This is a genomic window from Actinoplanes ianthinogenes (assembly GCF_018324205.1).
Classification (GTDB): Bacteria; Actinomycetota; Actinomycetes; order Mycobacteriales; family Micromonosporaceae; genus Actinoplanes; species Actinoplanes ianthinogenes.
This window is the reverse complement of the sequence record NZ_AP023356.1, coordinates 449,300-563,092: the sequence shown is the minus strand read 5'-3', so window position 1 is coordinate 563,092 and position 113,793 is coordinate 449,300. Positions and strand designations below refer to the sequence as shown.

The 113,793-nt window shown below is 72.0% G+C and carries 101 protein-coding genes, 1 tRNA gene and 1 pseudogene (2 of these 103 only partly in view); 38 read left to right on the top strand and 65 right to left on the bottom strand.

What is annotated here, in order from left to right; translation table 11 throughout:
- Window positions 1-1,307: the 3' portion of a fatty acyl-CoA synthetase gene (locus tag Aiant_RS02665; RefSeq protein WP_189330769.1), read on the top strand. The gene continues 211 nt to the left of window position 1, outside the view; only the last 1,307 of its 1,518 coding nucleotides appear in the window; its start codon lies off the left edge, out of view; its stop codon occupies window positions 1,305-1,307.
- Here Aiant_RS02665 and Aiant_RS02660 read toward each other — a convergent pair.
- Window positions 1,304-1,741, bottom strand: a complete 438-nt coding sequence (locus Aiant_RS02660; protein WP_189330768.1) for a VOC family protein — start codon at window positions 1,739-1,741, stop codon at window positions 1,304-1,306. The two genes, Aiant_RS02665 and Aiant_RS02660, sit on opposite strands and share 4 nt — an antisense overlap.
- Before the next feature lie 120 nt (window positions 1,742-1,861).
- Between Aiant_RS02660 and Aiant_RS02655 the strand changes: the two genes are divergently transcribed.
- Complete coding sequence (locus Aiant_RS02655) at window positions 1,862-2,494, top strand: DUF7003 family protein (protein WP_189330767.1); 633 nt, start codon at window positions 1,862-1,864, stop codon at window positions 2,492-2,494.
- A 454-nt stretch (window positions 2,495-2,948) separates the two neighbouring features.
- Here the strand turns inward: Aiant_RS02655 and Aiant_RS02650 are convergent, their stop codons facing one another.
- Both Aiant_RS02650 and Aiant_RS02645 read right to left on the bottom strand, forming a co-directional pair.
- Window positions 2,949-3,086 carry a hypothetical protein gene (locus tag Aiant_RS02650; RefSeq protein ID WP_189330766.1) on the bottom strand — a complete coding sequence of 46 codons (138 nt, stop codon included), beginning with the start codon at window positions 3,084-3,086 and terminating at the stop codon, window positions 2,949-2,951.
- A gap of 206 nt (window positions 3,087-3,292) precedes the next feature.
- Window positions 3,293-4,126 carry an alpha/beta fold hydrolase gene (locus Aiant_RS02645; protein ID WP_189330765.1) on the bottom strand — a complete coding sequence of 278 codons (834 nt, stop codon included), beginning with the start codon at window positions 4,124-4,126 and terminating at the stop codon, window positions 3,293-3,295.
- Window positions 4,127-4,296: 170 nt separating this feature from the next.
- Here Aiant_RS02645 and Aiant_RS02640 point away from each other — a divergent pair, with 170 nt between their 5' ends.
- On the top strand, window positions 4,297-4,557 hold the full coding sequence (locus Aiant_RS02640; RefSeq protein ID WP_189330764.1) for a hypothetical protein: 261 nt from the start codon (window positions 4,297-4,299) through the stop codon (window positions 4,555-4,557).
- A 332-nt stretch (window positions 4,558-4,889) separates the two neighbouring features.
- On the opposite strand, the gene Aiant_RS02635 is transcribed toward Aiant_RS02640, so the two are convergent.
- Both Aiant_RS02635 and Aiant_RS02630 read right to left on the bottom strand, forming a co-directional pair.
- Window positions 4,890-5,900 carry a 5'-3' exonuclease gene (locus tag Aiant_RS02635; protein WP_229830036.1) on the bottom strand — a complete coding sequence of 337 codons (1,011 nt, stop codon included), beginning with the start codon at window positions 5,898-5,900 and terminating at the stop codon, window positions 4,890-4,892.
- A 9-nt stretch (window positions 5,901-5,909) separates the two neighbouring features.
- Window positions 5,910-6,707, bottom strand: coding sequence for an SDR family oxidoreductase (locus Aiant_RS02630; RefSeq protein ID WP_189330763.1), 798 nt, complete (start codon window positions 6,705-6,707; stop codon window positions 5,910-5,912).
- A gap of 93 nt (window positions 6,708-6,800) precedes the next feature.
- Here Aiant_RS02630 and Aiant_RS02625 point away from each other — a divergent pair, with 93 nt between their 5' ends.
- The gene (locus Aiant_RS02625) at window positions 6,801-7,520 is read left to right on the top strand and encodes a hypothetical protein (protein WP_189330762.1); all 720 of its coding nucleotides are present in this window, start codon (window positions 6,801-6,803) and stop codon (window positions 7,518-7,520) included.
- Between the two features lie 43 nt (window positions 7,521-7,563).
- Here Aiant_RS02625 and Aiant_RS02620 read toward each other — a convergent pair whose 3' ends face one another.
- Window positions 7,564-9,342 (bottom strand): 3-keto-alpha-glucoside-1,2-lyase-like domain-containing protein, encoded by a 1,779-nt coding sequence (locus Aiant_RS02620; RefSeq protein WP_189330761.1) that lies wholly within the window; start codon window positions 9,340-9,342, stop codon window positions 7,564-7,566.
- Between the two features lie 305 nt (window positions 9,343-9,647).
- Between Aiant_RS02620 and Aiant_RS02615 the strand changes: the two genes are divergently transcribed.
- Window positions 9,648-10,127 carry a peroxidase family protein gene (locus tag Aiant_RS02615; RefSeq protein ID WP_212846923.1) on the top strand — a complete coding sequence of 160 codons (480 nt, stop codon included), beginning with the start codon at window positions 9,648-9,650 and terminating at the stop codon, window positions 10,125-10,127.
- Complete coding sequence (locus Aiant_RS02610; RefSeq protein ID WP_212846922.1) at window positions 10,124-11,584, top strand: LysM peptidoglycan-binding domain-containing protein; 1,461 nt, start codon at window positions 10,124-10,126, stop codon at window positions 11,582-11,584. The genes Aiant_RS02615 and Aiant_RS02610 overlap by 4 nt, the downstream gene beginning before the upstream one ends.
- Here the strand turns inward: Aiant_RS02610 and Aiant_RS02605 are convergent.
- The 3 genes from Aiant_RS02605 to Aiant_RS02595 all read right to left on the bottom strand — a co-directional run bounded on the left by Aiant_RS02605 (window position 11,544) and on the right by Aiant_RS02595 (window position 19,107).
- A complete protein-coding gene (locus tag Aiant_RS02605; RefSeq protein ID WP_189330759.1) occupies window positions 11,544-15,155 on the bottom strand; it encodes a PAS domain S-box protein in 3,612 nt (1,203 codons plus the stop codon). The two genes, Aiant_RS02610 and Aiant_RS02605, sit on opposite strands and share 41 nt — an antisense overlap.
- Before the next feature lie 2,270 nt (window positions 15,156-17,425).
- Entirely contained in the window at window positions 17,426-18,214 is a 789-nt protein-coding gene (gene nadE, locus Aiant_RS02600) for an ammonia-dependent NAD(+) synthetase (protein ID WP_189330758.1), read from the bottom strand.
- Window positions 18,214-19,107 carry an SMP-30/gluconolactonase/LRE family protein gene (locus tag Aiant_RS02595; protein WP_189330757.1) on the bottom strand — a complete coding sequence of 298 codons (894 nt, stop codon included), beginning with the start codon at window positions 19,105-19,107 and terminating at the stop codon, window positions 18,214-18,216. Before Aiant_RS02595 ends, nadE begins: the two co-directional genes overlap by 1 nt.
- 61 nt (window positions 19,108-19,168) lie before the next feature.
- On the opposite strand from Aiant_RS02595, the gene Aiant_RS02590 reads away from it, so the two are divergent.
- A complete protein-coding gene (locus tag Aiant_RS02590; RefSeq protein ID WP_189330756.1) occupies window positions 19,169-19,609 on the top strand; it encodes an Lrp/AsnC family transcriptional regulator in 441 nt (146 codons plus the stop codon).
- Here Aiant_RS02590 and Aiant_RS02585 read toward each other — a convergent pair.
- Both Aiant_RS02585 and Aiant_RS02580 read right to left on the bottom strand, forming a co-directional pair.
- Complete coding sequence (locus Aiant_RS02585; protein ID WP_189330755.1) at window positions 19,606-20,724, bottom strand: MerR family transcriptional regulator; 1,119 nt, start codon at window positions 20,722-20,724, stop codon at window positions 19,606-19,608. The genes Aiant_RS02590 and Aiant_RS02585 overlap by 4 nt on opposite strands.
- A 42-nt stretch (window positions 20,725-20,766) precedes the next feature.
- The gene (locus tag Aiant_RS02580) at window positions 20,767-21,336 is read right to left on the bottom strand and encodes a CGNR zinc finger domain-containing protein (protein WP_189330754.1); all 570 of its coding nucleotides are present in this window, start codon (window positions 21,334-21,336) and stop codon (window positions 20,767-20,769) included.
- 72 nt (window positions 21,337-21,408) lie between these two features.
- Between Aiant_RS02580 and Aiant_RS02575 the strand changes: the two genes are divergently transcribed.
- A complete protein-coding gene (locus Aiant_RS02575) occupies window positions 21,409-22,131 on the top strand; it encodes an MBL fold metallo-hydrolase (RefSeq protein ID WP_189330753.1) in 723 nt (240 codons plus the stop codon).
- Here Aiant_RS02575 and Aiant_RS02570 read toward each other — a convergent pair.
- From Aiant_RS02570 to Aiant_RS02565, 3 genes and pseudogenes are all read right to left on the bottom strand, one after another.
- On the bottom strand, window positions 22,091-22,804 hold the full coding sequence (locus Aiant_RS02570) for an aminotransferase class V-fold PLP-dependent enzyme (RefSeq protein WP_342358069.1): 714 nt from the start codon (window positions 22,802-22,804) through the stop codon (window positions 22,091-22,093). The genes Aiant_RS02575 and Aiant_RS02570 overlap by 41 nt on opposite strands.
- Before the next feature lie 158 nt (window positions 22,805-22,962).
- Window positions 22,963-23,142, bottom strand: a pseudogene (locus tag Aiant_RS46975) (aminotransferase class V-fold PLP-dependent enzyme); the annotation flags it as partial.
- Entirely contained in the window at window positions 23,139-23,933 is a 795-nt protein-coding gene (locus Aiant_RS02565; protein WP_189330752.1) for a class I SAM-dependent methyltransferase, read from the bottom strand. The gene Aiant_RS02565 and the pseudogene Aiant_RS46975, both read right to left, overlap by 4 nt.
- 90 nt (window positions 23,934-24,023) lie before the next feature.
- Between Aiant_RS02565 and Aiant_RS02560 the strand changes: the two genes are divergently transcribed.
- Complete coding sequence (locus Aiant_RS02560) at window positions 24,024-26,810, top strand: ATP-binding protein (protein ID WP_189330751.1); 2,787 nt, start codon at window positions 24,024-24,026, stop codon at window positions 26,808-26,810.
- Between the two features lie 20 nt (window positions 26,811-26,830).
- Window positions 26,831-27,052, top strand: coding sequence for a hypothetical protein (locus Aiant_RS02555; protein WP_189330750.1), 222 nt, complete (start codon window positions 26,831-26,833; stop codon window positions 27,050-27,052).
- On the opposite strand, the gene Aiant_RS02550 is transcribed toward Aiant_RS02555, so the two are convergent.
- The 22 genes from Aiant_RS02550 to Aiant_RS02445 form a co-directional block, all read right to left on the bottom strand.
- A complete protein-coding gene (locus tag Aiant_RS02550) occupies window positions 27,044-27,523 on the bottom strand; it encodes a type 2 periplasmic-binding domain-containing protein (RefSeq protein ID WP_189330749.1) in 480 nt (159 codons plus the stop codon). The two genes, Aiant_RS02555 and Aiant_RS02550, sit on opposite strands and share 9 nt — an antisense overlap.
- 28 nt (window positions 27,524-27,551) lie before the next feature.
- On the bottom strand, window positions 27,552-30,950 hold the full coding sequence (locus tag Aiant_RS02545; protein WP_189330748.1) for a hypothetical protein: 3,399 nt from the start codon (window positions 30,948-30,950) through the stop codon (window positions 27,552-27,554).
- 101 nt (window positions 30,951-31,051) lie between these two features.
- Window positions 31,052-33,418: an AAA family ATPase gene (locus tag Aiant_RS46420; protein ID WP_189330747.1), complete on the bottom strand. Its 2,367-nt coding sequence runs from the start codon at window positions 33,416-33,418 to the stop codon at window positions 31,052-31,054.
- Window position 33,419: 1 nt separating this feature from the next.
- Window positions 33,420-35,777, bottom strand: a complete 2,358-nt coding sequence (locus Aiant_RS02535; protein ID WP_189330746.1) for a hypothetical protein — start codon at window positions 35,775-35,777, stop codon at window positions 33,420-33,422.
- Window positions 35,774-35,983, bottom strand: coding sequence for a hypothetical protein (locus Aiant_RS02530; protein WP_189330745.1), 210 nt, complete (start codon window positions 35,981-35,983; stop codon window positions 35,774-35,776). Before Aiant_RS02530 ends, Aiant_RS02535 begins: the two co-directional genes overlap by 4 nt.
- Complete coding sequence (locus Aiant_RS02525; protein ID WP_189330744.1) at window positions 35,980-38,424, bottom strand: hypothetical protein; 2,445 nt, start codon at window positions 38,422-38,424, stop codon at window positions 35,980-35,982. Before Aiant_RS02525 ends, Aiant_RS02530 begins: the two co-directional genes overlap by 4 nt.
- Window positions 38,405-39,895 (bottom strand): hypothetical protein, encoded by a 1,491-nt coding sequence (locus Aiant_RS02520; protein ID WP_189330743.1) that lies wholly within the window; start codon window positions 39,893-39,895, stop codon window positions 38,405-38,407. Before Aiant_RS02520 ends, Aiant_RS02525 begins: the two co-directional genes overlap by 20 nt.
- Before the next feature lie 8 nt (window positions 39,896-39,903).
- The gene (locus Aiant_RS02515) at window positions 39,904-41,112 is read right to left on the bottom strand and encodes a hypothetical protein (protein ID WP_189330742.1); all 1,209 of its coding nucleotides are present in this window, start codon (window positions 41,110-41,112) and stop codon (window positions 39,904-39,906) included.
- Window positions 41,113-41,123: 11 nt separating this feature from the next.
- A complete protein-coding gene (locus tag Aiant_RS02510) occupies window positions 41,124-42,287 on the bottom strand; it encodes a phage tail protein (RefSeq protein WP_189330741.1) in 1,164 nt (387 codons plus the stop codon).
- The gene (locus Aiant_RS02505) at window positions 42,284-44,152 is read right to left on the bottom strand and encodes a putative baseplate assembly protein (protein ID WP_189330740.1); all 1,869 of its coding nucleotides are present in this window, start codon (window positions 44,150-44,152) and stop codon (window positions 42,284-42,286) included. The genes Aiant_RS02510 and Aiant_RS02505 overlap by 4 nt, the downstream gene beginning before the upstream one ends.
- Window positions 44,152-44,544, bottom strand: a complete 393-nt coding sequence (locus Aiant_RS02500; RefSeq protein ID WP_229830035.1) for a GPW/gp25 family protein — start codon at window positions 44,542-44,544, stop codon at window positions 44,152-44,154. Before Aiant_RS02500 ends, Aiant_RS02505 begins: the two co-directional genes overlap by 1 nt.
- Entirely contained in the window at window positions 44,541-45,170 is a 630-nt protein-coding gene (locus Aiant_RS02495) for a hypothetical protein (RefSeq protein WP_189330739.1), read from the bottom strand. The genes Aiant_RS02500 and Aiant_RS02495 overlap by 4 nt, the downstream gene beginning before the upstream one ends.
- Before the next feature lie 13 nt (window positions 45,171-45,183).
- Entirely contained in the window at window positions 45,184-45,663 is a 480-nt protein-coding gene (locus tag Aiant_RS02490) for a phage baseplate assembly protein V (protein WP_189330738.1), read from the bottom strand.
- Complete coding sequence (locus tag Aiant_RS02485; RefSeq protein WP_189330737.1) at window positions 45,663-46,754, bottom strand: phage late control D family protein; 1,092 nt, start codon at window positions 46,752-46,754, stop codon at window positions 45,663-45,665. The genes Aiant_RS02490 and Aiant_RS02485 overlap by 1 nt, the downstream gene beginning before the upstream one ends.
- On the bottom strand, window positions 46,751-47,440 hold the full coding sequence (locus Aiant_RS02480; RefSeq protein ID WP_229830034.1) for a CIS tube protein: 690 nt from the start codon (window positions 47,438-47,440) through the stop codon (window positions 46,751-46,753). Before Aiant_RS02480 ends, Aiant_RS02485 begins: the two co-directional genes overlap by 4 nt.
- Window positions 47,437-47,583, bottom strand: coding sequence for a hypothetical protein (locus Aiant_RS02475; RefSeq protein ID WP_189330736.1), 147 nt, complete (start codon window positions 47,581-47,583; stop codon window positions 47,437-47,439). The genes Aiant_RS02480 and Aiant_RS02475 overlap by 4 nt, the downstream gene beginning before the upstream one ends.
- Before the next feature lie 2 nt (window positions 47,584-47,585).
- Window positions 47,586-48,044, bottom strand: coding sequence for a phage tail protein (locus tag Aiant_RS02470; RefSeq protein ID WP_189330735.1), 459 nt, complete (start codon window positions 48,042-48,044; stop codon window positions 47,586-47,588).
- Entirely contained in the window at window positions 48,041-49,222 is a 1,182-nt protein-coding gene (locus Aiant_RS02465; RefSeq protein WP_189330734.1) for a phage tail sheath family protein, read from the bottom strand. The genes Aiant_RS02470 and Aiant_RS02465 overlap by 4 nt, the downstream gene beginning before the upstream one ends.
- A complete protein-coding gene (locus tag Aiant_RS02460) occupies window positions 49,219-49,662 on the bottom strand; it encodes a phage tail protein (protein WP_189330733.1) in 444 nt (147 codons plus the stop codon). The genes Aiant_RS02465 and Aiant_RS02460 overlap by 4 nt, the downstream gene beginning before the upstream one ends.
- Window positions 49,663-49,668: 6 nt before the next feature.
- Window positions 49,669-52,395, bottom strand: a complete 2,727-nt coding sequence (locus Aiant_RS02455) for a phage tail sheath C-terminal domain-containing protein (protein ID WP_212846919.1) — start codon at window positions 52,393-52,395, stop codon at window positions 49,669-49,671.
- A gap of 12 nt (window positions 52,396-52,407) precedes the next feature.
- The gene (locus Aiant_RS02450; protein WP_189330732.1) at window positions 52,408-53,064 is read right to left on the bottom strand and encodes a hypothetical protein; all 657 of its coding nucleotides are present in this window, start codon (window positions 53,062-53,064) and stop codon (window positions 52,408-52,410) included.
- Window positions 53,061-53,618, bottom strand: a complete 558-nt coding sequence (locus Aiant_RS02445) for a Pvc16 family protein (RefSeq protein ID WP_189330731.1) — start codon at window positions 53,616-53,618, stop codon at window positions 53,061-53,063. The genes Aiant_RS02450 and Aiant_RS02445 overlap by 4 nt, the downstream gene beginning before the upstream one ends.
- 283 nt (window positions 53,619-53,901) lie before the next feature.
- Between Aiant_RS02445 and Aiant_RS02440 the strand changes: the two genes are divergently transcribed.
- Window positions 53,902-56,700, top strand: a complete 2,799-nt coding sequence (locus tag Aiant_RS02440) for a helix-turn-helix transcriptional regulator (RefSeq protein ID WP_189330730.1) — start codon at window positions 53,902-53,904, stop codon at window positions 56,698-56,700.
- A 75-nt stretch (window positions 56,701-56,775) separates the two neighbouring features.
- On the opposite strand, the gene Aiant_RS02435 is transcribed toward Aiant_RS02440, so the two are convergent.
- Window positions 56,776-56,970, bottom strand: coding sequence for a hypothetical protein (locus Aiant_RS02435; RefSeq protein ID WP_189330729.1), 195 nt, complete (start codon window positions 56,968-56,970; stop codon window positions 56,776-56,778).
- A gap of 1,276 nt (window positions 56,971-58,246) precedes the next feature.
- Between Aiant_RS02435 and Aiant_RS02430 the strand changes: the two genes are divergently transcribed.
- From Aiant_RS02430 to manD, 6 genes are read left to right on the top strand one after another with little or no spacing between them, the layout of a single operon-like run.
- Window positions 58,247-59,230: a LacI family DNA-binding transcriptional regulator gene (locus tag Aiant_RS02430; RefSeq protein WP_189330728.1), complete on the top strand. Its 984-nt coding sequence runs from the start codon at window positions 58,247-58,249 to the stop codon at window positions 59,228-59,230.
- A 13-nt stretch (window positions 59,231-59,243) separates the two neighbouring features.
- Window positions 59,244-60,452: an extracellular solute-binding protein gene (locus Aiant_RS02425; RefSeq protein ID WP_189330727.1), complete on the top strand. Its 1,209-nt coding sequence runs from the start codon at window positions 59,244-59,246 to the stop codon at window positions 60,450-60,452.
- On the top strand, window positions 60,449-61,510 hold the full coding sequence (locus Aiant_RS02420; RefSeq protein ID WP_189330726.1) for an ABC transporter ATP-binding protein: 1,062 nt from the start codon (window positions 60,449-60,451) through the stop codon (window positions 61,508-61,510). The genes Aiant_RS02425 and Aiant_RS02420 overlap by 4 nt, the downstream gene beginning before the upstream one ends.
- A complete protein-coding gene (locus Aiant_RS02415) occupies window positions 61,507-62,394 on the top strand; it encodes an ABC transporter permease (RefSeq protein ID WP_189330725.1) in 888 nt (295 codons plus the stop codon). The genes Aiant_RS02420 and Aiant_RS02415 overlap by 4 nt, the downstream gene beginning before the upstream one ends.
- Complete coding sequence (locus Aiant_RS02410) at window positions 62,391-63,224, top strand: ABC transporter permease (RefSeq protein ID WP_189330724.1); 834 nt, start codon at window positions 62,391-62,393, stop codon at window positions 63,222-63,224. Before Aiant_RS02415 ends, Aiant_RS02410 begins: the two co-directional genes overlap by 4 nt.
- Entirely contained in the window at window positions 63,221-64,429 is a 1,209-nt protein-coding gene (manD, locus tag Aiant_RS02405) for a D-mannonate dehydratase ManD (protein WP_189330723.1), read from the top strand. The genes Aiant_RS02410 and manD overlap by 4 nt, the downstream gene beginning before the upstream one ends.
- 161 nt (window positions 64,430-64,590) lie before the next feature.
- Here the strand turns inward: manD and sigJ are convergent, their stop codons facing one another.
- Complete coding sequence (gene sigJ, locus Aiant_RS02400) at window positions 64,591-65,448, bottom strand: RNA polymerase sigma factor SigJ (RefSeq protein ID WP_189330722.1); 858 nt, start codon at window positions 65,446-65,448, stop codon at window positions 64,591-64,593.
- A 72-nt stretch (window positions 65,449-65,520) separates the two neighbouring features.
- Here sigJ and Aiant_RS02395 point away from each other — a divergent pair, with 72 nt between their 5' ends.
- Both Aiant_RS02395 and Aiant_RS02390 read left to right on the top strand, forming a co-directional pair.
- The gene (locus Aiant_RS02395; RefSeq protein ID WP_212846918.1) at window positions 65,521-66,000 is read left to right on the top strand and encodes a carboxymuconolactone decarboxylase family protein; all 480 of its coding nucleotides are present in this window, start codon (window positions 65,521-65,523) and stop codon (window positions 65,998-66,000) included.
- Window positions 66,001-66,099: 99 nt separating this feature from the next.
- Complete coding sequence (locus tag Aiant_RS02390; protein WP_229830033.1) at window positions 66,100-66,381, top strand: sulfurtransferase TusA family protein; 282 nt, start codon at window positions 66,100-66,102, stop codon at window positions 66,379-66,381.
- A gap of 10 nt (window positions 66,382-66,391) precedes the next feature.
- On the opposite strand, the gene Aiant_RS02385 is transcribed toward Aiant_RS02390, so the two are convergent.
- The 5 genes from Aiant_RS02385 to Aiant_RS02365 form a co-directional block, all read right to left on the bottom strand.
- Window positions 66,392-68,632, bottom strand: a complete 2,241-nt coding sequence (locus Aiant_RS02385; RefSeq protein WP_189330720.1) for a DUF4132 domain-containing protein — start codon at window positions 68,630-68,632, stop codon at window positions 66,392-66,394.
- Between the two features lie 2 nt (window positions 68,633-68,634).
- Window positions 68,635-69,054: a hypothetical protein gene (locus Aiant_RS02380; RefSeq protein ID WP_189330719.1), complete on the bottom strand. Its 420-nt coding sequence runs from the start codon at window positions 69,052-69,054 to the stop codon at window positions 68,635-68,637.
- A gap of 85 nt (window positions 69,055-69,139) precedes the next feature.
- A complete protein-coding gene (locus Aiant_RS02375; RefSeq protein ID WP_189330718.1) occupies window positions 69,140-69,619 on the bottom strand; it encodes a hypothetical protein in 480 nt (159 codons plus the stop codon).
- A 172-nt stretch (window positions 69,620-69,791) separates the two neighbouring features.
- Window positions 69,792-70,862, bottom strand: a complete 1,071-nt coding sequence (locus Aiant_RS02370) for a hypothetical protein (RefSeq protein ID WP_189330717.1) — start codon at window positions 70,860-70,862, stop codon at window positions 69,792-69,794.
- 160 nt (window positions 70,863-71,022) lie between these two features.
- On the bottom strand, window positions 71,023-71,859 hold the full coding sequence (locus Aiant_RS02365; RefSeq protein WP_189330716.1) for a helix-turn-helix transcriptional regulator: 837 nt from the start codon (window positions 71,857-71,859) through the stop codon (window positions 71,023-71,025).
- Between the two features lie 113 nt (window positions 71,860-71,972).
- Here Aiant_RS02365 and Aiant_RS02360 point away from each other — a divergent pair, with 113 nt between their 5' ends.
- On the top strand, window positions 71,973-72,530 hold the full coding sequence (locus tag Aiant_RS02360; RefSeq protein ID WP_189330715.1) for a YbhB/YbcL family Raf kinase inhibitor-like protein: 558 nt from the start codon (window positions 71,973-71,975) through the stop codon (window positions 72,528-72,530).
- On the opposite strand, the gene Aiant_RS02355 is transcribed toward Aiant_RS02360, so the two are convergent.
- A complete protein-coding gene (locus tag Aiant_RS02355; protein WP_189330714.1) occupies window positions 72,514-73,098 on the bottom strand; it encodes a TetR/AcrR family transcriptional regulator in 585 nt (194 codons plus the stop codon). The genes Aiant_RS02360 and Aiant_RS02355 overlap by 17 nt on opposite strands.
- A 79-nt stretch (window positions 73,099-73,177) precedes the next feature.
- On the opposite strand from Aiant_RS02355, the gene Aiant_RS02350 reads away from it, so the two are divergent.
- Window positions 73,178-74,389 carry a lysylphosphatidylglycerol synthase transmembrane domain-containing protein gene (locus Aiant_RS02350; protein WP_189330713.1) on the top strand — a complete coding sequence of 404 codons (1,212 nt, stop codon included), beginning with the start codon at window positions 73,178-73,180 and terminating at the stop codon, window positions 74,387-74,389.
- Window positions 74,390-75,536: 1,147 nt separating this feature from the next.
- On the opposite strand, the gene Aiant_RS02345 is transcribed toward Aiant_RS02350, so the two are convergent.
- A complete protein-coding gene (locus tag Aiant_RS02345) occupies window positions 75,537-76,559 on the bottom strand; it encodes a helix-turn-helix transcriptional regulator (RefSeq protein WP_189330712.1) in 1,023 nt (340 codons plus the stop codon).
- A 54-nt stretch (window positions 76,560-76,613) separates the two neighbouring features.
- Here Aiant_RS02345 and Aiant_RS02340 point away from each other — a divergent pair, with 54 nt between their 5' ends.
- Entirely contained in the window at window positions 76,614-76,973 is a 360-nt protein-coding gene (locus Aiant_RS02340; protein WP_189330711.1) for a VOC family protein, read from the top strand.
- Window positions 76,974-77,252: 279 nt separating this feature from the next.
- On the opposite strand, the gene Aiant_RS02335 is transcribed toward Aiant_RS02340, so the two are convergent.
- The 11 genes from Aiant_RS02335 to glsA all read right to left on the bottom strand — a co-directional run bounded on the left by Aiant_RS02335 (window position 77,253) and on the right by glsA (window position 85,112).
- Window positions 77,253-77,344: transfer RNA gene (locus Aiant_RS02335), tRNA-OTHER, on the bottom strand.
- A gap of 21 nt (window positions 77,345-77,365) precedes the next feature.
- Window positions 77,366-78,097, bottom strand: coding sequence for a DUF7873 family protein (locus Aiant_RS02330; RefSeq protein ID WP_189330710.1), 732 nt, complete (start codon window positions 78,095-78,097; stop codon window positions 77,366-77,368).
- 112 nt (window positions 78,098-78,209) lie between these two features.
- The gene (locus Aiant_RS02325) at window positions 78,210-78,641 is read right to left on the bottom strand and encodes a VOC family protein (protein WP_189330709.1); all 432 of its coding nucleotides are present in this window, start codon (window positions 78,639-78,641) and stop codon (window positions 78,210-78,212) included.
- A gap of 52 nt (window positions 78,642-78,693) precedes the next feature.
- The gene (locus tag Aiant_RS02320) at window positions 78,694-79,530 is read right to left on the bottom strand and encodes a helix-turn-helix transcriptional regulator (RefSeq protein WP_189330708.1); all 837 of its coding nucleotides are present in this window, start codon (window positions 79,528-79,530) and stop codon (window positions 78,694-78,696) included.
- Window positions 79,531-79,631: 101 nt separating this feature from the next.
- Window positions 79,632-80,207, bottom strand: a complete 576-nt coding sequence (locus tag Aiant_RS02315; protein WP_189330707.1) for a Clp protease N-terminal domain-containing protein — start codon at window positions 80,205-80,207, stop codon at window positions 79,632-79,634.
- 79 nt (window positions 80,208-80,286) lie between these two features.
- Window positions 80,287-81,207, bottom strand: a complete 921-nt coding sequence (locus tag Aiant_RS02310) for an LLM class flavin-dependent oxidoreductase (RefSeq protein WP_229830032.1) — start codon at window positions 81,205-81,207, stop codon at window positions 80,287-80,289.
- Window positions 81,207-82,145, bottom strand: a complete 939-nt coding sequence (locus Aiant_RS02305) for a hypothetical protein (protein ID WP_189330706.1) — start codon at window positions 82,143-82,145, stop codon at window positions 81,207-81,209. The genes Aiant_RS02310 and Aiant_RS02305 overlap by 1 nt, the downstream gene beginning before the upstream one ends.
- An 80-nt stretch (window positions 82,146-82,225) precedes the next feature.
- Window positions 82,226-83,284: an alpha/beta fold hydrolase gene (locus tag Aiant_RS02300; protein WP_189330705.1), complete on the bottom strand. Its 1,059-nt coding sequence runs from the start codon at window positions 83,282-83,284 to the stop codon at window positions 82,226-82,228.
- A gap of 25 nt (window positions 83,285-83,309) precedes the next feature.
- Entirely contained in the window at window positions 83,310-83,909 is a 600-nt protein-coding gene (locus tag Aiant_RS02295) for an alpha/beta fold hydrolase (protein WP_229830139.1), read from the bottom strand.
- A complete protein-coding gene (locus tag Aiant_RS02290; protein WP_189330704.1) occupies window positions 83,876-84,091 on the bottom strand; it encodes an alpha/beta fold hydrolase in 216 nt (71 codons plus the stop codon). The genes Aiant_RS02295 and Aiant_RS02290 overlap by 34 nt, the downstream gene beginning before the upstream one ends.
- Window positions 84,092-84,116: 25 nt before the next feature.
- Window positions 84,117-85,112 (bottom strand): glutaminase A, encoded by a 996-nt coding sequence (gene glsA, locus Aiant_RS02285; protein ID WP_189330703.1) that lies wholly within the window; start codon window positions 85,110-85,112, stop codon window positions 84,117-84,119.
- Between the two features lie 160 nt (window positions 85,113-85,272).
- Between glsA and Aiant_RS02280 the strand changes: the two genes are divergently transcribed.
- A complete protein-coding gene (locus Aiant_RS02280; RefSeq protein WP_189330702.1) occupies window positions 85,273-86,157 on the top strand; it encodes a LysM peptidoglycan-binding domain-containing protein in 885 nt (294 codons plus the stop codon).
- 14 nt (window positions 86,158-86,171) lie between these two features.
- On the opposite strand, the gene Aiant_RS02275 is transcribed toward Aiant_RS02280, so the two are convergent.
- The 3 genes from Aiant_RS02275 to Aiant_RS02265 all read right to left on the bottom strand — a co-directional run bounded on the left by Aiant_RS02275 (window position 86,172) and on the right by Aiant_RS02265 (window position 90,057).
- Window positions 86,172-87,347 carry an AI-2E family transporter gene (locus tag Aiant_RS02275; RefSeq protein WP_189330701.1) on the bottom strand — a complete coding sequence of 392 codons (1,176 nt, stop codon included), beginning with the start codon at window positions 87,345-87,347 and terminating at the stop codon, window positions 86,172-86,174.
- 65 nt (window positions 87,348-87,412) lie between these two features.
- Window positions 87,413-88,897, bottom strand: coding sequence for an alpha-amylase (locus tag Aiant_RS02270; RefSeq protein WP_189330700.1), 1,485 nt, complete (start codon window positions 88,895-88,897; stop codon window positions 87,413-87,415).
- Between the two features lie 134 nt (window positions 88,898-89,031).
- Window positions 89,032-90,057 (bottom strand): LacI family DNA-binding transcriptional regulator, encoded by a 1,026-nt coding sequence (locus Aiant_RS02265; protein WP_189330699.1) that lies wholly within the window; start codon window positions 90,055-90,057, stop codon window positions 89,032-89,034.
- 166 nt (window positions 90,058-90,223) lie between these two features.
- Here Aiant_RS02265 and Aiant_RS02260 point away from each other — a divergent pair, with 166 nt between their 5' ends.
- From Aiant_RS02260 to Aiant_RS02240, 5 genes are read left to right on the top strand one after another with little or no spacing between them, the layout of a single operon-like run.
- On the top strand, window positions 90,224-91,597 hold the full coding sequence (locus tag Aiant_RS02260; RefSeq protein ID WP_189330698.1) for an extracellular solute-binding protein: 1,374 nt from the start codon (window positions 90,224-90,226) through the stop codon (window positions 91,595-91,597).
- A gap of 11 nt (window positions 91,598-91,608) precedes the next feature.
- A complete protein-coding gene (locus Aiant_RS02255; protein ID WP_189330697.1) occupies window positions 91,609-92,550 on the top strand; it encodes a carbohydrate ABC transporter permease in 942 nt (313 codons plus the stop codon).
- Complete coding sequence (locus tag Aiant_RS02250; protein ID WP_189330696.1) at window positions 92,550-93,371, top strand: carbohydrate ABC transporter permease; 822 nt, start codon at window positions 92,550-92,552, stop codon at window positions 93,369-93,371. The genes Aiant_RS02255 and Aiant_RS02250 overlap by 1 nt, the downstream gene beginning before the upstream one ends.
- Before the next feature lie 38 nt (window positions 93,372-93,409).
- On the top strand, window positions 93,410-95,794 hold the full coding sequence (locus Aiant_RS02245; protein ID WP_189330695.1) for a glycoside hydrolase family 31 protein: 2,385 nt from the start codon (window positions 93,410-93,412) through the stop codon (window positions 95,792-95,794).
- 33 nt (window positions 95,795-95,827) lie between these two features.
- The gene (locus Aiant_RS02240) at window positions 95,828-98,584 is read left to right on the top strand and encodes an alpha-amylase family glycosyl hydrolase (RefSeq protein WP_189330694.1); all 2,757 of its coding nucleotides are present in this window, start codon (window positions 95,828-95,830) and stop codon (window positions 98,582-98,584) included.
- Between the two features lie 48 nt (window positions 98,585-98,632).
- Here Aiant_RS02240 and Aiant_RS02235 read toward each other — a convergent pair whose 3' ends face one another.
- Window positions 98,633-98,989 carry a MerR family transcriptional regulator gene (locus tag Aiant_RS02235; RefSeq protein ID WP_189330693.1) on the bottom strand — a complete coding sequence of 119 codons (357 nt, stop codon included), beginning with the start codon at window positions 98,987-98,989 and terminating at the stop codon, window positions 98,633-98,635.
- An 89-nt stretch (window positions 98,990-99,078) separates the two neighbouring features.
- Between Aiant_RS02235 and Aiant_RS02230 the strand changes: the two genes are divergently transcribed.
- Window positions 99,079-99,549 carry a hypothetical protein gene (locus Aiant_RS02230; protein ID WP_212846917.1) on the top strand — a complete coding sequence of 157 codons (471 nt, stop codon included), beginning with the start codon at window positions 99,079-99,081 and terminating at the stop codon, window positions 99,547-99,549.
- Between the two features lie 25 nt (window positions 99,550-99,574).
- On the opposite strand, the gene Aiant_RS02225 is transcribed toward Aiant_RS02230, so the two are convergent.
- Both Aiant_RS02225 and Aiant_RS02220 read right to left on the bottom strand, forming a co-directional pair.
- Window positions 99,575-100,777, bottom strand: coding sequence for an epoxide hydrolase family protein (locus Aiant_RS02225; protein ID WP_189330692.1), 1,203 nt, complete (start codon window positions 100,775-100,777; stop codon window positions 99,575-99,577).
- Window positions 100,778-100,833: 56 nt separating this feature from the next.
- Window positions 100,834-101,669, bottom strand: a protein-coding gene (locus Aiant_RS02220) for an IS5 family transposase (protein ID WP_425322655.1) whose coding sequence is annotated in 2 segments (ribosomal slippage) — window positions 100,834-101,349 and window positions 101,352-101,669 — 834 coding nt in all. Because the reading frame shifts where the segments join, the coding sequence is not laid out codon by codon here.
- Window positions 101,670-101,888: 219 nt separating this feature from the next.
- On the opposite strand from Aiant_RS02220, the gene Aiant_RS02215 reads away from it, so the two are divergent.
- From Aiant_RS02215 to Aiant_RS02200, 4 genes are all read left to right on the top strand, one after another.
- Window positions 101,889-103,106: an NAD(P)/FAD-dependent oxidoreductase gene (locus Aiant_RS02215; RefSeq protein ID WP_189337010.1), complete on the top strand. Its 1,218-nt coding sequence runs from the start codon at window positions 101,889-101,891 to the stop codon at window positions 103,104-103,106.
- A 241-nt stretch (window positions 103,107-103,347) separates the two neighbouring features.
- Complete coding sequence (locus Aiant_RS02210) at window positions 103,348-104,166, top strand: alpha/beta hydrolase (RefSeq protein ID WP_189337011.1); 819 nt, start codon at window positions 103,348-103,350, stop codon at window positions 104,164-104,166.
- Between the two features lie 114 nt (window positions 104,167-104,280).
- Window positions 104,281-105,282 (top strand): zinc-binding dehydrogenase, encoded by a 1,002-nt coding sequence (locus tag Aiant_RS02205; RefSeq protein WP_189337012.1) that lies wholly within the window; start codon window positions 104,281-104,283, stop codon window positions 105,280-105,282.
- A gap of 24 nt (window positions 105,283-105,306) precedes the next feature.
- Window positions 105,307-105,801 carry a hypothetical protein gene (locus Aiant_RS02200; RefSeq protein WP_189337013.1) on the top strand — a complete coding sequence of 165 codons (495 nt, stop codon included), beginning with the start codon at window positions 105,307-105,309 and terminating at the stop codon, window positions 105,799-105,801.
- On the opposite strand, the gene Aiant_RS02195 is transcribed toward Aiant_RS02200, so the two are convergent.
- Window positions 105,788-106,399, bottom strand: coding sequence for an NAD(P)-dependent oxidoreductase (locus Aiant_RS02195; RefSeq protein ID WP_189337014.1), 612 nt, complete (start codon window positions 106,397-106,399; stop codon window positions 105,788-105,790). The two genes, Aiant_RS02200 and Aiant_RS02195, sit on opposite strands and share 14 nt — an antisense overlap.
- A 62-nt stretch (window positions 106,400-106,461) precedes the next feature.
- On the opposite strand from Aiant_RS02195, the gene Aiant_RS02190 reads away from it, so the two are divergent.
- The 3 genes from Aiant_RS02190 (at window position 106,462) to Aiant_RS02180 (ending at window position 110,201) form a co-directional block, all read left to right on the top strand.
- Window positions 106,462-106,830, top strand: coding sequence for a winged helix-turn-helix transcriptional regulator (locus tag Aiant_RS02190; protein WP_189337015.1), 369 nt, complete (start codon window positions 106,462-106,464; stop codon window positions 106,828-106,830).
- A gap of 243 nt (window positions 106,831-107,073) precedes the next feature.
- Window positions 107,074-109,746, top strand: coding sequence for an EAL domain-containing protein (locus tag Aiant_RS45370; RefSeq protein WP_229831518.1), 2,673 nt, complete (start codon window positions 107,074-107,076; stop codon window positions 109,744-109,746).
- On the top strand, window positions 109,743-110,201 hold the full coding sequence (locus tag Aiant_RS02180; protein ID WP_189337016.1) for a hypothetical protein: 459 nt from the start codon (window positions 109,743-109,745) through the stop codon (window positions 110,199-110,201). The genes Aiant_RS45370 and Aiant_RS02180 overlap by 4 nt, the downstream gene beginning before the upstream one ends.
- Here Aiant_RS02180 and Aiant_RS02175 read toward each other — a convergent pair.
- Window positions 110,159-110,413 (bottom strand): hypothetical protein, encoded by a 255-nt coding sequence (locus tag Aiant_RS02175; RefSeq protein WP_189337017.1) that lies wholly within the window; start codon window positions 110,411-110,413, stop codon window positions 110,159-110,161. The two genes, Aiant_RS02180 and Aiant_RS02175, sit on opposite strands and share 43 nt — an antisense overlap.
- Before the next feature lie 604 nt (window positions 110,414-111,017).
- Here Aiant_RS02175 and Aiant_RS02170 point away from each other — a divergent pair.
- Window positions 111,018-111,578, top strand: a complete 561-nt coding sequence (locus Aiant_RS02170; protein WP_189337018.1) for an RICIN domain-containing protein — start codon at window positions 111,018-111,020, stop codon at window positions 111,576-111,578.
- Here Aiant_RS02170 and Aiant_RS02165 read toward each other — a convergent pair.
- The gene (locus tag Aiant_RS02165; protein ID WP_229831519.1) at window positions 111,572-113,158 is read right to left on the bottom strand and encodes a methyl-accepting chemotaxis protein; all 1,587 of its coding nucleotides are present in this window, start codon (window positions 113,156-113,158) and stop codon (window positions 111,572-111,574) included. The genes Aiant_RS02170 and Aiant_RS02165 overlap by 7 nt on opposite strands.
- Before the next feature lie 233 nt (window positions 113,159-113,391).
- Here Aiant_RS02165 and Aiant_RS02160 point away from each other — a divergent pair, with 233 nt between their 5' ends.
- Window positions 113,392-113,793: the 5' portion of a MarR family winged helix-turn-helix transcriptional regulator gene (locus Aiant_RS02160; RefSeq protein ID WP_189337020.1), read on the top strand. The gene runs 48 nt beyond the window's last position; 402 of the gene's 450 nt are visible here — the first part of the coding sequence; its start codon is at window positions 113,392-113,394; the stop codon falls past the right edge of the window.

Genomic DNA, 113,793 nt, shown 5'->3' with positions numbered 1-113,793 from the left:
TCTTCCTCGGCTGCGCGCGGGCCGGTCTGGTGCACGTGCCGGTCAACTTCAACGCTGTCGGCGGCGAGCTCGGGTACCTGCTCACCCAGTCCGAGCCGGCCGCCGTCTTCGGCGACGTGGCGCTGTCCGCCCCGCTCGACGCGATCGAGGAGGAGCTCGCCGGGCTGCCCCGCCGGACCCTGCACGACGTCCTGGCCTGGGCGAGCGATCCGGACGGCCCGGTGCACCACGAGGCCGGGGTGGCCGACGGCGACCTGGTGCAGTTGCTCTACACGAGTGGGACCACCTCGCAGCCGAAGGGCGCGATGCTGACCCACCGGGCGCTGGTCCACGAATACGCCTCCTGCATCGCGGCCCTCGACCTGCGGCCGGACGACGTGCCGCTGCACACGCTGCCGCTGTACCACTCCGCGCAGATGCACGTGTTCCTGATGCCGGGCCTGGCCGTCGGCATGACCAACCACCTGCTCGAAGCCCCGGTCGCCGAGGAGATCCTGCGGCGGGTGCCGGGCGACGGCATCACCTCGCTGTTCTTCCCGCCGACGGTCTGGGTCGGCCTCGGCAACCACCCCGGGGTGGCCGAGGCCGATCTGAGCAGCCTCCGCAAGGCGTACTACGGCGCGTCGATCATGCCGGTGCCGGTTCTCCAGAAGTGGCAGAAGCTGCTGCCCGAGGTCGGGTTCTACAACTGCTTCGGCCAGTCGGAGATCGGGCCGCTGGCCACCGTGCTGCGGCCGGAGGAGCATGCGGCCCGGCCGGATTCGATCGGGCGGCCGGTGCTGTTCGTCGAGGCGCGGGTGGTCGACACGGAGATGAACGACGTGGCGCTCGGCGAGGTGGTCTACCGGTCACCGCAGCTGTGCCAGGGGTACTGGGGCAAGCCGGAGGAGTCCGCGGAGGCGTTCGCCGGTGGCTGGTTCCACTCCGGTGACCTGGTCCGGGTCGACGAGGAGGGCTACCTGTTCGTCGTCGACCGGATCAAGGATGTGGTCAACACCGGCGGCGTGCTGGTCGCCTCCCGCGAGGTCGAGGACGTCCTGTACGCCCACCCGGCGGTGGCCGAGGTCGCGGTGGTGGGACTGCCCGACCCGCGCTGGATCGAGGCGATCACCGCGGTGGTGGTGCCGCGCGGCGAGGTGACCGCGGAGGAGCTGATCTCGTACGCCAGGGAGCGGCTGTCCGCGCACAAGGTCCCCAAGTCGGTGCACCTGGTCCCGGCCCTGCCCAAGAACCCCTCCGGCAAGCTGCTCAAACGCGAGATCCGCCAGCAGTTGGGCGGCAGCGCCTCGGCGGTCGGACTCGCCTAGTCCGTTGTGGTGTCCTGAGGCCCCAGCTCCTGGAACAACGTGATCTGGAGTTCGGCGGGCGCCTCGAGCCGGGAGTTGAGCGAGTTCCACGGCGTACGCGTCGGCGGCGCCACCTCTGCCGCGCCGGCCGCCGTGGCCTCGGCCGTGCGCGCGACCGTGTCATCGACTTCGAACGCGACACGGATCCGCGGTGCCACCTGGCGCCCGACCTCGACCTCGTCGATCATCCGCTTCTGCGCCGGGTTGGCGATCTCCAGCGTCGCGCGACCGGCGTCGAGGATCACGACCCTCGCGTCGCCCTCACCCGCGAAAGCGGCTTGTTCCGGAAGGCCGAGCACGTCCCGGTAGAACCTCACCGCCTCGGCGAAGTCCTCCGCCTCGACGACCAGGCGGAGCTGCCTGACCCGCTGGGGTTGATCCGTGCTGTCGCTCACCGCCCGACAGTAGATCAACCTCCGCACACCACACCACTCTCCGCGCTGCGGCAGAGGGGACGTCACGGCTTCCGGTCTCGGGCACCGCTTCCCGGGGGCCTGTGGTTACGCTGCACGGCCATGGACTCCGCTGAGATCATCGGCCAGCTCGACGCCGCGGCCGACGAGGCCGTGTTTCCCGAGCTGAACAACGGCTACTACTACGCTGTCGACGCCCGGCTCCATGCCTACCGCGACGCGCGGCGGTGGGCGTTGATCGTCGAGACGGTGGGCTACTCGCCCCGGGCCGGCAACCTCACGGACGTCCTGCACGTCTTCGGCAACTGCCTGACCGGCGGCGAACCGGGCTTCGAGAACGGCGACTTCCTCGACCGCATCGACAACTGGGACGAGATCGAGGACGCCGACGAACCGGAGACCTTCCGCGGAACGCCGATCGTGATCCGCGGTCGTCGGCTGGAGACGGCCGCGGAGGTCGGCGACGACCTGGTCGACGTGTTTCGCCGGCTCGCCCCCGAGCACCGCGAGCTCCTGTTGGCTGACGAGGCTGAGCTTCGGCGGCGGATTCCGGCCGACCTGCCCGAGATCATGCGGCTGGACGCATGGCACCACCCTGTCGACGAACTCCCCAGCGAGTCGACGACCTTCCGCCAGCTCGCCGACGTGCTCGCGACCGGCGACAGGGAACGGTACGCACCGGACATGCCGCCCAACACGCATTGGTCCCACTGGCCGGAGTCCGGAACCCTGTAGCCGATCCGGGCCCCACGAAGGACTCACCGAGATCGTCGCTGCCGAGCACGGTTCGCTGAGGTTGCGTGGGCGGCGGTCATGGTGCGGAGCATGCTCTCGACGACGACCATTTAGTGCCGGGCAGCCGGCTCGTCGTCCCCCGCCGCCATGGTGTGCTGGAACGCGTCCTCCAACGCGCGATCGGTTCGCCAGCGGACCATCACCGGAGCGTGGCAGTCTGCGACTTTATCGGCCTTTACCTAGGCGCCGGCACTTCCCACCGGCGGCACCACGTCGGGTACCACGACGGCAAGCCCAGCGGCTGCAAGAGGGCCACGGACAAAGCTCGCAAGGTCTTCTCGACGGACCATTACGTCCCTCGCAGCGAGCTCAATCACGCCACCCTTATACATCCAGCTGAGTGGGTTCGGTCGTAGTCTTCGCTGTATGACCTGCATGGCGCTGAGGCGACATCTCAGTGCGGTATGAGGATGCGTTGACGGAGTAGGTCGAGGTTGACGTGGTCGCGCACCGCCCGCAGGGCCGGGCAGCGGGCAGGGATACCGGTGAGCGCCGTGCTGTGCTCGGTGGCCGGATGCTCGGGCTTGGTCATGGTCCAGCTGGTGACCCGGCGTGGTTTCGGCCCCGGCGCAGGCCGGGGTGTGGTGGCCTGGACGTAGTGGTCGCAGGTAGCGCTGCACGGTGCGCAGGGTGCCGCGCCAGCCGCGGGTCCGCAGCTCGGCGTTGCAACTGGGCGGCGTCGGTCAGGCCTTCCGGCCCGCGCCGATGGATGTCAGAGTGCGCCAGGGCCAGTTGTGGTCAGGTGGTGGCGACGAACTCGCGGATGTGGGTGGCGCAGGCGGCGGGCTGGTCCTCGGGCATCAGGGTGTAACTGTCCGGGACCTCGATGAGGCGGCCCTGCGGCAGCGCCTGGGCCAGGCGGGCGCCGTTGGCCGGGACCATCATCGTCGACTCCGGGGCCCACAGGACCAGGGCCGGGCGGTCGAAGGTGGACAGGCGGGCGGCAGCGTCCGTGTATTCGTCGCGCCGGGTCGTACGCAAATATTTGCGCAGGTCTCGCCGGATCTCGCCGGAGGTGAGGGACGGCCGCAACCAGGCGTCCATGATGTCGTGCGGCACCGGGCGTTTCGACATCAGCCCGAAGTTCATCGGGGAGCGGCGCAGGCCGCGAATCCGCAGCGTCTGCAACGCCAGGAAGGTGGCGCCGGGCACCTTCGACGACAGGTACAGGGCGCGGCCGGGCAGGCCGGGCGGATAGTTCTCGAACGACTCCTGCGGCAGCAGCACCAGCCGGGCCAGGCGTTTGCCGAGGCCGTGGGCGGCGACCAGTTGCGCGCCGCCCCAGTCGCAGCCGATCAGGGTGACGTCGCGCAGGTCGAGCTTGTCGAGGAACTCGGCGACCAGGCGGGTGAGGCCGGGCGCGCTGAGGTCGGCGTCCGGGTTCATGGGGATGCGATGGCCGCCGAGCGGCACCTCCAGCACGACGCAGCGATGGCCGTCCTTGAGGTCGGCGACCACATGCCGCCAGAGGGTGACGCCGGCGAAGATGCCGGTGAGGAAGACCAGGACCGGGCCGTCACCGCCGGTGTCGTCGTACTCGACGGTGCCGGCGGAGAGCGTGACGTTGCGCATGCGCGAGCCCCCGTTCGTCACCTGCGAGGCTAGTCCAGCCGGTTGCGGACCGGCGACGGCGACCGCTCGTGACGAGGTAAGCATCGCCCAGCGCGTATTCCGCCAAAGCGCCCCTCATCCGGCATCGCGGGCGATCGGCGATCGCCGATGTAGGGGGTAGCGTGCGACCCGTGATCGACGAAGCGGAGATGCGGGCCGTCTTTCGCCGGGTCGTGGACGAGGGCGGGGACGTCGTCGACCTCGCGGACATCGCGATCGCCCGGGGCTGGGGCGGGCGTGGGTGCCTGCGGACCGCGCGGGCGTTGCGGCGGGAGTTCAAGGTGTCGCTGATGGAGGCGCTCCACTTCGCCGTCTGGATCGAGCACGACGGGATCCGCGACGCGGCGAGCCGCGACGAGCTGCGGGCCGGCATCGCGACCCGGTTGCGGTGAGCGCGGCTCCGGCACACCCCTTTTCGGTACGCCCGAGCCGTCCCCTCCCGCCGCGTTTCCACGGTTGCCGGCGCCGCGTCGGGCCCGCCGTGGGAGCCGGCGGCGCGGCCGGGTCCTCGGGGGAGCGGAGGTTGCGAGCCCGGCCGGGGATCGGCGGCGCGGCCGGGTCGTCGGGGGAGCGGGCCGGCGGCGCGGCCGGGTCCTCGGGGGAGCGGCCCCCGCGAGCTCAGCCCGGCACGGCCTCGCGGCCCGGCACCGGGGTCACCGTGCGCGAAGCCACGGAACCGGGCTGTTGCGCCTGTGGCAGGCCGAGGACGTACCAAATACTGGTTTTAAAAGAGAGCACCCTGACCGGGCGTGGGGTCGCGGCGGCCGGACATCGACCCGCGAAGCACGCGCGGCTGCAGGACGGCGGCCCAGGCCGGCTCCGGTTCCGCCTGAGCCGGGATGGCCGGTGCGTCGCCGCCGGTCAGGGCCCACAGGGACGGGCCCAGGTTGATGCCGTGCTCGCGCAGGGCGCGGCGGATCACCAGGTAGTCGAGCGGCAGGCGGGCCGAGTCCGGGCTGGGGACCGGGAGGTCGCGGCGCATCCGCATGAGGCTGCGGTTGCGGTCGACGACGAGGCGGGCCGTGGGTTCGCTCAGGGCCGCGGCGGCGAGGTCACCGACAATTTTCCGTACGGCGTCAGCGTCCGCCTCGAACGCAGCGTCGACCGAGCCGAACGCGGCCAGCAACCGTGCCGCGGTCCGTGCCCCGAAGCGCCGCACGCCCGGCAGATTGTCGGACGGGTCGCCGCGCAGCGCCGCGAAGTCGGTGTACTGCTCGGGCCGCACCCCGTACATCGCGGGCAGCGACTCGTGGTCGACCAGCACCGACCGGTCGAAGCCGCCGTTGCGCACCCGCAGCACCGACGTGCTCTCGTCGATCAGCGCGAACGCGTCCCGGTCGCTGGTCATCAGCACCGAGCGCCAGCCCAGCCGGCGGGCCAGCGTGGCGCTGCTGGCCAGCACGTCGTCCGCCTCGTAGGCCGGCGGGACGACCGTGCCCACCCCGGCGGCCCGCAGCAGGTCGGGGGCGAGGGCGAGCTGGCGGGTCAGCTCGGCCGGTTTCGCCGGGCGGTGCGCCTTGTAGTCCGGGTGGTCGGTGCGGCGCGCCGAGTCGACCGGGCAGTCGAAGCCGACCAGCACGGCGTCCGGCCGCAGGTGGGCGGCGGCGCGGGCGAGATAGCCGATCAGGCCGCGCAGCGCGGGGGCGGGCTCCAGCGAGCCGTCACTGGCGTGGTAAGCCCGGTGCAGCAGGCTGTTCCCGTCCAGGACCAGCAACAACCCACCCGTACGCAGCACCCGAGAAGCTTACCGGCTCAGGTCGTGCTTACGGTGAGTGATCTTTTCCACCAGCCCCGCGGGCACCACCCGGCGCAGGGCGAAGACGAACGGGGCGTTGCTGCCCACGGCGTACCGTTGCCTCGGTTTGTCCGCCTCGATCGCGGTGACGATGGTGTCGGCGACCTGACCGGCGGAGATGCCCGCCTTCTCGTTGCGGTCGAGCGCGGTCAGCATCCGATCGAAGTCGGCTCGGTGCGGCGAGTCGTCGGCGATGTACCTGGTCCGGCGCTCGCTGATCCCGGTGTTGATCGATCCCGGCTCGACCGTGGTCAGCCACACGCCGAACGGGGAGTACTCGTGCCGGGCGCCGTTCGCGAACCCCTTGATCGCGGCCTTGGTGGCGACGTAGGACGACCGGTAGGAGAGCGGGAACGAGGCGAGCATCGAGCCGACCATCACCACCCGGCCGTAACCGCGCGTGCGCATCCCGGGCAGGGCGAGCTGCGCCAGGCGCACCGGGCCGAGCACGTTCACCTGAAAGAGCCGGCGCAGCGCGTCCATCGGCAGCTCCTCGAACGGCCCGGACTGGCTCTCGCCGGCGTTGTTGACCAGCACGTCGACGGTCCGCAGGGTCGGCGCGAGCGCCTCGATGGACGCGTCGTCGGTGAGGTCCAGCGCCAGGTATTCGACGCCGGCGACCGGGTTCTTCACCGTGCCGGGATCACGACTGGTGCCGAGGACGCGGTAGCCCCGGGAGACGAGGGCGGCCGCGGTGGCCAGGCCGATGCCCGACGATGCTCCGGTGACGAGGGCGGTGCGCTCCATCCGAGCAAGATATCCGGTCCTGGTTCCCCGTCAAGATCATCAGGACGATACAGTGGCATTCTTCGATTCAGCTCCCGGGGGAAGAGTCCACCTGTGAAAGCCGTCGCCGCGGTGTTGACCGCCGCTGTCCTGCTGCTTGCCGGCTGCACCAAGGCCGCGGAACCGCCGAAGCCGGCCGTGTCGTCCGCACCGGCCGACAACGGGATCGCCGCACTGTCCGCCGAGGAGATCCTCGCCCGGGCCAAGCAGGCGCTCGCCGACGCGAAGTCGTACCACATGGCCGGGACGATCGTGATGGACGACGAGCCGATGAAGGTCGACTTCAAGATCTCCGGCGACGACGTGCTGGGCAGCATGACCGTGGCCGGCGGCCGGATCGAGATGCTCGCCGTCGGCGGCCAGAAGTATCTGCGGGCCGACGAGAGCCTGCTGGCCATGGTGGTCGGCGAGTCGGCGACGGCGAAGCTGGGCGCCAAGGTGCTGGCGTCGAAGTGGCTCAAGCCCGCACCCGGCGACAAGTCGGCCACCGCGATGTTCGAGGGGCTGGCCGGCGGCGGAATCCTGTCCCCGAGTGGCAAGCTCACCAAGGGCAAGACGACGATCTCCAACGGCCGTCCGGTCATCGAGTTGATCGAGTCGGAGTCGGATGGCGCGCTGTACATCGCGACGACCGGCCAGCCGCTGCCGCTGAAGATGGGTGGCAAGGGCATCGACACCGTGCTGTTCACCGAGTTCGGCGCCGCGTTCCCGGAGATCGTCGCGCCGGCCGCCGGCGAGATCGTCGAGCTTCCCGCGAAGGGCACGAAGGCCTGATCGGTGCGGGGCCGGTGCTCCGCAGCACCGGCCCCGCACGGTCTCAGAGCGAGACGGTCTTGCCGCCGATCGTCACCACCAGGACGCCGGTGGAGGAGTAGGACCAGGCCAGGGCGCCGCTGTAGGCCGCGCAGCGGGCGCCGTTGGTGCCGGACCAGAACTGGTTCGAGCTGTCCGAGTCGCCGATGATCCGGTCGTTGGTGCCACTGCCGGATCGGCAGGACGTGTTGTTGCGGAACACCGAGGTGCCGGCGTCGAAGTTGAAGTTGCGCTGGCCGTTGTCGATGCTCAGGTTGTTCGAGATGGTCAGCGAGCCCGGGTTGCTGTTGTAGGTGAACCCGTGCTTGCCGTTGTGGTACGCGATGCTGCGCCGCACGATGTGGTTCACCGCGATGTCCTCGCCGCCCAGCTTGTAGCCGTTGCGGTCACCGGCCCCGGCCTGCGAGCCGTCGGTGAGCGTGCCGTTGTCGTACGACAGGGAGTCCTCGATCGTCACCGGCCCGATCGCTCCGGTGTCGGTCTTGGTGTACAGGTCCCAGCCGTCGTCGATGTTGTTGTGCGAGACCGTGTAGCGGAACACGTTGCCGGTGCCCACGGTCAGTTTCGCCGCGAAACCGTCGGCGTCCTCGCCGTCGGAGTCCGCGTTGTCGTGCGATTCCGAGCTGAGGATCAGGTTGTTCGACGGCCATTGCGCGGCGGGTGTGTCCGACGCGATCCGGGAGATCTGGAGTCCACTGTCCCGATTGAACCGGGTCACCGTGCGCTCGATGACGTTGTTGCTGCCGCCGACGAAGATGCCGTTGTCGCCGGCGCGTTCGACCACGATGCCGTAAAGGTGCCAGTAGTTGCCGTTCACGGCCAGCCCGCGGGCCGCCGGGTCCTCACTCTGTGCCGAGAAATTCAAGACCGGAACTTCTCCGGGGTACGCCGAGAGCGTCTTGAGCGCGCCCGGCGTGCCGTTGTTGCCGGCCGCGATGGTGACCGTCTGCGCGGAGGAGTACGTCCCGCCGCGCAGGTAGATCGTGCCGCCCGCGCCGATCCGGGTGATCGCCGAGGTCAGCGTCGTGGGCGCGGACGGGGTGCCGGCCGCGCTGTCGGTTCCGGTGGGGGACACGTAGAGCGCGCCGGTGACCGGCGGCGTGCTGGCCGACGCGGACGGACCGGGCGGGCTGGTCGGGCTGGACGTCGGCGTGCCGGTCCCGCCGTCGTCCACCACGACGTCGTCGAACCGGCCGGCCGCGTACTCGGTGAGCAGCCCGATCCGCCCGGAGGTGATCGTGGAGTCGGTGGCCGAGCCGACGCTGGTCCCGTCGATCGAGCCGCTGATCGTGCTGCCGTCGACCGTCAGCCTCAACGTGTAGAACGTGCTGGCGGAGATGGTCTGGGCGCGGCTGGCCAGAACCGACACGCTGCTGCCGTTCATCGTCTCCAGCTGCACCTTGCCGGCGCCGGTCAGCGACAGCCGGTACATCTTGGTGGCCCCGGCCGCCCGGGCGGTCAGCGCCACCACCCCGCTGCTGGAGCCGAACGCGGTCGCCTTGACCCGCGCCTGCACCGAATAGTTGGTCCAGGAGCTGGTGCCGCCGAATTCGCGGGCCCGCTGGCTGGTGGTGTCCGATTGCTGCAACACCTTGCTGCCGTCGGTGACGATCGACCAGGTGCCGCCCGATTTCGACCAGCCGGTGGCCGATCCGGACTCGAAGTCGGCGCTGAACGCGGTGGCCGCCTCGGCGGTGCCCACGGCCACCGCGAGACCCGCCGTGACCAGGGTGATCAGGGCGCTCGCACCGGCCAGGCGGCGCGCGCGTACGGATGGTGCCATGCGATTTATCTCCTGTCACAAAGAGATCCCGCCGGCAATTCGCGGGCCGCATTATTTGCAGCAACAAAAGGGGATGGCGCGCCGGCGGTTTTCGGGGACGCGTCCGAATCTCTCACCGTCGCGAGACGGGAGTCAACAATTTGCATTTGCAGGTTTGTTGCAGAATGCGGGCCTCGCGGATCGTCCCCAGATTTCCTGATCATGGTGTTTGTCTGGTTTCTGACTCACCCGTCCGGATGACCGGCCTATGGTGGCCAGGATCGTCACCGGTCAATGCCGCGACTTCTACGGGGAAGGGAACGGTCATGCCACGTCTCCTGCACGGGCGGATGGTCACCGAAGAGGAACTGAACCAGGCGTCGGGTGACCTCGCCGAGTTCACCGCCCAATCACCAGCCCGATTCGCCCTCACCAAGCCGATCGACTCGCACAGCTTCGACTTCCTGTTCCCCACGTTGCAGGAGGACGACGCGAACCTGTTGCCGCAGACCGCCACCATGCCGGCGCTGCTGAAAAAGCTCGGGGCGAGCATGGTCGACGTCGACACGCCCGGCGCGGACAGCCCGATCCCGGCGGCGTACACGTACTTCGGGCAGTTCGTCGACCACGACATCACGCTGGAGTCCGGGTCCGCGACGGTGGCCGAGCTGCTCGCCGACAGCCTGACGCCGCTGTCGCTCGCCGACATCCGCGGCGCCGTCCGCAACATCCGGACCGGGAACCTCGACCTGGACAGCGTCTACGGCGCGCCGGCCCCCGGGATCCGAAGAACGCCGCCAAGATGAAGCTGGGCAAGGTCACCACCCTCACCGACAACACCCAGCCGCCGTTCAAGCGTCCGCCGGGCAAGACCGACGACAACGACCTGCCGCGCGAGCCGGCCGCCCCCGGCAACATCGAGCACGACCGGGCGGCGCTGATCGGCGACCCGCGCAACGACGAGAACCTGATCGTGGCCCAGCTGCACGTCGCCTTCCTCAAGGCGCACAACGCGCTGGTCGCCCAGGGGCTGTCGTTCAACGACGCGAGCCGGACACTGCGCCAGCACTACCAGCACATCGTGGTGCACGACTTCCTCAAGCGGATCGCCGAGCCGGCCGTCGTGGACGACATCGTCAGCCACGGCAACCGCTGGTTCAACCCGGCCGCCGAGCCGTTCCGGATGCCGCTGGAGTTCTCCTTCGCCGGATACCGGCTCGGGCACACGATGGTCCGCGCCGCCTACAACTTCAACCTCAACTTCAACCTGCACGGCGGCGTGCCGGCCAGCCTGGGACTGCTGTTCACCTTCACCGCGCTGAGCGGGGAGGTGGGCGACTTCAAGACGATCCCGGAGAACTGGATCATCGAGTGGGAGAACGTCATCGGGACCGGCCCGAACGTCTCGAACGCCCGCCGACTCGACACCAACATCGCCACCAAGGACGACGAGGCGCTGTTCGGGCTGCGCACGCTGACCGGGGAGACCGAGACCCCGCCGGACGCGGCCCGGCTGCCGGTGCGCAACCTGCTGCGCGGCTACCGGATGCGGCTGCCCACCGGCCAGGCCGTCGCGCACCTGCTCGACCTGCCGGTGCTCAGCAAGGACGAGGTGCTGGCCGCCGCCGGTGACGCGAAGCAGGTCGCGGCGCTGACCGCCGGCGGCTTCGAGTCACGCACCCCGCTCTGGTACTACGTGCTGGCGGAAGCCGCGCACTTCCACAACGGGCAGCGGCTCGGCCCGGTCGGCAGCACGCTCGTCGCCGAGGTGCTGATCGGCCTGGTCCGCCGCAGCCAGGACTCGATCCTGCGGCAGGCCGGATGGAAACCGCATCTGCCGGCCGCCAAGGCGGGCACGTTCGAGCTGGCCGATCTGCTGCGTTTCGCGGGGGTGCTCGGCGGGACGGCGCCCAAGCCGCGGACGTACAAGGTGAAGAAGGGTGACACGCTCGCCGGGATCGCCAAGGCGGAGCTCGGCAACGCCGACCGGTGGCCGCAGATCTACCTGCTGAACCGGGCGATCATCCGCAACCCGAACCAGATCTTCCCCGGCCAGGTGCTCGCCCTGCCGCCGACCACACCGGTCGGCACCATCCCGAAGCTGTACACGGTGAAGAAGAACGACACCCTCAGCAGCATCGCCAAGGCGCAGCTGGGCAGCGCGAGCAAATGGCCGGCGATCTTCAAGGCGAACCGGGACGTGATCGACGACCCGGACCGGATCATCCCCGGGCAGATCCTGGTGATTCCAGAGAAAGGATGAACCGGGAGCCGCCGGCCGGATTCGGCTCGTAGCGGATGTCGCCGTGATTGGCCTGGGCCAGCCCGCGCACGATGTACAGGCCCAGGCCGGTGCCCTTGACCGCGGCGGCGTCCCGGTCGGCGCGGGCCAGCCGCTCGAACAGACGGTCCCGGAACTCCTCCGGGACACCGGGACCGTCGTCCTCGACCGTGATCTCGACGAGGCCGGGCATGGCTGACACCCGGACCGCGGTGGCGCCGCCGCCGTACTTGCGGGCGTTCGACAGCAGGTTCACCAGGATCTGCTGAAGATGGCCGGGATGGCAGAGCACCTCCGGATCCGGGCCGCCGACCGGGATCGACTCGGCGGCGTCGACCGCCCACAGCGCCCGGTCGATCTCCTCCCGCAGGCGCAGCGCCCGCCGCTCGGCGCGGATCTTGCCGGACTCGATGGTGACCATGGCGAGGACCTCCTGGACGATCTCGTCCAGGGTGTGGGCCTGCCGGGCGATCGCGTCGATGGCCCGCCCCCGGCGCTCGTCGGAGAGCGCCGGCCAGTCGTCGGTGAGGATCTCCGCGTTGCCGCGGATCGACGTCAGCGGGTTGCCGATCTCGTGCCCGAGCATCCCGATGATGTCGAGTTTCAGCTGGTTGGCCGCCTCCAGCTCGGTGTTGCGCTCGGCGAGGGCGCCGGCGGCCGCGTCCCGGGCCTGCTCGGCGGCGCGCCGCGCGGTGATGTCGGTGAGCACCCCGACCAGCAGTTTCGGGTGCCCGGCCGGGTCCCGGACCAGCGAGATCGTCCACTCGACCGGCACCCAGTGGCCGTCGGCGTGCGCCAGCCGGGCCTCGGTGGTGTAGGCGTCGCTCTCCCCGGCGAACAGGCCGGCCAGCAGCCGCCGGTGCTCGACCATGTCGTCCGGGTGCACCAGCTCGTGGTCGTGCCGGCCGAGCAGCTCCTCCGGGGCGCGGCCGATCATCGCGGCGTAGGTCCGGTTCGCGCTGATCAGCGTGCCGTCCAGGGCCGAGATGACCTGACCGACGCCGGTGTTGGCGAACTGGGCGCGCAGCCGCGCCTCACTCTCGGCCAGGGCCCGCTCCGCGGCCCGGGCCGCGGTCACGTCCGAGTTCACCTCGAGGACCTGCGCGTTGTCCGGGTCCGGGTGGTGCAACACCTGACGGCTCAGGACATTGACGGTACGCCCGTCCGCGGTGATGTGGTCCAGGTGCCCGTTCCAGTACCCGTCGCGGCGCAGGGACTCCTGCTGCTCGGCGGCGCCCCCCTCGTACGGAAAAGTGGTGTGCAGCAACCGGTGGGCGGACTTGCCCGTGGCCGCCGCCAGCGGCCAGCCGTAAAGGCGCGTCGCGCCGTCGTTCCACCAGCGGATCGTGCCGTCCAGATCGCGGACGATCACCGCGGCCGGGATCAGCTCGAACAGCCGGGCGGAGCGGCGCAGCTGCGCGTCCGCCTCGCGGGCCGCGGTCACGTCCTCGACCTGGATCACCGCGTACCGGACCTGGGCGTCGTCGTCACGGACCACCGCGACGCGCAGCGTGACCCAGATGGTGCGGCCGTCCTTGTGCAGGTAGCGGCGCTCCAGGCTGACCGTGTCCAGCTCGCCGGCGACGAACCGGCGGGCATACTCGCGGGTGCTCGCCACGTCGTCCGGATGGGTCAGGTCGGCGAACGTCATCCCGGTCAGCTCGTCCGGCGTGTACCCGGTGATCGTCGTCATCGCCGGGCTGGCCTGGAGATAGCGCCCGAAGTCGGTGGGCCGCAGGCTGCACAGGGTGAGCCCGAGCGGCGAGTTGTCGAAGGTCAGCCGGAACCGCTGCTCGCTGATCGACAGCTCGGCCAGCGCCCGGGTGCGCTCGTTCAGCAGTTCGGCGTTGCGGCTGGCGTCGTCGGCGTGCTGGAGCGCCGCGCTCAGGCTGTCGGCGAGCAGCGCGAGTTGCTGCTCGTCGGTGTCGTCGAAGACGTTCGCCGCGCCGGCCGCCACCTTCAGCACACCGATCACGTCGTTCTCCGCGTGCAGCGGCGCGATCAGCATGGCGCCGATCCCGAGCTGCTCGCACATGCTCTGATTGACCCGCGCGTCGTGTCTGGTGTCCGGGCAGTGCGCGGGCGCGTCGGTGGCCAGCGCGATCCCGCTCAGCGACCCGGCCCGCGGGATCCGGGTGCCGGTGAACGGCGCCAGGGTGCCGGCCGTCGCGACGTAGGCCAACTGGTCGCCCTCGACCAACTCGACAGCGGCCCCATCCGCTGCCGGGAACAGCTCGACCGCCCGGTCGGCCACGGCCCGCACGGCCGAGTCCCGGTCGGTCGCCGCCGCGGTCACCGCCCGCTGCACCGCGAGGGTGCCGCGCAGCCGGCGCACCTCCCGCTCGGCGGCATCCCCGGCGGCCCGCCGCGCGGCCCGCTCCGCGGTCACGTCGAGCAGTTGCACCACCGCGGTGGCCGGGCCGTGCTCGTCGGCGATCACCGAGGTGTGCGCGGCCACCGTGAGCGGGGTGTCATCCTTGCGGTGCAGGGTGAGCTCGCCCTGCCCGCGGGTGCGCTCGCCGGACGCCATCCGGTCCAGGTTGCGGTCCAGCTCCCCGGCATCCCCGTGCTGCAACACCTGGAAGGGCATCCCGACGGCCTCCGCGTCGGTGAACCCGAACAGCCGGCAGAACGCCGGGTTGGTCAGGATGATCCGCCCGCGCTCGTCGCCCCGCAGCCCGATCACGATCCGTGCGATCGGGCTGTTGTCCGCCACCTCGGCGAACTGCCGCTCACTACGCTCCAGCCGCTGCTGAGCGGCGGCGATCAACTCCTGACCGCGCTGCTCGGCGGTCACGTCGGCCAGCTGAGCGAGCAGTTGCAGCGGCGCCCCGGACTCCGACCGCAACGGCGTCACCGACAGCCGGCACCAGATGACCTCGCCGTCCTTGCGCACAAGCCGGGACCGCCCCTCGAACCCGGCGCTCGCCTCGCTCGCCAGATCCCGCAACATCGCCGCACAGTCCGCGGAATCGTCCGGATGCGTCACCGTCCCGAGCGTCAGCGCGGCCAGCTCCGCCCCGGTGTACCCGAGCAGCGCCGCCACCGCCGGATTCACCCGCAGCCAGGCGCCATCGGTGTTGAGCACGGCCATCCCGATCGGCGAGGAGTCCACCAACGTCCGGAACCGGGCCTCGCTGTCCGCGAGCGCCGGCCGGCTGCTGCTCTCCACCACCTCCGCCACCAGAAAAGGCCGCCCGGCCCGGTCCCGCACCATCACGTTCTGGCTGAACACCCAGACCCGGGACCCGTCCTGCCGCACCAGAACCCGCTCCATCGCCACCACGGTCCGCTCCCCACGAACCATCGCGTCGAAGGCCGCCATCACCGGCCCCAGGTTCTCCTCGTCCAGCAGAATCAGACAGGACCGCCCCACCAGCTCGTCGCGCGAATACCCGACAAGCTCGCAGAACGCATCGTTGACGGTGATGAACTGCCCATACTCGTCCGGCATCAGGCTGAGCACGAGCTTGGGCACAGGGCTGCGACCGAAGGCATGCGCAAGCAGCTCCAGCGACTGGCCGTCCAGCCGCTCCCGGAACCCGACACTCATATTGCACCCATCGGCCACTCTTCCCGAACCGTGAGCCCGTGCTCGGAATCCCTCCACCCGCTCCGGCGGCGCGTGTGCTGCGGCCGTGCTCCCGCTCCGGCCGTCCCGGGACCCGGCTGTGCCCGCGGCTGGACTTTCCTTGCGGCTCGCTAACCCGTATCTTTGCCTGCTTGAAAAGATTTCAATCGGGAACGCATTGTTTCGCTCGTCGTGGCCCGGCGATGAAATCATCTGAGGTTTATGTGATTTGACCCTGGCGGCTCGACAGGGATTTCCGCTAGCCCTTTGGGTCGGGGTGACATTGAGTTCCGCCTCAACCACCGAACTGCCGCGATAAACCTCATTCGATGAAAATGCATCCTGGCCCGACAATACTCGCAAGGCATCGCGATCCGGGGTGTCTTTCAGGGCGGTGTGATGTTGAGGTGGGGACTGGGGCGCGAGTCGCGGTGTGAGCTTCGGAGCTACGTGGCGTGCCGCGTCCGGTGCGGGCTGCGGCGCGGTCGGGGTTGCGACTTGTGGGGTGGGCTCCGGCGTGGGGCTTGAAGTCGCTTGGGGCGCGGCGTGCGGCGTGAGTGTCGGTGCCGCTTGTGGCGTGGCCTGCAGCGTGAGTATGGGAGCCGCCTGGGACACGGCCCGCCGCGCGAGTGTCGGAATCGCCTGGGGCGCGGCCTCGGGTGCGGCTTGCGGCGCGACCTCGGGCGTGGCCTGCGGTGCGGCCTCGGGTGCGGCCTGCGGTGAGGGCTGGGGTGCGGTCTGCGGTGAGGGCTGGGGTGCGGTCTGCGGTGCGGCCTGGGGTGCGGTCTGCGGTGGGGATTGGGGCGTGGCCTGTGGTGCGGCCTGGGGTGCGGTCTGCGGTGGGGGCTGGGGCGTGGCCTGCGGTGCGGTCTGCGGTGCGGCCTGCGGTGCGGCTTGCGGTGCGGGCTGGGGCGTGGCCTGCGGTGCGGGCTGGGGCGCGGCCTGCGGTGCGGCCTCGGGTGCGGCCTGCGGTGAGGGCCGGGGCGTGGCCTGCGGTGCGGCCTGTGGTGCGGCCTCGGGTGCGGCCTGCGGTGAGGGCTGGGGCGCGGGTTGGGGTGGGGCCTCGGGTGCGGCTTGCGGTGCGGGCCGGGGCGCCGCTTGCGATGTCTGCCGCAGCGGCCGTGGTCTCGCTGACGGGGTAAGAGAGTGCATTGCCGGTGGTCGAACCGCGGCGTCCGTGGGCTGGACCGGATCATTTGCGGTGGCGGACGCGAGCGCGCGACGCTCCGCGAGGTGTCGCAACTTCTCGGCGTGCCGGCACCGCAGACCCCAATCGCGGCGCCGCTGCTGCTCGCGACGGAATTCATCCTTGACAGGTGAATAATTGCGCGACGCGGTCCGATCCCGCATCTGCGCGATTTCTTTCCGGCCGAACAGCGACAACTGCCTCATGAATCCATTGTCCCCGCCCATCAGTCCGCCACGTCAGTATTTGATCATGCCAAAACAAAGAAATTCCAACACCAATCTTCCGCAAATCCGACTGCCGCCGAGAAAGGACCGTGTGGCTTGGGGATGGTTTGGTAACCAGCGGTATTCGCGGGTCCGGGAGGCCGGCGAGGTGGTTGATGTGATGGGGAGCGACCGCGGCACGTTGGCATGCGTACCGAGCCGTGCGGATGGCTCGCGGCTCTTCGTCGCCGGGCATGCCTGGGGATGGGCCGGAAGACGCGGGGTTCCGGCGGCAGGGGCGGGTGCTTGCTGGGGCGGCAAGGTGCGTGCGGTGCGAGCCGGGAAGGGAGGCGCAGGACGCGGACAATGCGCCAGCCGACGGAGGGGCGCGGACCGGGCGGCGTGGTGTCTGGGATCCGAGGTGCGTGGGGTGAGGGCACGCAGTGGGCGGCGTGGTGTCTGCGGTGCGTGGGGTGAGCGCGCGCAGGGGGCCGTGGTGTCTCCGGTGCCGGGATGCGGTGGTGTCTGAGATGCCGGTGGGTGGGGAGGTGCGTGGGGTGAGGCGCGGAGTGGGCGGCCGTGGTGTCTGCGGTGCCCGTGGGTGGGGACGCGCGTGGGCCGGGGGCGCGGAGTGGACGGTGGTGTCTGCGGTGCCGGTGGGTGCGGGGGTGCCTGCGGTGGCGGCGCGGACGGCGTGTGGCGGGCTGGATGGGAACGTGCGGGACACCGCGGCGAGCTGAGCGGCAGGGTGGGTGCGGTGTGAGCTGGGCAGAGACGTGCCGGGTGCGGTTGTGGGCCGGACGGCAAGGAGCGGGGAATGGGGGAGCGGCTGGGCGGAAAGGTGCAGGCGGGCCGGGCGCTTAGTGGGGGCCTCGGGGAAGAGCCCGTTTGTGCGCCGTCTGCTGGTAACGGCTCTCGATGGCCGCTGCCACGGCCGCCGGGACCGGCTTGCCCTCCAGGAAGTCGTCGATCTGGTCGTACGAAAAGCCTAGGACCTCTTCGTCGGCGATCCCGGGCCGGAGGGATTCCAGATCCGCGGTCGGCATCTTCTTGACCAGCGACTCCGGCGCGCCCAGCGCCGCCGCCACCGCCCGCACCCGCCGCTTGGTCAAGCCCTCCAGCGGCACCAGATCCGCCGCCCCGTCGCCGTGCTTGGTGAAGAACCCGGTGACCGCCTCCGCCGCGTGATCGGTCCCCACCACCAGCCCGCGGGTGGCCGAGGCCACCGCGTACTGGGCGATCATCCGCTCCCGCGCCTTGATGTTGCCCAGCACGAAGTCCTGCTCAGCCGCGTCCCGGGTGGTCAGGCCCGCGTCGAGGAGCGCCTGGAGTGCCGCGTCCGCGGCGGGCCGTACGTCGACCGTCAGCACCCGATCCGGCTGGATGAACTCCAGGGCCGCCTGCGCGTCGGACTCGTCGAGCTGAACACCGTACGGAAGGCGCATCGCGATGAACTCCGCCGAGGGGACCCGGTCGGCGGCCAGTTGGCAGAGCCGCCCGGCGGTGGACGAGTCGACGCCGCCGCTGATCCCCAGGACCAGGCTGCGTGCGCCGGTGCTGATCAGCGCCTCGGCCAGGAAGCCGACCCGCCGCTCGATCTCCCGGGCGGCGTCGAACTCGGCGGCGACGTGCAGTTCCTGCGCGATCATCAGCGGGCTCCGTTGAACGTGACCCGCAGGGTGTACACCGAGGTCCCCGCGGTGATGAACAGGTGGTTGAGCGCCGGGCCACCGAACGTCAGGTTGGCGACCGGCTCCGGCACCAGCAGCTTACCGATCAATGTCCCGTCCGGGGCGAAGCAGTGCACGCCGTCCCAGGCCGCCGCCCAGATTCGCCCCTCGGAGTCGGCGCGCAGCCCGTCGAACCGCCCGAAGTCGCAGGTCGCGAAGATCTCCCCGCCGCCCAGCGAGCCGTCCGCGAGCACGTCGAAGACCCGCAGGTGGCTCGGCTCCTGCCGGGTGTCGGCGATGTAGAGGCGCTGCTCGTCGGGGGAGAAGGCGAGCCCGTTGGGCCGGCAGAAGTCGTCGGCGACGATCCGCAGGTCGCCGGTGGCCGGGTCGAGCCGGAACACGTAGCAGTCACCGCCGAACTCGCTCTCGGCCCGGTGCCCCTCGTAGTCGCTGGCGATGCCGTAGACCGGGTCGGTGAACCAGATCGTGCCGTCGGAGCGGACCACCACGTCGTTCGGGCTGTTGAGCCGTTTGCCCCGGTACGCGTCGGCGAGCACGGTGATCGTCCCGTCGTGCTCGGTACGCGTCACCCGGCGGTTCCCCTGCTCACACGTGACCAGGCGGCCCTGCGCGTCGACGGTGTTGCCGTTGGCGTGACCGGAGTCGGCCCGGAAGACCCCGACCGCGCCGGTGGTCTCGTCCCACCGCATCAGCCGGTTGTTCGGGATGTCGCTCCACACCAGGTAGCGCCCGGCCGGGAAGTAGGCGGGTCCCTCGGTCTTGCGGTCGCCGGTGTGCAGGCGCTCCACCACGAAGTCGCCGTCGAGGTAGCGGAACCGTTCGTCGAGCATCACGAATTCGGTAGTGATCATGGCCGGAGCCTAACCTGATATGGTCAGAATCTCGAATAGCCGAATGTCATCAGGAGCACGGATGGACGAGATCGATCGGCAGCTGGTGGTGCAGTTGCAGGAGGACGCGACGCGGTCGTACGCGGAGCTCGGCCGCGCCGTGGGTCTGTCCGCGGCGTCGGCGCACGACCGGGTCCGCAAACTGCGTGACCGCGGAGTGATCCGCCGGACGACGATCGAGGTCGATCCGGCCGCCGTCGACCGCGGGGTGGCCGCCTACGTGATGATCGACGCCAACGCCTGGATGGGTGACGCGCCGACCAGGGAGTCGCTGCTGGCCATCCCGGCGATCCAGGAGGCGCACGTGGTCGCCGGCACGTCGTCCCTGGTCGTGAAGATCCGCACCGCGACGACCGAGCAACTCCAGGCCACCCTGCGCGAGATCTACACGATCGACGGCGTCACCGGCACCCAGACCGTGGTCGTCCTGGAGACCTTCTTCGAGCGCCCGATCAGCCTCTAGGTCGCCACCAGCAGGCGGAGGCCGAGCTCCGCCGCGTCCAGGGCGAGCAGCTCACGGTTGCGCTCGGCCCACCGCCCCGAGGCGAGGTCGTCGCGCAGCCCGGCCACCGCCCGCCGCTCCGCCTCCGGCCCCACCCGCGTCCAGATCGACACCGCGCGGCGGACCCGTTCCTCCAGGTACGCCTCGGGCTGCCGCCAATACGCCTCGAAGAACCCGTCGGCGCAGTCCCACGGAATCAGCACCGGCTCGATCCGGGCCCCGATCTCCTCGGCCAGCCGCTCCACCGGTGGCCGCCCGCGGACCAGCGTGCCGGCCTCGGGCAGGTAGTCGCGGGTGAGCCAGAACCGGCGCAGCCAGCCGGCCTCGCTGGCGTCGTGGGTGAACACCACCACCCGCCGGGCCACCCGCCGCATCTCGCGCAGCCCGGCGATCGGATCGTGCCAGTGATGAACGGTGCTGAACGCCATCGCGGCGTCGAACGACTGGTCCTCGAACGGCAGCCGCTCCGCGCCTGCGGCCACGCACGGCGCCGCGCCGACCGGGCGCTGGGCCCGCATCACCGCCGATGGTTCCACCGCCGTGACCTCGCGGTCGACCGGCTCGTAGTTGCCGGTGCCGGCCCCCACGTTGAGGACCGTCCGGGCGTCGCCGAGCGCGTCCCAGACCCGCGCGGCGATCCGCGGCTCGGTCCGCCGCGTCGCCGGGTAGGCGGACCCGATGGTGTCGTAGAGCTGCGCGCCGATCATCGTGAGCTTCTCCTCCGGTGTCGTCTCGATCCCCATTGCCCGGGCCTGAAGTTCCCGGTCGATGGCCGTCACCATGGCCGCCGCCCGGTCGCGCCGGTCCAGCACCAGGCCGCGCAGCCGGTGCAGCCGGCCGATCGCGTCGACGGCCGGGTCGTCGACCAGGTCCGCGATCTCGCGCAGCGCGAAGCCCAGCCGCCGATAGGCGAGCACCTCCCGCAGCCGCTCCACGTCGGCCGCCGCGTAGGCCCGGTATCCGGCCGGTGTCCGGGCGGACGGGTGCACGAGGCCGATCTCGTCGTAGTGGTGCAGGGTGCGGACGCTGACGCCGGTCAGCTCCGCGACGCGGCCCACGGTCAGGTGCTCTGCCACACCGAGGACTATCCAGCCTGACGTCGCGTGAGGCGCAAGCGGTCAGTGAGATTTCCGGGCGTAGGCGCGCGCGGCCCGGGCCCGGTCGCCGCAGCGCACCGAGCACCACTGCCGCCGACCGCCACGCAGCAGGAACCGCACGCACGGAGGCGAGTCGCAGGCGGCCAGCCGGGAAGCCTCCGCGCTGGTCAGCAGGTCGGCCACGTCAGCCGCGAGCACGCCGAGCGCCCGGTCCACCACCTGATCGGTCGGGTGTGGCGTCGCCCGGTGCAGCCCTCGATCCGGATCCCAGCGCAGCTCGGCGGCGGTCGGCACCCGGGTCATCGCCGCGTTGATCGCGGCGAGCGCGGCCGGCGGGGGAGCGGTCTGCCGCACGTGCGCCTCGAACAGCTCCCGGATCCGCGCCCGCATGTCCCGCAGCCGCTCCGCGCAGATCTCGTGCAGCACGGCGTCGGCCGGAGCGAGTCCGCGATCGATCAGCCACCGGGTGGCCGCCTCGGGGCTCTCCAGCAGGTCGAGCGCCGGCTGCCCGGGGATGGCCAGGCGGCTGTTGGCCACGTCGAGGCCGGGGTGCAGGTCCGCGCCGGGTGCCCTGTCGATCACGAACCTCACGGTACGCCTTGCGCTTATCCGTGACAAACAACTAGCCTCACGGATGACAGCACATCTATCCGTGAGGTTGACATGATCACTGTGCAGACGTTCGGTGGCCCGACCGCGCTCTTCGAATACGGTGGCCTGCGCTTTCTCACCGACCCGACATTCGACGAGCCCGGTGACTACGTCTCCCCGAGCGGCACCAAGCTGACCAAGCTCGCGCCGTCGTCCGGCCGCCCCGACCAGCCGATCGACGCGGTCCTGCTCTCGCACGACCAGCACGCCGACAACCTGGACGACTCCGGCCGCGCCCTCCTCGCCGACGTGCCGCTCACCCTGACCACCCCGGACGGCGCGCAGCGGCTCGGCGGCACCGCCCGCGGCCTGGCACCCTGGGAGTCGATCACGCTGGGCGCGGTGACCGTGACCGCCGTCCCGGCCCGGCACGGCCCGGAGGGCTGCGAGCCGATCACCGGCGAGGTGACCGGTTTTGTTCTGACCGCCGACGGATCGCAGCCGGTTTACGTCAGCGGCGACAACGCGTCGCTGGAGCGGGTCGAGGAGATCGCCGAGCGGTTCGGCCCGATCGGCACCGCGCTGATCTTCGCGGGCGCGGTGCGCACCGGGCTGTTCGACGGCGCACTGCTCACCCTGGACAGCGAGCAGGCCGCCGAGGCCGCCCGGATCCTCGGCGCCCAGCAGATCGTGCTGGTGCACTTCAACAGCTGGGCGCACTTCACCGAGGGCCACGACGCGCTGGTCAAGGCGTTCACCGCAGCCGGGCTAATGGACCGCGTCCAGCTCGACTGACGCGGTGCAGGGCGCCGGTCGCGCGATCGACGTCCTCGACGGTGTTGTAGACGGCGAAGCTCAGCCGGCAGCTGGCCGGCGGGTCGAGGCCGAGCGCGTGGTGCGCCAGGGTCGCGCAGTGGCAGCCGGCCCGGGACTCCACGCCGTGCCGGTCCAGGGCCTCGGCCACGCTCGCCGGGCTGCGCCCGACCAGGTTGAAGGCGATCAGCGGGGCACGGTCCGCCGCGTGGTCCGGGCCGTGCAGGATCAGGCCGTCGATGTGGCGTACGGCATCCAGCGCTCGCGCGGTCAAGTCGCGGGTGTGCGACCCGACCCGCCGCATCGTCTCCTCGATCGTGCTCCGCGGCAGCGGCCGGTTGCTGCGGAAGTACCCGCGCGACGCGGGGACGACCAGGTCGGCCAGCAGCCGCAGCGCCTGGGCCGAGACGATCACGCCGAGGACGTTCGGGGTGCCGGCCGCGTACTTCCACGGCAGCCGGTTGTAGGTGACGTGCCCGGCGGTGACGCCACCCTCGGCGACCATGTCCCCGCCGTACAGAAAAGGAAGTGCCGCCTGGAGCAGGTCGGCGCGGCCGTAGAGGACCCCGGACCCGAACGGCGCGAGCAGCTTGTGGAACGAGAAGGCCAGGAAGTCCACGCCGAGCGCCCGCACGTCGACCGCCGCGGACGGCACCAGCTGCGCGGCGTCGACCAGCAGCAGTGACCGGCACTCGCCGGTCGGCTGGCGGTACCCGCTGCCGGCCGCGACCCGGCGGACCGCGGCCAGGTCCGGTCGGGTGCGCCGAGCCAGTCGGCGATGGTGTCGTGCGCCGTCTCGAACAGCTCGGTGGTGTACAGGGAGGCGGCGGACTGGCCCCGGTGCACGTTCTCGTACCAGGGGACCAGGTCCCGGTACAGCTCGACCAGCTCCCGCGGCGGCTGGGTGCTGGCGGCGTTGTTGGTGACCACCCGCCCGGTCCGCGCGAAGTCGAAGTGCGCGCGGACCCGTTCGACGTCCAGAGTGTCGGTCATTTCTTCTTCCAGGCCCCGTTGAGCAGCGGCAGCAGCACGTGCCGGTCCGGGTGCGCAGCGGTCTCGGCGTGCAGCGTCGCGATCGAGCGCTCCGACTCGGCCGGGGTGGTGATGCCGTTGGCGATGGCGACCGGCAGCAGGCTGCGGTAGACGCTTTCCAGGATCGGGGTGCCGGCCGCGGCCGGGACGAGCCGTCCGGCGACGTCGGTGCCGTCCGGCGCGCCGATCCCGGCCCGGGCCATCAGGTACGGCAACCGGCTGCCGGCCCGCACGTCGCACCCGGCCGCCCCGAACGCCTGCGTCACCACGCCGCTCATCCGCTCGGCGATGTCGAGCGAGGGCACCACGCCGACCGTACGCAGGTCGTAGTCCTGCACCAGCAGGTGCCCGCCGGGCCCGACCGCCGCCCAGAGCCGGGCCAGCGCCGCCTCCTGATCCGGCGTGTGGAACAGCAGCAGCCGCGCGTAGACCAGGTTGTAAGGGCCGCCGGGGATCGGCTCGTCCTTGGTGACGTCGTGGATCAGCACCCGGCAGCCGGTGTAGGCCTCGGCGGCCGCCGCCATCCCGGTGTCCAGGTCGAGCCCGGTCACCGTGCCGTGCGGGCCGACCCGATCCTTCAGGTGGCGCATCGTCTCACCCGGACCGCAACCGGCGTCCAGGCAGCGTGCCCCGGCGCCGACGCCGAGACGGTCGAGCAGCCGAGCGGTGTCGGGCTCCCAGAGCCGGGCCTGCGCCCGGACGCGTTCGTATTCCTCGGCCGTGCGGCCCAATGCGTAATCGGTGGTTTCCATGTCCTGATGCTGCGGATTTCCCGGATGCGTTGAATCGTGGATCCGACCACGAGGTTTCGCGTGTCGGGACCACGACGTACGGTCGGCGGCATGCCGCGCGTGCTGTTGCAACGCGACGCGGAGCTGGCGATGCTCGACCACCGGGTCGCTCAGGTGCGATCCGGGACCGGCGCCGTGATCGTCGTGGAGGGCCCGGCCGGGATCGGCAAGTCGAGTCTGCTGGCCGCGGCCGGCTACGGCGCGGCCGCCGCCGGGCTGCGGGTGCTCTCCGCGTGGGGCGGCCCGCTGGAACGCGACGCCGGTTGGGGGATCGCCCGGCAGCTGTTCGCCCCGGTCCGGCAAAGCCCGGAGTGGGACACCCTGGCCGTCGGCGCGGCCGCGCCGGCCCGCCGCGCGCTCGACGACGACGGGGCCACCCCGGCGCCGACCGGCGACGCCATGCACGCCGCCGCGCACGGGCTGACCTGGCTGACCTGCGGTCTCGCCGCCCGCGTCGCCACCCTGCTGCTGGTCGACGACGTGCACTGGGCGGACGCGCCGTCGCTGCGCTGGCTCGGCCAGCTCACCCGGCGTCTGGGCAGCCTGCCGCTGGGCATCCTGTGCGCGGTCCGCTCCGGTGAGCCGCCGGCCGAACCGGACCTGCTCGCCGAGCTGCTCGCCGCGGCCGGCGCGCCGGTGCGGCCCAGCCCGCTCGCGCCGGCCACCGTGCGGACCATCGTGCGGGATCGGCTGCCCGCGGCCGGGCCGGCGTTCGCCCAGGCCTGCCACGCCGCCACCGCCGGGAACCCGTTCCTGCTCGGCGCGCTGCTCGACCACCTGCTCGCCGAGCGGGTCGAGCCGACCGACGCTGTGGCGGCCGGGCTCAGCGGCTTCGGCCCGGAGCAGGTGGCCCGCGCGGTGGACCGGCAGCTGGCCCGGCTGCCGGCCGGGACCGCGGAGCTGGCCCGGGCATTCGCCGTGCTCGGGCGCGGGGCGAAACTGCGGCACGCCCGCGACCTGGCCCAGCTCGATCAGGAGCGGGCCTGCCGGCTCGCCGACCGGCTGCGCGGCGCCGGCCTGGTCGAGGGCGGCGCGGACGGCTACGCGCTGGTGCACCCGCTGGTCGAGGCGGCCCTCTACAACGGACTTCCGGCCGGCGAGCGCGCCCTGTGGCATGCCCGGGCGGCGCGGCTGCTCACCACCGGACGGGCCGACCCGGAGACGGTCGCGCTGCACCTGCTGCGCACCGAGCCGGCCGGGGAACCGGAGACCGTCACGGCGCTGCGGACCGCCGCCGACCGGGCCTGGCGGCGCGGCGCCCCGCAGAACGCGGCGACCTTCCTGCGGCGGGCGCTGGCCGAGCCGCCGATCGCCACCTACGACGAGGCGGAGCTGCTGGGCCAGCTCGGCCTGGTCATCGCCGAGCAGGAGAAGCCACAGGCGTACGACCTGCTCGCCGACGCCGTCGGCCTGGCCGCCGACCCGGAGCAGCGGGCCAGGATCGGGCTGGCCGGCGCCCGGGCGCTGGGCCTGGCCGGATATGCCGAGGAGGCGCTGGACCTGTCCCGGCGGGTGCTGGCCCGGGGCGCCGGCGCCGACCCGGAGCTGCTCGAACGTCTCGAAGGTGAACTGGTCTGCAACGCGTGGCTGGACGCCGCCGAGGTGGCCGACGCCCGGGACCGCACGGACCGGGGCGGTGGGCAGCGGTTCTGGGCCGTGCACCGCGCGCACCGGGCGATCTGTGACGGACGACCGGCGGCCGAGGCGATCGCCCTGCTGCGGACGGCGCTCGACGTGGAGAGTGACTCGCTGCTCGCGACGTTCCTGAAGTTCGACCTGGCGGCGGTGGAGGAGCTGGACGCCGTACGGGCGCTGTGCGACGAGCTGATCGACGTGGCCCGGCCGCGCGGGTGGATGACCGCGCTCGCCCACGGCAGCTTCGTCCGGGCACATGCGCTGGTGCAGGCCGGGCGGGTCCGGGAGGCGGTCACCGACGGCCGGTACGCGTTCGAGTTCAAGCTCGCCAACCCGCCCGCGTCCGGCCTGGTGTGGACACTGTTCCCGCTCCTGGACGCGCTGGTGGAGGCGGACGACCTGGACGGCGCCGAAGCGGCCCTGGCGGCGGCCCGCCGGACCGGGGCAGACGAGCCGGTGCCGGGCAAGCTGCGCACCGCCATGCTGCTGGAACGCCGGGCGCGGCTCTGGCTGGCCCGGCACCGCCCGGCCGACGCGCACACCGACCTGCTCGCGGCGGCGGAGACCTGGCAGGCGCTCGGCGTGACGACCGCCGGGTTCGCCGCCTGGCGCGTCGACGACAGCGCCGCCCTCGCGGCGCTCGGCGACCTCACCGCCGCCCGGCGTCTCGCCGAGGAACACCTGGACCTGGCCGCCCGGGTCGGGCTGCCCGGCCCGCGCGGCGCCGGCCTGCGCGCGTTGGCCCGCACGGTCGGCCCGGCCGAGGCGGTGCCGCTGCTCACCCAGGCCGCGCACCTGCTCGCCGGCTCACCGGCCCAGCTCGAGCACGCCCGGGTCCTGGTCGAGCTCGGCGCCGCCCTGCGCCGGGCCAACCAGCGGGCCGCGGCCCGGGAGCCGCTGGTCCGGGCGCTGGAGCTGGCCGATCGCGGTGGGATGCGGCTGATCGGCGGCCGAGCCCGGCAGGAGCTGCTGGCGGCCGGCGGTCGCCCGCGGCGCAGCGTGACGACCGGGCCGGGCGCGCTCACCCCGGCCGAACACCGGGTGGCGGTGCTGGCGGCGCTCGGGCACAGCAACCGGGAGATCGCCGACCAGCTGTTCGTGACCCGGCGGACGGTGGAGACCCACCTGACCCACATCTTCCAGAAGCTGTCGGTGAGCAGCCGCGCCCAGCTCGCCACCTCGCTGCCCGCGCCGATCGGGTGACTTCCGGCGTTGAGCCGGACATGAGGCTCGTCGCTGTGCTGGTCTGCCTGCTCGCGCTGTCACCGATGCCCGCCCGGGCCGCGTCGCCGTCACCCGCCCCGGTCGAGCGCCGGGACGACTCGGGGAGCCTGGCCAGGGCCGGCTTCCGCGGTCAGTGGGTCTCGTCGGCTTGCTCGGGCGCGACCCTGATCGCCCTCGGCCTGGTGCTGACCGCGACCACCCGGCGCCGCCGGTCAGAGTGACTCGCCGAGGTGCGCGTTCCAGATCGCGGCGGCCTGCTCGTGCGAGTCGACGCCCTCGAAGAAGGCCCCGCCGAGGACCGCCCAGTCCGGCCGGTCGACGCCGGTGACCTCGAGGAACTTCGGCCGGTACACGGCGAACGGCTCCGGGCGGTAGGGGACACCCATCCGCAGGATCCGCTCCTGCGGGCCGTACTCGACGGCCTCGATCACCAGGGCGTCGATCCGGCCGGACGGCAGGTGCAGGAAGGCGTCGTAGACCAGGGCCGCGCGCACCGCCCCGTCCGGGTTCGCGGCGAGGGCGTCCTGCCCGGCCTTGACGCCGATCTCCAGCTCGGGGGCGGCGTAGCGGGTCATGCCGCGCCCGCCGTCCGGCTTGTCGAAACCGAGCAGCGGCGTCAGCGGGCCGCCGTCCGCAACGGACCACAGCCCGTGGGCAGCGAAGAATCCGGCGAGGCGAGCGGTCTCCAGCATGCCGCGCAGCATCCCACACCGGGTCGTTTCATCGGCCGATCCGGTACAACTTTCGCCGCTCTCGCGGATCCTTCAAATAGACGCCTTTCTCCAGCAGTTCGGCACGCCTCGCGGCCCAGTCCGGATCCACCGCGGTGAGTGGCGCGTCGAGATCCCCCGTGAACGGCCGCAGCACCGGATTCAGGTAGTTCGGGTTGCTCGGCTCCCGTTTCAGGATGTCCCAGACCTCTTCCCAGATCCACTGCCCGGACGGCTTCGTCTCCAACCCGGCTACCTGGGAGGGAGACCCGGGGATGCCGGGAAGTCGCCGCCGCAGGTCCGTGGCGGTCAGGTCAAGCCCGTGCATGGCGAGAGCCCTGTCCACGATCAGTTCCTGCAGCAGGTGGGTGCTGGCGCCGTGCGTCCAGGCGTCCATCGCTGGGATGACCAGCGCGGACACGTCCAGGTACCGGTAATTTTCGCCGGCCACCAGGGTGAAGTACTCGTCCCCTTGGAATTGGCGGTGGCCGCCCAACAGGGTGACCGGTCTTCCGCTGACACGTTCGGACAGGTCGATCAGTGCCGCGAGGAACGCCTCGTTGCGCCGGGTCAGATCGAGAGTGAGCTGTGCTGCCGGGCCGGGCGGCTCGTGGGGCGGACGCACCAACGTCTTGACCACGGTGGTGCGCCCCGCGGCGCGCAGCTCTTCGGCGTGTCGCATGACGCGGGCGACGACGTGGGCGATCAGGGCGGGATCGCGAAGTCCCTGATAGGCCACCCACACCGCGCGGGCCAGCACCGGATCCTGGATGTGCTCGACGGCTTTCATGAAGGCGGCGGTCGGTGCCGTCGGCGGCCGGCCGGAGCGGTTCTCCAGCACCTGGCGTAACCGTGCTCGCAGATAATCGATCCGCCATGCGCTCTCGGCCGGGCCGACTGGCCGGAACTGCGGCCGGTCGCCGCTGACGAGCAGGATCGACGTGGCTGGTGGAGGGGCCGGGTTCAGCGGTTCGCCGTACCGATTCAGCAGCGCGGGGGCGGCGTTTGATTGCGGGACCTCGCCGGGTCGGTGGATCACCAGGTCCGGCCTGGGCGGGCTCGCGGTGCTGGTGATCAGCTCGGGGTGCGGGCCGGGCGGCGGCACCTCCTTCCCCCCGGAGTACCACACCGGGTAGCCGGATCCGGGACCCGATGAGGCGTACAGCCGGATCGGGTCCGGTGGGGTGCGGCCGGGATCGGACGGGCCACCGCCGCCCGGCGGCGGGCCACCCGCACCCCCGTGCCAAGCCTGCCGGAAAGCCTGGTGGGCCGCGTGCCCGGCCAGGCCGAACAGCGTAGCCTGGGCCATCGCGTCACGGATGGTGGTCAAGCCCTGCTCCGGACTCGCGGCCCAGGTCCGGTCATTGGCGGCGGACTCGACGGCTGCCCCCAGCGCGCTCGTGAGAGCGGTCTGGCCGTACTGAATGGCCTGCTCGATCGCGCCGCCGGACTGCCGGAAGCCGGCCGAGGCGGCGGCCCGCACCGTGGTGAGCAGGTGTTCCGCCGCGGAAGCGCCGACCAGGTCGATCACGCCCTGCGCGGCGCCGGCGACGAAGGCATCCCCCAGTTGTCCGCCGGTGACGTTGCGCTCCGTCGCCAGCTCGGTGATCAGGCGGCTGGCACCGCCCACCACGGCGACGCGAACGACCTGCACCATGACGATCTCGGCCGCCGCCGGGGTCAGCACCCCGGCTGACGCTACTTCGAGGATCGCCGCCACCGCCGCCTGCACCACCATCTTGGCGAAGCCGTTGACGGTGTCGCGAGCCTGCACGTAATCCACCCGGATCCGTTCGGCCCGTTCCTGCTGGGCCGTCAGCCGGCCGATCTCCGCGGCTCGCTCGCCCGCGGTCCGCGCCGCCGCGGCGCGTTCCGTCGTCGCGTTCAGCTCGCGGGTGGCGTCGCTCAACGCCGCCCCGACGGCTCGCCAGTCGGTCAACACGGACCGTTCCGAGGCCAGTTGACGGACGGTGAAGACGGCCCGTTGCAGCGGCTGTGCCACCGGGGCGAGCAGGAACTCGGCCTCGTCACGCTCGGTGCCGGACAACCATCTCAGCACGCTGGTGTCGGCCCGGATCCTGCCTCGGGTGGCGTCGTCGGGCACGAAATGGCGTAACAGGTGCAGCAGGTATCCCGGGTTGTCGAAGGTTGTCATCGTGCTCCGCAACCGGTGTTCCAGGTCGGGCTCGACGACGGCGGCGAATCGCAGCTCCTCCTTGCTGGTGGTGTGCTCCCGGACGTAGCGGTAGAACGGCGTGCCGTACCGATAGCTCCGGTGGAACAGATCGAAGTCGGTCGGCAGGCTGAACATCGCCGCCTGGACCAGCGCTTCACCGTCGGCACCGCCCAGCGCGCGGATGCGGTGGACGGCCGGGTCGACCACGGCCGGATCCTCCACCAGCGCGACCGCCCGGGCCTCCTCGTCACTGGTCAGGCCGTTGAACCAGGCGTGGAAGCGGCGCGAGATCTCGCTGTCGGTCCGGGTGGTGAGCTGCCGGAACAGGTCGGCACGGGTCTGCGGGTCGGCGCTCGCCAGCGCGGCGAACAGCTCCTGCTTGTCGCCGGCGGCCAGCGCGAACTGGACGCGCTTCATCGCGGCCAGCCCGCCGGCGACAGTCAGCTGGTACTGCTGCCAGCTCAGCAGGTCGTTTTCGAACATCATCTGGAATTGGTCCTGCAGGTCCACCTGGTAGATGTCCGACATCGACTTGATCAGCTGCTGCTCGGTGCGGCCGGGCGCCGCGAAGTATTCCCGCAGCCCCTCGAAGAACAGGGATCGGTCCCGGTGCAGCAGGCCAGTATTGATCTTGTCGAGGGGCGGTGGCCGGGTGCCGAACGTATACAGCGACTTGGCGGCGCTCTGCTCCTCGGCGCCCCACAACTGGTCGAAGAGGCCGGCGGCCAGACTGTCCGTGGTGCCGTCCGGCAGGCGGCCGGTCTTCCGGCGTTCGGCCAGGTAGAGCCCGCTCTTGAAGCCCTGGTCGAGTTGCTGCTCGATGATCGTCCGCCAGGTGGCGGGCTTGTCACCGGCCGCGGCGATCACCCAGGCCACGTTCGCCGGATACAGGTACAGGTAGTCGGCGAGCAGCAGTTCGCCTTTGTCGAGGTAGCGGTAGGCCCGGAGGCGGTCGGCCGGGTCGGGCATCCGCGCCAGGTCCTGCTTGAGCTCTCGGCCATACCGTTCGGCATAGGCGGCCTGCAGCTCAGCCCCCCGCCCGCGGAAGAGCAGCAGCACCCGGAAGATGTCCTCGCGAGCCGCCGCCGCGCCGTGCAGCCACGCCCGCAACTGCATGGCGGCCTCCCGCACCGGCGGGATGTAGTTGCGGTCGGCCAGCGCCTGCACGGTGTCGTTGGGCAGCGGCCCAGCAGCGGCCACCAGCTGCGCCGTCGCCGCGGCAGGCGTCGACACCGGAACGAGGGCGGGCGCCGCTGGCTCTCGTGGCAGCGGTCCGACCCAGGGCACCGCCGGCTCGGGTGCCCGCTGCGCCGGTTCCGGGCCGGGGCCGCTCATCAGAGGTCCTCAGCCAGCAGCGAGAAATATGCCCCGAAGTCCGCCCGGTCCGGCATCCGATGCAGTTTCCGCAGCTCAGCCCCGGCCGCCGGAACCAACTCCGGCATGCCGACCGCCCGCCCCGCCGCCGCGGCCCGGCACGCCGCGGCCAGCACCGCACTCTGGATGTGCCCGCCCGCCAGCTCCAGCCGCGCGAGCGCCCCGAAATCGACGTCCGCCGCGAGCGGCGCTCGCCCCGGCACCGCCTGCCGCCACAACACCTCCCGCAGCTCCGGCCCCGGGAACGGGAACTCCACCGCATGCCCCAGCCGCCGGGCGAACGCGTCGTCCAGGTTCCCGCTCAGGTTGGTCGCCAGCAGCGCCACCCCGTCGTACCCCTCGAGCTCCTGCAACAGGTAGGCGACCTCGATGTTCGCGTACCGGTCCCGCGCGTCCTGCACCGCCGACCGCCGCCCGAACAACGCGTCCGCCTCGTCGAACAACACCATCGCGTGCGCCGCCCGCGCCGCCGCGAAGATCCGCGCCAGGTTCCGCTCGGTCTCCCCGATGTACTTGCTCACCACCGTCGACAGATCCACCCGATACAGGTCGAGCCCGAGTTCGGTAGCCAGCACCCGCGCCGCGAACGTCTTCCCGGTCCCGCTCGGCCCGTGGAACAGCGCCGTCACCCCGCGCCCGAGCTGCGTCTCCCCGAACCCCCACGCCTCCCGCACGGTCCACCGCTGCTCCACCGCCGCCCCGACCAGCCGTACCTCCCGCATGGTCCGCGCCGGCAACACCAGCCGCTCCCACCCCGGCCCGGCCGGCAGCCGCCGCGCCAGCCCGTCCAGTCCGGTCCCGCACTCCTCCCGGACCGCCTGTCGCACGTCGTCCTCCGTGGGCTCCCGCCCGTGCCGCCCGGCACGCCGCCTTGCCCGCGCCGCCGCCCGCTCGATCGCCCCGGGCCCGATCGGGAACAGGTCCGCGATCCGCTCCAGACCGCCCGGCGACCGCCCGCGCAGCGCGCGATCCCAGAGACCGCCGCGCTCCAGCGATCCCGGCCCGTCCAGGATCACCCTCTCCAAGATCAAACCCTTTTCCCGTACGACCTGAGCACCGTCCCCGAGCAGCACCACCACACCCCGCCCGGCCATCGCCCCGAGCACTGCCGCGCCCCCGGGCGAGTCCAGCCCGGTCAGGTAGACCGCGGCCCCGCGCAGCATCGCCTCCCGCCCGAGCAGCACCCCGGCCTCACCCGCGTCCAGCCCACCCGCGCCGCCCACCTCCGCCACCAGCAGCGGCCGCCCCCCACTCAGCGCCGCGGCGATCGTCGCCCGTCCACCCCCCGCGGCCCCGTCCAGCAGGACCATTCCGTCCCCGGCGCCGTCGTCCCCCCGAGCCGCTCCACCGCTGCGGCGCCCTGTCGCGTCGGCCTTGTCCGGGGTGGCGCGATTGCCGTCCAGGTGATGTTCGAGCGCCGCGCCGTCGAGCGGCGCTGTGGCGTCGGGGTCGTTCGCGGTCGCGCGCATGCCGTTCGTGGGTTGGTGGGTCGCCGTGCCGCCGAGTCGCGCTGTGGCATCGGGGCTGATCGCGGGATGCTCGGGCGCCCCGCTGCCGAGCGGCGCTGCACCTCCGATGCCGCCCACCCCGTCCCCGGCCGGGCCGTGATGGCGAACCGTCCTGCCGTGCAGCGTGTCGGCAACCTCCCGGAGCCGGGTTCGCAGGCCGGGCGACAGGACGAGTTCGTCCAGGTCGCGGGGCGGGTGCATGGCGACCCAGGAGGACAGTCCAGGCGCGATGGTGTCGTCGCCGAGCAGGTGGGCGATGACCCGGTCGTCCACGGCGAGGGTGCGTGACGAGAGCGACGGGGCGGGATCGCCGGGCTCCGCCACCAGCCGGACCAGCGCGTGCCGGACCAGCGGCCCGGACGGGTGGAACCACCGTCGGCAGGCCAGCCGCTCCGCGGCCTCGGGCACCAGCAGCCGCAGGATCAGGTCGACCGTCGGCCGCCGCAGCGTCACCGAGTTCTGCACGAACCCGTATACCGTCTGCCACCGCGCGTCCACCTGCGGCGCGACCGCCACCATCAGCACGTCCGTCTCCGCCGCCGACAACGCGAACCGTCGCGCCAGCCGCCCGATCGGCGTCTGCGGGTCCCGGACCGCCCGGGCGGCGATCGAGCCGGCCTCCTCCGGTTCGCCACCCAGGTCGTCGAGCACCGCGTCGACCAGCGGATCCGGGATGTAGAGCCCGCGCAGCTCGTCCTCGTGCAGCAACCTGGCCCGCCGCAGCCGCCGCACCTCCCGCCGTAGCACCGGCCCCAGCCAGGCCAGCTCTGCGAGCAGCAGGCTCGCCGCGTCCGCCCGTGCCGCCGTTCCCGTGGTCATCTCACGACTCCGGCGGCTGAGCGTCGTCGGCGGGCGCGGCGTCGGACAGGTGCAGCGTGACCGTGGTGCCGGGCAGCCACGGCAGCGTGTAGCGGCGCCCGTCCACGCCGGCCAGCTGCAGCACGATCCGCAGCGGACCACCGGGCAGGAACACGTCCAGTGACCCCGGACCGCTGACGACCATGCCCGGCCCCGCCAGGAAGGTGTCCTGCACGTAGCGGACCGCGCTCCGATCGAACCCGGGCAACCCCGCGCAGAATCCGCGGACGACAGCGTGCGCTTCCAGCAGTAACGGCAGCTCATCCGTGCCGGAACCGGGCGGGCTGAGCGCGGCCACATCGGGCGCGGCCGGTCGGGCGCGGGCGAGCCAGGGTCCGGCGAGTTCGGCATGTGCCGGATCGGTGAGCGATCCGACCTGCTCCACCAGCGACGACAGTGGCCCGGCTTCGGTCCGCGGCGCTGCGGCTGCAGGCGGTATTGGTGGGGTTGGGGGTGCGGTGCTGGTCTGGGGCGGTACCGGTGCAGGCGGTACTCGTGGGGTTCGGGGTGCGGCTCTGGTCGGCGGCGCTGCGGGGGTTTGCGGTGCGGTCTGGGCTGGCGGTGCCGCCGGGCTTTGGGGTGTCGAGGCAGCCGACGGCGCGGCCTCGGGGGATCGGGGTGGGGAGACGCCGTCGGCGAGGAGCAGGAGTTCGGGGCGGCGGCCGGTGGCGGCGACGACCGAGCGGAGCGCGCCGCCGAGGCTGCTCCCGGCGGTGAGGGACAGCCAGGCGTCGGTGTGCAGGTCGCGCAGGAGCAGCAGCGAGGTTCCGGAGGGATGCGCCACCTGCTCCGCGACTATCGCGTCGGCCCGCGCCCGCCCGGCCGTGACCAGCCGGGCGACCAGACGCACCACAGGCGAGGCGGCGAAGTTCTGGACCGGCGGAGCGCCGAAAAACAGGTCGTCGGCCGGCTTTTGGACCGACTCACCGGCCGGGGCCGAGTGAGCCTCCGAGGGCTGCGCGATGGCGGTATCGCCGATGAGTGCCGCGGTGCTGGAGGTGGTGGGCTCAGCGGTTGGTGACGCGGTGCTCGAGGTGGCGGGGTCAGTGGTGAGTGAGGCGGTGGTGGAGGTTGCGGCGCGGGGCTTGGTGGTGGATGTGGCGAGGTCTTCGGGGAGTGCCGCGGTGGTGGAGGTGGCGGGGTCAGCGGTGAGTGGTGGGGTGGTGGAGGTGGCGGTGTCCGCGGTGCGGGCCGCGGTGGCGGAGGTAGCGCCGTCAGCGGTGAGTGGCGCGGTGGTGGAGGTAGCGAGGTCAGCGGTGAGTGCCGCGGTGGTGGAGGTGGCGAGGTCAGCGGTGGGTGGCGCGGTGGTGGAGGTGGCGGGATCGGGCGGGGGGAGGGCCAGGCGCAGGGCGGGGTCGTAGCGCAGGCCGGGCGAGCGACCTCCGCAAAGGGCCCGTTCCAGGACGCCGACCGGATCCGTGGGTGCCACCTCGGCCAGGGCGGGTAACAGCAGGAACGCCGACGCGTAAGGGGTGGCGATCGTGAGCCGGCCCGGCAGCTCCCGGGTTGCGGCGGTGATGGCGGGGAGTTCGAGGGTGGCGCCCAGAGCGGCGCGCACGGCAGCGGGGCTGTCGGCGTGGACCGGGTCGGCGGCGATGGCGAGGAGGCGTTCGGCGAGGCGCCAGGCCGCCGAATGCCATCCGGCGCCGGCCTCGACGGCGAGAGCCAGGACGGCGGCCGCGCCGGGCCGGTCGGCCGCGCCGGGCAGGTGCCCGGCGGCCCACGCGGTGAGCAGGGATTCCCGCACGGCGGGAAGCGTGAAGGAGGCCTCGGGGGAGAAGACCGCTCGGGCGACGGCTTCGGCGTCCGGTTCGGGGAGGGTGGCGAGGACCGGGCGCAGGCGGGACCGGGCGGCCAGGGCGGTGAGGACGGCACGGCGGACCGGGCGGGGCTCGGCGAGCAGGAGCCAGCGGATCGCCGCTCCCGGGGGCAGGCCGGTCGGCAGGTCGGCGCCGGCGCGACACCACGACTCGGGAGAAGCACCCGCCGCGAGCTGGTCGAGGAACCACGCCAGGTGCTCGGCGTGGGTGGGGAAGTGCTTCACCCGTACGCCGTCCGGCCCGGACATGATCGCCTCCCGGACCGCGTCGATGATCGCCCGCGCGCAGCGCCGGGCCAGGTCCTCCCCGTCGGCCAGGCACACCCGGAGGTCACGGATGAGCCAGACCGACTCGCCGCCCAGATCCGGCTCGGCCGCCAGCGCGGCCGGCAGCCGGATCCGGAATGTCTGATCCAGATCGGTCGCGGCCAGCGCCGGATCACCCCGCGCGCCGGCCTGGGCCACGTCGAGCCGGTCGATCACCAGCCGGTCCGGGCTCATGACACCGGCGCGGCCGGGGCGGAGGGCGTGGGGCCGGCGAAGGACGGGTCGGCGGCGAGTTCCTCCAGGACCAGGATGGCGCCGGCGATGCGGAGCAGGGTTTCGCGGCATTCGTTCTCCTGGTGGATCAGGGAGGCGAGCAGCGCCTCCCCGGCCTCCCGTTCCGCGCGCAGTTCACCCAGGCGTCTGTCGATCGGCGTGGTCACGGGTTCCTCCTCGGTTGTTCGGGTCGCAGCGGCGGGACGTCGGCGCGGACCGCCATCACCAGCCAGTGGAAGGTCTGCCCGGCGCCGCCGTGCGCGATGAACCGGCCGCCCTCGACCGGACCGGCGGCGAGCCGGGCGGGCCGTGACCCTTCCGCGAACACCGGGGTCAGGTGCACGGTCCGCCCCTCGGGCAGCGTCAGCGTCTCGAAATAGTCCGGCAGGGCCACCTCGGCGGCGCCGTCGTCGCCGAGCACGGCCGTGCCTCGATACAGGACAGCGAGTTCCGGACCCTCGACGGAGCCGTGCACCAGGTCGGTGTCCGCGCGCGCCGGGTGCGGGATCCGGAAGTGCTTGTTCGGCGAGTTGATCTCGCCGGTGTTGATCTTGCCGGCGCTGATCACGCCGTCGGAGCCGATGGTCACCGCCTCGTTGCCGTTCTTGCCGGTGGCGATGGTGCCCTCGGCGTAGACGTCCCAGGTGTGCAGCCCGCCGCCCCAGCCGTTCGGGATCCCGACCATCGGGTGCATGTTGTTGGTGCCGAGCGTGCCGTTCAGGATCGTCTCGCCCTTCTCCATGCCGATGAAGAAGCGGCGAGTGGGGACCCGCGGATCGGCCTGCGTCGTTCCCGCGATCTCGAATCGGCCCGGCGCCCGCCCGATTCCGGCGCCCATGGTCACCATGACGGCGAGCCGGTCCGGGTCGAGGAAGGCGAAACCGAGGTCGTCCGCTCGGTAGACGTTGAGGCCGCGGGTGGCGAAGTCCCCGTTGCCGGACAGGGTCTGCAGGCCTTGCCGGATCCCGGTGACCTCGTTGACGTGCAGCGGATGGGTCGGCGCTCCGGGACCGATGCCTACCCGCCCGCCGTTCGGGGTGAGCAGCACGTCGCCGTTGTCCAGGTCGATGTGGAGCCGGTTGGTGAACGTGCGTGGCGCGGCCCGGGTGGTGCCCCACACCTCGAACCGCCCGCCCAGCAGCCCGGCCGGCGCGTCCATCTCGATGGTCGCGGCCAGCCGGTCCGGGTCGGGGAAGACCCAGTCGCTGTTGGTGGCGTTGTGGTGGGCGTTGAAGCTCAGGCTGCTCCACGAGTCCCGCCCGGACAGGTACTGGTTGCCCTGCCGGATCCCGGTCGGCGCCGGCACGTGCAGCGGGTTGGTCGGCCCGGTCGTGCCCACCCCGACGTTGCCGCCGGCCCGCAGGAACAGCCGCCCGTCCGCGACTCCGGTCTCGGCGACGTTCAGCCCGCCGGCGGGCATGCTGACGTTCCAGGCCGTCACCCCGCTGTCCGGGTCCTGGAAGGCGAGCGGCTCCCGGCCGCGTACGGTCAGCGCCCGCCCCGGATCCGGATCCGGTGTGCCCACCCCGACCCGCCCGGTCCCGGTCACGCTCAGCCCGGTCCGCGCCCGCAGCTGGGAGTCCGGCACCGTGTCGTCGGCCGCGCCGGTCGACCCCTTCGCGATCACCCGCAGCGCCCCGTCGGCCGCCGCGACCAGCGCCGCCCCGCCGTTGGCGGTGCCGTCCCCGGTGAACGTCCACGGCGGGTCCGCGCCGGTGCCGCGGGACGCGTTGAACCCCAGGTAGGACCGCCCGGCCACGATCCGCCCCAGCCCGGCGCCGAGTTGCAGCCGGTCGGCCGGTTGGTCGGTGCCCGCTCCGATCCGGCCACCGGCGAGCAGGTCGTTGCCGACCGTGGCGTGCCGGGCGACCCGCAGCGGCCCGTCCACCACGGCGACGTCCGCCGGGCGTCCGGTGGCCGGGTCCGGCACCGGGAATCGCGGCGCGATCCGGACGACGCCGGCCGGCGCGAGGACGGCGGCGGCAACCAGCCCGGCGTACGGCCGCTGCCCGTCCCGCTGCGCCGGGTCACTCACCGCGAACCCCTGCCCGTCCCAGTTGACCGCACCCACCCGGATCAGCCACCGTGGCGTACCGTCCGGGAACTCCTGGTGCGGCACCGACCCGTCGGCCGGGCCCCGGTCCGGCAGCCCCGCCACGATCACGTCCGGGTGTGTCTCCCCGGGCGGCCCGGCCAGCAGCCGCCACCCCTCGGTCACCCGGGTCGTCTCGGTCCCGCCCGCGCAGCCGGCGTACCCGCTGGCCGGCGGCCGGGTGTCCCGCTCGTCGTAGGTGATCCAGATCGGCACGTACCCCGGCTCGTGCACCCCCTTGAACAGCACCGGGTCCGGGTCGATCCGCACCGGCTCGCCGACCACGACCTCCCGCCCGAAGCCGTCGACGGCGTAACCGGGCAGGAGATACATCTCCACCACGCCGCCGGCGAGCCGCTCGTCCAGCCGCAGCCCGGCCACGATCCCCCAGGTGTGCGGCCCGAGCTGGTGCCGCCGCCGCATCGTCCGGTGATACTCCTGCTCCGCCTCGAAGTCACCCACCCCGAGGTACTGCTGCTGGTAGTACCGCAGGCGCTCAATGCTCAGGGCCGTCATCGCTCACCCTCTCGAACCAGCCGCGCAGCATGCCCAGGGTGTCCGCGTCCTGCTCGCCGCCGAGCAGCGCGCACAGTCGCCGGACCAGGTCGGCGACCTGCGGGAACGGGGGATAGCCGCCGGCCTGCCAGCGGCCCCGCCGGAAGGTCGGATCCAGTGTGCTCAGCAGGTCGGCCAGCGGGTTGCCGTCGGTGGTGACCAGCGGGCGGCAGGTCAGCCACTCGGTGACACTGCGGGCCAGCGCGGCGAGCGGCAGGATCGACAGGCGGTGACTCTGCGCCGGGAACGCTCCGGCGGTCGCCCGGCAGGCGTTGCAGATCCGGACGATCTTCCCGGCCTGGACGGTCACGCAGGCCAGCACGACCCGGTCGCTCGCCGGTTCCGGCGGGCAGGGCGGCAGCAGCAGTCCGGACACCCGATCGGCGAAGGACTGGACCAGCGCCGCCTCCAGCCGCTGGAGCACCGTCCGGGCCAGCCGCAGGTACTCGTCCGGATCGCCGCTCGGTGCGGGCAGCACCACGGCGTCCAGCACGGCGGCCGGGTCGCCGGTGACCGGGAACGGCTGCCGCCGCTCCAGATCCACGATCGCGTCGTGCAGGCGCAGACAGGACTCGTGGACGAAGCCGGGCTCGAACGGGGTGTCCGCGAAGAACGCCGCGCTGAGCAGCACCTGGCCGTGCTCCGGGGAGAGGTGGGCGCGCAGGACGCGCCGGTACTCCTCGTAGGCGGCGACGATCTGGCCGGCCAGGGTCGCCTGCGGGTCGCAGAAGGCGTCCTGGCACGGTCCGTCCGGGGCACGGCAGACCTCGAAACGGACGCTTTCCGCGATCCGGGTGGGCTCACATCCGGGAGGCAGTTTTTCGTACGCCGGAGCCGTCCCGCAGCCACAGGTGCCGGTGGCGGATTGCCCGCCGCAGCCGCCGCAGCCGCCGGAGCCGTTGACCGGGCGTCTGCCGCAGCCACAGGTGCCGGTGGCCGCTCGCCCGCCGCACCCGCAGCTTTTCCGGCCCGTGGTCAGGAGCGTCCGCGGCCGGGTCGGCTGCTCGGTGTAGACCATGGTCAGGCACCAGCGCTCGGGTCCGGCCGGCGCCGCGGGGGCGGGCCGCCACGGCTGCGCGCACGCCCGGTCGTCCGCGTCCCGGCAGGCCGAGATCATCGACAGCAGCGGGACGGTCCGGGCGGCGTCCAGGAGCAGGTCGTTGCCGCACGTGTCGAGCGCGTACCCGGGGTGGACCTGGACCGCGCCGGGGTCGGCGACGCAGACCACCTGCAGGCCGCAGACCACGCCGGCGCCGTGCAGGTAGCGGTTGTGCAGGCGGTTCTTGGCCAGCTGGTATTCCTGTGCGGCGTTGAGCTCGGCCTCGGTGAGGCTCTGCCCGGCGAAGTAGCGCGGGCGCAGCGCCGGCCCGGGGACGCCGCCGGCCGTCGTGGCGGCGGTGCCACAGGTCGCGCAGTGGGCGGTGGTGGTCATCGTTCCTCCTAGGCCCCGAAGGCGTGCCAGCGGACCAGGACGCGGCGCTCGAGATCGGACGGCTGTTCCATGCGCACCTCGATGTCGAACTTGCCGTCGTAGGGCTTGTTGTGCACCCGCGCGGCGAGGAAGCGGACCGGGGTGGCGTAGTCCCGCTCGCCGCGCAGGTTGATCGCCTCGTAGTAGTCGAAGGAGTGCTCCTGCTCGGCCAGGCCGAGCACGATGGATACCGGGGTCTTGGCCTGGTTGTGGTCGACGGTCAGGGTGGCGACGTCGGTCTTCGCGGGGATCGGCACCACCACGAGGTCGCCGGTGATCCGCCCGGCGCCGGGCGGCCCCGGAATGCCCTGATCGCCCTTGTCTCCCTTGTCTCCCTTGTCTCCCTGGGGACCGGCAGGCCCGGCGGGACCCGCAGGACCGTCAGCGCCGGCGGGACCGGCAGCACCGGCAGGCCCGGCGGGTCCGGCAGGGCCCGGGTCGCCCTTGTCCCCTTTGTCGCCCTTGGGTCCCTGCCCTCCACCACCGTTCTCCAGCAGGCAGAGCATCACCTCGGTCAACACGCCGGTGCTGGGCAGCAACCGCCGCCCGAGCCGGTTGTCGATGTCCTCCTCCTCGATCGCCACCCCGGCCTCGAAGTCGCTGATCGTCGCGAGCACCACGCAGTCCCCGCCGGCGCACCCCGGGCACTCGTCGAGCAGCCGCTCCAGCGGCTCCGCGCACGACGCCGGCGGCGTCTCCTCCGGCAGCACCGGATCCACGATCACCTCGAAGGCGAACGACTCGATCACCCGGTTCGGCTGGCTGCCGTCGTCGCACCCGCACTCGTCCCAGCTCGCCGGGATCAGCTCGTCCGGGCACTCCCGGTGCCGTACGCACAGTTGCAGCGTGTGTGTTCCCGCGCTCAGGTCGCCGGGCAGCAGCGCGAGCAGGTCGACGTACTCCTCGTGGCAGACCAGGATCTCCCGCCCGCAGCAGTCGATGGCGGTGCCCGCCTCCACCACCAGCCACCGGTCCCGGCAGCCGGGCTCCGGATGCGGCCGAACCTTGAGCCCGCAGGCCACGCCCCAGCCGTGCAACGCCTGGTTGTGCCGCCGCCCCCGGCCGATCAGGTACGCCTGCTCGTCCTGGAAGTCCCGCTCCAGCAGCAGCTTGCCGGTGAAGTAGTGGTTGCGGGCCGGCGCGGTGGCGGGGTGACACCCGCAGTCCCGCTGTCGCATGGCCGCCCTCCTCAGATCCGTGTGGTGGCGCCGACGGTGGCCCGCAGGCCGACCCGCATCGACGGTCGCTTCTGTTCGTCCTCGGACGGCCCGAGCAGCGTGCCGGTCCGTGCGTCCGGGGCGCCGAGGACGATCCCGGCCGGCCGGGCGCCGATCACCGTGTCCAGCCCGACGCTGGCCTGTATTCCGACCCGCATCCGTGGCGCGACCAGCCGGATCTCGGCCTCGGTGTGCGCCGGGCTCGCCGTGTCCACGGCCCGCTCGACCAGGTCCCGATCGGCGTGGGCCGGGACGAACACGGTGAACCGGTGCGCCGGCACCGCGAACGGGTCGAGATCCGGCTCGCCGGTGTCGACCAGCCGGAAGTCGCCGATCCGGGAGTGCTCGCCGATCTGCAGCCGCCCGGCGACGGCGGGCCCCCACAGCGTGCCGCCGAGCCGGTCACCCTCGTACAGCCAGCGGCGCAGCCGGAAGTGTTCCAGGATCCGCGGCCGGATCCCGGTGGTCAGCTCCACCTGCCGGGTCACGCCGGCGAGCGTGCCGCGCAGGTGGAACAGGTGGTGCGCCTCGGCCAGCAGCCGCCGGCGACGGGCATCCGGGATCCGCCGGTCGGCGGCCAGGCCGAGCCAGCCGCCCAGCCAGTCCAGGAACTCCGCCGGGGTGGCCCGCGGGTCCAGCACCGCCGGGAAGTCGTCGAGCCGTGCGGACACGCTGTCCCGGATCGTGTCGAAGATGGCCAGGAAGCGGGCGAGGAAGTCCCGCGCGGCCGGGTCCTGGGCGTAGATGGCCGGGAGGTGGCGAAGCGAGGTGGCGCGCGGGAACGAGACCTGGACGGCGTGCACCACGGTGTCGCCGGTCAGGGTCAGCCGGAGCCAGAGCCGCTGCCCGGGCGGGCTCAGAACCAGGAAGTCCGGGCCGGACGGGGCGTCGGTCCAAACGCCGGGAGAGGTCGCGGTGGCGACTTTCAGGGTGCCGCCGTCGGGCACCGTCGCGTCCAGCACCACCCGGTGCCACTCGCAGCCGCCGATCCCGCTGTCCAGCGGCCCGGCCAGGAACTCCCCGGACCTCGTTGTGTGCCGTTTGCGCAGCCCGTCGCGGTCGGCGAGCACGTCGGGGTGCGGCCCGGCCGGTCGCCAGCCCACCCGGCCGTCCAGGAGCAGGAATTCACCGCTCATTGCCGCTCCCGGTAACTCACGGTGATCTCGTGTGCCTCGGTGTACGGCAGATCCGTCGCGCCCAGTTCCACGTCCTGGCACGGCCCGTATCGTTCGCCGTCGAGGACGACGAACAGGTCGTTGTCCCGGATCCGGTCCACCCCGGGCACGTCCAGCACCGTCCGGGCCACGTCGGAGTAGTAGACGTCCGCGCCGAACTCCCAGCCCAGCGGGTGGAAGAACGCGTCGAGCCGGGCGGTCACGTCCCGTTTCACCTGGGCCAGGTCGGCGTTAGGCAGCACCACCACGTCCGCCTCGACGTGCAGCCGGCGGTAGGTGGGCGGGCACACGTACAGCTCGGTGGTGATCAGGCGGTGCGCGTCCAGGTGCGCGGCGACGGCCCGCAGCGTGGTCTCGTCCGGCGTGGGCCGGGGGCCGTCGGCGTCCGGCACCACCAGCACGGTCACCGTCCCGGGGACCCGCGCGCCCGGGAACCGCGGGTGGGTCAGCGGCAGTGCCCGGGCCCGGCGGATCCGGGCGCCCGGCGCGGTCATCGCGAGCTGCTCGAAGTCGTCCGCGGTGACCGCACGGCCTTTGCTCTGCAACTCCCGCGGGGCCCGCTGTTTGGCCTGCTCGACGGTCTCCTCGTCGGCGCCGAGCGTGGCCGGGCGCGGGTTGTCCACGCCGGTGATCCCGTCCGGCAGCAGCGACTGCACGTCGGTGATCCGGCCGGCGCCGACGTTGCCGGCCGATCCGCCGCCGGCGCGGTACCGGCGGGCCACCACGTTCGACTCGGGCAGCCGCGGGTTGTGCAGCGGGATCCGTCCGTGCGTGCCGTCGCCGAAGAGCACCTCGCCGGTGGTCCGGTTCAGCCGGAAGTGCCGGTCGTCCGAGCCGGAGGCGTACAGGTCGGTGCGCTCGGTCCAGCTCGCGAAGCCGGTGCCCTCGTCGATCTGGAGGTCCAGGTCGCCGACGACCGGGGTGCGGGCCACTCGCAGCACCTGCCCGACCGCGCCGTCGCTGCCGCCGAGCACCTCGTCGCGTACCGTCTGGGCCTGCGTGGCCCGCACGGTGTTGGTGAGCACGGCGTCGAGGCGGGGCGCCCGGTCGTAGTGTCCGGTGCGCAGCCGGGCGCGGAACCAGTACTGGTCCTGGTCGCGCCGGATGGTCGCGCCCGGGCCGGTGAACTGGACCCGGCCGCTGCGGGTGAGGCCGCGGGTCTCGTCCCGGATCAGGTCGACCGGCCGCCACTCGCCGTCGACGTGCCGGAACTCCCAGAGCACGTCAGCCGGCGGCGGGAGGTCGGTGAAACCGGCCACCGGGTCGGCGGTCGCCGGCGCGGTGACCAGCACGACCAGCTCGATCGGGTCGGCCGGGAACGGGCCGGGATCGGCGAAGCCGAGGTGCAGGGCGCTGCCGTCACGGTGGTTGCGCCCGAACGGGTGGAACGGCTCGGTCACGGTGGTGACGGTGAACCCGTCGTACACCGAAAGGGTCTTGATCGTCGCCCGCAGGGCCGTCAGTGAGTGGTCGGTCTCGAACAGCAGCGGGGTGCCGGCCACCGCGACCTGGGTGCCGAGCGGCACGATCGCGGCCGGCGGTCCGTCCGGATCCATGGCGAAGCGCAGGCCGGCGGTCGCCGGGCGGGCCGGCGCGGGCTCGATGCCGAGCAGCTGGAGGAACTTGACGTAATGCAGCTCCGGCACCTGATTGACCCGGAAGATCAGCTGGTCGGTCAGCCAGGCGAAGAGTTTCACCAGGGTGATGCCGGGGTCGGTGTCGTTGTGGTCGGTCCACTCCGGGGTGTATCGCGGGATCAGCGCGATCGCCTCGGCGACGAGCCGGTCGAAGTCGCGGTCGTCCAGCGGCGGGGGTTCCAGTGGCATCAGGCGCCGCCCTCCGTCGTGTAGAGCGGATAGACCAGGTTGTGCACGGTGTTGTGCGCGCGGATCCGGTAGTCGACGCGGATCAGCACCGCGTCGTCGCGCCGCGGGTCGCCGCTCAGCGCCACGTCGAGCACGTCGATCCGCGGCTCCCAGCGGGTGAGCGCCTCGCGGACCTGGTAGGCCAGCTCGCCGAGCGCGGACGCGGGCGCGAAGACGTAGTCGTGGGCGCCGCAGCCGAAGTCGGGCTGCATCGGGCGTTCGCCGGGCGCGGTGCCGATGACGATGCCGATCGCCTCGCGGATGTCGTCCTCGGCGGCGGACATCGCGATCCGGCCGCGCTCGTCGATCTGCGGCGGGAACCGCCAGCCCCGCCCGAGGAAGTCGCGGCTCACGTGACGGTCACCTTCCCCTCGGCGAAGGCGGCCCGGCCGCGCCGGTTGACCGCGGTGACCACGAACGCGTGCAGGCCGGGCCCGAGCGCCACCAGCTCCGCCCCGGTCACCGTCACCGGCACGGTCAGCGGACCCGTCCAGTCGCTGGTGGAGTCCAGGCGGCCGGCCTTGAACAGCAGCCAGCGCAGCGGGTACGCGCCGGCCAGGGTGAACGTGAACGGCAGGACCGCCGGCTGCCCGGTGCTGCCGAACGTGACCGTGGAGAACGGCGCCGCCGGTGGCGTCACCACGACCGTGGGCTGATCGTCCTCGGCCGGGTCGGCGACGGTCCGGTCGTGCACCGGATGCGACTCGGTGATCGTCAGCGGGTAGCCGGTGGCGCCGCGCACGAAGTCGGTGACCAGCATGACCTTCCGCCCGGCCGCGGTCACCTCGGTCAGCCCCATCGACCGGAGCTGGTACGACCCGCACGGCGGCACGTTGGTGCAGGTCAGCGTGCCCTGGTCACCGTCGAGCAGCACGTCGCCGCCGGCGATCCGGGCGGCGCGCGGACCCACCGCCCGGCTGGTCCCGACGCCGCCGTGCGGGCAGCGGACGGTCGCGTTGGTGGTCATCACCCGTGGCATCGCGGTCCCCCTCTCAGCTGAACTCGATCGCGTCGCCGGTCATCCGGATCCGCCTGCCGCCCATCACCAGCTCGACCTGTCCGGCGTCCAGGCTGATCCGCGCGCCGCCCTGGTGGCGCACCTCGACCCGGTCGCCGTCGTCGTCGAGCAGCACGGTGTGTCCCGTGACCGAGCGGATCAGCCGCTGCCCGGGCTTGGCGCCGGCGGGTGGCGCGGCCACGGTGCCGGGCGGCTCGCTCCACAGGGCGCCGATCACGTAAGGGTCGGCCGGGTCCTCGCCCACGCACGCGACCAGGACCTCGTCCCCGACCTCCGGCATGAGCCACAGCCCCCGGCCCGGCCCGGCGAACGGCGTGGCCACCCGCGCCCAGTCCCGCACCGGCACGGTCTGCTCGCCGCGCTCGGCCGGGAACTCCACCTCGACCTGCCCCCGGTGCTTCTGGTCGTCGAGCGACCGCACGATCCCGATCACCACCCCGCGCACCGCGCCCATCAGGACACCACCTCCCGGCGCGCCGACAGCTCGGTGCGGTACCCCTGTTCGTCGAGGTGGTGGGTGACCCGGGTGACGAAGTACCGGCCGTCGACCCGCCGGTCCAGCCCGGCGATCCGGACCACGCCGCCGGCCCGCAGATCGGCTCGGCCGACCACCGTCGCGTCCAGCTCGACCAGGCCTTTCACCGACTCGGCGAGGTAGTTGCGGGCCAGCTGCCGGGCCTCGGCGGCGGTGCGCACCACCCGGTCGCTGATCGTCCGGTCCTCGCCGGCCGCGTCGAGCAGGTCGTAGAGGTCGCGGTTGACGGTGAGGCCGGCGCTCGCCGGGGTGGCCCGCAGCCGCCGGTCCCTGCGCTGCTGCCGGTCCCACCAGCGGACCTCCACCGACCGGGCGGCGGTGTCCAGGCGCATCGCGGTCCGGGCCGCCAGCAGGTCGCGGCCCCAGCGCAGTTCCGGTCCCGGGCCGGGCAGCCGCTCGGACGGCCCGAAGTGCACGAAGTAGCCGGTGTCGTCGTGACCGACGAAGAACGCGTACCCGTTGAGCCGGGCCCGTTCGGCCAGGAACGACAGCGTGGACTGGTTGCGCATCACCACCCGCGGGTGCTCGGCCTCGCCCTGCCGGGTCTGCTCGTCGATCCGGACCGGGCAGTCGAAGCCGGGCTTGGCCGGGTTCCGCCGGCCGCCCAGCGCGCCGGCGATGAAGCTGTCGGTCTTCTGCAGCCAGCGGTCGCTGTGCTGTTCCCGCCGGGCGCCGCGGAAGAACACGTCCTGCCCCTGCACGGTCAGCGTCTGCCCGCCGGACTGCGGGAACGTCGCGGTGACCGCGGTGACGTAGCCGGTCATCACCGGGTGCAGGTCGTCCCGGTACCCCAGGTGGATGTCGTAGCGCTGGCCCACCTCGAAGGCGTCCGGGTGCCGCGCCACCCGCAGGGTGAACGTGTCGATCTCGGCGAGGTCGTCGACCACGGTCAGCGACAGCACGTCGGCGAGCAGCTCGGCGTCCAGGTCGGTGCTGCTGCGCACGACCGCCGCGGTGCCGCCCTCGCGCACCCGGCGGACCGTGAACGCCGGCACGTACGTGCCGCTCATGGCGCCGGCGGAATCAGCAGCAGGGTCCCGGCGGCCAGCCGCGCCGGGTCGGTGATGCCGTTCGCCTCGGCGATGCGCCGCCAGGCGGCCGGGTCGCCGTACCGGTCGGCGGCGATCGCGCTGAGCGTCTCGCGCTCCCGGACCGCGTGGTAGCGGGTCCGGTCGGCGGACTGCCGGTCCATCTTCGGCAGCAGCTCGGCGAGGGTCCGGTACTCGCGGAGCCGGACGGTCAGCACCGCGCGCAGCGGGGCGCCGTCCTCGGCGAAGAAGGTGAACCGCTGCTGGACGCTCTCCACCACGCAGGTGAAGCCGGACCGGCGCTGGCTGCCGATCTCGCGGTCCAGCCCGGAGCCGGGGAAGCCGCGGCCGCCCCAGGTGAACAGGCAGACCGGCGGGGCGTGCCGGTTGCCGTGCGCCTTGACGAGCCGGTAGATCCGGTCGGTCCGCTCGGTGACCGGCTCGCCGCTGTCCGAGGTGTCGAAGAACAGGTCCATCGTGAAGGTCTCCGCCTGCCCGCGGACGTACTGGACGAGCGGGGCGTCCAGCCCCGGGACGGCGTGCTCGGCGAACTGGGCGGTCTTGGCGGCGGTGTACTCCGTCGGGTTGAACAGCACCTCGACGGCGTCGTCCGGCAGCAGCTTGCCGTTCTCGTCCTGGGGCGTGAACCGCGCCTTGACCAGGGTCACTTCGCCTCCTCGGTGAGGCTGCGGGCGCGGCGGTCCCGCTCGTGCCGCTGGAGGGCCTCACGGACGAGCCGCTCCAGGTCCGCGGGCTCGGGCCCCGCGGCGGGCTCCACGGTCGTGGTGACTTGACCGATCCGGACTTCCATCGTCAGACCATCTCCAACCCGTCGTGGGCGATCTCGATCTCCTCGAAGGCCAGCCGGTTGGCGGCGGCGTCCAGGGCCGGCCCGGTCCACCGGATCGGGAAGCCGTTGCGGAACCGCCACGCCTTGACCGGCAGGTGCAGCTCGTTCTGCAGGATGATCACGCCGTCCCGGCGGCGGCCCCGCCCGCTCAGGTAGCCGGCGTACCAGGCCCACAGGTCGTCGGAGAGGCCCATCCCGCGTTGCAGCCGCAGGTTGGCCGCGGTGGCGTGCCGCCGGAACTTGAGGGTGGTGGCGCGTCCGCCCTCCCGGTACTCCTCGACCTGGATGCTGCTCTCCAGGCCGCCGCACTGACTGAATCCGGCCACCACCGAGGTGGCCAGGACGGCGAGCGTGCGCAGTCTCGGGCCGCCGGTGTCGACCAGCGCGACGGTGAAGTTGAAGGCCGGGAACGGCGTGGTCACGGCGCCTCCTCGCGGATGGTGAGCTCGCCCTCGACCCGGCCGATCCGGAAGATCAGGAACTCGGCCGGCCGGACCACCGCCACGCCGACCGTGGCCAGCAGGCGGTCGTCGCCGGTGTCGCAGCGCACGAAGAACGCCTCCTCCGGGGTGGCGCCGGCCAGCGCGCCGCGCCGCCATTGCTCCTCGAGGAGCCCGGTCAGCACGACGGTGAGCAGCTGGCGGCGGACGAAGTCGGCGGGCTGGAAGGCGAACTGCCGGGAGGCCACGGCGGCGGCCCGCTCGACGGCGACGAACCAGCGGCGTACCGGCAGGTGCCGCCAGGCGGGATCGGTCGCCAGGGTGCGGGCGCCGTAGATCCGGATACCCCGCCCGGGCAGCGCCCGCAGGCAGTTCACCCCGGCCGGGTCGAGCACCGCCTGCTCCGCGTCACCGACCTCGCCGCCGAGGCCGACCGCCCAGCTCAGCTCCCGGTTGGCGGGGGCGGTGTGCACGCCGGAGGCACGGTCCACGCGGGCACAGACGCCCGCGGCGAAGCCGCTGGGCGCGACCAGACGGGTCCGCCCGGACGGTTCCGGCACGCGCACCCAGGGGTGATAGAGACTCGCGTACGACGTGTCGAAGCGTCCCCGCCACACCAGCACCTCGTCGACGTCCAGCCCCGGCGGCGGGTCGAGCAGCGCCACCCGGTCCCCGCGCCGCTCGCAGTCGCCGACCAGCCGGCGCTGCACCGCGAGGGCCTCGGCCTCCGTCAGCGGCGTGATCCGCGCAGGTCGCACCAGGGAGGCCGACGGCCCGGGCGGGCCCGGCCGGCAGGGGTCGGGCGGCGGCTGCGGCAGCGGGCTGGTGGCCGGGATCCGCGGTGGCCGCCAGTGCACGTCCGGGACGGCCACCAGCGACACCTCGTCGACCGTCTCCAGTGCGCCGAGCCCGTCGAGCAGGCCGTCCGGCTCCGGCACCCGGACCACCCAGCAGCGCCGCCCGCCGTTGTCGAAGAACGCCTTCACCGTGTCGCCCAGCGTCCCGGTCTCGGCGAGGGCCGCCGGGTCGTCCACCGGGACGGCGGCGAAGGCCGGCCCGTGCGGGCTGACCCCGACGAACGCGGCCACGTCGGTGCGCGCCACCGACGCCGGCCGGGCCGGCTCGGCGAACTCCAGGTGCACGCCCGGGACGGTGGTCATTGCAGCTCCACCCGCTCCACGCAGATCTCCACCTCTTCGATGGCGATCTCGTTGGTGGTGGCGTTCAGCGCCGGGCCCTGCCACTTGCAGATGAACGCGTCGGCGAACGTCCAGACCAGCACGTCGGCCTGCTGCTCGTCACGCAGCGCGATCTCGCCGCCGCGCCGGTCCGGCAGCCCGTTGAGCACGTTGCGATACCAGGTCCACAGCTCCCGGTTGGTGGTGATGCCCCGGCGCAGCGTCAGGTTGCCGAACGTGCGCAGCCCGGTCAGCTTGCGCACGTGCAGCGCCGGGTCGGTGCCGGCCCGGTACTCGATCGGCGCGGTGGTGAAGGTCAGCCCGGTCACCTCGCGGAACGCCGCCACGTCGGGCCCGGTGCGGTCGAACCGCACCCGGAAGTTGAACCCCGCGAACGGGTCCTTGCGCTCACCGACGGCCATCGCGGCTCACCCCTCCTGGACCATCGATCCGCCCGGCCACTGGCCGATCCGGATCACTACGAACTCGGCCGGCTTGACCGGCGCCACCCCGATCACCACGATCAGCCGGCCGTTGTCGATGTCGTCGCCGGTCATCGTGGTCTCGTCGCAGCGCACGTAGAACGCCTCGTCCGGGGTCCGGCCCTGCAACGCACCGTCGCGCCAGACCGAGGTGAGGAACGCCGAGACGCTCTGCCGTACCTGGGACCAGAGCGGCCGGTCGTTGGGCCGGAACACCGCCCACTGGGTGCCGTTCTCGATGGACGCCTCGAGGAAGTTGAACAGCCGCCGGACGTTCACGTACTTCCAGTCGCTGTCGCTGGTCACGCAGCGCGCACCCCACACCCGCAGGCCGCGGTTCTGGTCGCGGAAGTCGCGCAGCGCGTTGACGCCGCGCGGGTTCAGCAGGTCCTGCTGCGCCTTGACCAGGCGCGTCTGGAAGCCGTCGACGCCGGTCAGGGTGGCGTTGGCCGGGGCCAGGTGCACGTCGGTGCGGGCGTAGACGCCGAGGACGTGGCCGCTCGGCGGGATCCAGACCGGCGACGGCACGGCCGGGTTGTCCCGGTACGGGTCGTCGATCACCAGCCACGGGTAGTACAGCGCGCCGTGCCGCGAGTCGTAGTTCCCGCGCTGCGTCAGCACCTCGTCCACCCGCAGCCCGTACGGCGGGCCGCCCCGCCGCGAGTCCAGCACCGCGATCCGGTACCGCATCTGCTCGCAGTGGGTGAGCAGCGCCTGCTGCACCCGCGCGCCGGTCCAGCCGGGCGCGGCCACCATGCTGATCTGCTCGACGTTGCGCAGCGCCTGCAGGCCGGTGCGCTCGGCCGGCTCGATCGAGTCGGCGCCGATCAGGATGTCGTCGGTCAGCTTCTCCAGGTGGTCGGCGCCGCCGCTCATCCGGCGGCCCAGCGGACGCTCGCCGAGCGCCGGGTCGACGCTGGTCAGGAGATCCGGCCAGGGGGTGAGCGCGGCACGGGCGGCGGCGGCCGGGCGCGGGTCGGCCATCCGGACCAGATCGGCCTCGCCCTCGCCGGCCTGGTCCAGCGCCGGGATCGCGCCGATCACGCGCGGCGCCCAGCGGCTGTGCCGGGGGTCGAGGACCAGGTTGCGCAGGGTCTGCGAGCCGCCCGGGGCGATCGTCTCGCGGCGGGTCCGCGGGTCGGTGCGGACCAGTTCGACGGTGAGGGCGAACTCGGTGGTGCGGACCCGAGTGCCGGCCGGGACGTCCGCGGTCAGGCCGCCGGCGGGCAGCGTGACGGTGGTGCCCTGGACGGACTCGGCCTTCTGCCGGAACAGCACGCCGTTCGCGTCGGAGAACTCCAGCAGGCTGCCGGGCTCCAGGCCGACGCCGGTGTCGAGGTCGACGGTCGGTGCGGTCGCCGAGCCGCCCGGTGTCGTGGTGTCGACGGTCGGCGAGGGCTCGCGCTGGGCGGTGACCCGGACGTTGTCGCCCCAGCCGCCACGGTGCAGCGCCTGCAGCCGCAGCACCGGGGTGACGGCGGTCAGGGTGACCCCGGCGACGGCGTGCGCCGCGGTCAGCGGTCCGGCCAGCACCAGCAGACCGGTGTCGCCCGCGACCACGTCGGCGAACTCGCCGCGCTGGGCGGAGCCGATCCGGACCAGGTCACCGTCGGCGACCGCGCCGGTCAGCACCAGCGCGGTGTCCCCAGGAGAGCCGTCCCGGACCAGCGTGGCGGGCTTGCCGCCCCCGGCCAGGCGCTGGACCTTGTCGTTCACGGCGTAGGCGTGCCGCAGCGGCGCCGTGAAGGTGATCGTGAACGGTGCGGCCGCGGTCACGGTGGCGACCTGGGCGAACTCGTCGCCGGCCGCGCCGGCCAGGTGGACCCAGTCGTCTGCGGCGAGCCCGGCGGCGGCCGCCACCTCCAGGGAGCCGGAGCCGACCGCGGTGATCGTCGTCTCGGCGGCGACGGTGTGCTTCTCCACCGGCGTGCCGGCGTCGTGCCGCAGGGTCAGCGGGCCGCTCAGGGCGGCGGTGGCGAGGGCGCCCCGGCCGAGCTGCTGCGCCGGATCGGTGCCGAGCACGACGTCCTTGGCGGCGGGCAGGACGGTGGCGTCCTGCACCACCAGCAGCCGGTCGCCGGCCGCGGCCGGGTGCACCAGCGTGGTGCCCGGCGGCTTGCCCGCCGCCTTGGGAACGACGGTGGTCCCGGCCGGGGCGGCGGCGGTCAGCGGCGCGGTCAGCGCGATCGGGGTGCCGGTGCCGGCCGTGACGTACTCGGTGCGGGTGTCGTCCTCGATCCGCACCACGTCGCCGGGCGCCGGTCCGGCCGGGTCGGCCACGACCAGCAGGCGGTCACCGCGCCGGGCGAGCGCCACCGGCGCCCCGGAGTAACCGGCGTCCTCGGTGGCGTACAGGAGCACGGTCGAGTAGGTCGCCTCGTCGGGCAGCACCCGCACCACGAAGAGCAGGCTCCCGCCGTTGGTGAAGAAGCCCTCCACGGCGTGCGGCAGCACCCAGGCCGGTCCGGCCGGGTCCGGCACCGCGCGCCGGTTGATCGTGCCGCCGAACCGGCGGGTGAAGTCGGCGAGGCTGATCACCTGGGTGGGCCGGTTCACCGGGCCGCGTTCGGTGACGCCGGCCAGTCCGGCGACGCTGACCGACACGCCCTCGATCGGGCGCGCGCCGGTGTCGGCTTCCTCCAGGTAGACCCCGGGGCTCAGGTACTCGGCCATCACGTCTCCTCGTCAGACCCGCAGTTCCACGTCGTTGACCTGCCCGTAGGCGACGTCCCAGGTCATCTCCGGCCCGGTGGCGGCGCGTATCCGGAGTGACCGGACACCGCCGATCCCGCGGAGTACGTAATCGCCGGTGGCGCCGCTGACCGCCCCGACCGCCCGCTGCTCGCCGTCCACGTCGACGGCCGCGATCCCGGGAGGTGGCGCGGCGGCCAGCCGGAGCAGGGCGTCGCCGGGGTCCACGGCGTGGGCGAGGGTGGTCTGCCACGGGCCGGCGGGGTCGCGTACCGAAGCTGTCGCCTGATGCGCGGTCCGCAGGGGCGAGCGGAGCGCGAGCAGCGGCGGATCCCCCGCCTGCGCCGCGGCGACGGTGACCAGCGCGCCGGGCACCGGCTCCGGCGTCAGCTGCCCGGTGACGACCACGCCTTGCAGGCGCACCGGCAGCGGCCGCAGCGTCACCGTCTCGATCCGGGGCGCGGTCACCAGCAGGTCGCGTGGCGGCAGCGGCCGATATCCGGGCGCGGTGACCGTCAGGCGGATCCGCCGGGGCAGGCTCGCCAGGTCACCGGTGACGCCGGGCACCGGGACGCGCTCGCCGGTGACCTCGTCGGTGGCCCGCACCTCGATCAGCGCCGCGTACACCGCGACCAGGTCCAGGCGTGTCATGGCGTGCCGATCTGCTCGTAGCGGTTGATCCGCTCGTGCACCGGCGGCGCCACGGCGGTCAGGTGACCGGGACCGATTTCGACCATGCGCACCAGGAACGACGCGCTCAGCTGATAGGGCTCCTGCAACGCCGTCCAGACCCGGGTCAGCTCCTCCAGCCCGAGCGTCTCCATCGTCACGCTCAGCTCGGTCTCCGCCGGGCGCAGCCGCTCGTGGTCGCCGAAGACCTGCAACACCCGCCCGAGCAAGGCCTGCTCGGCCAGGGTGTCCTCGGTGACCGGCGCGACCAGGTAGTGCAGGTCCACCACGGCGGCCGGCCACTGCCCGTCGCGCGGCGGCAGGTTGAGCGCGTCGGCGTTGCGGGCCACCCGGTACAGCCACAGGCACACCCCGGTCGGCGGGCTCGGCGGCTTCGTCGCGTCGCGCAGCTCCTTCGGTGAACGCAGGTCGATCGGGACGCCGTTCAGCTCCGTCAGCGGGCTGTCGGTGATGTGCTGCTTGAGCAGCTCCCGCAGCGCCCGGCTGACGGTCTTGATCGCGGCGAAGTCGTTCACCGTGACGCCTCCGGTCGGACATGCATGGAGAAATCCTCGGGTTGCGCGGCGTCCGCCCGCTTCCGGGAAGTCCCGGGGCGGGGAGGCGGCCGCTGCGCGGAGCCGACCGGTTCCGGACCGCTGTCAACGTCCGGTTCTCCTCGCGTACGCCGGGGGAGTTCCCCGATTGCGCCGATGTCCCGGATACGAACGGCCGGTGGACTTGATCTGCTTCGACCAGCCATGGTGAAGCACGGGCGAATCGTCCACGTTGCTCGTTACCGCTGCTCTCCGGAGGCCGGCGATGCCGTTCCGCGTCCGTGCCGAGGTGGCCGAACTGGTCGGCCGGGAACAGCCCTGCCTGGCCCTCGGCGCCCTGCTCGACGCGGCCCGCTCCGGCGCCGGCGGCGCGCTGCTGCTCACCGGTGAACCCGGCGTCGGCAAGACCGCGCTGCTCGCCCACCTGATGTCCGGCGCCACCGGCGTCACCGTGCTGGCCACCACCGGCCTGGAGTCCGAGGCGTCGCTGCCCTACGCCGGCCTCGGCGACCTGCTGCACCCCCTGCTGACCCTGGTCCCGCGCCTGCCCCGCCCGCAGTCCCGGGCGCTGCGCGCCGCCCTGGCCCTGGCGGACCAGGACCGGGACCTGAGCCCGTACGCGGTCTGCCTGGCCACCCTGGCGCTGCTCACCACGGCCGCCGAACGGGAACCGGTGCTGGTGGTGGTCGACGACGCACACTGGATCGACGAGCCGTCCCGCGCCGCGCTGCTGTTCGCCGCCCGCCGCCTCGCCGCCGACCCGGTCGCCATGGTCCTGGCCACCCGCGACGACCCGGCCATCGACACCGGGTGCGACGCGCTGCACCTGGCCGGTTTGAGCCGGGATGCGAGCACCCGGCTGCTCGACCGGCACCGCCCCGGCCACACCGCGCCCGGGGTGGCCGACCAGCTCTGGCGCGCCACCGGTGGCAACCCGCTGGCCCTCGCCGACGCCGCGGACGCCCTCACCGACAGCCAGCTGGCCGGTGCGGCGCCGCTGCCCGAGCCGCTGCCGATCCGGGCCGGACTCCAGCAGGCCTTCGCCACCCGGGTCGCCGGGCTGCCCGAGGCGACCCGGTCCGCCCTGCTCGCGGTCGCCCTCAGCGCCTCCGCCGACACCGCGTTCCTGCACGCCGCCGTCCAGTCGCTCGGCGCCGGGCGGGGCGCGCTGGCCGAGGCCGAGGCGGCCGGCCTGATCCGGCGGGACGACCGGCGGCTCGGCTTCACCCATCCGCTGCTGCGGACCGCGGTGCAGCGTGGCGCGACCGTCGAGGAGCGGCGGCGGGCGTACGAGGCGCTGGCCGCGACCGCCACCGGCGGCGAACGCGCCTGGTACCTGGCCGCCGACGTGCTGGGCCCGGACGAGCGGGCCGCCGGGGAGCTGACCCTCGCGGCGGGGGAGATGCGCCGCCGGACCGCGTACGGGGACGCGGCCCGGGCCCTGCACCGCGCCGCCGAGCTGACCGCCGACCCGGCCGCCCGGAGCCGGCTGCTGCTCGCGGCCGCCGCGGACGCCCAGCTCGCCGGTGGACTGAGCGACGCCGCGACCTGGCTGGGGCAGGCCCGGCTGCTGGTCACCGAGCCGCGACCGGCGGCCGACATCGCGCTGGCGCAGGGATCGGTGCTGACCCGCCGCGGCACCCCGTCGATCGCGCAGCGGGTGCTGGTCGACGCGGCCGAGGCGGTGCTGCCGGCCGACCCGGGGCGGGCCGCCACCCTGCTGCGGGCGGCCGTCGACCCGGCCCTGATCGACGGGCGGTTCCGGGACGCGTACGGATACGCCCGCCGGGCCGCGGACCTGGCCGGCGAGGACCCGGCCGCCCGGATCGCCCTCGCGCAGACCCGGATGTTCACCGGCGACCTCGCCGCCAGCCGGGCGGTGCTGCACGCCCACGCCGCCTACCTGGACACGCTCGACCCGGTCGCCGACGCGCACCCGCTGAGCCTGGCCGGGCTGTGCCTGTGCTGGCTGGAGGAGTACCGGGCCGCCGACCGGCTGCTGACCCGGGTGATCACCGCGACCCGCCGGGCCGGTGCGCTCAGCCCACTGATCCGGGCCCTCTCCTTCGAGGCCGAGCTACGCCGCTGCACCGGCGACTGGCCGGCCGGGTACGTCGCCGCCGAGGAGTCCCTACGCCTGGCCCGCGAGCTGCAAGAGGTGTCCAGCGCCGGATTCGCCCAGGTGGTGCTGGCCCGGTTCGACGCGTTCCGCGGCCGCCCGGCGCCGGCGGCGCGGCGGCTGGCCGAGGCCCGCCGGATCGCCGGGCCGCTCGGCACGCCCGGCCTGCTGCCGTTCGAGGGCTCCACCCGGGGCGCGCTGCACCTGGCCACCGGCGAGCCCCAGGAGGCGGTCGCCTGCTTGGAAGCGGTCCGCGAGTTCTGCGCGCACACCGGCCTGGACTTCCCGGACTTCCTGCCGTGGGCGGCCGACCTGGTCGAGGCGTACCGGTGCGCCGGCCAGCGGGAGCCGGCCCGGGACCGGCTCGACGAGTTCGCCGCCCGGACCGCCGGGTTCGGCCTGACCGGGGTGCGGGCGGCCGTCGACCGGTGCCGGGCGCTGCTGGCCGACGACCCGGCCGAGGCGGAAGCCCACCTGCGGGCCGCCCTGTCCCGGTTCGAGCGGGTCGCCCAGCCCTTCGAGGCCGCCCGCACCCGGCTGCTGCTGGCCCGCACCCTGCGCCGGAACCGTCGCCGGGCCGAGGCCCGCCCGCTGCTCCGCGACGCGCTGACCGTTTTCGAACAGCTGGACGCGGTGCCGTTCGCCCGGCAGGCCACCGCCGAGCTGGCCGCGGCCGGCGAGCGTTCCCCGGTCCGTACGGAATCGCCGATGCACCTGCTCACGCCGCAGGAGTTGCAGGTGGCCCGGGCGGTGGCCGAGGGGCGCAGCAATCCGGAGGTGGCGGCGGCCCTGTTCATCTCCCGCAAGACCGTCGAGAGCCACCTGTCCAGCGCCTACCGGAAGCTGGGGCTGAACTCCCGCACCCAGCTGGTCCGCCACCTGACCGCCGTCCTTCCGCCTCTCGCCGAGGCTCCCGCGGAGCCGGAAGGTGCCGCGGAGCCGTAGGGTCCCGCGGAGGGGCCGGCGGCGACCGGCTTCGGCGGCGACCGGTGTCGGGCAGACCGCGTTCGAGGACCGGCTTCAGAGGCCGGGGGAGGGGTCCGGCAGCATCGGTGCGATCGACGGGTCGGCGTAGGCCGCCACCACGAGCTGCCGCGCCTCCTCCCGGAACACCGGATCCGCCTGGATCCGGCGGTGCACCGTGCCGAGCAGGTCCAGCACCTCGTCCGGCGAGGAGCGTCCGCCCCGGACCGCCGCCACCAGCCCCGACGCCACGACGTCCCCTGCAAACCGCGCCCCGACCGCCTCAGCAAGCCGGGTCACTACCGCGCCCGCACCCGCGCCCGGTCCCGTGTCCCCGCCCGTGTCCCCGCCCGTGTCCCGGCCCGGGCCCGGTCCCGCGTCCCCGCCCGCGCCTGGTCCCGCGTCCCCGCCCGCGCCCGCGTCTCCGCCCGCGCCCGCGCCCGGGCCCGGTCCCGCGTCCCCGCCCGCGCCTGGTCCCGCGTCCCCGCCCGCGCCCGTGCCTGCGTCCCCGCCCGGGCCTGCGTCCCCGCCCGGGCCTGCGACCTGGATTTCCTGGCCGCCCGCCATGAGCCCGCCGCTCCCGAGCAGCCGGACCACGACCTCCGCCAGAAATCTCGGGTCGCTCACGCCGCCACTATGCGCGCAACCACTCACCGTGTCGTCCGGCAACTCCCTGCCGCCCGGATGCCGCCTCGCACCCGGAGCGGTGATCCCGCCGCACAAGCGCAAAACCCGGCTGGCGCTCACGGCCCTTTCCCAGCCCGTGATAGGGCCGTGAGAGCCAGCTCGGTGTGCTCGGCTGGCGTTCATGGCCCTTTCCCGGCCCGTGATAGGGCCGTCAGGGCCAGCTCGTTGTGCTCGGCTGGCGTTCATGGCCCTTTCCCGGCCCGTGATAGGGCTGTCAGGGCCAGCTCGTTGTACTGGGCTGGCGTTCATGGCCCTTTCCCGGCCCGTGATAGGGCTGTCAGGGCCAGCTCGGTGTGCTCGGCTGGTGCTCGTGGCCCTTTCCCGGCCGGTGGTGGGCCTGTCAGGGCCAGCTCGTTGTACTTGGCTGGCGTTCATGGCCCTTTCCCGGCCCGTGATAGGGCTGTCAGGGCCAGCTCGGTGTGCTCGGCTGGTGCTCGTGGCCCTTTCCCGGCCGGTGGTGGGCCTGTCAGGGCCAGCTCGTTGTACTGGGCTGGCGTTCATGGCCCTTTCCCGGCCCGTGATAGGGCCGTCAGGGCCAGCTGGTTGTGCTCGGCTGGTGCTCATGGTCCTTTCCTGGCCGGTGGTGGGGCCGTCGGGGCCAGCTCGGTGTGCTCGGCTGGCGCTCGTGGCCCTTTCGCGGCCCGTGATAGGGCCGTTAGGGCCAGCTCGGTGTGCTTGGCTGGCGCTGAGGGTCTCGTGGATCGGGATACCACCATGGGGGTCTGCGCGGGCGGGGACCGGGGACGGGTGGTACCGCGGCGCGGGAGCCTTGACAATTTTCCGGAAACGTTTCCAGACTGGCTTCATCAATCGATGTTCATCGAAAGATCAGGGGTCTGGCGTGGCGGTGACCATCAAGGACGTCGCGCGGCTCGCCGGGGTGTCACCGTCGTCGGTGTGCCGGGCGCTGACCGATCCGGCGCGGGTCCGCGCGGACACCCGGGAGCGGGTGGAGAGCGCCGCCGAGCAGCTCGGCTACCGCCCGAACCGGGCGGCCCGCAGCCTGATCACCGGCCGGACCGCGAACCTCGGCGTGGTCCTGCCCGACCTGGCCAACCCGTTCTTCCCGACCGTGGTGAAGGCGATCCAGAAGCAGGCGCGCCGGTTCGACTACGCGGTCTTCCTCAGTGACACCGACGAGGATCCGGCCGTCGAGGTGCCGGCCATCCGGGCACTCGCCATGCAGGTCGACGGGTTCCTGCTCTGCTCGCCCCGGGCGTCCGACCACGAGCTGCGGTCGAACGCCCGGGACAAGCCGGTCGTGGTGCTGAACCGGCGGATCACCCCGTTCCCGTCGGTCACGGCGGACAACGCCGACGGGATGCGGCAGGCGGTCGGGCACCTGGCCGCGCTGGGTCATCGGGCCGTCGCGTACGTCGGCGGTCCGCGCACCTCCTGGTCCCACCGGGACCGGCAGCGGGGTCTGCGCGCCGCCACCGCCGCCCGCGGCATGCGGCTCGTCGAGGTCGGCAACGTCGCGCCCACCGTGGACGGCGGTGCGGCCGCCGCCGACCTGGTCCTGGCCGCACCGGTCACCGCGGTCCTGGCCTACAACGACCTGGTCGCGCTCGGCCTGCTGCAACGGTTCCAGGCCCGGGGCGTGCGGGTCCCCGAGCACCTCAGCGTCATCGGCTTCGACGACATCCCGGTCGCCGGGCTGCTCGGGCCGCCGCTGACCACCGTCGCGATCGACACGGAGCAGATCGGCCGGGTCGGGGTGGACCTGCTCCTGGAGCTGATGGCCGGCCCGGTGCACCGCGGCGTCACCAGACGGGTGCTGCCCACCCAGCTCATCGTGCGCGGATCGACAGGCCCCACTGTCTAAGTAAGGAGAACCCATGTCTCCCAGCCGCCGTCAACTCCTCACCCTCGGCGCCGCCGCCGTGACCGTCGCCGCGTGCAGCCCGCCCGACACCACCAGCCCGTCCGCCGGCGCGAGCGGCCCGGTCCCGGCCAAGCCGGCGCGGGCGGTCACCCTCAACATCCTGGACGTCGCCGGGAACCTCCAGCTGACCCAGGGCATGATCGACGACTTCGTCGCCGGGAACACCGGGGTGATCGAGCGGGTCACCTATCAGAAGGCGACCGCCCCGGAGCTGGTCGGCAAGATCAAGGCGCAGCAGGCCGCCAACCGGGTGGACATCGACCTGGTGCTGACCGGCGTGGACGGCCTGGCCGCCAGCATCGACCAGGAACTCTGGGTGCCGCTGCTGCCGGATTACCTGAGCCGGCTGCCGGGCATGAAGAACTACCTGGTCGGCGCGGCCGCGATGCAGAAGCTGGCCGGGAACTTCGGGGTGACCGTCACCTACTACCCCTCCGGACCGCTGATCGAGTACCTGCCGGCCAAGGTGCCGGTCCCGCCGCGAACCGTGCAGGGCCTGCTCGACTATGCGAAGGCCAACCCGGGCGCGGTCCAATATGCCCGCCCGTCCAACTCCGGCCCCGGCCGCACCCTGCTGATGGGCCTGCCCTACCTGCTCGGCGACTCGAATCCGAAGGACCCGGTCAACGGCTGGAACAAGACCTGGGACTACCTCAGGCAGCTCGGCGAGCACATCACCCTCTACCCTTCGACCACCAGCGAGACCATGAAGAACCTGGCCAACGGCTCGGCGAAGATCATCGCGTCGACCACCGGCTGGGACATCAACCCGCGGGTGCTCGGCACCGTGCCGAAGGAAGCCCAGATCGGGACCCTCAACGGCTTCCACTGGGTCACCGACGCGCACTACGCGACCGTCCCGAGAGGGGTGTCCACCGATAAGCAGGCCGCCGTGCTGCTCCTGCTCGCCTGGATGCTCACCCCGGAACAGCAGGCGAAGGCGTACGACAAGGGATACTTCTATCCCGGCCCGGCGATCGCCGACGTCCCGATCACGATGGCGCCCGAGGAGAGCCAGCAGGCCATCCGGGACTACGGCCGTCCGGAGTATCCGAAGCTCATCGCGGACCACCCGCTCGAGGTGCCGCTCGGCGCGCCCGCGCTGGTCGCCGCGTTCGACCGCTGGGACCGGGAAATCGGCGGCTCCAAGGTGAAGAAGTGACGGGTTTCGAGACGCTGCGGCTCGACGGGGTGACCCGCCGGTTCGCCGGGGCCGACGCGCTGACCGGGCTGGACCTGGAGATCCGGCGCGGCGAGTTCATCGCGCTGCTCGGCCCGTCCGGCTGCGGCAAGTCGACCGCGCTGAACTGCCTGGCCGGCCTGCTGCCGCTCAGCGCCGGGAGCATCTGGCGGGACGGGACCCGGCTCGACACGCTGCCGGCGGAGCGTCGTGGATTCGGGATGGTGTTCCAGAACTACGCACTGTTCCCGCACCTGTCCGTACAGAAAAATGTCTCCTTCGGTCTCCGGATGCGCGGCGTGCCGCGCGCCGAGCTGCGGCGCCGCACCCAAGCGGCGATCCGCCTCGTGCACCTCGAGGAACACGCCACGAAGCTGCCCGGCCAGCTCTCCGGCGGGCAGCAGCAGCGGGTCGCCATCGCCCGTGCCGTGGTGATCGAGCCGTCGCTGGTCCTGATGGACGAGCCGCTGAGCAACCTCGACGCCAAGCTGCGCCTGGAGATGCGCACCGAGATCCGCAAGCTGCACCAGGACCTCGGCCTGACCACGGTCTATGTCACCCACGACCAGGAGGAGGCGCTCTCCATGGCGGATCGCCTGGTGGTGCTGCGGTCCGGCCGCGTGCAGCAGATCGGCACGCCGGAGGAGGTGCACACCCGCCCGGCCAACCGCCACGTCGCCGACTTCCTGGGATTCCGCAACCTGCTGCCCGGGTTCTTCGAAAAAGACACGATCAACATCAAAGGATTGGGGGTACGTACGGCCGGCAGCCCCGTGCGCACGATCCGCGACGGCGCCCCGGCCGTGGCAGCGATCCGTCCCGAGGACATCACACTCGGCGGCGGCGTCGAGGTCACCGTCGAGGTGGCCGAGTACCACGGGCGGGAGATCGCCGCCGAGGCCCGCACCGCCGACGGCCTCACCCTGCATCTGCGCACCCCGCAGCGGCTGGCCCCGGGCGACAAGGTGGCGGTCACCTTCCCGCCGGAGAAGCTGCTGATCTTCCCGGCGGACGACCTGCCTTCCGAGGAGGCCGCGTGACGACTTCCACGCTCGCGGTCCGGCACCGTCTCGCCGAGCGGGGCATCGACCGGCAGCTGTTGCTCCTGGTCCCGGCCACGGTCTTCGTGGTGGCGCTGTTCGTCTACCCGTTCTGCTACGGCGTCGCGGTCTCGCTCCAGCCCGCTCAGGGTGGCGCGCTCGCCGCCTACCGCACCTTCTTCACCGACGCCTACCAGCGCGACACGATCGGCACGACCCTGGCGATCGCGCTGCCGGCCGCCCTCTTCAACGTCCTCGCCGCGGTGCCGATCGCCTACCGGATGCGCGGCCGGTTCCGCGGCAAACGCCTGCTCACCGCGGCTCTCGTGGTGCCGATCACGCTGGGGACGGTGCTCACCGCCGAGGGACTGCTGAACTTCCTCGGCCCGACCGGCTGGCTCAACCGGATGCTGCTCGCCGCCGGGCTGGCCGACCGCCCGCTCACGCTCACCCACAACTACTGGGGTGTGTTCTTCTCTCTGGTGATCACCGGGTTCCCGTTCGCGTTCCTGCTGGTGCTCTCCTACCTGTCCGGGATCGATCCGAGCCTGGAACGGGCCGCCGCCACCCTCGGCGCCGGCTGGGCGCAGCGGTTCTTCAGGATCACCCTGCCGCTGCTCGCGCCGGGCCTGGCGACCACCTTCTGCCTGACGTTCGTGCTGGCCTTCAGCGTGTTCCCGTCGGCGATCCTGGTCGGCGACCCGTCCGGCAGCACCCGGGTGATCAGCATCGCCGCCTACGAGGCCGCTTACGTGCGCTACGACTACGCCGCCGCGTCCGCCGCCGCGATCGTGATGGGCGCGGTCGAGCTGATGGTGATCACCGTCGTGCTCGGGCTGCGCAGCCTGCTTTACACCGGCTCGACGGCGGGAGGCAAGGGATGAGACGCCGGATCGTGGCCAGCCCCGGCGCCTGGGTGGTGTGGGGCCTGGTGGCCATCTTCTTCGCCGTCCTGGCCGGGGTGATCGGGTCGGTGGTGGTCAACTCGTTCGGCGTGCGCTGGTTCGACACCTGGCTGCCGCGGGCCTGGACCACGCAGTGGTACGGCCAGGCGTGGCACGACTTCACGCTGCTGCCGGTGCTCACCGTCACGCTCGTCGTCTGCCTGCTGGTCGCCGGGATCTCCGTGCTGGTCGGGGTGCCGGCCGCCTACGTGCTGGCCCGCCGCAGGTTCCCCGGCAGCCGGCTGATGTACCTGCTGTTCCTGCTGCCGATCCTGATGCCGCCGATCACCTACGGCATCCCGCTGGCCACGGTGCTCTACAAGTACGGGTTCGCCGGGCACCTGTCCGGTGTGGTGCTGGCCAACCTGGTGCCGTCGGTGCCGTTCGTGATCCTGACGATGACGCCGTTCATCGAGCAGATCGACCCGGCGATCGAGCGGGCCGCCCGGATGTGCGGGGCGCGGACCCGGCACGTGTTCGCCTCGATCCTGGCGCCGCTGCTGGTGCCGGGGATCCTGGCCGCGTCGATCCTGGTGGTGGTCCGGACCGTCGGGATGTTCGAGCTGACCTTCCTGACCGCGGGACCGGATTCGCAGACGCTGGTCGTGGCGCTGTTCTACTCGATGTCGGCGGCCGGGATCCGGGCGCAGCAGTCGGTCGACGCGATGGCCGTCATCTACTGCCTGATGATGCTGATCCTGCTGGTGGCGGCGCTGCGGTTCGTCAACCCGACGCAACTGGTCGCCCGGGTGAAGGAGGACCCGGAGTGAGGATCGCCGAGGCCCGGGTGATCGTGACCTGCCCGGGCCGGAACTTCGTCACCCTGAAGGTCGTCACCGACGACGGGGTGACCGGGGTCGGGGACGCCACGCTCAACGGGCGGGAACTGGCGGTGGCGGCGTACCTGCGGGAGCACGTCGTGCCGGCGCTGCTCGGGCGGGACCCGGCCCGGATCGAGGACACCTGGCAATACCTGTATCGCGGAGCCTACTGGCGGCGTGGCCCGGTGACGATGACGGCGATCGCGGCGGTCGACACGGCGCTGTGGGACATCAAGGGGAAGGTGGCGGGACTGCCGGTCTATCAGCTGCTCGGCGGGCGGTGCCGGGACGGCGTGACCGTTTACGGGCACGCCAGCGCGGCAACCGCCGAGGAACTCATGCCGGAGATCGCCGGATATGTGGGTCAGGGCTATCGCGCGGTCCGGGTGCAGACCGGGGTGCCGGGGCTGTCCGGGGTCTACGGGGTGGGCAAGCCGGGTTCGGTCTACGAGCCGGCCTCGGAGGGCGTGCCCGCGGAGCCGGTGTGGGACACCGGGCGGTATCTCGACCATGTCCCGCGGGTCTTCGCCGACGTGCGCGCCGAGTTCGGGCCGCACCTGAAACTGCTGCACGACGTGCACCACCGGCTGACCCCGATCGAGGCGGCGCGGCTGGGACGCGATCTCGAACCGTTCGCGCTCACCTGGCTGGAGGACCCGGTCCCGGCCGAGTGGCAGGACGGCTTCCGGCTGATCCGGCAGCACACCACCACGCCGCTGGCGGTCGGGGAGGTGTTCACCTCGATCTGGGACTGCCGGGAGCTGATCACCGGGCAACTCGTCGATTACATCCGGGCGACGGTGGTGCACGCCGGGGGGATCACCCACCTGCGGCGGATCTTCGACCTGGCGGCGCTGCACCAGGTGCGCAGCGGCTCGCACGGGGCCACCGACCTGTCCCCGATCTGCCTGGCCGCCGCGCTGCACCTGGACCTGGCGATCCCGAACTTCGGGCTCCAGGAGTACATGCCGCACAGCGCGGAGACCGACGCGGTGTTTCCGCACGGGTACCACTACGAGGGTGGCTACCTGCACCCGGCCGAGACGCCGGGACTGGGCGTCGACATCGACGAGGAGCTGGCGGCGCGCTATCCGTACCGGGCGGCGTCGCTGCCGGTGAACCGTCTGACGGACGGGACGGTGCACGACTGGTGACGAGGCGGGGGCTGTTGCCGTACCGAAAACCGGTCTTGATCTTGTGGGTCAGCGCTCGATCTCGCGACGTTTGGCGGCGCCGTTGACGATGGCGCTCGCCACCTTGGCGGCGAGGGTGGCGCTCGCATTGTCGAATTTGTCAATACCCGGACGGTGTGGTTTCAGGGTAGCCAGGGGCGGAGTTTCTCCGGATTGCGGACCGACCAGATGTGGCGGATGCGGGTGCCGTCGGTCTCGAACGCGATGACGCCCGTGGTGACGCCGCCGTGCTGGGTGATCAGGCCGGGCTCGCCGTTGACCGTGCCCTCCAGCAGGCGCAGGTCCGGCGCGCGCTCGGCCAGCATCGCCGCGAATCGCGCGATCTGCTCGCCGCCCTCGATCGGGCGCAGTGCCGCCGTGACCAGGCCGCCGCCGTCCGAGACCATGACCGCGTCCGGATCGAGCAGACCGAGCAGGGCCTCGATGTCCTTGGCCTCCCAGGCCTGCTTGAACTCGCGGACGATCCGGGCCTGCTCGGCGGGCGGCGAGGGAGTCGTGCCGGCGGCCGAGAGCCGGCGCCGGGCCGAGGACGCCAGCTGCCGGCACGCCGCCGGGGTACGCCCGGCCACCTCGGCGACCTCGGCGAACGAATAGCGGAACACGTCGTGCAGGATGAACGCGACCCGCTCGGCCGGGGTCATCGCGTCCAGCACGACCAGGAACGCCATGCTGACCGACTCGTCCAGGGTGATCCGGTCGGCCGGGTCGCTGCCGTCCGTCTCGGGCACCGGCTCCGGGATCCACTCGCCGACATAGCGCTCGCGGCGGACCCGGGCCGAGCGCAGGTGGTCGAGGCAGATCCGGCTGGCGACCTTGGTGAGCCAGGCGCCGGGGACGTCGATCGCCGCCCGATCACTGTCGGACATGGCGTACCAGCGGGCATAGGCCTCCTGCACCACGTCCTCGGCGTCGGCCAGCGACCCGAGCAGCCGGTAGGACACGTTGATCAGCTGGCGGCGTTCGTTCTCGGGGTCGTTCATGCCTCTCCGACGAGACAGCCGGCCGGAATGTGAGGGCCTGACGTTTCGGCGTGCCGTGTCGTCGGACCAACCATGGAGATGACATCACGGATGACCGACCCCGCCGCCTTCTTCCCGGAGCTGGGCGGGTGGGCAGCCGATCTGACCAAGGCCACGCTCAACGGGACGATCCCGGCGAGCACCATCGGGCTGGTGCAGCTGCGGGTGGGGCAGCTCGTCGGCAACACGTATCACACGGTGCGGCAGACCGGGATGCTGCGCAAGGCCGGGGAGCGCGAGGAACGGATCACGGCGGTGGCGTCGTGGCGGGACGCGCCGTACTTCAGTGACGCCGAGCGGGTCGCCCTGGAGCTGGCCGAGGCGGTGCTCACCGCGAACCCGTCCGGCGAGCGTGTGCCGGACGAGCTGTACCTGCGGGCCACCCGGCACTACGACGAGAAGGCGCTGTGGACGTTGACGATCGTCATCGCGCAGATCATGTTCTTCGTGCCGGTCGCGCTGATCGCCAAGCCGATCCCGGGGGCGCCGCTCGGCAGGAACTACCGGTCGTAGCGTCGGGCACACGCGGACACCCTGGCGGCTCCGGGCGGGGAAGCGGCGGGCCGAGTAGCGGGTTGGGATGATCTACGGATGGTCGGAGGGAGTGATCAGGTGGATGCCCAGGTGAGCCCGGTCGTGCTGGACGGCGGGGACCGGCGCTGCGTCGTGCTGCTGATCGAGCTGCGCAAGCTGATCGCGACGCTCCCGCCGGGCGCGCTGGTGCACCTGATCGCCACCGATCCCGCAGCGCCGCTCGACCTGCCGGCGTGGTGCCATCTGACCGGGCACGGATATCTCGGGCCGGTCCCGGGAGACCGGCCCACCTACGCCGTCGAGGTCGCCGCCGACGCCAAGCCCACCGACGCGCGCCGGCCCTGGCGGCCATCGGTGTAGCGTCGCCGGCTCACGTCAGCCGCCCCAGCTGAGCCAGGATCGACTCGTCGGTGATCTTTTCGTCCTCGGCGAGCAGCAGCACCTTGCTGAGGATCACGCTGGTCATGCGGTCGTCGTCGGCGAAGGGCAGGAACAGCCGCCGGTGGGCGGTCGAGCCGAATCCGGCCGGGACCACGCACAGGTAACCGCCCGGCTCGACGTGGATGCTGCCGCTGGTCAGGTGGACCCGATAGGTGGCCCGGGCGCCCCGGACCACCGCCGAGCCGCCGTCGATCGAGACCCGGGTCAGGCTCAGGTCGTCGATCAGCGCCGCGAGGATCTGCGCCCGGGACGCCGCCTGCGCCGGTGACCCGTAGGGCTGCGAGCTGACCCCGGCCACCGAGACCGCCAGGTCCACGTCGCGCATGACCTCGGAGAACGTCACGGGCGGCACCTCCTCGAGCGGGATCGGCCGGCCGTCGCGCAGGAAGCTGAGCGCGCCGAACTCGACGTCCGCCATCCCGAAGTAGCCGCGGATGTCGCACCGCAGCGCCGCCACCAGCCCGCCGGCGACCGGGCGAACGGCGCCGTAGTCGTCAGACTCCCCGTGCAGGAACCAGCCCCGGCCGGAGAGGAGCTGCCCGGCGACCTTGCCCGCGACAACGTGCCCGGCGAACCGGAACGACCGGTCGATCGACTCCCGCTCCGCCGGAGTCAGCACATAGACCTCGCGAAACGCCTGTTTCACCGGCTGCTTCACCCGCCGTCGGACGATCTCCGCCTGCCACCCGCCGAGTCCCCTCCGCCCGGTGGGAGGATCGAGCAACTCGACCGGGTGGACCGCGGTGATCGGCCCGCCGGAGTCCACCTCGTCCAGCAGCCCGACCGCGCCGGCACGATCCCGCCAGATCAGGTCCGGCAGCATCGCCGCCCCGGCCGGCAGCGACCGCAACCGCGCCAGCTCCTCCGGCGCCAGGGTCCCACCGGTGGCGACCAGTCGCTCGACCAGCCCGGACCGCATCCGCCGAGCCTGCTCCCGCAGCCGTTCCTGATGCTCGCGCAACTCCTGATAGGCGGGCTGCGCCCGGACCGCGGCCGGCACCGACCTGAGCTCCTTACCGGCGCGGCTGACGGTGAGGATGCCGTCGGTGCGCAGCGCGAGCCGATAGTCTCCGATCTCCGCCGACGTGGGCGTCGAGCTGACCAGCCGCGCCTCACAGTCCCACTCCAGGCGCCCCGCATCCGGGAACCCGGCCACCTGAGCCAGATGATCCAGCGCCACCTCGATGGCGGCAGCGTGCGAGTGCTTCCGATGCGGCCCGAGCTTGGCGCCGCTCTTGGCCGACTCCCGCAATGCCAGGTAACGGTCCAGCACGGTCTCGCCCGGCGCCAGCGGCAGCATGCCGAAGGCGGCGATGCCTCGCAGCGCGTTGTTCTTCACCCGCTTGAGCACCGCGGCACGGTTCGTCCCGAGGGCCGCGGACACCAACTCGTTGGGCTCCAGTTGCAGGAACAGGCTGGTGGCGGCCGGGCCGGCCTGCTCGACGGCCGCGAGGACGGCCGCCCGGTCCTGCCGGAACGCCTCGTGACCGTCCGGCATCGCCCGGATCAGCCGCACCAGCGGCGCGTCGCGGGTCAGCCCGCCGAGCGGCGCCAGCGCGTCGGCGTCGCCGGCGCGCAGCCGCCACCCATAGACCTGCCGCTGCTCCGCGATCGGCCGATCACGGAGCAGCTCGAGCAGGGTGACCCGCTCGGCATCGGTCAGCTCGGCCGTGCCGAGGACATCGGCGAGCGCGGGATCACCGGACCAGGTCATCGCCAGCCGGACGAAGCGCAGGCCGCGCGGGCCGGGCCGATCGGGTACCTGCCGGCGGCCGATCGGGATCGGGCTGCTGACCAGGCGCCAGGTCAGCTCGTCCAGGTGATCCCGCATCGCGGCGATGAACGGCGTCGGCGGATCGGTGACGAGGCCATGACCGAAGTACGCGTCGATGACGTGGGCGCGATCGACCAGCCGGATGTCCAACCGGCCGTGGTCATGGAGGGTCTCCAGGATCCGGATCAGCAGGTCTCGCGAACGCGGGGCGCCGAATCGGTCCAGCACCAGCGCCCGCAGCAGGCTCAGGTCGGCGGTCGCGACGGCGTGCTCACCCACCTGGTCGAGGTCGACGCGGCCGTGGCGATCGCGGCCCAGGATGCCGGCGAGCAGATCCTGGTGGGCCTCCTCGGCCACCGCGTGGTGCCGGGTCTCGATCAGGTGGCGCATCTCCATGCTCAGCCACCGACCAGGGCGACCAGGCGCAGGAAGACGACCGGCTCACCGAGCCGCACGGTGACCTCCGCATCGAGGCCGGAGAGCTGCCGCCCGCCCGCGAAGATCGCGAAGGTGCCCCGCTCGAAAGCCCGCTGGGCCCGCGTCACCTCGATCTCGGGATCCGGCGCGCCCGCGGATCGCGCGGGCCACCGAACCGTCCCGGTGGCGGCCTGCTCACGGATGTCCGCATCGGAGAGATAGTGCTGGTCGAGCATCTGCCGGCAGTGCGCCGCATCGGCGTCCAGCAGCCGGATCTGCTCCTCGACCGCGCGCCGGATCAGCTCCCGCGCCGTCGTCCGCTCCTGCTCCAGCCGCACCAGCACAGCGGGCAGGTCGCCGGACCTGCCGGTGACCCGGGCACGAACCTCGATGTCGACCATGCGGCGACAGTAGGGCAGCGGTATGACAAGAATCAGGCAGGCCGGGGATCGTTGAGGACGGTTCCCCGGCCCGGAGTGGATCGGGTCAGTTGACCTTGCCGTCGGTGGCCGAGGTGCTGTCGCTGGTCGCCTCAGCGCTGGAGTCCTTGCCGGCCTTGGTGATGCTGGCCTTGACGGCGTCGGTGTCCTGGCAGGCCGTCCGGACCTTCAGGATCGCCGAGCTGACCTCGGCGACCAGCACCGCCTCGTCCGGCTCGCCGGCCGCGGCCTGCGCCTTGGCGAGGCTGGCGCTCAGCACGTCGGTGGCCGCCGTGATGATCGTGCTCTTCGAGGTGGCGCCCACGGCCACGATGTCCTTGGCGGTGGCCAGGTCGAGGTCGCGGCCGTCCTCACCCTTGGTGGCCTGTTCGGCCAGGGTGCAGGCGGCGGCGGTGCCCTTGTCCAGGCCCGCCACACTGGTCGCTCCGCCCGCGGTGGCGATGGGAGCGTTGTCGTCGGTCTTGGCGCAGCCGGTGATCGCCAGGAGGGTGCACGTGGCGACAGCTGCGATGGTGGATCCACGCATGGTGCGGCAGGCTACCGGCTCCGGGTTGCCATTCCCGGTGCCGGGGTAGCGCAGTGTGATGCACGGTACGCCCGTTCTGCCCCGCCTGCACGCTGGCGTGCGGCATTTTCGCGCCCGGCCGCATATTTATACGCTGATGGACGGTGACTGACCGTGATGACGCCGTGCGTGGTCACTGACGCTTGAGGCCGACCTGACGGGCGACCCGGCCCTTGATCCGGGTGACGATGTCGCGGTTGGCGCGCTCGTGCAAACCGTCGGAATACTCGATCATGCCGATCAGCGCCTCGATCGCGGCCTCCAGGACCTGCTCGTCGGTGACCTCGTCCGGCGAGACCGTCTCCCGCAGGCCGACCGGCCGCAACTCGTCGAGGTCCCCGACCACCGTGCACGGGTACTCCTGGAGCTCCTTGATGCGTTCCTCGGTGAGTGCCAGGATCCAGTCGGCGCGATCCATCCCGATGCCGAAACGCAGCTCGTTGCGGCCCTGCTTCAGGACCGGGCCGACCAAATGCTGCAAAACATATTTACGGTACGCCGTGCGGTACGGAAAACGGTCCCCGAGCTGCCGGTTCAGCCGCCGCAGCAGTTCGATCTCGGCGGCGCCCAGCGACGCGTTGGCCGATTCCCCGGGGATCTCGCAGAGGCCGTCCGGAATGCCGACCACACCGGCGAACCGTTCCCACAGCAGAATGTGCGGCGAACCGGGCGGCGGCACGGTGATCAGATGCCGGCGCTCCGGCGGGACCTGGTCGCCCCAGTGGCGCAGCATCCGGTTCGCGGTGTGGTTCCAGAACGCGTCGTTCTTGCCCCGCTCGATGGCACTGAGAAAGTTCTCGAAGCTGCCGATGCTGCGCGACTTCACGTTCTCCTGCCACATCGACGGCAGCGTCCGCCACAGGTCCCGGCCGACCACGATCACGTGCACCTCGGCCGGCGCCAGGCTCCGGACCGCCCGGGCGGCCTGCGCGACGGTCGCCCCGCCCAGCCCCTCGTTCGTGATGATCACGTCGCCGGGCCACTTGGCGGCCTGCTCCGCCAGCATGTCCCAGGTCCAGGTGGCGTCCTTGTCCCGCCAGGACACCTCGCGCAGGTCGGTCATCGCCTGATCCTGCTGCCCGCGCGTCGCCGGGAGCAGAGTGCCGGCGCGCTTGAGGGTGTCCCGGTTCTTCCACAGCACGTTCTGGATGAAGGTGCTGCCGGTCTTCGGCGCTCCGACATGTACGAAGACGCGTCTGGTCATGCTTCTCCCTGCCCCCGATCCGGCCCATCAGGGTGGCACAGGAAACGTCCGGCGAAAATGGCCGGACACGGCTCATGATCATTCTTTGGGAAACGATATTCGCTGTTAACCATTGCGCCGACCGGCGCTCGCCTGATGTTCGCCGGGCAAGCGAGCCGGCTCAGACCGCCACCAGCCGGGACCGGCTGTGCCGGGCGATCAGCTCGCGCAGCTTCCGTTCGTCGGCCGGGCCGGCCGGGGTGACCGTGAACAGGTACTGCTCGCTGCCGTCCTGGCTGGCCAGCACGTCGTAACAGAGCGCCAGCTCGCCGGCCTCCGGGTGCCGGATCCGCTTGTGGCCGTGCGCGCGCTCGGTGACCGTCTGGTCCGCCCACCAGCCGGCGAACTCGGCGCTCGCGCCGCGCAACTCGTCGATGACCTCGCGCAGCCGGGCGTCGCGGGGATGCCGGCCGAGATTCGCGCGCAGGTTGCCGACCATCTCCCGGGCGACCCGCGCCCAGTCGAGCTGCGTGGCCCGCAACCGGTCGTCCAGGAACAGCTGCCGGACGGAGTTGCCCCGCAGCGCGTCGCCGAACACGGCGGTCGCGGCCGCATTGCGGGCCAGCACGTCGAAGCGGAAGTCCATCACGTACGCCGGCAGCAGCGGCATGCCGTCCAGCACCGCCCGCAGCGAGGCGCGGACCGGGGCCGGCTCGTGCCGCACGGCCGGCGCCTCACCCCGGGCGATCAGGTGCAGGTGCCGGCGCTGCGCCTCGGTCAGCCGCAGCGCCGACGCCAGCGCGTCGAGGACCGCGGCGCCCGGCGCGCCCACCCGCCCCTGCTCCAGCCGCGTGTACCACTCGACGCTCACCGCGGCGAGCTGAGCGACCTCCTGCCGGCGCAGGCCGGGGGTCCGCCGCCGCGGCCCGGCCGGGAGTCCGGCGTCCTGCGGGGTCAGCTGCTCCCGCCGCGCCCGCAGGAACCCGGCCAGCTCGACCCGCCGCTCACCCGTCGTCATGTGCTCCATCCTCGGCGGGCGGTGCGCCGCTGTCGACGGCTGATCCTGGTACTCGGAACACCAGGCTCGCGACGGCCTCCCCCGGCCGGACCGGTCCGGCGATCGTCGACGCCATGATGAGAACAGCAGCGGCAATCGTCAGCGCGGCGGCCCTGGCCACCGGCGCGTTCGGCTACCACGCGGTCCGGGACGGCATCCCGGAGAGGGCGGGTCACTTCCGGGTGGCCGGCCCGGACCTGCACCACCGATTCCCGGCGGACGACTTCGCGAACGGCTTCGGCTGCGCCGGCAGCAACGCGCAGCCCCGGCTGACCTGGGCCGGCGCGCCGGCCGGCGCCGCGAGCTTCGCGGTCACCATGTTCGACCCGGACGCACCGACCGGCAGCGGATTCTGGCACTGGCTGGAGTGGGACGTGCCGGCCGGCAGCCGTGGCCTGGACACCGCGGTCCCGGCCGGCGCGGTGTCCGGGACCAACGACGCGGGCTTCGCCGGTTACCTGGGGCCGTGCCCGCCGGCCGGCGACGTCGCGCACCACTACCAGATCACGGTGTACGCCCTGGACGTGCCGACCCTGAACCTGCCCGCCACGACCCCGCCCGCGGTGACCATGTTCACCATGAGCGGGCACATCCTGGCCACCGGCCGGATCACCGTCACCGCGAAACGCTGACCAGCGTGGCGACCTTCCGGAACGTCTCGGGCAGGGACGTTTCCGGATGGTCGATCCAAAACTGCACGCTGGTCCGCAACGCCGTCATGAAGGCGGCCGCGAACACCCGCCCGCGCAGCTCCGCGTCCGCCCCGCCGAACCGCTCGGCGATCTCCGCGGCCAGCTCCCGCTCGATCGCGGTGTACGCCGCGATCTGGTGCGCCAGATGGTTCGGATCCTGGTAGAGCCGCCGCCGCTCGGTCACCCAGGACATGTCGGTCTCCGCCGACGCCTCGTCCAGCAGCTCCGTGGCCGCGGTGGTCAGCACCGTCCACGGATCGTCCGACGGCTGCCGCCGGATCGACTCGCACAGCCGCTTCATCCGGTAGGCGTCCCGGTAGTAGAAGACCTCTTCCTTGTTTGCGAAGTAGTTCGTGAACGTCCGCCGGGACACCCCCGCCGCTTCGGTGATGGCGTCGATCGTGACGTTGTCCGCCCCGCGCTCGGCGGCCAGCCGGATCGCCGCCTCGTGCAGCGCCATCCGAGTGGCCATCTTCTTGCGTTCGCGCAGCCCGAGGTTCTCCTCCACACCGCAACCCTAGTGGTGCGTGATCCAGTTCTCAAAGTGCAAACTTGCCTGATGTGCAAGTTCGGGTGATGCTGTGGGGGTGCGAAACATCGGGGAGGGCGGACGGCGCTGGCTGTTGCGGTCCGCTGCGCTCCTGACCGCCGCGGCCGCCGTCGGGCTCACGGTCCGCGGCCACCTCCCGGACCCGGCCGCCATCGGAGACATTTTGCGTACGGCGGACTGGCGCTGGATCGTCGCCGCGCTCGCCGCGCAGGTGCTGTCCCAGGCCGCCTTCGCCATGCAACAGCGCCGCCTGCTGGGCGCCGCCGGAGTGACGGTGACGCCGGGCGCCGCCCTGGCGATCACCTACAGCCGCTCGGCGATCAGCCTGGCGCTGCCGGCCGGCTCCGCGATGTCGGCCGCCTACGCGGTCCAGCAGTATCGTCGCCGGGGCGCGACCGGCACGACCGCCGCGACGGTGACCCTGCTGTCCCTGCTCGCCTCGATGACCGGGTTGCTGCTGGTCTGCGCCCTGGCGTTCGGGCCGGGCGCGGTCGTGAGCTGGTGGCACTCGGCGTCCTACGAGGCGGTGGCAGCTGCCGTGGTGCTCATCTCCGCCCTGGTGACGGTGGCCCGTGCCCGTCCCCGCACCGTGCAACCGGCCCAGCCCGGCCCCTCACGGCCGCTGACCGGCCTGGATCGCTCGCGGTCGCTTGTCGACCTCGGCTCCTCGCGGTCCGTCACCGATCTGGACCGCTCGCGGTCTGTCACCGATCTCGGCTCCTCGCGGTCTGTCACCGATCTCGGCTCCTCGCGGTCCGTCACCGATCTCGGCTCCTCGCGGTCCGTCACCGGGTGGCCCCTTCTCACTCGGCTCCGGCGGGAGTGGGCGACGGCCGTCGTCGCGGCCCGCTCCATCCGTCCCCGCGACGGCCTGGCGGCCCTGCTCTGGTCGGCCTTGAACTGGGCCGCCGACGCGTTCTGCCTGATCGCCGCGGCGCAGGCCTGCGGCCTCTCGGCGAGCTGGCCGGTGGTCGGCGCCGCCTACCTGGTGGCCCAGGTGGTCCGCCAGATCCCGCTCAGCCCGGGCGGCCTCGGTTTCGTCGAGGCGAGCCTGGTCACCGCCCTGAGTCTGGGCACCACTCCGACGGTCGCGGCCGCCGCCGTTCTCACCTACCGACTCTTCTCCTTCTGGCTGATCCTGCCGGTCGGCCTTCTCACCTATCTCGGCCTTCGCAATGCCCCGGCCCGCCCGCACGATTTCCCGGCCACCCCGGCTTCCCGCCGCCGCGAGCTGACCAGTACCCGCTGACCCGGCTGCCTTCCCGGGCCCTTGCCCAGCCTGCGGCCGACACCAGCAGACCACATCTGGCCCGCGCCCCGAACCGCACAGCCGCGATCACCGCGAGCCGCGTCCGGCGGTCGCGGCCAGGGCCGTTCGGGTCCGGTGGCCGCAGCCAGGACCGCGCCCCGAACCGCGCAGCCGCGATTACCGCGAGCCGCGTCCGGTGGTCGCGGCCAGGGCCGTTCGGGTCCGGTGGCCGCAGCCAGGACCGCGCCCCGAACCGCGCAGCCGCGATTACCGCGAGCCGCGTCCGGTGGTCGCGGCCAGGGCCGTTCGGGTCCGGTGGCCGCAGCCAGGACCGCGCCCCGAACCGCGCAGCCGCGATTACCGCGAGCCGCGTCCGGTGGTCGCGGCCAGGGCCGTTCGGGTCCGGTGGCCGCAGCCAGGACCGCGCCCCGAACCGCGCAGCCGCGATTACCGCGAGCCGCGTCCGGTGGTCGCGGCCAGGGCCGTTCGGGTCCGGTGGCCGCAGCCAGGACCGCGCCCCGAACCGCGCAGCCGCGATTACCGCGAGCCGCGTCCGGTGGTCGCGGCCAGGGCCGTTCGGGTCCGGTGGCCGCAGCCAGGACCGCGCCCCGAACCGCGCAGCCGCGATTACCGCGAGCCGCGTCCGGTGGCCGTAGCCAGGGCCGTTCGGGTCCGGTGGCCGCAGCCAGGACCGCGCCCCGAACCGCGCAGCCGCGATTACCGCGAGCCGCGTCCGGTGGTCGCGGCCAGGGCCGTTCGGGTCCGGTGGCCGCAGCCAGGACCGCGCCCCGAACCGCGCAGCCGCGATTATCGCGAGCCGCGTCCGGTGGTCGCGGCCAGGGCCGTTCGGGTCCGGTGGCCGCAGCCAGGACCGCGCCCCGAACCGCGCAGCCGCGATTATCGCGAGCCGCGTCCGGTGGCCGTAGCCAGGGCTGCCCGGGTCCGGTGGCCGCAGCCAGGACCGCGCCCCGAACCGCGCAGCCGCGATTACCGCGAGCCGCGTCCGGTGGTCGCGGCCAGGGCTGCTCGGGTCCGGTGGCCGTAGCCGGAGCCGTCCGGGTCCGGTGGCCGCAGCCGGAGCCGTCCGGGTCCGGTGGCCGCAGCCAGGGCCGTCCGGGTCCGGTGGCCGCAGTCGGGGCCACCAGCGTCAGGCGGACGCGTCGGAGCGTTTGGCAGAGGAGGTGAGCCGGTCGGCCAGGGCGGTGACCAGGTCGCGCAGCTCGGCTGGGTGGTCGATCACGAACGGGTGATCCAGGGCGGCCAGCCGGGCCGGGATCCAGTCAAGGCTCTCGGCGCGCAGCTCGACGCGGAGCCAGGACGCCGCCTCCTCGTGGATGACGGCGACACTGGCCGGAAAATGGTCGCGTACCTGGGCGGGGGTTGCCTGAACGCGGAGGCGGACCTCGTGCCGATAGGCGGCCGTCGCGAACCCGGCGACCAGCCGGTCAGCCGGATCGAAGTCGGCCGGCGGGACGAACGCGCCGGTCAGCCCACGGACCTGGGAGATCCGGTCCAGGCGCAGCGTGCGCTCCTCGCCGGCCGCCGGATCCAGGCCGATCACATACCACCGGCCGGAGTGGACGACCACGCCGTAGGGATGAAAGACCCGCTCGCCGCGATCGGCATAGGCCAAGCGCACCGGCTGACGGTCACGCACCGCTGCGGCCAGCGGCAGCAGCACCGACCCGTCCGGCGAGGCCACCCGCGACGCGGTCGAATGCGGAGTCCCACCCGCCCGCGACGCGGCGGAGTCCGGCGAGGAACCCGGCGCGACGAAGTCCGGCGCAGCCCCCGTCGCGGTGAAGGACAGTGACGAAAGGACCGCGTCGAGCCGCTGCGCCAGCCGGGCCGGCAACACCCGCCTCAGCTTGGCCGCCGCTGTCTCCCCGGCGGTCCCACCCGCCTGACTGGTGAGCCCGAGCAACACCGCGAGCGCCTCGTCCTCGGAGAGCATCAGCGGCGGCAGCCGATGCCCGCGAGCCAGCCGATATCCGCCATATCGCCCGCGGACCGACTCGACCGGAATCTCCAGGTCGATCAGATGCCGCACATAACGCCGCACGGTCCGCTCGTCGACATCGAGGCGACCGGCCAGCTCACCCACCGTCCGCACCCCACCGGACTGCAACAACTCCAGCAGCGTGAGCACACGAGCCGTCGGCCGAGCCATGAAGAAAACAATACCGGGCGGATTCTGTCCGGTAACCAGCCTACCGTCCACCGCATGAACTTCGTCTCCACCCGTGTCATCACCGCCGACGTACCCCGGCTCGTCGACTTCTACGAGCAGGTCACCGGCCTCACCGCCACCCGTTTCACCCCGGAGTTCGCCGAGATCGGCACCGGCGCCGCCCGGCTCGCGATCGCCGGCGCCGGAACGGTCCCTGACGGGATCCGCGACGGCGAGACGATCCTGGAGTTCCTCGTCGACGACGTCGACGCGCATCGGGATCTGCCGGGCGTGCTGATGCCGCCCACCACGATGCCGTGGGGCAACCGCTCGATGCTGCTGCGGGATCCGGCCGGCCACCTGATCAACCTGTTCACCCCGGTGACCGAGGCCGCCCGGGCGCGATTCCGGTAGATGTGGCGAGTCCCGGCGGAATGGCCATCCGCCGGGACTCTTCAGTACCACTGAATTGCACACACCAGCACGTTTAAGAGCGTGGATCATTCGTCAAGACACCGGGTTTTGCCTTTAAACTACCGCCGCTCGAAGCGCGGCGGGCCGGAGTTGAACCGGCATCCGGTGTCGTCGTCCCTGCCCGGTCGATCTGGTGATCAGTGGAAAATGCTGACATTGGAGCGAGAATCTGAGTTTCAGACCGGCTGCCTCTGCCAGATTGGGCTACCCCCGCGCGAATGCGGGGGGCGGGATTTGAACCCGCACTGTCACCGGCGTGGTCAGCTTCAGCTTCAGCTGTCAGCTTTCGCGCCTGTGTGGCGCACCCCCGCGCTCCCACGGGGGAGTCTGTGTCATCCGAAGAGATAACCGAAGACGGCCGCGCCCACTCGCTGGTCGGTCGCCTCGGTGTTGTTCGCCTCCTCACGCGCGAACTTGACCGCGGTCTGCAACGCGATCACCCGGTCGAGGATCTCGTTGACCCGCTTGGCCGGCAGCGCACCGGAGAACTTCACGGTCGTCCAGTAGCCGACCGTCACGTCCTCGTAGTACACCTCGACCTGCGCCGGGTGCTTCTCGGTGGCCTCGGCCTTCACGTGGTTGCGCGGCACCTTCTTGGTGCGGTTGGTGCGCACCGGCTCGGTCCGCCAGCTGTCGGTGGAATCGTCACGCACCCAGCTCTCGGCGGCGTCCAGCACCGGCAGCTTCTTCACGAACGTGTGCAGGTCGACGAGCTGCTTCTCGAGGAACAGCAGATAGGTCACCGGCACCTGACTGGCAATGGTGCGCCCGTCGACGACCACGTCGGCGCGGGCCACGCAATTCGTCCAGTCCTTCGTCGCGGTCACGTCGAAGAGCCGGGTCAACGTGGTCGCCACGTCCCGCAGGATCTCCTCGGCCTTGATCTGCACCCGGGTCGACTCGGCGGGCAGCTGCTCGCCCTCCTCGTCCTTCGGCTGATAGGTGCGCGCGATGCCGGCGAGCGGCGCGGTCTTCTGCACGGCGTGGTGCGCATCGCTCAGATCGGCGAACGCCTTGCTCTTGACGCCCTTCTCCACGGCGATGATCTGATTAAGCTTGGGCACGGTGTTCCCCTTTCCGCGGCGAACCCTAACAGCCCCGAGCCCTTTCCCCCGACCCGTTTTCCGTGGGTGACCAGGCTCAGTGTCGGTTGTGGAGCAGTCGGTTCCGGGTGGCTCAGCCCGGCATCGGGCCCAGGACGGTGCCATACCAGTCGGCCGGTTCGGTGTCGCGGAGGTGCTCGCACACCACCCATCGCTGATGTTCCAGATCAGCCAGGGTCGCTTGGCGCACCCCCCATGGACGGTCCTGCGGCGCTTCGACAACCGTTCCGCCGGCATCGGCAACGCGCCGGCAGGTGGCCTCGACGTCGTCGACGAACACCTGGGTCACGCTGTCCGTGCCGGCGAACTGACCGCCGCGGCGACCGAGAAGTACGACCGAGCCCGCACGTTCGAGTTCGACGTGTCCCACCCAGCCGTCCGGGAGTTCAGCTCGGACCACCGGCCGCAGCTCCAGTACGGTGGTGAGCCACGTCGCCGCTCGCACAGGGTCGTCGTACAGGACACAGGGCACCACGATCGGATAGCCCCGCTTCGGGTCGTACATCTCTGTGCCTCCCTTTCCGTCTCCGGGCCTCGACGGTAGGGAATGAAGCTGCTCAGCGTCTTGTCGAAATTTGACCGCTGCCGGCGTGGTGCACGGCGGCTGGTGTGACGCCCGAGAACCGGCGGAACTCACGGGTCAGATGCGGTTGATCGCAGTAACCACACTCAGCCGCGACCGCCGCCAGTGTGGTCTGGCGGGCGCGCAGCAGCCGCGCGGCCCGCTCGTAGCGCACTACCCGCGCCGCCCGCTTCGGGGTCAGCCCCACCTCCCGGCGAAACACCTCCACCAGATGCCGGTGACTGCATCCCGCCTCAGCGACCAGGTCCTCGACACGAACCGCGCCGCCGGCGCGGCGCAGCGCCGCCCAGATCCGGTGCGCGACGGACGAGGGGCCGTCACCGGCCCGTACCCGTTCACCGATGACCATGTCGAGGACGTCGAAACGCTGCTGCCAGGATTCGGCGGACGCGACCCTCGCCGCCCACCGCTCGCCGGCGCCACCCACCAGATCCGCCAGATCCACTACCCGGTTGGCCAGCTCGTGCATGCCCACGCCCAGGAGCACGGCGGCGGCCGGCGGAGTCAGGCGCACCTGAACACCGACCTGCAGCCCCTCATACCTGGTCCGCAGCGGTTGCTCATGAAGACCGACGACGAACGAGCGGAAACGAGTCGTCGGACCGATGCCGGGACGTTGCTGTGCCAGGAACGGATCTCTCAGGCCCAGGACCAGGATCACGTCTCCGGCCGGTGTCTCCCATCGATCCCGCGCCACGGACGCCAGTTCCCGATACCCGCGATATCCCAGAACCGCGCCGGCCAGCGGCCCTGCCGGACGGTGCTCGACCCGAAGTCCGTCCAGCGGCGCATCGCGCACACCGAGCAACATTCCCGGATGCTACGACACGCTCAGTTCGGCTGGATTCAGCACGGCGGCCAGGGCCCGGCGGCGAGTTCCTCTGCGGTGGCCCGGCCACCCGGAGCACCGTCTCACGGCTCGATGCCGTGTGCGCGCAGCAGGGCGGTCAGCCGGCGCACCTCGCCCCGGAGCCGTTCCACCTCACCGCCCGCCGGATTCTCCCGGCGGCGGCGCAGCTCGTCCAGGCTCCGGATCTCCGGCGGCGGCGGGGTGACCGCCCGTGGCCCGCCGCCGTGCGACCGCTGGACCCGCTGGATCCCGTCGCGGATGCGGCCCGGCGTGCCGCCGACCTCGGTGAGGACGTCGTTGCCGACGATCGCCACGCCCAGCAGCAGGTGCTCGGCGCCGAGATAGTCGCTGTCCAGCAGGTCGGCCTCGGCGGTCGCGGCGAGCAGCAGGCCGGGCAGGTCCGACCCGTCCCGGAGCCGGCTGCGCAGCACCTCGTCGAGGCGTTGCCGCACCGCGTCGACCGGCACGTCGAGGGCCTCCAGGATCAGCACCGGCATCACCCCGGCGGTCCGGTCCACGTCGAGCAGCGCGTACAGATAATGCTCGGAGCGCACGGCGGCATGTCCGCGGGCGGCTGCCTCCTGCCCGGCACGATCCGCGACGCGGCGGGCGAGCCCGGTCCATTCAGGATGCGGCATGGCATCGGTTTAGCACATGTCCGGGCGTCCTGGCACGGTGATCGGCTTCGACACGGATCGATCGGCACACTTCCGTGGCTCAGGCGTCCGGCGCGGCCGCCCGGACGGTGGCCTCGATCTGCGGCCAGGGCAGGCCCGGCGGCAGCACGACCACCGTCACGTCGGCCAGGGTGTCCCACTCGGCGAGCTGTTCCCGCACCTCCTTCTCCGGCCCGTACGCGGTGAACTCGTCGAGCAGCGCGGACGGCACCGTCCGGGTCGTCCGGACCACGTCCACCTCGTCGGCCAGCCCCTGCCCGGCCACCAGCCGCGGATAGATGTCACCCATCGCCGACAGGTAGGTCGCCGTGCACGCCGCGACCGCGTCCCGGGCCACCGCGGCGTCCGGGTCGACCACCGCGAACGGTCCCGCCGCGACGGTGACCGGCCGGTCCGGCGCGAACGCGCGGATCCGGTCGCGTCGCAGGTAGAGCGGGAACCACCCGTCGGCCAGCTCCTCGGTGATCCGGATGGTCCGCGGTCCGCTCGCGGCGAGCCAGATCGGCAGTTCCGGCGCCGGCGGCTGCCCCAGCCGCAGCGGCCGGGACCCGGGCACGGCGGTGAGCGTGGCCCGTTCGCCGTCGAGCAGCGCCCGGACGCGGGTGGTGACGTCCCGCAGCCGGGCCGCCGGTCGCTCGTAGCGCACGTCGTGCCAGCCCTCGACGAGCTGCGGGCTGCTCGCGCCCAGGCCCAGCACGAACCGTCCGCCGGAGAGCCGGTGCAGCGTGGCGGCGGTCATCGCGAGCGCCGCGGGGGAGCGGCTCCACACCGACAGCACACCCGAGACCAGCGTGATCCGGCGCGTGCGGGTGGCCAGCTCGGCGAGCAGCACCGCGGCGTCCAGTCCCCACCCCTCGGCCACCGAGAACACCTCGAACCCCAGCTCGTCGGCGAGCGCCGCGGCCCGCACGATCACTTCCCGCCGGATCTCCATCGGGGTGAACCCCAGTCCGCGCCGCATCAGGCCGCCCTCGCCCCGGCCCGTGCCGCCGGTTCGGCGCCGGCAATCGGACCGGCCCCGGCCTGTGCCGCCGGTTCGGCGCCGGCAATCGGACCGGCCCCGGCCCGTGCGGCCGGTTTGGCGCCGGCCTTCGCCACGGGCTCCACCACATCGTTCGCCTCGCGCTTCGCCACGCCGAGATCCGAGCGCTGCTCGGCGAGGTCCGAGCGTTGCTCGGCGAGGTCCGGGCGCTGCTCGGCGAGAGCCGGGCGCTGCTCGGCGAGCCTGATCCAGGTCTGGCGCGCGGCACCTTGCAGCACACCGTCGCGCGAGAACAGCGCGGAACCGGCGATCAGCCTGCGCCCCTCGACCGCCTCCAGCCAGCCGACCACGATGTAGGCCGGCTGCGGCACCAGCGGGACGGCCAGCCGCGCGGCCATCCGCCCGAGCACGGCCGGCCCGGTGACCTCGCCGAAGTGGGCCGCGGCCCAGCCGCCCGGACAGTCCAGCGCGGCCCACAGCAGGGGTGGCCGGACCTCCTCCGGATGCCACACGGCCGCGACGAGATCGCGACCGGGGACCGGACCCGGGAAGATCCGCAAGGCCGCGGGATCGGTGCGGGCGGTCCCACAACCGACACAATTAGGGTACGGATGAGCCCCGAACCCCGGGAACGCCACGCCGGCGCCGAGCGCCTCAGCGTAGGTGGGCGGTTCCGGCGTACGGAAATCGATCTGTGTCGTGATGCCCTCCGCGAGCAGCTCGCTCCCGGCGTACAGGGAAAGGGTTTGATCTTGTGGGGTGAGCCGCAGGGCGACGCCCACCGGAACCGGGCGGCGCAGCGTGATCTCCACGTCGGACGGCAGGTGCGCGGCGAGGATGCCGCAGGCGTAGCCGCCGTGCGCGGACCCGGGCGGGCCCTCGAAGGCGGGGTCGATGACGATGTCGTAGGTCGGCATGTCCCGACGCTAGGTGCGGGGCCGGTGCGCGCGAATCGGCAGTACTACCTAGGCATTTCCGCAGTCCGGGCGGCGCGCGATTAGGTGTTTTGACGGGCCCAGACGGCGATCTGGGCGCGGGCCCGGACGCCGAGCTTGGTCCGGACATGCTCGACATGCGCGTCCACGGTCCGCATCGAGACACCGAGCTGACGGCCGATCTCCGCGTTCGTCAACCCGTCCGCGATCAGGTCGGCCACCTGGAACTCCCGCGCGGTCAGCAGCCCCCGGGCCGTCTGCGCGGCCGTCGGCGGTGGATCCGCCGCTGCCGGCGGTGTGTTCGCCCGTGCGGGCACGGTCGCGTGCAGGAACTCCGCGATCGTGGCCGCGCCCGCCTCCGGATGCTCCGCGTAGATCGGCTGCATCCGCCCGTCCAGGGCGGCCAGCTGCGCCTCCGGGATCAGCGCGGCCAGCTCGCGGCCCAGCTCGAAACGGACCGCCCGGCTGCCCCGGCGATGCGCGACCAGCGTCGGCACCCGGATTTCGGACAGCACGTCGGTCACGTCCAGCAGGTAGAACATCTCCAGCAGCGCCGCCGCCGTCTCCGCGGTCGCGGCCTCCCGCTGCATCCGGGCGAACGTCGCGCTCAACTCGGTCGACGCGTCCGGCAGCCAGATGTCGGCGAGCACCCGGGAGCCGAGCCCCCAGTGCGCCCGCACCATGCCGAGCACCGACCGCCGCACGTCGCCGGGCGCCAGATCCCGGCCACGGGCGCAGGTCCCGTAGAGGATCAGCGCCGTCAGCGCGTCCGGCTCCGCGGCCGCGAAGGCCGCCGCGACCTGCCCGCTCTCACACGTCCCGAACAGCGCGAACCGGTCCAGCCCGAGGTGCGCGATCAACGCTTTCAGCGTGGCCAGCTCGAACTCGAGGCTGAAGTCGGTGCGGTCCCGATCGGACAGCCCGCACCCGATCCGATCGAACCGGATCACCGTGTGGGTCCGGGACAGCTCCTCGACGAACCGGCGGTGCTCCGCCGACTCCCACAGCAGGCCCAGGTGCGACACCCAGCCGGGCAGGCACAGCACGGCGGGCCCGCTGCCGGTCACCGCGTAGGCGACCCGGCCGGCGGGCGTGGCGGCGAACCGGACCACCTGCCTCACCCGCCCAGCATGGCACAGCTTCCGCTCATCGCAGGAAGGCGGCGAGGTGGGCGGCGACCGTGTCCGGGGCGTTGAGGTCCGGGGCGTTGTGGTCGAGTTCCGGGACGATCTCGTAGCGGGCGCCCGGGATCAGCTCGGCCAGGCGGGGGAGCACCCCGGTCAGGTATGCCGGTGATTGCCCGGCGCCGAGCAGCAGGGTGGGGCAGCGGATCGCGGCGTAGCGGCGGCCGTCCGAGTCCAGCCGGACGACCTCACCGATCTCGCGCGGCGTGGTCGGCATCATCGCCCTGGTGTCCGCGCCGTCCGAGCCGTGCAGCAGCATGTAGGCGAGCGCGCGATAGACGAACGTCGGCGCCCTGCCGAGCGGGGTCAGCCCGGTCTCCTTGAGGAACATGGTCATCGCCGTGGTGTGCCGGCCCCGCTCCACCAGCCGGGTGAAGGCGGGCAGCCAGGCCGCCGGGAACGAGCCGCCGATGCTGACGCCCGGGTCGAAGACGGCGAGTCCGGCCGGGGGTTGTCGCAGGGCCGCGTGCAGCGCGATCAGCCCGCCGTAACTGTGCCCGAAAAGCCATCTCGACCCGGTCGCGGCCATCACCGCGAGGACGTCGTCGGCCTCCCGTTCGATGCTGTAGTCCGGGCCTGCGGACCGCTCGCGCCCCGGCCACGGCGCTCGATCACGGTCACCCGGTAGTCGTATTGCAGCAGCTCGGCCAGTTTCGTGTAGTGATGGGCCCGCCGGTTGTTGCCCGGGACCACCACCAACCCCGGCCCGTCGCCGAAGCTGAGGGGAGCGACGTCATCGTTCATGCCCGGAGTCTGGTGCGGTGCCCTGTCACGCGGCTGGCGCGCCGCTGGCATCCGGTTCCGAGGCGAACAGGGTGAGGCCGAGCCGGCGGGACAGGAATCGGGCCGCCAGCTGGCCCTTGACGCTGTTGCCGAAGGTGTCGAGGGGTGGGGCGAAGGTGGCCAGCGCGCCCTTGCCCGGCGAGACGACCACGATGCCGCCGCCGATTCCGCTCTTGCCCGGCACGCCGACGTCGTAGAGCCAGTCGCCGGACGTCTCGTACAGCCCGGCGGTGGCCATCACCGCCAGTGTGAAGTGACAGATCTCCCGGTCCACCACCCGTTCTCCGGTGGTCGGGTGCACCCCGCCGTTGGCGAGCGTCGCGCCCATCGTGGCCAGCTGGACCGTGGTGACCCGCAGGCAGCTCTGCCGGGTGTAGGCGTCGACCGCCTCCATCGGGTCGCAGCCCAGGATGCGGTAGGTCGCCAGCAGGTCGGCCAGAGCCCGGTTGCGGTGGTTGGTGGCCGCGGCGGAGGCGAAGACGTCGTCGTCCAGCGGCAGGTCGTGCCCGGCGAACCGGGACAGGCCGTCGTGCAGGAACTTCCACCTGGCCGCGGCCGTCGCGCCCGGGGCCAGGCTGGCGGTGGCGATCGCGCCCGGGTTGACCATCGGGTTGGTCCGGCCGTCCGGGCCGCGCTCGACCGCCGCGAGCGAGTTGAACGGCAGCCCGGTGGCATTGACGCCGAGCCGCTGCCGCAGCGCCTCCGCCCCGAGCTCCTGGCAGACGAGAGCGAACACGAACGGCTTCGCCACGCTCATGACGGTGAACCCGTGATCGGCGTCGCCGACCGGGTGGACGCCGCCGCGGGTGCCGGCGGCGCACAGCCCGAACAGGTGGGCCGGCACGCGGGCCAGGGCCGGGTAGACGTGCGAGGGCTCCCCGCCGCCCTCGTCCCGGAACCGCCGGTAGGCCTCGTCGAGCGAGAGCCGGACCTGAGCCGGGGAGGGCAGCGAGCCTGTCGAGACGTACTCGTCGGTGCTCATCGCGGTCAGGTTAGGTCGCGCCCGGAGCGGCGGACCTCGTCCGCAACGAGTGAGGCGCGGCTGACCTGGGTCACAAGGTCGCCGCAAGTTCCGCAAGGAGGCCGGGCGGCGACCGTGTGAGCCACGGAAACCACCCGAGCCATACCGAGGGAGCCATGCCATGGCACTGCACGTGTTCGACCGAGGTGTCGACTACGCCGACTTCGACCCGAAACCCATCGGCGGCCCGGCCGCCCGCGGGGCGAAGTTCATCATCCGCTACAGCGCGGGCGCCGGGAGCAAGCTGGCCAAGACCCAGTGGAAGCTGTGCGGCAAGGACGAGCTCCGCCGGCTCCTGGACGCCGGGTACGACGTGATCGCGAACTCCGAGTGGTACGAGTCGCGCGTCACCGAGGGCCGGGAGGCCGGCGCCGCCGACGGCGCGGCGGATCTGGCGTTCTGGCGCAAGCGCGGCCTGGCCCGCGGCGCGTCGATCTACGTCTCCTGGGACGAGGGCCAGCCCAACCGTCACGAGCACGACAGGCTGGCCGCCTACCTGACCGCGTACCAGAAAGCCCTGGACGGGCGATATCACGTCGACCTGTACGCAGGCGACGTGGCGATCGCCGCGATGCGCTCACGGGGCCTGATCCGATACGGCTGGCGGGCGATGAGCGACGCCTGGTCGGACAACGGTCACTTCTACAAGCCGGGCGCCGACTGGCGGGACTACGCCGAGAAGGTGCGGCAGGTCAGCAAGGCGCACATCTGGCAGAACGGCAACCGCTGGTTCAAGGGCCAGGCCGACGAGAACGTCATCCTGCGGCTTCCGGTGGGTTCGCACCGTGAGGCGGCGGGGGAGGCGCCCGCCGTCACCGGCACCACGCCGGAGAAGCCGCCCGCCGGGCCGCGGGTCCACACCGTCGTCAGCGGCGACACGATGTCCGGTATCGCGCGTGCCTGGCACGTGAGCCTGGCCGATCTCAAGAGGGCGAACCCGCACGCGGGGCACCCGCCGGGCAACTTCGACCTGATCCGCCCCGGCGACAAGATCGTCCACCCGTGACGCCGTCCGGGCGCTCACCGGGACGGCGCGTGGCCGGTGGCCACCGGTGAGCCGGCACCCACGCCGCGCTGGAGTGCGGCGCGGGTGTCGGTTGTCCCGGCGGCGTGGGCCGAGGTGCGCTCCTCGCCGATCGCGGGTCCGGCGTTCGGACGTCCGTGGCGGTTTTCCCAGACGTCGCGAGCGAGGATCTTCAGGATGCCGGCGGCGGGGACGGCCAGCAGGGCGCCCAGGATCCCGGCCAGTTCGACCGCCATGAGGATGGCGACGAGCACGGTCAGCGGGTTCAGTTTGACGGTCCGGGCGAAGATCATCGGTTGCAGCAGGTGGTTCTCCAACTGCTGGTAGAGCACGAAGAACACCACGACGACGATGCCCGCGGTGGTGGAGTGGACGAACGCGGTGACGCCGGCGGCGACGGCGCCGAGGGTGGCTCCGATCAGCGGGATGAGGTCGGCGAAGCCGACGAACAACGCGATCAGGCCCGCGTACGGCACGCCCATCACCCGCAGCACCGCGTAGGTGAGGGTGCCGCAGATGGCGCTGATCATCAGGTTGCCGGTGAGGTAGCCGGTGATCGTCCGGGAGCAGTCGTGGCCGACCCGGCGGAGGTGTTCGGCGCGGTGCGGGGCGAACAGGGCGAGGAAGCCGTCGATGAGTCTCGGAGCTTGCAGGACCATGAGGAAGGACAGCACGACGATGGTCGCCGCGCCGGTGATGCCGGCGGCGATCGAGCGGAGGAAGACGAGCGCGGGCGCGCCGAGCCCGGTCAGGTACTCCCTTATCCGGCCGGTGTTGTTCTGCGCGTACTTCAGCAGGTGGAACCGCTCGATCAGATGGCCGACCGGTCCGCGGCCGCTGCGCGCGTCCTCGATGATCGTGGGGAGGTTGGCGGCCACCTGGCTGCCCTCGCGTGCCAGCGGCAGGGCGAACACGGTGATCAGCCCGGTCAGCACGGCGAGGCCGGCCACGAAGACCAGCAGGGTGGCCAGCCAGCGCGGGCAGGACGGAATTTTGGCCGTCATCCAGGTCACCGCCGGGTGCAGGGCGACGGCGAAGAACCCGGCGATGACGATCCAGGTCAGCACCCGGCGGGTCTCGTAGCCGAGCATCAGCAGCGCGGTGGTGGCGATCAGCAGGCCGATCACGACGAGCGTGCGGCGCGCCACCATGCGGTTGTCGGTTTCCCCCATTCACCGCGGATACCCGGTCCTGAACTGCGAAAACACGAGAACCGGGCCAGGCGGCCCGCACCGCCTCAGGCCGGGGCGACGGCCACCGCGCCCTTGGCCGGGACGGTCACGGTGGCGGTGCCGCCGGAGCCGACGGTCACCTTGGTACCGGTGCAGGCGCCCGAGCCGGTGCCGCCGGTGATCAGGTCGCAGTAAGTTCCGGCGGCCAGCCCGGTCGGGAAGGTCTGGGTCTTGGCGGTGGTCCCGTTGTTGAAGGCGGCCCAGCCCTTGGCACCCCGCGAGAAGGCGATCAGGTTGGCCCCGTCGTCGTACCAGTTGGCCCTCGCGGTGGTGCCCACCCGGTTGTGGAAGGTCACCATGGCCAGCACGCCGGGGTTGCGGTCGAAGCAGGTCCAGGCCGAGCCGCAGCTGGTGGCGGTGATCATGCCGCTGCCGGCGGCCGGCGGCGAGTCGTCGGCCGCGGCCCAGGTGAACGAGGAGTAGACCTGGGGACGCCCGTAGCCGTAGCCGAGCAGGAACTGGGTGGCCAGGGTGGTGGTGGCACCGTTCTTGTAGCTGAGCGAGTTGCCGTTGCGCTCGGTGTCGTGGTTCGCCACGAAGCTGAGCATCTTGGTCGAGGCGACGTCGCCGCTGCGCGTGCCGAAGTTCTTCAGGGTGGCGATGGTGCCCAGGAACGCGGACTTCAGCTGCGCTGACTGGGACAGGCCCAGCACGCTGCCCAGGTCGGCGAAGGCTGCCGGGGCGAGCGCGCCGCTGCTGCCGGAGATCTCCTGGGCGATGTAGGGAGCGGTGCCGTCCGCGGTCTGGTGCAGGGCGCCGTAGATGGCCGCGAGGTCGGCGTGCGGGATGTGCATCGCCGCGTCGACCCGGAACCCGGAGACCCCGTAGCCGATCAGCTTGTTGAGGTAGCCGGCGATCGCCGAGCGGACGTACGCGCTCTCGGTCTTGAGGTCCTCCAGGTGGCTCAGCTCGCAGAAGTCGACCTGCTGCAGGTTGCTGAAGTCCTCGATCGCCCCGGAGGCGGTCGGGCACTCGACGCCCTTGTGGTGGAAGTCGTTGGAGATGTAGAGGCCCGGGTAGTTGTAGGCGGTGAACGCGTTCCCGGAGTAGGACGTGCCGCCGCTGCCGGCCATGTGGTTGATGACCGCGTCGACGTACACCTTCACGCCGGCGGCCCGGCAGGTGGTGACCATGCTCTGGAACGCGCTCTCGTTGCCCATCCGGCTGTTCAGCTGGTATCCGGCCGGCTGGTAGACCTCCCACCAGGGGTGCGAGCCGGTCAGTTTGATCGAGTCCTGGGGCGGCGCGACCTGGACGCCGCCGTAGCCGTTCGGGCCGAGCACGTCGGTGCACTCCTTGGCCACCGATGGCCAGTTCCACTCGAACAGGTTGGCGATGACGTCCCCGGAGGACGCCGCGGCCGCGGCGACGGTGCCGGCGGAGGCGTCGGTGACGGTGGCCGACAGACCGGCCGCCAGTACGACGGCGCCGGCCCCGGCCAGGGCACGACGCCAGGGGCGCCGCGCAGGCAAAGACGATGGTGAATTCATGGCCCGGGAGAATAGCCAGACCGTCGTACAGTTAACAAGATTTTAGGTTTGTGTCGCCAGATTTCCAGCAGATTTCGCGAATTTGGTGACGCGCGATCTGGTTTATCGGTAAATCTTGTGCGACTCTGCCCGGCTCAGCTCGCCGGCGGCGGGGCGACGGACTCGCGCTCGACCAGGCTGACGCCGAGCACCCGGCGCTCGGAGCGCGCCGCGGGCCAGTGCGCGAGCTGGGTCAGCAGCACCTCGACGGCGGCCCGGGCCTTGCCCGGGATGTCCTGGTGCAGCGTGGTGATCTCGGGGGAGACGTGCCGGGCCACTTCCAGGTCGTCGAACCCGATGATCGACATCTGGTCGGGCACCGGGCAGCCGGCCCGGACGAAGCCTTTCAGCAGGCCGGCGGCGATGATGTCGGCGGTGGCGAAGACCGCTGTCGGCCGCTGCGGCGCCGCCAGCACCCGCCGCGCCGCGGCGACCGCGTGGTCGAAGCCCGCGTCGCAGTGCACCACGTGTTCCGGCCGCAGGCTCAGCCCGGCCTCGGTCAGCGCCTGCACGAAGCCCGCGTGCCGTTCCCGGACGACACCGGGCTCGTCGAACCGCGGCCCGACGAAACCGATCCGCCGGTGCCCGGCTTCGATCAGGCGCCGGCCGGCCAGTTGCCCGCCGAGCCGGTCCTCGATGCCGACGTTGCTGATGTGCGGCGAGGTGCCGTGGTTGTCGACGAAGACCATCGGCGCGTCGTACGCGGTGTGCAGCGCGGCGACCTCGTCCGCCCGCGTGCCGAGGAAGATGGCCCCGTCGACGTTCCAGGACCGCAGGCTGTGCGCGGTGGACTCGACGCTGTTCACCGAGTGCGCCATCAGGTAGAGGCCGGCCTGGGTGACCTGCGCTTCGACCTCGCTGAGGAACAGTGAGTCGTGCGGGTTGGTCATCGGGGTGACCCCGCCGGCGTCGCGGCTCGGGAAGGCCAGGGCGACGATGTTCGACCGGCGGGCGCTCAGTGACCGGGCGCTGGCGTTGGGGACGTAACCCAGCCGGGTGACGACCTCCATGACCCGGGCGATGGTGGCCGGGGAGACCCGGTCCCGGCGCCCGTTCAGCACGTTGGAGACCGTCATCTTCGAGACCCCCGCCTCGCGGGCGACGTCCTGCAGCGTCGGCATCTGTCGTTCCTCTCCGCGCCCTGGTGGCCGCACCGATACATCGAACCATCTTGACGTCACCGGGTGGCGGCGCTAGCGTCCCGAAGTATACCGGTAAACCTAATCCTCCCGGGATGCGCCCCGAGCATTCCGTGGGTTTTTCATGCCTTATTCCAGCGGAGGTTCCATGAAGACCACGCGTGCACTGGCCGCCGTCCTCGCGGCCGGCGCCCTGACGCTGACGGCCTGTTCCAGCACGTCAAACGGCGGAGACGGGGTGAAGGACAGCTCGGCGGCCAAGGGGCTGCCGGTCGCCGGCGTCACCGTGAAATACGACCCGAACACCTTGGTCAACGATGGCAAGCCGATTCACCTGGACTGGTGGGCCTGGGGCAACATCCCGCAGATGCAGGCGATCGCCGACGCCTATCAGAAGATCCACCCGAACGTGGACATCACCGTGGTGAACCAGCCGTGGGACGACTACTGGACGAAATTGCCGCTGCAACTCCAGGGTCCCAAGGGTCCGGCGATCTTCAATGTGCACAACAGTCAGCACGACAACATCATCAAGTACATGGCGCCGTACGACATCCCGATCGACCAACTGGCGGCGGATTACACCAACGCCAAGTCCCACGTGATCGACGGCAAGATCTACTACCTCGACCTGGGGCTGATGAGCGGCGCGATCTACTACAACAAGGACATGTGGGCGGCGGCGGGCCTGACCGACGCGGACATCCCGGCCACCTGGGACCAGTTCCGCGCGGTGGCCAGGAAACTCACCGTGCGCGACGGGTCCAAGCTCAAGCAGGCCGGGTTCAACTTCAACGCCTCGTTCAGCGCCTTCCAGTCCGGCCTGGCCTATCAGCTCGGGCAGAACATGTTCGCCGCCGACGGCACCACGCCGGCCGTCGACAACGCCGCGAACATGCAGGTCATCCAGCGGTTCCTGCAGATGTACGCGGACGGGTCCGGCTCCAAGGACTTCGGCACCGAGGCCACCACCAGTTTCGGCCAGGGGCAGACCGCCATGGTGTACGCCTGGGGCTGGTACGAGGGCACGCTGCGCACCCAGTTCCCCAAGATCAAGTTCGGGGTCTTCCGCACCCCGGTGCCCACCGCCGGCCAAACGCCGTACGCCTTCGACCGCTACAACGGTGAGTCGACCGTCGGGCTCAACAAGAACGCGCCGGCCGACCAGCAGAAGGCCGCCCAGGACTTCCTCAAGTTCTACCTGACCGACAAGGCCGACATGAAGGCGCTCGATCTGAGTCTCGGCGTGTTCCCGGCGTACCGGCCGCTGGCCGACGACCCGGAGATCAAGGCCGATCCGGCGCTGCGGGCGTACGGCGACATCAGCCGCTACATCTGGCCGGGCACCGTCCCGTCCACCTTCGAGGACAACTTCACGAAGATGTGGCAGGACATCCTCTACAACAAGGTCGACCCGGCCAAGGCGCTGACCGCGGCACAGCAGAAGATCACCGCCGATCTGGCGGGCAAGAACTTCACCACCGCCGAGAAGCTCTACCCCGCCTACACGCCCTCGAGCTGAGGCCGGGTCCGATGATCACCACTGAATCGACTCCGGAGGTGGCCGCACAGGTGCGGCCACCGGCCGGCTCGCGCAGGACCCCGGCCGCGCACGGTGAGCGGCCGCTGCGCCTGATCGTCGTCACGACCGTCGTCGCGATGATCCTCGCCCTGGTGGTCTGGCCGATCGTGGCCGCGCTGCTGGGCAGCCTGCACGACTGGAACCCGCTCAACGGCACCTACCGCTGGGTGGGCACGGCCAACTATCGGCGGCTGTTCGCCGACCCGGTGTTCTGGACCTCGTCGGTGAACACCGTCGTCTTCATGGCCGGTGCGATCATCGGCCGGGTGGTGCTCGGCATGGCCCTCGCCTACGCCATCCATTCGCCGCTGACCCGGGCCAAGACGCTGCACCGCACCCTGCTCTACCTGCCCACCGTCACCCCGCTGGTCGCGGTGGCGTACGTGTGGCGGCTGATGTACAACCCGCAGTTCGGCGCGGTGAACTCGATCCTGGGGCTCGACGTCAACTGGCTCTACGACAGCCGGTTCGCGCTCGCCGCGGTCATGGTGATGACGATCTGGAAGGACTTCGGCTTCGGGGTGATCCTGTACCTGGCCGGGTTGTACGCGCTGCCCGCGGACGTGCTCGAGGCGGCCCAGGTGGACGGCGCCGGGTCCTGGGCGCGATTCCGCCGGGTGATCTGGCCGATGCTGCGCCCGACCACCCTGTTCGTGGTGGTGACCTCGATGATCGGCTACCTGCAGGCGTTCGTGCAGGTCTTCGTCCTGACCGACGGCGGCCCGGGCGACGCGACCAGCCTCATCTCCTACCTCATCTACCAGCAGGCGTTCGTCAAATACGACTTCGGGTACGCCTCGGCGGCCGCGTTCGTGCTCTTCCTCGGCACCGCGGCGCTGACCGTGGTGTCGTTCCGGGTGCAGAACGGCCCGTTGCGCGGAAAGGGCCAGTGATGCGCCGTACGATCTCCTCGATCTGCCTCAACCTCGGCCTGCTCGCCGTCTCGGCGGTGACGATCTTCCCGTTCATGTGGATGCTGTCGTCGAGTTTCAAGAGCGCCGACGAGATCGCCGCGGTCGACCAGCATCTGTTGCCGCACCTGTGGACGCTGGCGAACTACCGGTCGATCCAGGAGCACTTCGACGTGCTGCGGCTGTTCGCCAACTCGCTGCTGCTGTCCGTGGTGATCACCGCGATCGCGGTCTACACCAGCCTGCTCGGTGGGTACGTCTTCGGCAAATACCGGTTCCGCGGTCGTGGCGCGCTGTTCTCGGTGATCCTGGCGACCATGATGATCCCGTGGGCGGTCGTGCTGATCCCGCGCTACACGATGTTCACCGCCGCCGGCCTGCAGGACAGCTACGCGTCGATCGTCATCCCGGCCGCGATCAGCTCCTTCGGCATCTTCCTGATGCGCCAGAGCATGGACACCGTGCCCGACGAGATCCTGGAGGCGGCCCGCATCGACGGCGCCTCCGAGCTCTACATCTTCCACCGGATCGTGGCACCGTTGAGCGTCAACGCGGTCTCGGCGCTGGCCATCTTCCAGTTCCTCTGGGTCTGGGAGGACTACCTGTGGCCGTACCTCATGCTCACCACGCCGTCCAAGCAGGTGCTCGCGGTCGGCCTGACCACCTTCAGCGGGCAGTACAGCACCGACTACGGCGGTCTGTTCGCGGCGACCACCATGTCGATCATCCCGGTCGTGATCGTCTACGTGATCTTCCAGAAGCGATTCGTCGCCGGGGCGGCCAGCGCCGCCGTCAAGGGTTGAGTTCCACCGGCCGTACCCCCGAGAGGAAGCAGTCTCGCATGCCATTTCCGTACCGGCTGGGATTCCGTCCGCAGGCCGACCCGGCCGCGATGGTCAGCGGTGACCGATACCGGATCACCGTACTGACCGAGGGGCTGGTACGCCTGGAATACGCCGACGACGGGGTCTTCGAGGACCGTGCCTCCACCTTCGCGGTCCACCGGCGGCTGCCGGTGCCGGACTTCCGGGTGCTGGAGAGCGGCGGGCACCTGGAGATCGTGACGTCGCGGTTCCGGCTCACCTACGACCGGGGACCGTTCAGCACCAGCGGGCTGAGCCTCGCCGTCCGGGGCGGCGTCACGACATACCACTCGGTGTGGCGGTACGGGCAGGAGCCGGCGACCCTCGGCGGCACCGCCCGCACCCTGGACGAGGCGGACGGCCCGATCCCGCTCGAGCCGGGTGTCGTCTCCCGCACCGGGGTGGCCGTGATCGACGACTCGACCTCGTTCCTCTTCGACGACCAGGGATGGGTCGCGGCCGACAACATCAACCGCATCGATCTGTACGTGTTCGCCTACGGTCACGACTACACCGCCGCGCTGCGGGCCCTGTACGCCGTGTCCGGCCCGGTGCCGGTCCTGCCGCGATTCGCCCTGGGCAACTGGTGGAGCCGGTTCCACCGGTACACCACCGAGTCCTACCTCGCGCTGATGACCCGGTTCCAGCAGCAGGGCATCCCGTTCTCGGTCGGCGTCATCGACATGGACTGGCACCTGACCGACGTCGACCCGGCGCACGGCAGCGGCTGGACCGGCTACACCTGGAATCGCGAGCTGTTCCCCGAGCCGGAGAAGTTGCTGGACCGGCTGCACGACAACGGCCTGCGGGTCACCCTCAACGTCCACCCGGCCGACGGGGTCCGTTCGTACGAGGAGGCCTACCCGGCGATGGCGGCCGCTCTCGGCCGGGATCCCGCCGACGGCGAACCCGTCGCCTTCGACGTCACCGACCGTGACTTCCTCGCCGCCTACTTCGAGGTGCTGCACCGCGGCCTGGAACGCGACGGCGTCGACTTCTGGTGGCTGGACTGGCAGTCCGGCCCGCACTCCCGGGTCGCCGGCATCGACCCGCTGTGGATGCTCAACCACTTCCACTACCTGGACAACGGGCGCGACGGGCGGCGTGCCCTGACCTTCTCCCGGTACGCCGGCCCGGGCAGTCATCGGTACCCGATCGGCTTCTCCGGCGACACCGTGATCTCCTGGGCGTCGCTGGCGTTCCAGCCGCACTTCACCGCGACCGCCGCGAACATCGGGTACGGCTGGTGGAGCCACGACATCGGTGGCCACTTCTTCGGCGCCCGCGACGACGAACTGACCACCCGCTGGGTGCAGTTCGGCACGTTCTCCCCGATCATGCGGCTGCACTCGTCGAACAACCCGTTCATCACCAAGGAGCCGTGGACCTTCCCGGCACACGTCGAGCAGGTGATGACGGCGTTCCTGCGGCTGCGGCACCGGCTCGTGCCGTACCTGCACACCATGAACCACCGGGCGGCCACCGACGGGCTCCCGCTGGTGCTGCCCATGTACTACCGCGCGCCCGCCGCCGAGGAGGCGTACCAGGTCCCCAACCAGTACCAGTTCGGCACCGAACTGGTGGTCGCCGCGATCACCGAGCCGGCCGACCGCCGGACCGGTCTGGCCCGGGTCAAGGCGTGGCTGCCCGAGGGCACCTGGGTGGACGTGTTCACCGACCTGGTCTACGACGGCGGGCGCACCATCCACCTGCACCGCGACCTCACCACCATCCCGGTCCTCGCGCCCGCCGGAGCCGTCGTGGTGCTGGACGGCGCCGCCGTCCCGGGCAACGCGCCGGTCAACCCCGGCCATCTGGAGCTGCTCGTCGTCGCCGGCGCCGACGGCGCGTTCGAGCTGATCGAGGACGACGACACCACGACCGGCGCCCCGGCCCGCACCCGGATCAGCTTCCACCAGCACAGCGGAGCCCTGGTGGTCGACCCGGTACGCGGGGCGGCCGAGGTGGTCCCGGCCGCGCGCGACTGGACGCTCACCTTCCCGGCGCTGCTCGTGTCCGACCCGGCGGCGACGGTGGACGGCGTGCCCGTGCCGGCCCGCGTCCACCGCGACGGCAGCCGCACCTCGATCACCGTCGACCAGGTGCCGGCCACCGCCACCCTCCGGGTCGAGGTGGGCGCGGACCCCCGGCTGGGCCGCAACGACGTGGCCGAGCGGATCTTCACCCTGCTGGACCGGGCGCAGATCGAATACCGGACCAAGACGCTGGTGCTGGAGGCCGCCACCGGGCCCGGCCCGGTGGCGCTGCGCCTGTCCCGCCTGCAAGCCCTGGACCTGGACCGGGATCTCGCCTCCGCGGTCGGCGAGATCCTGCTCGCGCGGGCGGACGACGTCCCGCTCTGACCGATCTCATCGCAAGTCTCCTGGGGAGGTTCGATGCGCATACGTTCGGTACTGGCCATGCTGCTCCCGGCCGTATTGACGGCCGGGGCACTGACGTCGCCGGCCCGGGCCGGCGGGAACGACCTGCCGGGCCGGCACTCCGTGCGGGCTCCGGTCTCCGACGAGAACTTCTACTTCGTCATGGCCGACCGGTTCGACAACGGGGACACCGACAACGACACCGGCGGGCTCGGCGACGACCGGCTGGTGTCCGGGTTCGATCCCACCCAGCGCGGGTTCTACAACGGTGGTGACCTGGCCGGGCTGCGGCGGCGCCTGGACTACATCGAGGGCCTCGGCACGACGTCGATCTGGTTGACGCCGAGCTTCAAGAACAAGGCGGTGCAACTGGAGGACGGGCCGTCGGCGGGCTACCACGGCTACTGGATCACCGACTTCACCAAGATCGATCCGCACCTCGGCACCAACGAGGACCTGCGGGCCCTGATCGACGCGGCGCACCAGCGCGGCATGAAGGTCTACTTCGACATCATCACCAACCACACCGCCGATGTGATCGGGTACGCCCAGGGCGCCCGCCGGCCGTACGTGAGCAAGGACGCCGTGCCGTACCGGACCGCCGCCGGCCGGCCGTTCGACGACCGGGACTACGCCGGCACGAACCGCTTCCCGGCGCTCGACCCGGCCGTGTCGTTCCCGTACACCCCGGTGCTGGACCCGGCCGAGCGGAACCTCAAGGTGCCGGCCTGGCTCAACGACGTCACGCTCTACCACAACCGCGGCGACACCACCTTCACCGGCGAGAACTCGTACTACGGCGACTTCTTCGGCCTCGACGACCTGTTCACCGAGAATCCGCGGGTGGTCCGCGGGATGATCGACATCTACGAGACCTGGATCCGCGACTTCGGCGTCGACGGCTTCCGGATCGACACGATGCGGCACGTCGACGACGCGTTCTGGCAGCAGTTCGGCCCGGAGGTGCTGGCCTACGCCCGGGCGCACGGCAAGCCCGAGTTCTTCATGTTCGGCGAGGTCTACGACACCAGCCGGCCGTTCGGCTCGCACTTCACCACCACCGACCGGATGCAGGCGGTCCTCGACTTCCCGTTCCAGGACGCGGCGCGCACCTTCGCCTCGCGCAGCGGGCCGGCCGGTGCCCTGGCCCAGTTCTTCGAGGGCGACGACTGGTACACCGACGCCGACTCCAACGTCTACCAGCTGCCCACCTTCCTCGGTAACCACGACATGGGCCGGATCGGCACCTTCGTGGTCACCGACAACCCGGGCGCCGGCGACGCGGAATGGCTGGCCCGGGACCGGCTCGCCCACGAACTGCTGTACTTCTCCCGCGGCAACCCGGTCGTCTACTACGGCGACGAGCAGGGCTTCACCGGCGCCGGCGGGGGCCAGGACTCGCGGCAGAGCATGTTCGCCAGCAAGGTGCCGGAATACCTCAAGGACGACCTGCTCGGCACCGACGCCACCCACGCCCAGGACAACTTCGTCGATTCACACCCGCTTTACCGTACGATCAGCGGCCTCGCCGCGCTCACCCGGCGGTATCCGGCGCTGCGCGACGGCGCACACCAGAACCGGTACGCCGACGCCCAGGCCGGCGTCTACGCCTTCTCCCGCATCGACCGCGAGCACCAGCGCGAGTACGTGGTCGCGCTCAACGACAGCGAGCAGCCGAGGACCGCCGCCATCCCCACCTACCTGGCCGGCGGCACCTTCCAGAAGCTGTACGGCACCGCCCCCGACCGGGCCCGCTCCGCCGCCGACCGCCGCCTGACGGTCACCGTGCCGCCGCTGTCAACCGTCGTGTACGCGTCCACCGGCCGGATCCCGGCGTCCCCGGCGGCGCCTGCCGTCTCGCTGACCCGGCCCACTCCGGTGGCCGCCTCGTCCGGGCGGATGCAGGTGGGCGCCGAGGTGGCCGGCTCGTCATTCACCGAGGTCACCTTCTACGCCCGGACCGGGCGTGGTGGCTGGACCCCGATCGGCACCGACGACACCGCACCGTACCGGGTGTTCCACGACGTGTCCGGCCTGCGTACCGGGCAGGCGGTGGAGTATCGCGCGGTGGTGCTGGACAACGCCGGGCACACCGCCACCAGCCGGACCCGGGCCACCCGGGTCCCGCCGCCGGCGGTCACCATCGAGTCCCCCGCCGAGGGCAGCCAGGTCCGCGGCACCGTCGAGGTGCGGGCGGTCACCGATCCCGAGCGGGCCGGCCAGGCGGTGCGGTTCGAGCGCAGCGTCGGCGACGGCGCCTGGACCGGCATCGGCCGGGACACGTCCTCGCCGGCGTACACCGTCCGCGACGACCTGGCCCCGCTCAACCTGGCCGCGGGCACCCCGATCCACTACCGGGCGATCCTCACCGAACCCGGCGGCACCCGGGTCACCAGCGCGGTCCGCACCGTCCGCTACGCCGGACCGCCGGTGACCGTGGCCACGCTGCGCTACCTGCGGCCGGCCGGCGACTACACCGGCTGGGGCCTGCACCTCTGGGGTGACGCCGTCGACCCGGCCACCCTGGCCACCGTGACCTGGGACCGGCCCCTGCCGCCGGCCCGGATCGTGGACGGCTGGGCCGAGTTCGACATTCCCATCGCCGACGACACCAAGCCGGTCAACTTCATCGTCCACCAGCCGGGCGGCGACAGCGTGCCGGCCACCCGGGAACCCGGCGGCGACCGATCCTTCATCCCGATCGACAACCCGCAGGTCTGGGTGGTGCAGGGCGACCCTGCCGTGTACCCGAGCCGGCCACCGACGGCCTGACGAATCCCGCCACCACGAGCCGGCACCCCCGGTTCGCGGTGGCGCCGCTCAGGTCTCCGGGCGCAGGGGGCAGCCGGTGCCGACCCGGTCCGCGAGGTCGGCACGCATCGCGGCCAGCTCGGCCATCCGCGCGTCGATGATCCGGATCTTCTCGGTGAACAGCAGGGACAACCGCTCGGCGCTGTCCGGCGCGTCGCGGACCTCCTCGCCGAGGCGGCCGATCTCGGCGAGCGAGAAACCGAGCGCCTGTGCGGTGCGCACGTAGTGCAACCAGGCGACCGTCTCGGGCGGGAAGTCCCGGTAGCCGTTGGCCAGCCGCCGGCTGGTCACCAGGCCGACCTTCTCGTAGAAGCGCACGGCGTCCGTGGTCAGGCCGGCCTGCGCCGCGAGCTCGCCGATCAGCACGATCCCCCCGGCCCACAGATTTGACCTTGGAGCGTACTCCAGGGTTTAGCGTCGGGCGTCACCGTCCAGAACGCCTCGGGGAGTAGTTCGTGCGCACCTTCGGCAACCCGTTCAGCCCCGCCTACCGGCGCGTCGTGCGCGCCAGCGCGTGGTACGACCTGATCGTCACCGCCGGCTTCATGACCCCGTGGACCTACGGATTGCTGCACCGCCTGCTGTCCGCGACCGGCGACAGCCTCGGGCTGGGGCCGCTGCCGCCGCAGGAGCCGATGATGATTCTGTACGCGAACCTGATGGGCTCGGTGGTCGTCGTCTGGTCCGTGCTGCGTCTGGCCGGGACGCTGCCGGTGCACGGCGCGTACGACGGCGTCGCCCGGGCGCTGTTCTCCACCTGGATGGCGTATGGGCTCACCGCCGGCGCGAGCGCCATCCTCTGGCCGTTCCTGATCGTCGAGGTGAGCTGGGGCGTCGTCCAGCTCACGCCGTGGCTGGGCCGGTGCTTCACGCGCGGCGTCACGTCGGCCGGGGCGGGTCCCGGGCCCGGCCGCGTGCCGGCCTGACCACCGCGTCCTGGCCGGTCCGCGGTCACCGCAGCGGGCGGAAGGCGGCTCGTAGCTGCGCCGCGAACAGTTCCGGTTCCTCCCAGGCGGCGAAGTGGCCGCCGCGTTCGGCTTCGCCGAAATAGTTGAGGGTGGGGTATGACTTCTCGGCCCAGCTGCGTGGTGTCCGCCAGATCTCGCCGGGGAAGGTGCTGAAACCGACCGGGATCCGGGGCGGCGGGAGGGGCCGGCTGCCCGCGGCGGGTGCGTCCGGTCCGTAGGCTTCCCAGTAGGACCGTGCGGCGGACGCACCGGTTCCGGTCAGCCAGTAGGTCGTGATGTTGTCCAGGATGTGTTCGCGGGTGAGGTTGCCGGAGGGCTGATCGTCGACGAACGCTCGGGTGATCTTGTAATAGGCGTCGGTGTCGTGGTCGATCATCCAGGCGGCGAGTGCGGCCGGCGAGTCGAGCAGTGCGTACCCGATCGTCTGCGGCCGGGTCGCCATCTCCACGAAGTAGCCGTTTCCGCTGGTCTGGAACGTTGTGATGGCGGCCAGGGCGGCGCGTTCGGCGTCGGTCTCGTGCGGTAGCGAGGCCGGGTCGTTGAGGGCCGGTACCAGCAGGTTGGTGTGGATACCGGCCAGCCCGTCGGGTCCGATCCTGCCCATCGCATCGGTGACACCGGCGCCGACGTCACCACCCTGAGCCACGTAGCGGTGGTAGCCGAGTCGGCGCATGAGCTCCGACCAGGCCCGCGCTGTCCGGGCGAGGTCCCACCCGGTCTCGGCCGGCTCGCCGGAGAAGCCGTATCCCGGCAGCGAGGGCAGCACGAGGTGGAACGCGTCGGCCGGCGTGCCGCCGTGTGCGGTGGGGTCGGTGAGCGGGCCGACCGCGTCGAGCATCTCGATGACCGAGCCCGGCCAGCCGTGCGTCATGATCAGCGGCAGCGCGTCCGGGTGCGCGGACCGGACGTGCACGAAGTGAATCCCGACGCCGTCGATCCGCGTGGTGAACTGCAGTAGCGCGTTCAGCCGGGCGGCGACCCGCCGCCCGTCGTACTGTGTTGCCCAGAACTGGTGCAGGGCCCGCATGGTGGCCAGTTGCACTCCCTGGGTGCGGTCGCCGACGATCTCCCTGGTCGGCCAGCGGGTCGCGGCGAGGCGGCGCTGGAGATCGTCGATCGCGTCCTTGGGGATCTGTACGGTGTACGGCCGGATGACATCGCCGGCCTGCTGCTCGGGCGTGGTCATGTCCCGCTTTCCTCTCCGTCGAACCGGCTCGCGACGCCTAGGAAGCGTCTCTCGGATCATGGTTTGGCCCAGAGCAGGATCCCTGCGAGGGTGAGTGCGGCCTGGTAGTGGACGGCTAGTTTGTCGGTACGCATGGCCAGGCCGCGCCATTGTTTGAGTCGGTTGATGCAGCGTTCGGCGATGTTGCGCTGTCGGTAGGCGACGGGGTCGAAAGCAGGTGGACGGCCGCCGTGACTGCCTCGCCGCAGACGATGTTCTTGCTGGTCACGCGGCTGTGGAATGGTTGCGCGGATGCCGCGGCGGCGCAGCCAGGAACGGATCGCCCTCGACGAGTACGCCTTATCCGCGAGAACCCGCCGTGGCCGTTGTCGTGGCCGTCCGGATCCTTGGCGGGGCACGCGGATGGCGTTCATGACCGTTTCGAACTGTGGTGCATCACCGGCCTGGCCGGCGGTGACCACCAGGCTCATCGGTCGGCAGCAGGAATCGGCGGCCAGATGAAGCTTGGTGGTCAAGCCGCCGCGGGACCGGCCGAGGCCGTGGTCGGCGGGTTCTCGCCGACGTGGTCTTTTCCCGGCCTGAGCCCGGCCGCATGCTGATGGGCGCGGACCACGGTCGAGTCGACTGCCGTGACCAACCAGTCCAGTTCGCCTGCCGCGTCCGCGTCGGCCTGCACCGCGGTCAGCACGTTCTGCCAGGTCCCGTCTAGGGTCCAGCGCCGGAACCGGGAGTAGGCCCCTTTCCACGATCCCAGTTCGTCGGGCAGGTCGCGCCACGGTGACCCGGTGCGGTACTTCCACGCGATCGCTTCGATCACCTCACGGTGATCAGCCCACCGGCCGCCGCGTTGCGGCGACCGGTCCGGCAGATGGGGCTCCACCCGAGCCCACATGTCATCAGAGATCCATCGACGAACCGGCACGTTCCATCAACGAGCCAACGTGATCCGAGAGACGCTTCCTAGTCACACGGGTGGCGTCCATCCTCGGGACTCTCCGGCGGCGGCGCATCACCCCGCGAGGATGAGTCGCGGCCGGGCGTGTGGTGTTACACCGGCAGGACGGAAGGAGCCCCTCCTTGAGTACGACCGATGCCAGAGACGTGGCCTCCCATGGGTGAACTCGCCACCGGCGACAGCGGCTCGGTCGTGGTCGCCGGCGCCGGCTATGCCGGGTTGCACGTCGCCTTGCGCCTGACGGCCAGGTTGGACAAGCACCCCGAGGTCGAGCTGGTCCTGATCGACCGCAACGACTACCACCAGGTGCTCACCGAGCTGCCCCGGCTCGCCGCCGGCACCCGTGCCGCCGGGGCGGTGCGGCTCCCGCTGCAGGAGGTGCTGGCCGAGCGGGTCCGGTTCCGCCAAACCGAGATCATCGGTCTCGACCTGGCCGGCCGCAGGCTGCTCACCCGGGCCGGGCCGATCGGCTGGCGGCGCCTGGTGCTGGCGCTGGGCAGCCGGCCCAACGACTTCGCCATCCCCGGGCTGGCCCAGCGCACATTGCCGGTGTACTCGGTCGATGACGCCGAACAGGTGTGGGCGGCGGTCGGCCGGGCGCTCGACGACGCCGCGCTGACCGCCGACCCCGAGGAACAGCGCCGCCGGGCGACCGTCGTGGTCGGTGGCGGTGGCGCCACCGGGGTCGAGCTTGCCGGTGAGCTGGCCGAGATACTGCCCGAGCTGGCCAGTCGGCACGGTGTGGCGCCGGACCGGCCTGCGGTCCTGCTGGTCGAGGCGGGCCCGGCCATCCTGGCCGGCTCCTCGCCCAAGCTGGTCGACGAGGCCACCAGGATCCTGGCCGAGCTGGGTGTGCAGGTGCATACCGGCGCGGTGATCGCCGCCGCGACCGAGGAGGCGTTCCGCCTCGAGGACGGGCGGCTGGTGGCCGGTGGCGTGTTCGTCTGGGCCGGCGGGGTCAAGGCACCGGACCTGGTCGCCGCATCCGAGCTGCCGACCGGCCACAACGGCCGCGTCGAAGCCGACCGGTTCCTTCGCGTCCTGGACCACCCGGACATCTATGTCGCCGGCGACCTGGCCTCGGTGACCGATCCGGACAGCGGCCACGTGCTGCCCCCGCTGGCGCAAGTAGCGCTGGAGGAGGGCGAGACGGTGGCCCGCAACCTGCACGCAGAGCTGGACGGCTCGGCACTGGAGGCGTTCACCTTCCACGACAAGGGGTTCGTCGTCTCGGTCGGAACCCGTCGCGGGGTCGCCGACATCGCCGGCTTCACCAGCGGCGGGCGGCTGGCCCACCTGCTCAAGGACGCCATCGAGTGGGAGTACCGGCAGTCCGTGCGGCATCTGCGGGGCTGGGACCCACTGATCCGGTAACCGGAGAGGAAGACATGAGCGCAGAAGGCACATCGGACCGCGACCTGGCCTCCCTCGGGCTCGCGGTCACGCGATGGGGGCTGGTCACGGTCTTCGTGTGGGTGGGTGCACTCAAGTTCCAGGACCGGTTCCGGCCAGGCGGGATCACGACGCGGGTGCTGCTGACCTCATCCCCGCGGGATGAGGTTTCGGCCGCTCGGCGGTTCCTAGGGTGGCCGCAGCCCTCATCGGAAGGAGAGCCATGACCGAGCCGACGAGCACCGCTCTGCCGATCGTGCTGATCCACGGACTGTGGATGACCGCCCGCAGCTGGGACCGCTGGGTGGATCACTACCGGGCGAAGGGCCACGAGGTGATCGTGCCGAGTTACCCCGGATTCGAGATCGAGGTCGAGGCACTGCGGGAAAACCCCAAGATCATCGCAGAGGCCTCGGTGCCCGACACGCTCGAGCACCTCAGCGAGGTCGTCGAGAGCCTGGACCGGCCGCCGATCATCATGGGCCACTCCTTCGGCGGGACCCTTACCCAGCTCCTGGTCAACCGGGGTCTGGGCGCCGCGGCGGTGACGATCGACTCGGCGCCGCCCGAGGGCGTGCGGGTGAACCCGCCGTCGCAGATCAGGTCACTGTTCCCGATTCTGCGGAACCCGGCCAACCGGCACCGCGCGGTCGGTTTCACCAAGGAGCAGTTCCACTACGCGTTCGCCAACACGGTCAGCCGGGAGGAGTCCGACGCGGCATACGACCGGCTGCACATCCCGGCGCCCGGCAACTGGGTCTGGGCTTACGGCCTGATCGCGAACTGGAAACCCGGCCACCAGGAGACCTGGGTCGACTACGACCTGGACGACCGGGCCCCGCTGCTGTTCATCATGGGTGGCAAAGACCACCTGATGCCGCCTTCGGTGATCCGCTCCAACGCGAAGAAGTACCGCAACTCCGACGCGCTCACCGAGACCTACGAGTTCCCGGACCGCTCCCACTTCACCGGCGTCGAGCCCGGCTGGGAGCAGGTGGCCGATTACGCCCTGGACTGGGCCACCAGACACGCCCGCCGGTGAACGCCCGCACCCGATGATCTCGTGTGGCTGCCGCATGCACCGATGATCCACCCGCGATCCATGTCTTCGTGGTAGGCCTTTGGGGGACCGGGAAGCCGAAAGGTGGAGGAATCGATGCTGGCTGGCCGTCTGAACGTGTCGTCCGGGAAGTTCGCCGTCGAGGAGGTGGACGAGCCACACGCCGGGCCCGGGCAGGTCCGGATCGCGGTGCGGGCGGCCGGGGTGTGCCTCTCCGACGTCCACCTGATCCAGGGCATGCTCAAGCCGCTGCACCTGACCGGGGAGAGCGTCACGCTCGGGCACGAGACGGCCGGGGTGATCGACGAGGTGGGCGCCGGGGTCACCGGGCTCACCGTGGGGGAGCGGGTGCTGTTGCAGGCCGGCGAGCTGCGCGGCGCGACCGTGCTGACTCGCGGCGTCGACTACGACGGCGGCTGGGCGCAGTACACGGTGGCCACCGCCGGGACCGTGGTGCCGATCCCGGACACCCTCTCGTTCGAGCAGGCCTGCTTCATCCCGGACGCGGTCTCCACACCGTGGGCGGCGATCACCACGACCGCCGCGGTGCAGCCGGCCCGGGCGGTCGGCGTCTGGGGTGTCGGCGGGCTCGGCGCGCACGCCGTGCAGCTGCTGCGGGTGATCGGGGCGGCGCCGATCATCGCGGTCGACCCGCTGCCCGGCGCCCGGGAGCGGGCCCTTCAGTTCGGCGCCGACCTGGCCCTCGACCCGGGCGACCCGGAGTTCGGCTCGCTGGTCGCCGAGGCCACCGGCGGGGTGGGGCTGGCGCACGCGTTCGACTTCGCCGGGGTCGGGGCGGTCCGCTCACAGGCCGCCCGGACCCTGTCCAAGGGTGGCCGGCTCACCCTGGTCGGGCTCACCGACCAGCCGCTGACCATTCCGGACGGCACCCGGTTCAGCTATCTGGAGCAGGAGATCCGCGGGCACTACGGCTCCGGGCCGGAGCACGTGCTGGAGCTGCTGTCGCTGGTCGCGCTGAACCGGGTGGAGTTCTCCCGGTCGGTGAGCGGCACCGTGCCGCTGGCCCAGGCCGCCGACGCGGTGCGCCAACTGGACGAGAAGGAGGGGAATCCGATCCGGTTGATCCTCGTGCCGTGACCGCGAATAAGCGACCATGAATCGGTGAGCAAAACCAGGTCGATCGGCTGCTACGGTGCGCCGCCGCCGGATCAACCCGATCCGGGGCGGGAGATCTGGGCGTACGACGGCGCCCTCGCGATCCTGCTCGGTCAGCTCCTGCGCGACGTCGAGAGCATCCCGCCGGAGCATCGTCCGGACTGGTGGGAGGCCCGGGTGGAGGAGATCCGCACCCAGGCGATGTTCAGTGACCTCTTCTTCGACGTCGCGCTCGGGCTGGACACCGGGGAGCGGGAGGAGTTCGCCGAGCTGCTCGACGACACCGCCGCGCGCCTGCTGGAACGGGCGCCCCGCACACCCGGGCAGTCCGACGACTGGCATCTGGTCTTCCGGGGCGACCACGCGTACGACGTGGGGCCGATCGCCGAGCTGGGCGGGGCCCTCGCCGCGCTGCTCCGGGGCGTGCTGCCGCTGCCGCCGCCCGGCACCCTGTGGTTGTACGGGGCGCCGGGCGGGCGGACCACGATCAGTCCTCGTTGAACACGGCCACGCGGGTGCGGTGCAGGGTGGGCTTCACGATCTCGTCGATCACGGCGAGGGCCAGATCGGCGTACGAAAGACTGCCTCCGACGGCGGCCTCGCCGCCCAGCCGATAGCGGCCCAGCCTGGGATTGTCCAGCGACAGTGAGGCCGGCGGCGTCAGCATGGCCCAGTCGGCCTCCGAGGTGCGGAGCCGGGCCAGCCCGGCGGTGTGCGCGTCACCGAAGGCCCGGAACGGCTCGGGCAGCGGGCCGGCGCCGTCGAGGTTGCTGAACAGTCCGATGGCGATCACCCGCGGCACGCCCGATCCGGTCAGCGCGTCGGCGGCCTCGACGAAGAAGTCCGGGTCGAGGTCGAGCCGGGCGAGCTGCTCCGGGCCCGAGGCCGGGCTGACCGCGTGCACCGCGGCGTCGTGGTCTTTCACCAGTGCGGCTACGCCGGCCGGGTCGGTGATGTCACCGCGTACGGCGTCCGGCAGGTCGGGATGCCGGGCGGGATCCCGGACGACGGCGGTGACGGCGAGGCCGCGGCTCCGGGCCTCGGCGACGATGGCGCGGCTGGCGCGGCCACCCGCGCCGAAGACAACGATGCTGGTCATGCCGGGGACGCTAGGCGACCCACCCCCGGTTACCGCAACGAAACCGGCGTTACGCTCGTCGGATGACGGCCAGCCTGAGCCCGGACATGTTCGACGCCGCCTGCCCGACGACCGTGATGCCGTTCCAGATCGGGGACAAGTGGACCGCGATGGTGGTCCTCTGCCTGGAGGGCGGCCCGCGCCGCTTCACCGAGCTGCGCGTCCCGCTCCGCACGGTCACCCCCAAGGTCCTCTCCGCGACCTTACGGTCGATGGAACGTGACGGATTGATAACCCGATTCGCGTACGACGAGAATCCGCCCCGCGTCGAGTACGCCCTCACCCCGCTGGGCCGCAGCCTGCTCACCCTGGTCGCCGCCGCCCGCACGTGGTGCACCGACCACCTCGACGACCTCCTCGAAGCCCGAGCCGCCTTCGCCGCCCGCGACTGACCCTCGGTTACGGACGAGCTCCCAGATTTTCCGAGACATCTCCGATCTGCTCTGAGCTGCTGAGATGTGGTCGTGACTCTCTTTCGGGGGACTTAGTCGGCCGGAATGGCACACGAAAGGCGCTTCTGGCGTAGCGCTCGGAGGCTCCGGAGTCCATCATGAACAAAGGCCGTCCGGCCGATGACACTCTGGAGGATCGGTGGTCCGCTCCGCTGTTGCCGGCGACGCCGGCTGAGCACCGAGATGGCACGTTCCTCCGCGGCGGAGGACCTCGCCGGCGCGTTGCCGAGTCCGGGCGGCGGGCCCGGTGACCGGCGCCTGGTGTCGCCGCCGGCAGATGCCAGCAGATTCGTACGCGAGTTCAAGCAGCTCTACGAGCAGGCGGGCCGGCCTCCGCTGCAAACGGTGCAGCACGACGCCGCGCAGCAGAAGCCACCGCTGAAGGTGTCGATCAGCAGTCTGAGCGACTGGTTCCGGGGCGTCACCATGCCGGCCGACCCGAGCGCGGTTCGGTTCCTGGTCGACTACCTTCGCCGTCGTGCCAAGGGCGCGGTCGTCGCACCCACCGAGGCGTGGCTGACCTGGTACGAGCAGGCCCGTGCCGAGGCGCGGAGCAGGCGAGGCACCCGCCGGGCCCGCGGTCTGGCGCCCGTCGACCTGCCGGCCTCGCCCATGCGGGATCTGCGCGATGCCCTCCTCTTCCTCTATCGCCGGGCCGGTGCGCCCTCGCTGGCCGAGCTGTCCGCCCGGATCCGAGACAACGATGCGCTGCCGGGCACGCCGAGCCGCGACACGATTCACCGGATCATCACCGGGCGGGTGATGCCGAGCAGAGCCGATGCGGTCACCCTGGCGGCCGTGCTGGCGACCACGGGTGAGGTCGACCTTCCCGACGCGGTGCGGAACATCGGCGATCTCTGGTCCGCCGCGTCCAGTCCGGCTTCGGGCAGCCTGAGCACCCGGGTAGGTAAGCCGGTCGGTGACTGGGATCCGCTACTACTGGGCGTGCATCCGGTGGCCGAGTCCGCCGAGGGGGAAGGGCTGCCGCCGTACATCGCCCGGGAGCACGACGACCGGTTGCGCGGGATCGTCGAGCAGGCCATCGCTGCCGGTGACAATGCGTTCGTGGTGCTGGCCGGGGCCTCGTCGACCGGTAAGACGCGTTCCCTCTGGGAGGCGGCGCGGCACCTCGACCAGGAGAATCCGGGCCGGTGGCGGGTGTGGTACCCGTACGATCCGACCCGGCCCGAGGCGGCGGCGGAGGGGGTCGGCCGGGTCGGGCCGCATACCGTGGTGTGGCTGGACGACGTACACGCCTACCTGCGCCCCGCTGATCCCGCGCTGGGGGAGCAGGTCGCCGCCGGGCTCCGGACCCTGCTGACCGGTGCCGGGCGCGGGCCGGTTCTGGTCTTCGGCAGCGTCTGGCGGGAGCAGTGGACCGACCTGGCCACGCGTCCGCCGGCCCACGAACCGGACCGGTATGCGCAGGCCCGTCACCTACTTACCGTGGCCCACCGGATCGATGTCCCGGATCAGTTCTCGCCGTACGAGTTGGAGGCGGCCATGATCGCTGCCGACCCTCGTCTGCGCTATGCCGCGGAGCGGGCCGGAGACGGCCGGATCACCCAGTACCTGGCCGGCGCCGCGACCCTGGTCCAGCGTTACCGGCTGGCGCCACCGCCGGTGCGCGCGGTGCTCGACACCGCCGTCGACGCCCGCCGGCTGGGCCATCCGGAGACGCTGCCGTACCGCCTTTTCGAGCAGGCCGCCCCCGGCTACCTCGACGACTTCGAGTGGGAACGCCTCGGCGACGACTGGCTGGAGAGCGCACTCCGGGAGGCCGGCACGCCCGGCGCGGGCACGTCGGGCCCCCTGGTCCGGGTCAGGGAGCGGCCGTCCGGGGCACGTGTCTCCGAGCAGCCGGTCTTCCGGCTTGCCGATTTCGTCGAGCAGATCGGCCGGACCGAGCGGGCCGGGTTGCTGCCGCCGTCCTCCTTCTGGGCCGCGGTCCTGGTCAGTGTCCGGGATCCGGACGTTCTCCAGGAGATGTGTCGCCGGGCTCGGCGCCTCGACGGGATCGACGGTCAGACGCTGGAGCGGCTCGCCGAGGCCGCCGCCACGACCTCGCTGAACAGCGAGATTTCAGTCGCCGTCGAACAGGCGCCGACCGACCGGCTGGCGCTCTACTTCCAGCCGATCATGGATCTCCGGACCGGACGGGCAGCCAGCCACGAGGTACTTCTGCGGGTGCGGGACGGGAACGGCGTTCCACTGTCGCCGGCTGCGGTGCTGGAGGCCGCGGAAGACCGGGACGAGGTGCTCGCCATCGACCTGTGGGTCACGGAGCGAGCGATCCGGCTCGCCGCCGGGCAGCCCGGGATGCGACTGCAGATCAACCTGTCCGGCCGGTCGATCGGCGAGCCCCGGCTCGCCGACGAGGTGGAGCGCCTGGTACGAGAGTCGGGAGTGAACCCTGAGCAGCTCACTTTCGAGATCACCGAGACGGCGCTGATCGGGAACTTCGACGCGGCCAGGCGTTCCGCCGAACGGATCCGGGAGCTGGGCTGCCACCTCGCCCTGGATGACTTCGGCTCCGGGTATGCCTCGTTCCGCTACCTCCGGCTGTTCCCCCTCGACCTTGTCAAGATCGACGGCGAGTACATCGTGGACCTGGTGGACAACCCGCAGGACCAGGTCCTGGTGCGGGCGCTGGTCCAGGTCTGCCAGGCCTACGGGATCCAGACCGTCGCCGAGTTCGTGCAGGACGAGGCGACCTTGCGGATGCTGCGTGAGCTGGGTGTCGACTATGCCCAGGGCTACTTCGTCGGCCGGCCGGCACCGGCGATCGAGCCGGCTGCGTCGCGCGGCCCGGCGGAGGATCGGGCCGGCGCCGCGCTCGGTGGAGAAGCGTCATGAGCGGGAAAGAGCCCGGGTCCGGTGGCTCGGACCGGCGGGAACGTAGGAGAAACCCGGCGCCGGACCGGAAGGAGGTGCCTGCCACGCCGGACGAGGTGATCCTGCGCCAGGACGAGCCGCCGAGCAACCAGCTCGACTACGACGACCGGCACGACACCCGCGCGACGAACGACGTGCGGACGGCGATGCTCTACGAGCGTCTGCGCAGGGAGAAGCGTAAAGACGCCTGGGTCCGGCTGGGACAGTGGCTGGTGGGCTTCGTCGTGCTGTTCGCCGTCTACCTGGTAGCAGTCGTGATCATGACACGATGGCTGCCGCTGGACATGACACCGCAGGCGCCCGGGATCGTCGGTGCGGCCTTCCTTGCCGCGGGGGCCGGGGTGATCGGTGGCCGGGCGGCGTGGCTTCGTGCCTACAGCTGGTGGTCGGCCCGGCGGGCTGAGGCCCGTCGCTGAGGGTCGGTTGTCTCCTCATCCCCGAGACGCCTGCCGAGCAGGGCACCGCCGAGGAACGCGGCAACGCCCACCACCGACACGACGGCTGCGGTGCCGGTGACGGTGAAATGCGCGAGCAGCGAGCCGATCAGCACCGCACCGAGAACGACACTGCCGAAGAGACCGGCGCGCAGCGCGCTCCGGCGGATCGTTGACGCGATATAAGAAGGCACTGCCTCGACCTTAGCGCGTGGGAGAGTTCCGGATGGTCGCCGCCATTCATGATCCATTCTCGGGGGCCGGTTCGCGTCATCCGGGCAGGTGATCCGGAACGGGTGGGGTCATCAGGCCAGCAGCGCTGCCGTGAGCGCGGGCACGCCGTCGCCGGACAGCTCGGGGAGTGCGGCCGGGCGGCCCGCGATGGTCAGCAGCAGGGCGCGCATCGGGCCGCGCACTTCCGGGCCGGCGCCGTGTGACCAGGTAGGTCACGCCGAGGGTGTGCCGGCGCGAGCCCGCCATCGCGCGGATCGCGGCGATCAGCTGTCCGGGCGGGTGGGTCGTGGCCTGGCGGCGGGCCATGTGCGCGACCGTGCGGTCCACGCTGCCGCGGAAGTGGGCCATCGTGGACAGCGGGCCGCCGAGGCCGAGCTGGTGCAGGGTGAGGTGGGTCAGTGCCCGGACGCCGCGCGATCCGGCGGTGACCGAGTTCGATCAGGTGGCGGGACCGGAACGTAGGCGGTGCGGCCGGGAAAACCCCGTAGATTCACCGATTCGGAGCCACCCGATCGCCACCTAGCTTCGAGGACGTTCCCGATTCTCGGAGAGGTTGTGAGGTCCATGGTGGTAAGAGCGTTTCGCCTGGTGCTGGTGCTGCTGATGGCATCGTTCGGGCTGTTCGTGGTCGCTGACGGCGCCCGCGCGCAGCCCGACGCCGGGCCGGCGGTCCTGGCCGGGGAACTGCATCGCATCAGGAATGCCGGCAACGGCCTGTGCCTGCAGCCGGAGGACCAGCCCGACCCCGATCCGCGCATCCTGCAGATGACCTGTACCGGCCGGGCGAATCAGGCCTGGACGGTGCTCGGCAACGGCAAGGGCCGCTACTGGTTCGTCAACGCGGCGGGCGGACGCTGCATCTCGGTGGGGGACGTTCCGATCGACCACGGGATCGTGGTCGCCGGCAACTGCACGCTCAGCGACGGCAGCGGCCGAACCCCCAGCAACGCCCAGTGGGTGGCGTCCGGCTCCGTGCCGGGCAGCACCTTCCTGCGGAGCTGGGTGGGCCGGGACGACACCACCTTCTGCCTGGACGTGCCCGGCGGGTCACCGTCGCCCGGCCTGGCGGTGCAGCTGTACACGTGCAACAGCACCCTGGCCCAGAAGTGGACCATCGGTCAGTAGCGGAAGGCGGTCACCAGGCCGGTGAGGTCGGTGGCCATGGTGGTGAGGCTGGTGGCGGCCTCCTGGGTGGAGCGGGCCGCCTCGGCCGTGGACGAGGCGACCTCGGCGACGCCGGACACGGTCCGGGCGACCTCGCCGCTGCTGGTCGCCGCCTCCGCCACCGAACGGCTCATCTCGGCGGTGGTGGCGGTCTGCTCCTCGACCGCCGAGGCGATCGTGGTGGTGTAGTCGCCGACCCGCCCGATCACCTCGGTGATCTCGCCGATCGCCTCGCCGGCGTTGTTGCTGGACAGCTGGATCGCGCTGATCCGGGCGGTGATCTCGTCGGTCGCCTTCGCCGTCTGCTGGGCCAGGTCCTTGACCTCGCCCGCCACCACGGCGAAGCCCTTGCCCAGCTCGCCGGCCCGAGCCGCCTCGATGGTGGCGTTCAGCGCCAGCAGGTTGGTCTGCTCCGCGATCGCGGTGATCAGCCGGACCACGTCGCCGATCTCCGCGCTGGCCACGCCCAGCTCGGCGACCTGCGCGGTGGTCCGCTGCGCGACCGAGGTGCCCTGCTGCGACACCTCGGCCGCCTGCGCCGCGCTGGAGGCGATCTCGGCGATCGAGGCGCTCATCTGCTCGGCGCCGGCCGCGATGGTCTGCACCCCGGTGTTGATCTCCTCGGAGGCCGCCATGGCCGTGTTGGCCCGTTCGGCGGCCTCGGCCGCGCCGGTCTGGAGCTGCGTGCTGATCGTGGACAGCTCGTCGGAGGCGGACGACAGCGTGACCGCCACCTGCCCCATCTGGTCCACGCTGGTGCGGACCGCGGCGATGCCGGTGTCCAGCTCGGTCGCCATCCGGCCCAGCTCGTCCCGGCCGGTGACCGCCGCCGTCACCGTCAGGTCCCCGGCGGCCAGTGCCCGGCTGACCCGGCCCACCGCGTCGAGCGTGCTCATGATCCCGCGGACCACCAGGACCGCCAGCGCCAGCGCGGCCGCCACCCCGATCACCAGGACCACGATCATCTGGTTACGCGCGGTGTGGTAGTCGGCCGCCGTCTCGGCTCGCTTCTCCTGCGCCACCCGCGTCTCGATGCCGACCAGCTCGGTCAGGGCGGCCTGCGCCGCGTTCAATGCCGGTCGTGCGGCCGTGTCCCGGGCCTTCTGGAATCCGTTCAGGTCGCCGGCGGCGGCCAGCGGCACCAACTGCTCCTCGCGGGCCTTGCGCAGCGTGACCAGGGCGGTGCGGAACCGTTCGACCGCCGCCTCCCGGCCGGTCATGTCGGTGGCGGTGTAGTCGGCGAAGGCCTTGTCGGCGTCGGCGTCCGCGGCGGCGATGGCCTGCTTGTCGGCCTCTCGCGCGGCCGGGTCATGACTGATCAGCAGGCTCATCAGCTCGCTCCAGGAGCGTTGCACACCCTGACCGACCACGCCGAGCTGGGCGATCGGCACCAGGTTCTGGCTGTACAGGTACTCCGCCGCATCAGCGGTGGAGTGCAGCCGGACCAGGCCGAGCAGGCCGACCGCCATCGCGGCCAGGGCCGCCACCAGCACCGCCGTGTACAGCTTCAACCGGACCGACAGGTCGTTCAACCAGCGCATGTGAACCCCCCGCATGCTCCCGCCCGGCGGCAACGCCGTCGTGACCGCCCGCAGTCGGGATCCACTGTTCCTATCGGCGGTAACCAGACGCTCCTTACCCCTAACGTCCCGTCTGGGTTAAAGGCGGACTTTTGGGGCAGGGCCGACCCGGTCGAGGGCGGGGCAACGGCGGCGGCCGGCGTACGAAAGGATCTGGAAGGTTTCACCCGTGCCGCCGTGATGAGGTCTTCCCCATGAGCGACGAGAGTCGTGGATCGCAGCTGCTGCCGGTGCTCGCGCAGCTGGTCCGTTTTCTGCGGCAGCTGGAGGGCCCGGACAACCCGAGCTCGATCGCGCTCTCGGTGCTGCGCCGGCTCAGCGACGAGGGCCCGGCGCGGGTGACCGACCTGGCCCGGCTGACCCGGGCGTCGCAGCCCGGGATGACCCAGCTGGTCGGCCGGATGGAGCGGTCCGGGCTGGTCCAGCGGGTGCCGGACCCGAACGACGGGCGTGGCGTCCTGGTCGGCGCGACGCGGTCCGGGCGGGACCTGCTGGCCCGCACCTACGCGCACTACGCGGCGACGCTGGACGGCATGTTCGCGCGGCTGGAGCCGGCCGACAGCGAGGCGATCATCAGGGCGTTGCCGGCGCTGGGC

Coding starts and splice junctions, on each gene's coding strand:
- Aiant_RS02655 (WP_189330767.1), top strand. CDS start 1,862: ATGGACTCCGCTGAGATCATCGGCCAGCTCGACGCCGCGGCCGACGAG.
- Aiant_RS02650 (WP_189330766.1), bottom strand. CDS start 3,086: ATGACCAAGCCCGAGCATCCGGCCACCGAGCACAGCACGGCGCTCACC.
- Aiant_RS02645 (WP_189330765.1), bottom strand. CDS start 4,126: ATGCGCAACGTCACGCTCTCCGCCGGCACCGTCGAGTACGACGACACC.
- Aiant_RS02630 (WP_189330763.1), bottom strand. CDS start 6,707: ATGGAGCGCACCGCCCTCGTCACCGGAGCATCGTCGGGCATCGGCCTG.
- Aiant_RS02620 (WP_189330761.1), bottom strand. CDS start 9,342: ATGGCACCATCCGTACGCGCGCGCCGCCTGGCCGGTGCGAGCGCCCTG.
- Aiant_RS02615 (WP_212846923.1), top strand. CDS start 9,648: ATGCCACGTCTCCTGCACGGGCGGATGGTCACCGAAGAGGAACTGAAC.
- Aiant_RS02610 (WP_212846922.1), top strand. CDS start 10,124: ATGAAGCTGGGCAAGGTCACCACCCTCACCGACAACACCCAGCCGCCG.
- Aiant_RS02605 (WP_189330759.1), bottom strand. CDS start 15,155: ATGAGTGTCGGGTTCCGGGAGCGGCTGGACGGCCAGTCGCTGGAGCTG.
- nadE (WP_189330758.1), bottom strand. CDS start 18,214: ATGATCGCGCAGGAACTGCACGTCGCCGCCGAGTTCGACGCCGCCCGG.
- Aiant_RS02595 (WP_189330757.1), bottom strand. CDS start 19,107: ATGATCACTACCGAATTCGTGATGCTCGACGAACGGTTCCGCTACCTC.
- Aiant_RS02590 (WP_189330756.1), top strand. CDS start 19,169: ATGGACGAGATCGATCGGCAGCTGGTGGTGCAGTTGCAGGAGGACGCG.
- Aiant_RS02575 (WP_189330753.1), top strand. CDS start 21,409: ATGATCACTGTGCAGACGTTCGGTGGCCCGACCGCGCTCTTCGAATAC.
- Aiant_RS02565 (WP_189330752.1), bottom strand. CDS start 23,933: ATGGAAACCACCGATTACGCATTGGGCCGCACGGCCGAGGAATACGAA.
- Aiant_RS02560 (WP_189330751.1), top strand. CDS start 24,024: ATGCCGCGCGTGCTGTTGCAACGCGACGCGGAGCTGGCGATGCTCGAC.
- Aiant_RS02555 (WP_189330750.1), top strand. CDS start 26,831: ATGAGGCTCGTCGCTGTGCTGGTCTGCCTGCTCGCGCTGTCACCGATG.
- Aiant_RS02550 (WP_189330749.1), bottom strand. CDS start 27,523: ATGCTGGAGACCGCTCGCCTCGCCGGATTCTTCGCTGCCCACGGGCTG.
- Aiant_RS46420 (WP_189330747.1), bottom strand. CDS start 33,418: ATGACCACGGGAACGGCGGCACGGGCGGACGCGGCGAGCCTGCTGCTC.
- Aiant_RS02535 (WP_189330746.1), bottom strand. CDS start 35,777: ATGAGCCCGGACCGGCTGGTGATCGACCGGCTCGACGTGGCCCAGGCC.
- Aiant_RS02525 (WP_189330744.1), bottom strand. CDS start 38,424: ATGACGGCCCTGAGCATTGAGCGCCTGCGGTACTACCAGCAGCAGTAC.
- Aiant_RS02520 (WP_189330743.1), bottom strand. CDS start 39,895: ATGACCACCACCGCCCACTGCGCGACCTGTGGCACCGCCGCCACGACG.
- Aiant_RS02515 (WP_189330742.1), bottom strand. CDS start 41,112: ATGCGACAGCGGGACTGCGGGTGTCACCCCGCCACCGCGCCGGCCCGC.
- Aiant_RS02510 (WP_189330741.1), bottom strand. CDS start 42,287: ATGAGCGGTGAATTCCTGCTCCTGGACGGCCGGGTGGGCTGGCGACCG.
- Aiant_RS02505 (WP_189330740.1), bottom strand. CDS start 44,152: ATGCCACTGGAACCCCCGCCGCTGGACGACCGCGACTTCGACCGGCTC.
- Aiant_RS02495 (WP_189330739.1), bottom strand. CDS start 45,170: ATGCCACGGGTGATGACCACCAACGCGACCGTCCGCTGCCCGCACGGC.
- Aiant_RS02490 (WP_189330738.1), bottom strand. CDS start 45,663: ATGGGCGCGGTGCGCGGGGTGGTGATCGGGATCGTGCGGTCGCTCGAC.
- Aiant_RS02485 (WP_189330737.1), bottom strand. CDS start 46,754: ATGAGCGGCACGTACGTGCCGGCGTTCACGGTCCGCCGGGTGCGCGAG.
- Aiant_RS02475 (WP_189330736.1), bottom strand. CDS start 47,583: ATGGAAGTCCGGATCGGTCAAGTCACCACGACCGTGGAGCCCGCCGCG.
- Aiant_RS02465 (WP_189330734.1), bottom strand. CDS start 49,222: ATGACCACCGTCCCGGGCGTGCACCTGGAGTTCGCCGAGCCGGCCCGG.
- Aiant_RS02460 (WP_189330733.1), bottom strand. CDS start 49,662: ATGGCCGTCGGTGAGCGCAAGGACCCGTTCGCGGGGTTCAACTTCCGG.
- Aiant_RS02455 (WP_212846919.1), bottom strand. CDS start 52,395: ATGGCCGAGTACCTGAGCCCCGGGGTCTACCTGGAGGAAGCCGACACC.
- Aiant_RS02450 (WP_189330732.1), bottom strand. CDS start 53,064: ATGACACGCCTGGACCTGGTCGCGGTGTACGCGGCGCTGATCGAGGTG.
- Aiant_RS02440 (WP_189330730.1), top strand. CDS start 53,902: ATGCCGTTCCGCGTCCGTGCCGAGGTGGCCGAACTGGTCGGCCGGGAA.
- Aiant_RS02425 (WP_189330727.1), top strand. CDS start 59,244: ATGTCTCCCAGCCGCCGTCAACTCCTCACCCTCGGCGCCGCCGCCGTG.
- Aiant_RS02410 (WP_189330724.1), top strand. CDS start 62,391: ATGAGACGCCGGATCGTGGCCAGCCCCGGCGCCTGGGTGGTGTGGGGC.
- sigJ (WP_189330722.1), bottom strand. CDS start 65,448: ATGAACGACCCCGAGAACGAACGCCGCCAGCTGATCAACGTGTCCTAC.
- Aiant_RS02395 (WP_212846918.1), top strand. CDS start 65,521: ATGGAGATGACATCACGGATGACCGACCCCGCCGCCTTCTTCCCGGAG.
- Aiant_RS02385 (WP_189330720.1), bottom strand. CDS start 68,632: ATGGAGATGCGCCACCTGATCGAGACCCGGCACCACGCGGTGGCCGAG.
- Aiant_RS02380 (WP_189330719.1), bottom strand. CDS start 69,054: ATGGTCGACATCGAGGTTCGTGCCCGGGTCACCGGCAGGTCCGGCGAC.
- Aiant_RS02375 (WP_189330718.1), bottom strand. CDS start 69,619: ATGCGTGGATCCACCATCGCAGCTGTCGCCACGTGCACCCTCCTGGCG.
- Aiant_RS02370 (WP_189330717.1), bottom strand. CDS start 70,862: ATGACCAGACGCGTCTTCGTACATGTCGGAGCGCCGAAGACCGGCAGC.
- Aiant_RS02365 (WP_189330716.1), bottom strand. CDS start 71,859: ATGACGACGGGTGAGCGGCGGGTCGAGCTGGCCGGGTTCCTGCGGGCG.
- Aiant_RS02360 (WP_189330715.1), top strand. CDS start 71,973: ATGATGAGAACAGCAGCGGCAATCGTCAGCGCGGCGGCCCTGGCCACC.
- Aiant_RS02345 (WP_189330712.1), bottom strand. CDS start 76,559: ATGGCTCGGCCGACGGCTCGTGTGCTCACGCTGCTGGAGTTGTTGCAG.
- Aiant_RS02340 (WP_189330711.1), top strand. CDS start 76,614: ATGAACTTCGTCTCCACCCGTGTCATCACCGCCGACGTACCCCGGCTC.
- Aiant_RS02325 (WP_189330709.1), bottom strand. CDS start 78,641: ATGTACGACCCGAAGCGGGGCTATCCGATCGTGGTGCCCTGTGTCCTG.
- Aiant_RS02320 (WP_189330708.1), bottom strand. CDS start 79,530: ATGTTGCTCGGTGTGCGCGATGCGCCGCTGGACGGACTTCGGGTCGAG.
- Aiant_RS02315 (WP_189330707.1), bottom strand. CDS start 80,207: ATGCCGCATCCTGAATGGACCGGGCTCGCCCGCCGCGTCGCGGATCGT.
- Aiant_RS02310 (WP_229830032.1), bottom strand. CDS start 81,207: ATGCGGCGCGGACTGGGGTTCACCCCGATGGAGATCCGGCGGGAAGTG.
- Aiant_RS02305 (WP_189330706.1), bottom strand. CDS start 82,145: ATGCCGACCTACGACATCGTCATCGACCCCGCCTTCGAGGGCCCGCCC.
- Aiant_RS02290 (WP_189330704.1), bottom strand. CDS start 84,091: ATGAACGATGACGTCGCTCCCCTCAGCTTCGGCGACGGGCCGGGGTTG.
- glsA (WP_189330703.1), bottom strand. CDS start 85,112: ATGAGCACCGACGAGTACGTCTCGACAGGCTCGCTGCCCTCCCCGGCT.
- Aiant_RS02280 (WP_189330702.1), top strand. CDS start 85,273: ATGGCACTGCACGTGTTCGACCGAGGTGTCGACTACGCCGACTTCGAC.
- Aiant_RS02275 (WP_189330701.1), bottom strand. CDS start 87,347: ATGGGGGAAACCGACAACCGCATGGTGGCGCGCCGCACGCTCGTCGTG.
- Aiant_RS02270 (WP_189330700.1), bottom strand. CDS start 88,897: ATGAATTCACCATCGTCTTTGCCTGCGCGGCGCCCCTGGCGTCGTGCC.
- Aiant_RS02265 (WP_189330699.1), bottom strand. CDS start 90,057: ATGCCGACGCTGCAGGACGTCGCCCGCGAGGCGGGGGTCTCGAAGATG.
- Aiant_RS02260 (WP_189330698.1), top strand. CDS start 90,224: ATGAAGACCACGCGTGCACTGGCCGCCGTCCTCGCGGCCGGCGCCCTG.
- Aiant_RS02255 (WP_189330697.1), top strand. CDS start 91,609: ATGATCACCACTGAATCGACTCCGGAGGTGGCCGCACAGGTGCGGCCA.
- Aiant_RS02250 (WP_189330696.1), top strand. CDS start 92,550: ATGCGCCGTACGATCTCCTCGATCTGCCTCAACCTCGGCCTGCTCGCC.
- Aiant_RS02245 (WP_189330695.1), top strand. CDS start 93,410: ATGCCATTTCCGTACCGGCTGGGATTCCGTCCGCAGGCCGACCCGGCC.
- Aiant_RS02240 (WP_189330694.1), top strand. CDS start 95,828: ATGCGCATACGTTCGGTACTGGCCATGCTGCTCCCGGCCGTATTGACG.
- Aiant_RS02225 (WP_189330692.1), bottom strand. CDS start 100,777: ATGACCACGCCCGAGCAGCAGGCCGGCGATGTCATCCGGCCGTACACC.
- Aiant_RS02215 (WP_189337010.1), top strand. CDS start 101,889: ATGGGTGAACTCGCCACCGGCGACAGCGGCTCGGTCGTGGTCGCCGGC.
- Aiant_RS02210 (WP_189337011.1), top strand. CDS start 103,348: ATGACCGAGCCGACGAGCACCGCTCTGCCGATCGTGCTGATCCACGGA.
- Aiant_RS02205 (WP_189337012.1), top strand. CDS start 104,281: ATGCTGGCTGGCCGTCTGAACGTGTCGTCCGGGAAGTTCGCCGTCGAG.
- Aiant_RS02195 (WP_189337014.1), bottom strand. CDS start 106,399: ATGACCAGCATCGTTGTCTTCGGCGCGGGTGGCCGCGCCAGCCGCGCC.
- Aiant_RS02190 (WP_189337015.1), top strand. CDS start 106,462: ATGACGGCCAGCCTGAGCCCGGACATGTTCGACGCCGCCTGCCCGACG.
- Aiant_RS45370 (WP_229831518.1), top strand. CDS start 107,074: ATGGCACGTTCCTCCGCGGCGGAGGACCTCGCCGGCGCGTTGCCGAGT.
- Aiant_RS02180 (WP_189337016.1), top strand. CDS start 109,743: ATGAGCGGGAAAGAGCCCGGGTCCGGTGGCTCGGACCGGCGGGAACGT.
- Aiant_RS02170 (WP_189337018.1), top strand. CDS start 111,018: ATGGTGGTAAGAGCGTTTCGCCTGGTGCTGGTGCTGCTGATGGCATCG.
- Aiant_RS02165 (WP_229831519.1), bottom strand. CDS start 113,158: ATGCGCTGGTTGAACGACCTGTCGGTCCGGTTGAAGCTGTACACGGCG.